Annotated in this window: 96 protein-coding genes, 9 tRNA genes and 6 rRNA genes (2 of these 111 cut by a window edge); 81 read left to right on the top strand and 30 right to left on the bottom strand. The window is 52.8% G+C overall.

The window, feature by feature from the left end:
* The 3 genes from mnmG to asnC form a co-directional block, all read right to left on the bottom strand.
* Positions 1 to 1,438, bottom strand: partial view of a tRNA uridine-5-carboxymethylaminomethyl(34) synthesis enzyme MnmG gene (gene mnmG / locus SK33_RS23545; RefSeq protein WP_003023784.1) — the 5' portion only. The gene continues 452 nt to the left of window position 1, outside the view; the window shows 1,438 of its 1,890 coding nt (coding positions 1-1,438); the start codon lies at positions 1,436 to 1,438; its stop codon lies beyond the left edge, outside the window.
* 372 nt (positions 1,439 to 1,810) lie between these two features.
* Entirely contained in the window at positions 1,811 to 2,260 is a 450-nt protein-coding gene (gene mioC, locus SK33_RS23540) for an FMN-binding protein MioC (RefSeq protein WP_003023782.1), read from the bottom strand.
* Between the two features lie 88 nt (positions 2,261 to 2,348).
* Entirely contained in the window at positions 2,349 to 2,807 is a 459-nt protein-coding gene (gene asnC, locus SK33_RS23535) for a transcriptional regulator AsnC (protein ID WP_003023780.1), read from the bottom strand.
* A gap of 151 nt (positions 2,808 to 2,958) precedes the next feature.
* On the opposite strand from asnC, the gene asnA reads away from it, so the two are divergent.
* Positions 2,959 to 3,951, top strand: a complete 993-nt coding sequence (gene asnA, locus SK33_RS23530; RefSeq protein WP_048218876.1) for an aspartate--ammonia ligase — start codon at positions 2,959 to 2,961, stop codon at positions 3,949 to 3,951.
* A 3-nt stretch (positions 3,952 to 3,954) separates the two neighbouring features.
* Here asnA and viaA read toward each other — a convergent pair whose 3' ends face one another.
* Together viaA and ravA are read right to left on the bottom strand one after the other, a co-directional pair.
* On the bottom strand, positions 3,955 to 5,406 hold the full coding sequence (gene viaA, locus SK33_RS23525) for an ATPase RavA stimulator ViaA (RefSeq protein ID WP_048218877.1): 1,452 nt from the start codon (positions 5,404 to 5,406) through the stop codon (positions 3,955 to 3,957).
* Positions 5,400 to 6,896, bottom strand: a complete 1,497-nt coding sequence (ravA, locus tag SK33_RS23520; protein ID WP_044700493.1) for an ATPase RavA — start codon at positions 6,894 to 6,896, stop codon at positions 5,400 to 5,402. The genes viaA and ravA overlap by 7 nt, the downstream gene beginning before the upstream one ends.
* Positions 6,897 to 7,225: 329 nt before the next feature.
* Between ravA and kup the strand changes: the two genes are divergently transcribed.
* The 7 genes from kup to rbsR all read left to right on the top strand — a co-directional run bounded on the left by kup (position 7,226) and on the right by rbsR (position 15,172).
* Positions 7,226 to 9,094 (top strand): low affinity potassium transporter Kup, encoded by a 1,869-nt coding sequence (kup, locus tag SK33_RS23515; protein WP_003023768.1) that lies wholly within the window; start codon positions 7,226 to 7,228, stop codon positions 9,092 to 9,094.
* 192 nt (positions 9,095 to 9,286) lie between these two features.
* A complete protein-coding gene (gene rbsD / locus SK33_RS23510) occupies positions 9,287 to 9,706 on the top strand; it encodes a D-ribose pyranase (protein ID WP_003023766.1) in 420 nt (139 codons plus the stop codon).
* 7 nt (positions 9,707 to 9,713) lie between these two features.
* The gene (gene rbsA, locus SK33_RS23505) at positions 9,714 to 11,219 is read left to right on the top strand and encodes a ribose ABC transporter ATP-binding protein RbsA (protein ID WP_003023764.1); all 1,506 of its coding nucleotides are present in this window, start codon (positions 9,714 to 9,716) and stop codon (positions 11,217 to 11,219) included.
* A gap of 5 nt (positions 11,220 to 11,224) precedes the next feature.
* The gene (gene rbsC / locus SK33_RS23500; RefSeq protein ID WP_003023762.1) at positions 11,225 to 12,190 is read left to right on the top strand and encodes a ribose ABC transporter permease; all 966 of its coding nucleotides are present in this window, start codon (positions 11,225 to 11,227) and stop codon (positions 12,188 to 12,190) included.
* A 24-nt stretch (positions 12,191 to 12,214) separates the two neighbouring features.
* Positions 12,215 to 13,105: a ribose ABC transporter substrate-binding protein RbsB gene (gene rbsB, locus SK33_RS23495; protein ID WP_003023760.1), complete on the top strand. Its 891-nt coding sequence runs from the start codon at positions 12,215 to 12,217 to the stop codon at positions 13,103 to 13,105.
* 141 nt (positions 13,106 to 13,246) lie between these two features.
* Positions 13,247 to 14,176: a ribokinase gene (gene rbsK / locus SK33_RS23490; RefSeq protein ID WP_003023758.1), complete on the top strand. Its 930-nt coding sequence runs from the start codon at positions 13,247 to 13,249 to the stop codon at positions 14,174 to 14,176.
* A gap of 3 nt (positions 14,177 to 14,179) precedes the next feature.
* Complete coding sequence (gene rbsR / locus SK33_RS23485; RefSeq protein WP_003023757.1) at positions 14,180 to 15,172, top strand: ribose operon transcriptional repressor RbsR; 993 nt, start codon at positions 14,180 to 14,182, stop codon at positions 15,170 to 15,172.
* Here the strand turns inward: rbsR and mdtD are convergent.
* Together mdtD and SK33_RS23475 are read right to left on the bottom strand one after the other, a co-directional pair.
* On the bottom strand, positions 15,138 to 16,565 hold the full coding sequence (mdtD, locus tag SK33_RS23480; protein ID WP_003023755.1) for a multidrug transporter subunit MdtD: 1,428 nt from the start codon (positions 16,563 to 16,565) through the stop codon (positions 15,138 to 15,140). The two genes, rbsR and mdtD, sit on opposite strands and share 35 nt — an antisense overlap.
* A gap of 1 nt (position 16,566) precedes the next feature.
* On the bottom strand, positions 16,567 to 17,271 hold the full coding sequence (locus tag SK33_RS23475) for a FadR/GntR family transcriptional regulator (RefSeq protein WP_003023753.1): 705 nt from the start codon (positions 17,269 to 17,271) through the stop codon (positions 16,567 to 16,569).
* A gap of 478 nt (positions 17,272 to 17,749) precedes the next feature.
* On the opposite strand from SK33_RS23475, the gene SK33_RS23470 reads away from it, so the two are divergent.
* From SK33_RS23470 to SK33_RS23445, 6 genes are all read left to right on the top strand, one after another.
* Positions 17,750 to 19,291 (top strand): 16S ribosomal RNA (locus SK33_RS23470).
* An 85-nt stretch (positions 19,292 to 19,376) separates the two neighbouring features.
* A tRNA-Glu gene (locus SK33_RS23465) sits at positions 19,377 to 19,452 on the top strand.
* A gap of 219 nt (positions 19,453 to 19,671) precedes the next feature.
* Positions 19,672 to 22,577, top strand: a 23S ribosomal RNA gene (locus tag SK33_RS23460).
* 90 nt (positions 22,578 to 22,667) lie between these two features.
* A 5S ribosomal RNA gene (rrf, locus tag SK33_RS23455) occupies positions 22,668 to 22,783 on the top strand.
* Together the 16S, 23S and 5S rRNA genes with 3 tRNA genes alongside form the textbook arrangement of a ribosomal RNA operon.
* A gap of 55 nt (positions 22,784 to 22,838) precedes the next feature.
* Positions 22,839 to 22,915: transfer RNA gene (locus SK33_RS23450), tRNA-Asp, on the top strand.
* A 52-nt stretch (positions 22,916 to 22,967) separates the two neighbouring features.
* Positions 22,968 to 23,043, top strand: a tRNA-Trp gene (locus SK33_RS23445).
* Positions 23,044 to 23,142: 99 nt separating this feature from the next.
* On the opposite strand, the gene hdfR is transcribed toward SK33_RS23445, so the two are convergent.
* Positions 23,143 to 23,988 carry an HTH-type transcriptional regulator HdfR gene (hdfR, locus tag SK33_RS23440; protein WP_085952510.1) on the bottom strand — a complete coding sequence of 282 codons (846 nt, stop codon included), beginning with the start codon at positions 23,986 to 23,988 and terminating at the stop codon, positions 23,143 to 23,145.
* Positions 23,989 to 24,094: 106 nt separating this feature from the next.
* Between hdfR and maoP the strand changes: the two genes are divergently transcribed.
* Positions 24,095 to 24,433 carry a macrodomain Ori organization protein MaoP gene (maoP, locus tag SK33_RS23435; RefSeq protein WP_003018025.1) on the top strand — a complete coding sequence of 113 codons (339 nt, stop codon included), beginning with the start codon at positions 24,095 to 24,097 and terminating at the stop codon, positions 24,431 to 24,433.
* A gap of 24 nt (positions 24,434 to 24,457) precedes the next feature.
* Here maoP and SK33_RS23430 read toward each other — a convergent pair whose 3' ends face one another.
* Positions 24,458 to 25,978: a YifB family Mg chelatase-like AAA ATPase gene (locus tag SK33_RS23430; RefSeq protein WP_048220131.1), complete on the bottom strand. Its 1,521-nt coding sequence runs from the start codon at positions 25,976 to 25,978 to the stop codon at positions 24,458 to 24,460.
* A 352-nt stretch (positions 25,979 to 26,330) separates the two neighbouring features.
* On the opposite strand from SK33_RS23430, the gene ilvL reads away from it, so the two are divergent.
* The 6 genes from ilvL to ilvA all read left to right on the top strand — a co-directional run bounded on the left by ilvL (position 26,331) and on the right by ilvA (position 32,883).
* Positions 26,331 to 26,429: an ilv operon leader peptide gene (gene ilvL / locus SK33_RS23425; RefSeq protein ID WP_001311244.1), complete on the top strand. Its 99-nt coding sequence runs from the start codon at positions 26,331 to 26,333 to the stop codon at positions 26,427 to 26,429.
* A 139-nt stretch (positions 26,430 to 26,568) separates the two neighbouring features.
* Entirely contained in the window at positions 26,569 to 28,215 is a 1,647-nt protein-coding gene (gene ilvG / locus SK33_RS23420; protein WP_048220132.1) for an acetolactate synthase 2 catalytic subunit, read from the top strand.
* Positions 28,212 to 28,475, top strand: coding sequence for an acetolactate synthase 2 small subunit (gene ilvM, locus SK33_RS23415; RefSeq protein ID WP_003018017.1), 264 nt, complete (start codon positions 28,212 to 28,214; stop codon positions 28,473 to 28,475). The genes ilvG and ilvM overlap by 4 nt, the downstream gene beginning before the upstream one ends.
* 17 nt (positions 28,476 to 28,492) lie before the next feature.
* Positions 28,493 to 29,422, top strand: a complete 930-nt coding sequence (locus SK33_RS23410) for a branched-chain amino acid transaminase (RefSeq protein WP_003018014.1) — start codon at positions 28,493 to 28,495, stop codon at positions 29,420 to 29,422.
* A gap of 60 nt (positions 29,423 to 29,482) precedes the next feature.
* Complete coding sequence (gene ilvD / locus SK33_RS23405; RefSeq protein WP_003844609.1) at positions 29,483 to 31,333, top strand: dihydroxy-acid dehydratase; 1,851 nt, start codon at positions 29,483 to 29,485, stop codon at positions 31,331 to 31,333.
* A 5-nt stretch (positions 31,334 to 31,338) separates the two neighbouring features.
* The gene (gene ilvA / locus SK33_RS23400; protein WP_048220153.1) at positions 31,339 to 32,883 is read left to right on the top strand and encodes a threonine ammonia-lyase, biosynthetic; all 1,545 of its coding nucleotides are present in this window, start codon (positions 31,339 to 31,341) and stop codon (positions 32,881 to 32,883) included.
* 63 nt (positions 32,884 to 32,946) lie between these two features.
* On the opposite strand, the gene fabV is transcribed toward ilvA, so the two are convergent.
* Complete coding sequence (fabV, locus tag SK33_RS23395; protein ID WP_048220134.1) at positions 32,947 to 34,140, bottom strand: enoyl-ACP reductase FabV; 1,194 nt, start codon at positions 34,138 to 34,140, stop codon at positions 32,947 to 32,949.
* 172 nt (positions 34,141 to 34,312) lie between these two features.
* Positions 34,313 to 35,215: an HTH-type transcriptional activator IlvY gene (gene ilvY, locus SK33_RS23390; protein ID WP_048220135.1), complete on the bottom strand. Its 903-nt coding sequence runs from the start codon at positions 35,213 to 35,215 to the stop codon at positions 34,313 to 34,315.
* 164 nt (positions 35,216 to 35,379) lie between these two features.
* Here ilvY and ilvC point away from each other — a divergent pair, with 164 nt between their 5' ends.
* Positions 35,380 to 36,855 (top strand): ketol-acid reductoisomerase, encoded by a 1,476-nt coding sequence (ilvC, locus tag SK33_RS23385; RefSeq protein ID WP_003018001.1) that lies wholly within the window; start codon positions 35,380 to 35,382, stop codon positions 36,853 to 36,855.
* Positions 36,856 to 36,974: 119 nt separating this feature from the next.
* Here the strand turns inward: ilvC and ppiC are convergent, their stop codons facing one another.
* Positions 36,975 to 37,256: a peptidylprolyl isomerase PpiC gene (gene ppiC / locus SK33_RS23380; protein WP_003017999.1), complete on the bottom strand. Its 282-nt coding sequence runs from the start codon at positions 37,254 to 37,256 to the stop codon at positions 36,975 to 36,977.
* Between the two features lie 84 nt (positions 37,257 to 37,340).
* On the opposite strand from ppiC, the gene rep reads away from it, so the two are divergent.
* Positions 37,341 to 39,362, top strand: a complete 2,022-nt coding sequence (gene rep, locus SK33_RS23375; RefSeq protein ID WP_003829018.1) for a DNA helicase Rep — start codon at positions 37,341 to 37,343, stop codon at positions 39,360 to 39,362.
* 47 nt (positions 39,363 to 39,409) lie between these two features.
* Here the strand turns inward: rep and gppA are convergent, their stop codons facing one another.
* Complete coding sequence (gppA, locus tag SK33_RS23370; RefSeq protein WP_003017996.1) at positions 39,410 to 40,891, bottom strand: guanosine-5'-triphosphate,3'-diphosphate diphosphatase; 1,482 nt, start codon at positions 40,889 to 40,891, stop codon at positions 39,410 to 39,412.
* A gap of 136 nt (positions 40,892 to 41,027) precedes the next feature.
* On the bottom strand, positions 41,028 to 42,296 hold the full coding sequence (gene rhlB, locus SK33_RS23365) for an ATP-dependent RNA helicase RhlB (RefSeq protein WP_003017994.1): 1,269 nt from the start codon (positions 42,294 to 42,296) through the stop codon (positions 41,028 to 41,030).
* Positions 42,297 to 42,439: 143 nt separating this feature from the next.
* Here rhlB and trxA point away from each other — a divergent pair, with 143 nt between their 5' ends.
* The 18 genes from trxA to SK33_RS23275 all read left to right on the top strand — a co-directional run bounded on the left by trxA (position 42,440) and on the right by SK33_RS23275 (position 57,639).
* Positions 42,440 to 42,769 carry a thioredoxin TrxA gene (gene trxA, locus SK33_RS23360; protein WP_001280776.1) on the top strand — a complete coding sequence of 110 codons (330 nt, stop codon included), beginning with the start codon at positions 42,440 to 42,442 and terminating at the stop codon, positions 42,767 to 42,769.
* A gap of 130 nt (positions 42,770 to 42,899) precedes the next feature.
* The gene (locus SK33_RS23355; RefSeq protein WP_049259789.1) at positions 42,900 to 43,019 is read left to right on the top strand and encodes a rho operon leader peptide; all 120 of its coding nucleotides are present in this window, start codon (positions 42,900 to 42,902) and stop codon (positions 43,017 to 43,019) included.
* Between the two features lie 87 nt (positions 43,020 to 43,106).
* Positions 43,107 to 44,366, top strand: a complete 1,260-nt coding sequence (gene rho, locus SK33_RS23350; protein ID WP_002437993.1) for a transcription termination factor Rho — start codon at positions 43,107 to 43,109, stop codon at positions 44,364 to 44,366.
* Positions 44,367 to 44,604: 238 nt separating this feature from the next.
* Positions 44,605 to 45,708, top strand: a complete 1,104-nt coding sequence (gene wecA / locus SK33_RS23345; protein ID WP_003017991.1) for a UDP-N-acetylglucosamine--undecaprenyl-phosphate N-acetylglucosaminephosphotransferase — start codon at positions 44,605 to 44,607, stop codon at positions 45,706 to 45,708.
* 12 nt (positions 45,709 to 45,720) lie between these two features.
* Complete coding sequence (gene wzzE, locus SK33_RS23340) at positions 45,721 to 46,767, top strand: ECA polysaccharide chain length modulation protein (protein ID WP_032950620.1); 1,047 nt, start codon at positions 45,721 to 45,723, stop codon at positions 46,765 to 46,767.
* Between the two features lie 55 nt (positions 46,768 to 46,822).
* Complete coding sequence (wecB, locus tag SK33_RS23335) at positions 46,823 to 47,953, top strand: non-hydrolyzing UDP-N-acetylglucosamine 2-epimerase (protein ID WP_032950621.1); 1,131 nt, start codon at positions 46,823 to 46,825, stop codon at positions 47,951 to 47,953.
* Positions 47,950 to 49,212 (top strand): UDP-N-acetyl-D-mannosamine dehydrogenase, encoded by a 1,263-nt coding sequence (gene wecC / locus SK33_RS23330; RefSeq protein WP_048220136.1) that lies wholly within the window; start codon positions 47,950 to 47,952, stop codon positions 49,210 to 49,212. Before wecB ends, wecC begins: the two co-directional genes overlap by 4 nt.
* Positions 49,209 to 49,886: a dTDP-4-amino-4,6-dideoxy-D-galactose acyltransferase gene (gene rffC, locus SK33_RS23325; protein WP_003841192.1), complete on the top strand. Its 678-nt coding sequence runs from the start codon at positions 49,209 to 49,211 to the stop codon at positions 49,884 to 49,886. Before wecC ends, rffC begins: the two co-directional genes overlap by 4 nt.
* A 4-nt stretch (positions 49,887 to 49,890) precedes the next feature.
* Positions 49,891 to 51,021 carry a dTDP-4-amino-4,6-dideoxygalactose transaminase gene (gene rffA / locus SK33_RS23320; RefSeq protein WP_003017973.1) on the top strand — a complete coding sequence of 377 codons (1,131 nt, stop codon included), beginning with the start codon at positions 49,891 to 49,893 and terminating at the stop codon, positions 51,019 to 51,021.
* Between the two features lies 1 nt (position 51,022).
* The gene (wzxE, locus tag SK33_RS23315) at positions 51,023 to 52,273 is read left to right on the top strand and encodes a lipid III flippase WzxE (RefSeq protein ID WP_003017971.1); all 1,251 of its coding nucleotides are present in this window, start codon (positions 51,023 to 51,025) and stop codon (positions 52,271 to 52,273) included.
* Complete coding sequence (locus SK33_RS23310) at positions 52,270 to 53,349, top strand: TDP-N-acetylfucosamine:lipid II N-acetylfucosaminyltransferase (RefSeq protein ID WP_003017969.1); 1,080 nt, start codon at positions 52,270 to 52,272, stop codon at positions 53,347 to 53,349. The genes wzxE and SK33_RS23310 overlap by 4 nt, the downstream gene beginning before the upstream one ends.
* A complete protein-coding gene (wzyE, locus tag SK33_RS23305) occupies positions 53,346 to 54,701 on the top strand; it encodes an ECA oligosaccharide polymerase (RefSeq protein ID WP_003017967.1) in 1,356 nt (451 codons plus the stop codon). The genes SK33_RS23310 and wzyE overlap by 4 nt, the downstream gene beginning before the upstream one ends.
* Positions 54,701 to 55,441: a lipopolysaccharide N-acetylmannosaminouronosyltransferase gene (wecG, locus tag SK33_RS23300; protein WP_003017964.1), complete on the top strand. Its 741-nt coding sequence runs from the start codon at positions 54,701 to 54,703 to the stop codon at positions 55,439 to 55,441. Before wzyE ends, wecG begins: the two co-directional genes overlap by 1 nt.
* Positions 55,442 to 55,718: 277 nt before the next feature.
* Positions 55,719 to 57,104: a bifunctional threonine/serine APC transporter ThrP gene (thrP, locus tag SK33_RS23295; RefSeq protein WP_003017961.1), complete on the top strand. Its 1,386-nt coding sequence runs from the start codon at positions 55,719 to 55,721 to the stop codon at positions 57,102 to 57,104.
* A 102-nt stretch (positions 57,105 to 57,206) separates the two neighbouring features.
* A tRNA-Arg gene (locus tag SK33_RS23290) sits at positions 57,207 to 57,283 on the top strand.
* Between the two features lie 56 nt (positions 57,284 to 57,339).
* Positions 57,340 to 57,415, top strand: a tRNA-His gene (locus SK33_RS23285).
* Positions 57,416 to 57,435: 20 nt separating this feature from the next.
* Positions 57,436 to 57,521, top strand: a tRNA-Leu gene (locus tag SK33_RS23280).
* A 41-nt stretch (positions 57,522 to 57,562) separates the two neighbouring features.
* A tRNA-Pro gene (locus tag SK33_RS23275) sits at positions 57,563 to 57,639 on the top strand.
* Positions 57,640 to 58,094: 455 nt separating this feature from the next.
* On the opposite strand, the gene hemY is transcribed toward SK33_RS23275, so the two are convergent.
* Genes hemY through hemC form a run of 4 tightly spaced genes read right to left on the bottom strand, consistent with a single transcriptional unit; the run spans position 58,095 to position 62,172 of the window.
* Complete coding sequence (gene hemY, locus SK33_RS23270; protein ID WP_003017958.1) at positions 58,095 to 59,294, bottom strand: protoheme IX biogenesis protein HemY; 1,200 nt, start codon at positions 59,292 to 59,294, stop codon at positions 58,095 to 58,097.
* A gap of 2 nt (positions 59,295 to 59,296) precedes the next feature.
* Positions 59,297 to 60,472, bottom strand: coding sequence for a uroporphyrinogen-III C-methyltransferase (gene hemX / locus SK33_RS23265; protein WP_003017955.1), 1,176 nt, complete (start codon positions 60,470 to 60,472; stop codon positions 59,297 to 59,299).
* A 21-nt stretch (positions 60,473 to 60,493) separates the two neighbouring features.
* Positions 60,494 to 61,234, bottom strand: coding sequence for a uroporphyrinogen-III synthase (hemD, locus tag SK33_RS23260; RefSeq protein ID WP_005133323.1), 741 nt, complete (start codon positions 61,232 to 61,234; stop codon positions 60,494 to 60,496).
* Positions 61,231 to 62,172: a hydroxymethylbilane synthase gene (gene hemC, locus SK33_RS23255; RefSeq protein WP_003841203.1), complete on the bottom strand. Its 942-nt coding sequence runs from the start codon at positions 62,170 to 62,172 to the stop codon at positions 61,231 to 61,233. Before hemC ends, hemD begins: the two co-directional genes overlap by 4 nt.
* Before the next feature lie 390 nt (positions 62,173 to 62,562).
* Between hemC and cyaA the strand changes: the two genes are divergently transcribed.
* Positions 62,563 to 65,109, top strand: coding sequence for a class I adenylate cyclase (gene cyaA / locus SK33_RS23250; RefSeq protein WP_003017946.1), 2,547 nt, complete (start codon positions 62,563 to 62,565; stop codon positions 65,107 to 65,109).
* 94 nt (positions 65,110 to 65,203) lie between these two features.
* Here the strand turns inward: cyaA and cyaY are convergent, their stop codons facing one another.
* Positions 65,204 to 65,524, bottom strand: coding sequence for an iron donor protein CyaY (cyaY, locus tag SK33_RS23245; RefSeq protein WP_003017943.1), 321 nt, complete (start codon positions 65,522 to 65,524; stop codon positions 65,204 to 65,206).
* A 138-nt stretch (positions 65,525 to 65,662) separates the two neighbouring features.
* Between cyaY and lptM the strand changes: the two genes are divergently transcribed.
* From lptM to corA, 8 genes are all read left to right on the top strand, one after another.
* Positions 65,663 to 65,866, top strand: coding sequence for an LPS translocon maturation chaperone LptM (gene lptM, locus SK33_RS23240; RefSeq protein WP_003017937.1), 204 nt, complete (start codon positions 65,663 to 65,665; stop codon positions 65,864 to 65,866).
* A gap of 49 nt (positions 65,867 to 65,915) precedes the next feature.
* Positions 65,916 to 66,740, top strand: coding sequence for a diaminopimelate epimerase (gene dapF / locus SK33_RS23235; protein ID WP_003841207.1), 825 nt, complete (start codon positions 65,916 to 65,918; stop codon positions 66,738 to 66,740).
* On the top strand, positions 66,737 to 67,444 hold the full coding sequence (locus SK33_RS23230; RefSeq protein WP_003017931.1) for a DUF484 domain-containing protein: 708 nt from the start codon (positions 66,737 to 66,739) through the stop codon (positions 67,442 to 67,444). Before dapF ends, SK33_RS23230 begins: the two co-directional genes overlap by 4 nt.
* Entirely contained in the window at positions 67,441 to 68,343 is a 903-nt protein-coding gene (gene xerC / locus SK33_RS23225) for a tyrosine recombinase XerC (RefSeq protein WP_003841210.1), read from the top strand. Before SK33_RS23230 ends, xerC begins: the two co-directional genes overlap by 4 nt.
* Positions 68,343 to 69,059 (top strand): 5-amino-6-(5-phospho-D-ribitylamino)uracil phosphatase YigB, encoded by a 717-nt coding sequence (gene yigB / locus SK33_RS23220; RefSeq protein ID WP_003017925.1) that lies wholly within the window; start codon positions 68,343 to 68,345, stop codon positions 69,057 to 69,059. The genes xerC and yigB overlap by 1 nt, the downstream gene beginning before the upstream one ends.
* A 64-nt stretch (positions 69,060 to 69,123) precedes the next feature.
* Positions 69,124 to 71,286, top strand: a complete 2,163-nt coding sequence (uvrD, locus tag SK33_RS23215; RefSeq protein ID WP_003017922.1) for a DNA helicase II — start codon at positions 69,124 to 69,126, stop codon at positions 71,284 to 71,286.
* Between the two features lie 148 nt (positions 71,287 to 71,434).
* Positions 71,435 to 71,491 (top strand): YsgD/CorL family protein, encoded by a 57-nt coding sequence (gene ysgD / locus SK33_RS23210; RefSeq protein ID WP_212723238.1) that lies wholly within the window; start codon positions 71,435 to 71,437, stop codon positions 71,489 to 71,491.
* Positions 71,492 to 71,644: 153 nt separating this feature from the next.
* The gene (corA, locus tag SK33_RS23205) at positions 71,645 to 72,595 is read left to right on the top strand and encodes a magnesium/cobalt transporter CorA (RefSeq protein ID WP_003017920.1); all 951 of its coding nucleotides are present in this window, start codon (positions 71,645 to 71,647) and stop codon (positions 72,593 to 72,595) included.
* A 73-nt stretch (positions 72,596 to 72,668) separates the two neighbouring features.
* Here the strand turns inward: corA and rarD are convergent, their stop codons facing one another.
* Positions 72,669 to 73,562 (bottom strand): EamA family transporter RarD, encoded by an 894-nt coding sequence (rarD, locus tag SK33_RS23200; RefSeq protein ID WP_048220138.1) that lies wholly within the window; start codon positions 73,560 to 73,562, stop codon positions 72,669 to 72,671.
* Between the two features lie 51 nt (positions 73,563 to 73,613).
* Positions 73,614 to 74,081, bottom strand: coding sequence for an acyl-CoA thioesterase YigI (gene yigI / locus SK33_RS23195; RefSeq protein ID WP_003017917.1), 468 nt, complete (start codon positions 74,079 to 74,081; stop codon positions 73,614 to 73,616).
* Between the two features lie 165 nt (positions 74,082 to 74,246).
* Between yigI and pldA the strand changes: the two genes are divergently transcribed.
* From pldA to rhtC, 3 genes are all read left to right on the top strand, one after another.
* Positions 74,247 to 75,116, top strand: a complete 870-nt coding sequence (gene pldA / locus SK33_RS23190) for a phospholipase A (RefSeq protein WP_003017916.1) — start codon at positions 74,247 to 74,249, stop codon at positions 75,114 to 75,116.
* A gap of 88 nt (positions 75,117 to 75,204) precedes the next feature.
* Positions 75,205 to 77,034 (top strand): ATP-dependent DNA helicase RecQ, encoded by a 1,830-nt coding sequence (recQ, locus tag SK33_RS23185; RefSeq protein ID WP_003017915.1) that lies wholly within the window; start codon positions 75,205 to 75,207, stop codon positions 77,032 to 77,034.
* Between the two features lie 63 nt (positions 77,035 to 77,097).
* On the top strand, positions 77,098 to 77,718 hold the full coding sequence (gene rhtC / locus SK33_RS23180; protein WP_048220140.1) for a threonine export protein RhtC: 621 nt from the start codon (positions 77,098 to 77,100) through the stop codon (positions 77,716 to 77,718).
* Between the two features lie 38 nt (positions 77,719 to 77,756).
* On the opposite strand, the gene SK33_RS23175 is transcribed toward rhtC, so the two are convergent.
* Both SK33_RS23175 and rhtB read right to left on the bottom strand, forming a co-directional pair.
* On the bottom strand, positions 77,757 to 78,641 hold the full coding sequence (locus SK33_RS23175) for an Rpn family recombination-promoting nuclease/putative transposase (RefSeq protein WP_048220142.1): 885 nt from the start codon (positions 78,639 to 78,641) through the stop codon (positions 77,757 to 77,759).
* A gap of 162 nt (positions 78,642 to 78,803) precedes the next feature.
* Positions 78,804 to 79,424, bottom strand: coding sequence for a homoserine/homoserine lactone efflux protein (gene rhtB, locus SK33_RS23170; protein ID WP_048220144.1), 621 nt, complete (start codon positions 79,422 to 79,424; stop codon positions 78,804 to 78,806).
* A gap of 110 nt (positions 79,425 to 79,534) precedes the next feature.
* On the opposite strand from rhtB, the gene pldB reads away from it, so the two are divergent.
* The 3 genes from pldB (at position 79,535) to SK33_RS23155 (ending at position 82,342) form a co-directional block, all read left to right on the top strand.
* Positions 79,535 to 80,551 carry a lysophospholipase L2 gene (gene pldB / locus SK33_RS23165; protein ID WP_003017911.1) on the top strand — a complete coding sequence of 339 codons (1,017 nt, stop codon included), beginning with the start codon at positions 79,535 to 79,537 and terminating at the stop codon, positions 80,549 to 80,551.
* Between the two features lie 15 nt (positions 80,552 to 80,566).
* A complete protein-coding gene (yigL, locus tag SK33_RS23160; RefSeq protein WP_003017910.1) occupies positions 80,567 to 81,367 on the top strand; it encodes a sugar/pyridoxal phosphate phosphatase YigL in 801 nt (266 codons plus the stop codon).
* Positions 81,368 to 81,442: 75 nt separating this feature from the next.
* A complete protein-coding gene (locus SK33_RS23155) occupies positions 81,443 to 82,342 on the top strand; it encodes a carboxylate/amino acid/amine transporter (RefSeq protein WP_032950638.1) in 900 nt (299 codons plus the stop codon).
* On the opposite strand, the gene metR is transcribed toward SK33_RS23155, so the two are convergent.
* Positions 82,230 to 83,183 (bottom strand): HTH-type transcriptional regulator MetR, encoded by a 954-nt coding sequence (gene metR / locus SK33_RS23150; RefSeq protein ID WP_003017908.1) that lies wholly within the window; start codon positions 83,181 to 83,183, stop codon positions 82,230 to 82,232. The genes SK33_RS23155 and metR overlap by 113 nt on opposite strands.
* A gap of 235 nt (positions 83,184 to 83,418) precedes the next feature.
* Between metR and metE the strand changes: the two genes are divergently transcribed.
* Positions 83,419 to 85,680 (top strand): 5-methyltetrahydropteroyltriglutamate--homocysteine S-methyltransferase, encoded by a 2,262-nt coding sequence (gene metE, locus SK33_RS23145; protein ID WP_048220146.1) that lies wholly within the window; start codon positions 83,419 to 83,421, stop codon positions 85,678 to 85,680.
* A gap of 54 nt (positions 85,681 to 85,734) precedes the next feature.
* On the opposite strand, the gene SK33_RS23140 is transcribed toward metE, so the two are convergent.
* Positions 85,735 to 86,541, bottom strand: coding sequence for a dienelactone hydrolase family protein (locus tag SK33_RS23140; protein WP_048220148.1), 807 nt, complete (start codon positions 86,539 to 86,541; stop codon positions 85,735 to 85,737).
* Between the two features lie 265 nt (positions 86,542 to 86,806).
* Between SK33_RS23140 and udp the strand changes: the two genes are divergently transcribed.
* The 9 genes from udp (at position 86,807) to tatD (ending at position 94,748) form a co-directional block, all read left to right on the top strand.
* Positions 86,807 to 87,568: a uridine phosphorylase gene (gene udp, locus SK33_RS23135; RefSeq protein WP_003017903.1), complete on the top strand. Its 762-nt coding sequence runs from the start codon at positions 86,807 to 86,809 to the stop codon at positions 87,566 to 87,568.
* A 140-nt stretch (positions 87,569 to 87,708) separates the two neighbouring features.
* Positions 87,709 to 89,139 (top strand): DNA recombination protein RmuC, encoded by a 1,431-nt coding sequence (rmuC, locus tag SK33_RS23130; protein WP_003017901.1) that lies wholly within the window; start codon positions 87,709 to 87,711, stop codon positions 89,137 to 89,139.
* Between the two features lie 94 nt (positions 89,140 to 89,233).
* Complete coding sequence (gene ubiE, locus SK33_RS23125) at positions 89,234 to 89,989, top strand: bifunctional demethylmenaquinone methyltransferase/2-methoxy-6-polyprenyl-1,4-benzoquinol methylase UbiE (protein ID WP_003017897.1); 756 nt, start codon at positions 89,234 to 89,236, stop codon at positions 89,987 to 89,989.
* A gap of 13 nt (positions 89,990 to 90,002) precedes the next feature.
* The gene (gene ubiJ / locus SK33_RS23120; RefSeq protein ID WP_003017894.1) at positions 90,003 to 90,608 is read left to right on the top strand and encodes a ubiquinone biosynthesis protein UbiJ; all 606 of its coding nucleotides are present in this window, start codon (positions 90,003 to 90,005) and stop codon (positions 90,606 to 90,608) included.
* Positions 90,605 to 92,245, top strand: a complete 1,641-nt coding sequence (gene ubiB / locus SK33_RS23115) for a ubiquinone biosynthesis regulatory protein kinase UbiB (RefSeq protein ID WP_003841233.1) — start codon at positions 90,605 to 90,607, stop codon at positions 92,243 to 92,245. The genes ubiJ and ubiB overlap by 4 nt, the downstream gene beginning before the upstream one ends.
* 78 nt (positions 92,246 to 92,323) lie before the next feature.
* Complete coding sequence (gene tatA / locus SK33_RS23110; RefSeq protein ID WP_003017888.1) at positions 92,324 to 92,578, top strand: Sec-independent protein translocase subunit TatA; 255 nt, start codon at positions 92,324 to 92,326, stop codon at positions 92,576 to 92,578.
* 3 nt (positions 92,579 to 92,581) lie between these two features.
* Positions 92,582 to 93,130: a Sec-independent protein translocase protein TatB gene (tatB, locus tag SK33_RS23105; RefSeq protein ID WP_003017886.1), complete on the top strand. Its 549-nt coding sequence runs from the start codon at positions 92,582 to 92,584 to the stop codon at positions 93,128 to 93,130.
* A 2-nt stretch (positions 93,131 to 93,132) separates the two neighbouring features.
* Positions 93,133 to 93,924 carry a Sec-independent protein translocase subunit TatC gene (gene tatC, locus SK33_RS23100; protein ID WP_003017884.1) on the top strand — a complete coding sequence of 264 codons (792 nt, stop codon included), beginning with the start codon at positions 93,133 to 93,135 and terminating at the stop codon, positions 93,922 to 93,924.
* Positions 93,925 to 93,965: 41 nt separating this feature from the next.
* Positions 93,966 to 94,748, top strand: a complete 783-nt coding sequence (tatD, locus tag SK33_RS23095; protein ID WP_032950643.1) for a 3'-5' ssDNA/RNA exonuclease TatD — start codon at positions 93,966 to 93,968, stop codon at positions 94,746 to 94,748.
* Between the two features lie 5 nt (positions 94,749 to 94,753).
* Here tatD and rfaH read toward each other — a convergent pair whose 3' ends face one another.
* Positions 94,754 to 95,242: a transcription/translation regulatory transformer protein RfaH gene (rfaH, locus tag SK33_RS23090; RefSeq protein ID WP_003017881.1), complete on the bottom strand. Its 489-nt coding sequence runs from the start codon at positions 95,240 to 95,242 to the stop codon at positions 94,754 to 94,756.
* A gap of 204 nt (positions 95,243 to 95,446) precedes the next feature.
* Between rfaH and ubiD the strand changes: the two genes are divergently transcribed.
* From ubiD to SK33_RS23070, 4 genes are all read left to right on the top strand, one after another.
* Entirely contained in the window at positions 95,447 to 96,940 is a 1,494-nt protein-coding gene (gene ubiD, locus SK33_RS23085; protein WP_113772706.1) for a 4-hydroxy-3-polyprenylbenzoate decarboxylase, read from the top strand.
* Between the two features lie 40 nt (positions 96,941 to 96,980).
* The gene (fre, locus tag SK33_RS23080) at positions 96,981 to 97,682 is read left to right on the top strand and encodes an NAD(P)H-flavin reductase (RefSeq protein ID WP_003017873.1); all 702 of its coding nucleotides are present in this window, start codon (positions 96,981 to 96,983) and stop codon (positions 97,680 to 97,682) included.
* Between the two features lie 227 nt (positions 97,683 to 97,909).
* Complete coding sequence (locus SK33_RS23075; protein WP_032938486.1) at positions 97,910 to 98,824, top strand: ROK family protein; 915 nt, start codon at positions 97,910 to 97,912, stop codon at positions 98,822 to 98,824.
* Positions 98,825 to 98,831: 7 nt separating this feature from the next.
* Positions 98,832 to 99,812, top strand: coding sequence for a LacI family DNA-binding transcriptional regulator (locus tag SK33_RS23070; protein WP_003017867.1), 981 nt, complete (start codon positions 98,832 to 98,834; stop codon positions 99,810 to 99,812).
* Positions 99,813 to 99,990: 178 nt separating this feature from the next.
* Here the strand turns inward: SK33_RS23070 and fadA are convergent, their stop codons facing one another.
* Both fadA and fadB read right to left on the bottom strand, forming a co-directional pair.
* The gene (gene fadA / locus SK33_RS23065; protein ID WP_003017858.1) at positions 99,991 to 101,154 is read right to left on the bottom strand and encodes an acetyl-CoA C-acyltransferase FadA; all 1,164 of its coding nucleotides are present in this window, start codon (positions 101,152 to 101,154) and stop codon (positions 99,991 to 99,993) included.
* A gap of 9 nt (positions 101,155 to 101,163) precedes the next feature.
* Positions 101,164 to 103,353 carry a fatty acid oxidation complex subunit alpha FadB gene (fadB, locus tag SK33_RS23060; RefSeq protein WP_048220150.1) on the bottom strand — a complete coding sequence of 730 codons (2,190 nt, stop codon included), beginning with the start codon at positions 103,351 to 103,353 and terminating at the stop codon, positions 101,164 to 101,166.
* Between the two features lie 189 nt (positions 103,354 to 103,542).
* Here fadB and pepQ point away from each other — a divergent pair, with 189 nt between their 5' ends.
* The 9 genes from pepQ (at position 103,543) to rrf (SK33_RS23015) (ending at position 113,099) form a co-directional block, all read left to right on the top strand.
* Entirely contained in the window at positions 103,543 to 104,874 is a 1,332-nt protein-coding gene (gene pepQ, locus SK33_RS23055; protein WP_032950648.1) for a Xaa-Pro dipeptidase, read from the top strand.
* Complete coding sequence (locus SK33_RS23050) at positions 104,874 to 105,488, top strand: IMPACT family protein (RefSeq protein WP_003017851.1); 615 nt, start codon at positions 104,874 to 104,876, stop codon at positions 105,486 to 105,488. Before pepQ ends, SK33_RS23050 begins: the two co-directional genes overlap by 1 nt.
* A gap of 38 nt (positions 105,489 to 105,526) precedes the next feature.
* The gene (gene trkH / locus SK33_RS23045; protein WP_003017848.1) at positions 105,527 to 106,978 is read left to right on the top strand and encodes a Trk system potassium transporter TrkH; all 1,452 of its coding nucleotides are present in this window, start codon (positions 105,527 to 105,529) and stop codon (positions 106,976 to 106,978) included.
* Positions 106,979 to 106,989: 11 nt separating this feature from the next.
* On the top strand, positions 106,990 to 107,535 hold the full coding sequence (gene hemG, locus SK33_RS23040) for a menaquinone-dependent protoporphyrinogen IX dehydrogenase (RefSeq protein ID WP_048220151.1): 546 nt from the start codon (positions 106,990 to 106,992) through the stop codon (positions 107,533 to 107,535).
* Positions 107,536 to 107,910: 375 nt separating this feature from the next.
* Positions 107,911 to 109,452 (top strand): 16S ribosomal RNA (locus SK33_RS23035).
* 71 nt (positions 109,453 to 109,523) lie between these two features.
* Positions 109,524 to 109,600 (top strand) — tRNA-Ile (locus tag SK33_RS23030).
* A 105-nt stretch (positions 109,601 to 109,705) separates the two neighbouring features.
* Positions 109,706 to 109,781: transfer RNA gene (locus tag SK33_RS23025), tRNA-Ala, on the top strand.
* A gap of 206 nt (positions 109,782 to 109,987) precedes the next feature.
* Positions 109,988 to 112,893 (top strand): 23S ribosomal RNA (locus SK33_RS23020).
* A 90-nt stretch (positions 112,894 to 112,983) separates the two neighbouring features.
* Positions 112,984 to 113,099, top strand: a 5S ribosomal RNA gene (rrf, locus tag SK33_RS23015).
* Between the two features lie 130 nt (positions 113,100 to 113,229).
* Here rrf (SK33_RS23015) and mobB read toward each other — a convergent pair.
* Positions 113,230 to 113,733, bottom strand: coding sequence for a molybdopterin-guanine dinucleotide biosynthesis protein MobB (gene mobB / locus SK33_RS23010; protein WP_003028613.1), 504 nt, complete (start codon positions 113,731 to 113,733; stop codon positions 113,230 to 113,232).
* A complete protein-coding gene (gene mobA / locus SK33_RS23005) occupies positions 113,730 to 114,257 on the bottom strand; it encodes a molybdenum cofactor guanylyltransferase MobA (protein WP_230320601.1) in 528 nt (175 codons plus the stop codon). The genes mobB and mobA overlap by 4 nt, the downstream gene beginning before the upstream one ends.
* A gap of 126 nt (positions 114,258 to 114,383) precedes the next feature.
* Here mobA and SK33_RS23000 point away from each other — a divergent pair, with 126 nt between their 5' ends.
* Entirely contained in the window at positions 114,384 to 114,653 is a 270-nt protein-coding gene (locus tag SK33_RS23000; protein ID WP_003028616.1) for a YihD family protein, read from the top strand.
* A 76-nt stretch (positions 114,654 to 114,729) separates the two neighbouring features.
* Positions 114,730 to 115,343 carry the 5' portion of a serine/threonine protein kinase gene (locus tag SK33_RS22995; protein WP_003028618.1) on the top strand. Its footprint extends 373 nt past the window's final position, so 614 of the gene's 987 nt are visible here — the first part of the coding sequence; it begins with the start codon at positions 114,730 to 114,732; its stop codon lies beyond the right edge, outside the window.

The following is a 115,343-nucleotide window of genomic DNA, read 5'->3' as shown; positions in this document are numbered from 1 at the left end:
GACGCTGGCGTTCTTGTTCAATACGCTCCAGCTTCTCGTTGAAGCGAGCCCAACGCTCATCGTCCACCAGTCCCAGCTCACGGCCAATTTCGGTCAGACGCAGGTCGGCGTTATCTTCGCGCAGCATCAAACGGTATTCCGCGCGTGAGGTGAACATGCGGTACGGTTCTTTGGTGCCCAGCGTACACAGATCGTCCACCAGCACACCAAGATAAGCCTGATCGCGGCGCGGCGCCCAGCCGTCTTTGTCAGCAGATAAGCGTGCGGCGTTCAGACCAGCCAGCATCCCTTGCGCGGCAGCTTCTTCATAACCGGTCGTACCGTTGATCTGACCAGCAAAGAACAGACCCTGGATGAATTTGCTTTCCAGAGTAGGTTTCAGGTCGCGCGGATCGAAGAAATCATACTCAATCGCGTAGCCAGGACGGACGATTCTGGCATTTTCCATCCCCTGCATGGAACGGACAATTTGCATCTGCACATCGAACGGCAGGCTGGTGGAGATGCCATTCGGGTAAATTTCGTTAGACGTCAGTCCTTCCGGTTCGAGGAAGATCTGATGCTGGTTACGATCGGCAAAGCGCATCACTTTGTCTTCGATCGACGGGCAATAGCGTGGGCCGATACCTTCGATCACGCCTGCGTACATCGGGCTACGATCGAGGTTATTACGGATCACATCATGGGTTTTTTCATTGGTATGCGTGATGTAACACGGCATCTGGCGCGGATGTTGAGAAGCATCGCCCAGGAATGAGAAGACCGGCATCGGGTTATCGCTGTTTTGCTGGCCGAGCACGCTGAAATCAATCGTGCGCGCATCGATTCGCGGCGGTGTACCGGTTTTCAGGCGACTGACGCGCAGCGGCAGTTCACGCAGACGACGTGACAGCGGAATAGACGGCGGATCGCCAGCGCGGCCACCGCTGTAGTTGTCCAGACCAATATGAATTTTGCCGTCGAGGAAAGTCCCCACGGTTAACACGACCGCTTTGGCACGGAACTTCAGTCCCATTTGGGTTACCGCGCCTACGACACGATCGTTTTCAACAATCAGATCTTCAACCGCCTGTTGGAAGATCATCAGGTTGGGTTGATTCTCCAGTGCGGTACGTACCGCCTGGCGATAGAGCACACGATCGGCTTGAGCGCGAGTAGCACGAACGGCAGGCCCTTTGCTGGCGTTTAGTATCCTAAACTGGATACCCGCATGGTCGATCGCTTTTGCCATCAACCCACCAAGCGCATCCACTTCTTTTACCAGGTGTCCCTTCCCAATACCGCCGATCGCCGGGTTGCAGCTCATCTGTCCCAGAGTGTCGATATTGTGTGTCAAAAGCAGAGTCTGTTGACCCATTCGCGCCGCGGCCATTGCGGCCTCGGTGCCTGCATGACCCCCGCCAATGATGATGACGTCAAAAGGATCCTGATAAAACATGGTGATTGCCTCGCATAACGCGGTGTGAAAATGGATTGAAGCCCGGGCCGTGGATTCTACTCAACTTTAGTCGATGGAGAAAGACCTGGGATCCTGGGTATTAAAAAGAAGATCTTTTTATTTAGAGATCTGTTTTATTGTGATCTCTTATTAGGATCGCACCTTTCTGTGGATAAGGTCGATCCTTTAAGTAAGATCAACAGGTTGCTGAGGATCATTAGCTGTGAATGATCGGTGATCCTGGTCCGTATAAGCTGGGATCAGAATGAAGGGTTATACACAACTCAAAAACTGAACAACGGTTGTTCTTGGGATAACTACCGGTTGATCCAAGCTTTTAACCAGAGTTATCCACATAAAAAAGTACGATCTTTACAAATCTCTGAGCAACGGATGCCACGATCCCAGCCAAATTTCAGCCGGATCTTCCGGAATTTCATGTTCCAGTACGTTGATCCTGAGTGTTTCGCCGATCTGTTTTGCCCCACAGGCCTTCAATTCGGCTTCCAGCTTGTCGATTGCGCCGCAAAAGGTGTCATATTCACGACTGCCGATCCCGATTGCACCAAAGTGCACTTGTGACAGGTTCGGTTTCTGCTCGCGTAAGGCATCATATAAAGGCTGCAGGTTGTCAGGAATGTCTCCTGCTCCGTGTGTGGAGCTGATAATCAGCCAGATCCCGTCAGTCGGAACCTCTTCAAGCATTGGCCCATGCAGTATTTCGCTGGAAAAACCGGCGTCGTCCAGCTTTTCAGCCAGATGCTCTGCTACATATTCCGCACTGCCAAGCGTACTACCGCTGATAAGAGTGATGTCTGCCATGATCGCCCACCTTTATAAAGAGGGCGTATTGTACGCTGTGTGCGAGCTGGGATCTACCTGTGGAAAAATAGGGGATTAAAAAAACCGATCATGGCTTGATGGTACGCATAATCGGGTTCTGCAAGACGATCAGGGTTTCAGTGGACTGAATTTCGTCAATTGTTTGGATCTTGTTGATAAGTACCTGCTGCAACGCGTCGATCGATTTGCACATTACCTTAATAAAGATGCTGTAGTGCCCGGTGGTGTAATACGCTTCGGTCACTTCATCGAGGCTTTCCAGTCTTGCAAGTGCTGACGGATAGTCTTTCGCACTTTTCAGAATGATGCCGATAAAGCAGCCGACGTCGTAACCCAATTGTTTGGGACTAACATCAATCCGCGCGCCGGTAATGATCCCGGCCTGCTTCATCTTTTCTACGCGAACGTGAATTGTTCCTGGGCTGACGCCGAACTGTTTGGCTAATTCTGCGTAGGCTGTACGGGCATTTTCCATCAGGGCATCAAGAATGCCGCGGTCCAGATTGTCGATCTGATAATTTTCCATAGGTTTTTCTTATGTAGATTAATGATTCCCTCTATTTTAGACGTTAATTTTAACGAATCAAAATCGAAGTCGGCTTTTTGTTTGTTGATTATTGAATATTACCTCCATTCTGTTGCTTAATCATAGGCAACAGGACACAGGAGTACACATAATGAAAACCGCTTACATTGCCAAACAACGTCAAATTAGCTTCGTAAAATCTCATTTCTCTCGCCAGCTGGAAGAGCGTTTAGGTCTGATCGAAGTTCAGGCTCCGATCCTCAGCCGCGTTGGAGATGGCACGCAGGATAACTTGTCGGGCTGTGAAAAAGCGGTGCAGGTGAAGGTTAAAGCATTGCCAGACGCTCAATTCGAAGTGGTTCATTCACTGGCGAAGTGGAAGCGTCAAACGTTAGGACAACACGACTTTAGCGCAGGCGAGGGGCTGTACACGCATATGAAAGCCCTGCGTCCCGATGAAGATCGCCTCTCCCCGCTGCACTCAGTGTACGTTGACCAGTGGGACTGGGAGCGCGTGATGGGCGACGGTGAGCGTCAATTCTCCACTCTGAAAAGCACGGTAGAGGCTATCTGGGCGGGAATTAAGGCCACCGAAGCTGCGGTTAGCAAAGAGTTTGGTCTGGCACCGTTCCTGCCAGACCAGATCCACTTTGTTCATAGCCAGGAGCTGTTATCTCGTTATCCGGATCTTGACGCAAAAGGTCGTGAACGTGCGATCGCTAAAGAGCTGGGCGCGGTATTCCTGGTGGGTATCGGCGGTAAGCTCAGTGACGGTCACCGTCATGATGTACGCGCGCCGGATTATGATGACTGGAGTTCAGCGTCTGAGCTGGGTCATGCCGGTCTGAACGGTGATATTCTGGTCTGGAACCCGGTTCTGGAAGATGCGTTTGAGCTGTCTTCTATGGGGATCCGTGTGGATGCTGACGCTCTGAAACACCAGTTGTCTTTGACCGGTGATGAAGATCGCCTGAGTCTGGAATGGCACCAGGCGCTGCTGCGTGGTGAAATGCCGCAGACGATTGGTGGGGGGATTGGGCAGTCGCGTCTGACCATGCTGTTGCTGCAATTACCGCACATTGGCCAGGTTCAGTGTGGCGTATGGCCGGCCCAGGTACGTGAAAGCGTCGCTTCTCTGCTGTAACAATTAACGCCGCCAGCGTCTGAGCAGGCGGCTTCGCATCCCGGTATCAAAGCGCCAGATATGATCGAAAATGCGCATGATGCCGGGTTTGCCATGTGCTGACATCGCTACCGCATGAAAACGGTGCTGGTGCACCCGCTGTAATTCCCCCACTTTGCTGACGACTTCATCGGGTAATCGCTGAGCGATAAAATCTGAGATAACCACCGCATCGGCATCAAACCATTCCCGACCCTGCATGCGTTCAATAATGGCGCGAAAACAGCTGGCAATATCAGTGCCACCACGAAAGCGTTGACTTAAAAAGCGGATCGCCTGTTCGATGCCCTCCGGACCGGAAAGCTCATAGCGCACCACTTCTGTTGAAAACAGCATAATGAAACAACGCCGGTTATCGGCAAGGGCGACGCGCATTAGCGCCAGGCAAAAGGCTTTCGCACACTGCTCATTAAACCCGCCCATCGATCCTGATGTATCAACGCAGACGATAAAAGGTCCGCGCGGCTGCTCGTCAAAATCCTGATGCACCACCGGACGTTCTGTTACTTTCTCACGCCATGCTTCGCCGTGCAGGCGGTAGGTCAGCAGTTGCTTTTCCACCAGCCGTCGGTAGAACTCGTATTCCAGTTCGGTTATGCCCAACGTGGCCAGTTCTGGCGGTAGCAGGCGCAGGATATCGTCACTTTGCTGGATGCCATCCACCTGCTCCGGGACGGTGGCCGGTTCGCGCACCAGGGTGCGGAAGGTTTCCATTGGCGCATCTTTACGCGGCACGGATTTCGCCTCTCTGGAACGACCTAACTGCTCGGCCAGGCGCTGGAGTTCGGGTTGTTGCGTCAGAAATTCGCCGTATTTCACCATCAACTGATAATCACCGCGCTTGATTTGGCCCGCGCTCATATCCCACAACCGGCCTGCAGCGTTGTCATTTTCCGCCAGAACAGGTTCCAGTTGTCCGCTAAGGGTCATCCGTTCCTGTACTTCACTGAGCAAATGCTCGCGCTCTTCTTCCAGCAGTTGCTGATTCAGCGTTGTGGTTTGCACCACCAGGCTCAGGCGCCAGCGCTGGAGAAAAAGCGTATGTAGGGCGGGCGTAAAGGTGCTGTTGTCATTGACCAGTTGCTGCGCTTGCCCAGCCCAGGGCGAATGGAGTCGGTGCAATATCGATAATATTTGCGGTAGTTGAACGATAAACTGTGCATGAGAGAGGAGCTGGCTTTGTTGATAACAAATGACTTCTTCTGCCAACTCCGGCGGCACATGGGTATCTTTGAGGCGGCTACGCAAAGATTCGCGCCAGCGGGGAATATCGTCAGTGATCGCTTTTTTAAGGCGAGGAAATTTTTTAAAAAATACCACCATCTTTGGGGAAGCCAACAGGGCGACGATCATCTCTTCGATCATCGCCTCTTCGCTGACTGCCAGCATTATGTTGAGTGTATCAAGGGTCAGCATTGTTGCGCCTGGCGGATTTGCGCCCCGACATCCTGCAGGCTGGCCTCAATGCGGCCTAACCAGTCGCTATGAATAAACAGGCATTTTTGCTGTTCGCTGAATGCGCTGTGCTGCTGATGCCACTCGTTATCGAGGGCTTCAAGCTCCTGTTTTATCTCTGCGGGCATACTCTCTTGCGAAGCCCCCGGCAGCGCCAGGCGAGAACCCTGTAAACTGACATCGCGCACAACCAGATGCTGTGCACTATCGACTTCCATATTCAGCGTTTGGGCAAAGCCGATCCCGTTTAATTTTCCGCGGATTTCACCGCCTTTTGTTAGCCACAGTTCCAGCGCACTGCGTTCGAAAGCAATATGGATAACTTCCATATCATGCAGCTTTAATGGCTTTTGTAGCAGTAATGTCACGACTGAGGACGTAGCTTCCGGTGGTAAATCATAATGAGGACGACGACTGAACATGCCACCCTGACGGATTACCGTGAACGCCGTTTTGTCGCTTTGTTGCTGCTGGAGTTGAATGCGGCGCTGCACAATACTGCCCAGGCGCGTCAGCATGGCTTGCTGCTGCCAGGCGTGTCCGGTCATCAATATTTCAAGCTGCTGTTGCATCAGATTCAGGCTTTGCGCGTCGTACCACAGACAATCTTTCAGCAGGATCAGGTCGATAGGTACTACCGCATCACGTCCGCTAAAGAAAGCGCTGGCCTGGAGTAAGCGGATCGCTTTTTTCCAGCGACGATCGGACACGTAGGGGGCATTCGGTAGCGTGTCCAACTGCTGGCGTAGGGTGAAAATAAGCTCAAACACGCGATCGGGAAGCTTGATGGCGCCAATGTCTTTTTGCCACTGGTGATACTCTTCATCCGTCACCTGCAATGATGCGGGGACCGGGTTGTCGCTTTCATCCTGCTGACTTAGCAGCATGGACCGGAAATTGGCCTTGTCCTGAACTTTATCCAGCCACAGACGAATCAGCATACGGTCGTACAGCGCTTCCAGGCTGCTGTCGGCTTCAGGCAGTTCGTTGGATGCGGCCACCAGCAGACGCATCGGAATTTTTTCTTCATACGCGCCGTTGCGAAAGTGACGTTCGTTAATGGCGGTCAGCAGGGTGTTAAGAATTGCCGGGCCTGCTTTCCAGATTTCATCGAGAAAAACGATTTCAGCTTCAGGAAGATAGCCCGCCGTTAAGCGTTCATAGCGACCTTCGTCTTTAAGGGCCTGAATGGACAGCGGGCCGAAAACTTCTTCCGGCGTAGAGAAGCGCGTCATCAGGTATTCAAAAGCGCGTGCATTTTGGAAGGCAAACTTCAGTCGGCGGGCAATTAAGCTCTTTGCGATCCCCGGGGGCCCTAATAAGAAAACGCTCTCGCCGCTGAGTGCTGCCAGCAGACACAGACGAATGGCGTGGCTACGTTCAAAAAGTCCCTTTTCCAGCGCATTGCTCAGACGGGAAATTCTTTCCGCTAATAAATGTGGGTGAGCCATAATGAAGTGGCGTCCTTTCGCCAAATGTACTGCATAAACTGCGAGTATAGATGCTTCACACCATTGCAGTAATAGACTGAAGGTGCGCTTATTTTTCTTTGAGCCAGATTAATCTGGTCTCATTTAGGGGTACGATTTTGTGATTAATCGTGCATACTGTGCGCCTTTTTGTGGGCCAAGGGACGACGCACACATTTCTTATATATACACCAAATCAATCAAGCTGCACCAAGGCGGCAATGGAGTTTTCTCCTGGGATGGGGGGAATAACGAATGCAGCCCACACGGAGTGGCTTGAAAGATGATGTGTATAAACGAAAGACGAGTCTATGAGCACTGATAATAAACAATCATTGTCTGCGATTACCCTTGCAGCCATTGGGGTTGTCTACGGTGATATTGGTACCAGCCCACTTTATACGCTTCGTGAATGTTTGTCCGGTCAGTTTGGTTTTGGCGTTGAACGTGATGCCGTATTTGGTTTTCTCTCGCTGATTTTCTGGCTGCTGATCTTTGTTGTCTCCATAAAATACCTGACGTTTGTCATGCGCGCAGATAACGCCGGAGAAGGCGGGATCCTGACGCTGATGTCATTGGCCGGGCGCAATACCTCGGCGCGAACAACCTCCATGCTGGTCATTATGGGATTGATAGGCGGCAGCTTCTTCTATGGTGAAGTGGTGATTACGCCAGCCATTTCTGTGATGTCTGCGATTGAAGGTCTGGAGATTATTGCCCCGCAACTGGATACCTGGATTGTTCCGCTCTCGATAATCGTACTGACCCTGCTGTTTTTGATTCAAAAACACGGTACCGGCATGGTCGGTAAGCTGTTTGCGCCGATTATGCTGCTGTGGTTCCTGACGCTGGCGGTTTTAGGCGTGCGCAGTATTATTGGCAATCCGGAAGTACTGCAGGCGCTAAATCCGTATTGGGCGGTGCATTTCTTCCTCGAATTCAAAACGTTGTCTTTTATTGCGCTGGGTGCGGTGGTGCTGTCGATTACCGGTGTTGAAGCGCTGTATGCGGATATGGGCCACTTCGGTAAGTTGCCGATTCGCCTGGCATGGTTCTCTGTGGTGTTGCCTTCACTGGTACTGAACTATTTTGGTCAGGGGGCGCTATTGTTAAAGCATCCTGAAGCGATCAAAAACCCGTTCTTCCTGTTGGCGCCAGACTGGGCGTTGATCCCGCTACTGATCCTCGCCGCGCTGGCGACGGTTATCGCTTCGCAGGCGGTTATATCCGGTGTCTTCTCGCTGACGCGTCAGGCCGTGCGTTTGGGATATTTATCGCCAATGCGCATTATCCATACCTCGGAAATGGAGTCGGGCCAGATCTACATTCCTTTCGTTAACTGGATGCTCTATTTTGCGGTGGTTATCGTGATTGTGAGTTTTGAACACTCCAGTAATCTGGCCGCGGCGTACGGGATTGCGGTAACGGGGACGATGGTGCTGACCTCTATTTTGTCGACCACCGTGGCGCGCAAAAACTGGCACTGGAATAAATACTTCGTCTTCCTGATCCTGGTGGCATTCTTGTGCGTCGATGTTCCGCTGTTCTCCGCGAACCTCGATAAACTGATTTCCGGCGGTTGGCTGCCTCTGACGTTGGGTCTGGTGATGTTCACCATCATGACCACCTGGAAAAGTGAACGCTTCCGTCTGCTGCGTCGCATGCATGAGCACGGTAACTCTCTGGAGGCGATGATTGCTTCTCTGGAGAAATCGCCACCGGTACGCGTGCCGGGAACGGCGGTGTATATGTCCCGCGCACTGAACGTCATCCCGTTTGCGCTTCTGCATAACCTCAAACATAACAAGGTGCTGCATGAGCGCGTTATTCTGCTGACGCTGCGCACGGAAGATGCGCCCTATGTTCACAACGTGCGTAGGGTGCAGATTGAGCAGTTATCGCCCACCTTCTGGCGCGTAGTTGCCAGCTACGGTTGGCGTGAAACGCCGAACGTGGAGGAAGTGTTCCATCGCTGCGGTCTGGAAGGCTTAAGCTGCCGGATGATGGAAACCTCCTTCTTCATGTCGCACGAGTCGCTGATTGTCGGCAAACGACCGTGGTACTTGCGTCTGCGCGGTAAGCTGTATCTGCTGCTACAGCGCAATGCGCTGCGTGCGCCGGACCAGTTTGAAATCCCACCGAACCGGGTTATTGAGCTCGGTACTCAGGTCGAGATTTAATCTCATCGACGCCCTCTTTCATCGCGAAAGGGGGCGTTTTGTTTTGCCCCTCCCAGTTTTCATTTCATCTAATGATAATCCTTGCGAAACGTTTCGATGGCGATCACATTTTCGTAACGTCGCGGTGGTTTTCTGTCCACTCTTCGCACTACACTTATCTCCAGCGAAACGTTTCGCTAGTGGGGAAAGAAAATGAAGAAAGGCACGGTACTCAACTCTGAAATTTCATCGGTGATCTCCCGTCTGGGGCATACCGATACGCTGGTGGTGTGTGATGCAGGTTTACCCATCCCGAACAGCACAACGCGTATCGATATGGCATTAACCCAGGGCGTACCTTCTTTTATGCAGGTACTGGATGTGGTCACACGTGAAATGCAGGTCGAGGCGGCCATTCTCGCGTCGGAAATTAAACAACATAATCCGCAACTCCACGAAACGTTGCTCAGCCACATTGAGCAACTGCAACAACACCAGGGAAACACCATAGAAATTCGTTACACCACGCATGAACAATTCAAAAAACAAACCGCAGACAGTCAGGCGGTAATTCGCAGCGGAGAGTGTTCTCCGTATGCGAATATTATTCTCTGTGCTGGCGTCACGTTCTGAGGCCATCATGAACGCATTACTGCAACTCAAAGGGATCGATAAAGCGTTCCCGGGCGTAAAAGCGCTATCCGGCGCCGCGCTGAATGTCTACCCAGGCCGCGTAATGGCGCTGGTGGGCGAAAACGGCGCGGGTAAATCCACCATGATGAAGGTGCTGACCGGAATCTACACCCGTGATGCCGGTTCCTTATTGTGGCTGGGGAAAGAGACCACCTTTAACGGCCCGAAATCCTCCCAGGAAGCCGGAATCGGTATCATCCACCAGGAGCTGAACCTGATCCCGCAACTCACTATCGCTGAAAACATTTTTCTCGGTCGTGAGTTTGTGAATCGCTTTGGCAAAATTGACTGGAAGAAGATGTACGCCGAAGCCGATCTGCTGCTCGCCAAACTCAATCTGCGCTTTAAAAGCGACAGGCTGGTCGGTGAGCTGTCGATTGGCGATCAGCAGATGGTCGAAATTGCTAAAGTGCTGAGCTTTGAATCGAAGGTCATCATTATGGATGAACCGACGGATGCCCTCACCGATACTGAAACCGAATCCCTGTTCCGCGTCATTCGCGAACTGAAATCCCAGGGACGCGGCATTGTCTATATTTCTCACCGCATGAAAGAGATCTTCGAGATTTGCGACGACGTAACCGTCTTCCGCGATGGGCAGTTTATTGCCGAGCGTGAAGTCGCATCGCTTACCGAAGACTCGCTGATTGAAATGATGGTGGGACGTAAGCTGGAAGATCAGTACCCGCGTCTGGAAAAAGCGCCGGGTGATATTCGCCTGAAGGTCGATAATCTGTGCGGTCCTGGCGTAAACGATGTGTCATTCACGCTGCGTAAAGGCGAGATCCTTGGCGTATCGGGGCTGATGGGGGCCGGACGTACCGAGCTGATGAAAGTGTTGTACGGCGCATTGCCACGCACCAGCGGCTACGTCACGCTTGATGGCCATGAAGTGGTTACCCGTTCGCCGCAGGATGGACTGGCTAACGGCATCGTCTATATTTCTGAAGACCGTAAACGCGATGGTTTAGTGCTCGGCATGTCGGTGAAAGAGAACATGTCACTGACCGCGCTGCGCTATTTCAGCCGTGCAGGCGGAAGCCTTAAACATAAAGATGAGCAGCAGGCGGTAGGGGATTTTATTCGCCTGTTCAATGTTAAAACGCCATCGATGGAACAGGCTATCGGCCTGCTCTCCGGCGGTAACCAGCAGAAAGTGGCGATTGCGCGCGGTCTGATGACCCGGCCAAAAGTGCTGATCCTTGATGAACCAACGCGCGGCGTTGACGTTGGGGCCAAGAAAGAAATCTATCAGCTTATCAACCAGTTTAAGGCCGATGGGCTGAGTATCATTCTGGTCTCTTCTGAGATGCCAGAAGTATTGGGCATGAGCGATCGAATTATCGTTATGCATGAAGGGCATCTCGGCGGTGAATTCACTCGCGAGCAGGCCACTCAGGAAGTATTAATGGCTGCCGCTGTGGGCAAGCTTAATCGCGTGAATCAGGAGTAAAAAAGATGACTACCCAGGCTGTTTCTGGTCGCCGTTATTTCACTAAAGCATGGCTTCTGGAGCAAAAGTCGCTCATCGCTCTGTTAGTGCTGATCGCGATTGTTTCCACCATGAGCCCTAACTTTTTTACCGTTAATAACCTGTTCAACATTCTTCAGCAAACGTCGGTGAACGCCATCATGGCGGTTGGCATGACGCTGGTTATCCTGACGTCGGGTATCGATCTGTCCGTCGGTTCATTGCTGGCGCTGACCGGTGCGGTTGCGGCTTCGATTGTAGGGATTGAAGTCAATGCGCTGGTGGCTGTTGCTGCGGCCCTGGCGCTCGGCGCTGCCATTGGCGCGGTGACCGGAGTGATTGTCGCGAAAGGTCGCGTGCAGGCGTTTATCGCGACTCTGGTTATGATGCTGCTGCTGCGCGGTGTGACCATGGTCTACACCAACGGCAGTCCGGTAAACACCGGGTTTACTGACAATGCCGATCTGTTTGGCTGGTTCGGGATTGGTCGTCCGTTAGGCGTCCCTACGCCGGTGTGGATCATGGGGATTGTCTTCCTCGCGGCGTGGTACATGCTGCACCACACGCGTCTGGGGCGTTATATCTATGCGCTGGGCGGTAACGAAGCGGCAACGCGTCTGTCCGGTATCAGCGTCAGTAAAATCAAAATTATCGTTTACTCACTGTGCGGCCTGCTGGCATCACTGGCGGGCATCATTGAAGTTGCGCGCCTCTCCTCTGCGCAACCGACGGCAGGTACTGGCTATGAGTTGGATGCTATCGCTGCGGTGGTATTAGGCGGAACTAGCCTGGCGGGTGGTAAAGGACGAATTGTTGGGACGCTGATCGGCGCATTGATTCTTGGTTTCCTCAATAATGGGTTGAATTTGTTAGGTGTATCCTCCTATTACCAGATGATCGTCAAAGCGGTGGTGATTTTGCTGGCGGTACTGGTAGACAACAAAAAGCAGTAACAACGATTACAGGACATCTTAAATATGAACATGAAAAAACTGGCTACCCTGGTTTCTGCTGTTGCGCTGAGCGCCACCGTGAGTGCGAATGCGATGGCGAAAGATACCATTGCGCTGGTGGTCTCCACCCTCAATAACCCGTTCTTTGTTTCTCTGAAGGATGGGGCGCAAAAAGAGGCGGATAAGCTGGGTTACAACCTGGTGATTCTGGACTCGCAGAACAACCCGGCGAAAGAGCTGGCTAACGTTCAGGACTTAACGGTTCGTGGAACTAAAATTCTGCTGATCAACCCAACCGACTCTGATGCCGTTGGTAATGCTGTGAAGATGGCTAACCAGGCAAAAATTCCGGTTATTACCCTTGACCGTGTTGCCTCCAAAGGCGAAGTGGTAAGCCACATTGCGTCTGATAACGTGTTGGGCGGCAAAATTGCGGGTGATTACATCGCGAAGAAAGCTGGTGAAGGCGCAAAAGTTATCGAACTGCAGGGGATTGCCGGAACTTCAGCGGCGCGTGAGCGTGGCGAAGGTTTCCAGCAGGCCGTTGCGGCACACAAATTTAACGTACTGGCCAGCCAGCCGGCAGACTTCGACCGCACTAAAGGTTTGAACGTCATGCAGAACCTGCTGACTGCGCATCCTGATGTGCAGGCCGTATTTGCTCAGAACGATGAAATGGCGCTGGGTGCGCTGCGCGCACTGCAAACCGCGGGTAAATCTGATGTGATGGTGGTTGGATTTGACGGCACTCCAGATGGCGAAAAAGCAGTAAATGATGGCAAACTGGCTGCGACCATTGCTCAGTTGCCGGATCAGATCGGCGCGAAAGGCGTTGAGACTGCGGATAAAGTCCTGAAAGGCGAGAAGGTTCAGGCTAAATATCCGGTTGACCTGAAGCTGGTCATCAAGCAGTAATACCGATTCAGGTCGCTCGCGGCCTGATGGAGACATAAATACGCCATCCCCGTATCTGGTTTTGGGGATGAAAGCGTAAAAAGAAAAGCAGGGCACGCGCCACCCTAACCCGGTGGCGCACTTTGACTTGGAACACCAAATATGAAAACCGCAGGCAACCTCGTTGTTCTTGGCAGTATCAATGCCGATCACATCCTTAACCTTAACTCTTTCCCGACACCTGGTGAAACCGTAACCGGTAGTCATTATCAGGTCGCATTTGGCGGTAAAGGCGCGAATCAGGCTGTTGCTGCGGGTCGTAGTGGCGCGAATATCGCATTCATTGCCTGTACGGGCGATGATGATATTGGCGAAAGTGTGCGTAAACAGTTAGCCAAAGACAACATTGATATTGCGCCGATTAGCGTAATTTCGGGGGAATCGACCGGTGTTGCGTTGATTTTTGTGAATGGTGAAGGTGAGAACGTTATCGGCATTCATGCCGGAGCTAACGCAGCTCTTTCGCCAGCGCTGGTGGAAGCACAGCATGAGCGTATTGCGCAGGCGTCCGCTTTGCTGATGCAGCTAGAGTCGCCGATCGAAAGCGTTCTGGCTGCGGCAAAGATTGCACATCAAAATAAGACCATGGTCGCCCTAAACCCGGCTCCGGCACGTGAACTTTCTGACGAGCTGTTGGCGCTGGTAGATATTATTACCCCGAATGAAACCGAGGCTGAAAAGCTGACGGGGATCCGGGTTGAAAATGATGAAGACGCGGCCAAAGCGGCGCAGGCATTGCATGCTAAAGGAATCCATACTGTACTGATTACCTTAGGGAGTCGCGGTGTGTGGGCCAGCGTGAATGGCGAAGGTCAGCGAGTGCCCGGTTTTAAAGTGGAAGCCGTTGATACTATTGCCGCCGGAGACACCTTTAATGGCGCGTTAATTACAGCGTTACTGGAAGAGACTCCACTGCCTGAAGCGATCCGTTTTGCGCATGCCGCTGCGGCGATTGCGGTTACCCGTAAAGGTGCACAGCCTTCCGTTCCGTGGCGCGAAGAAATAGAAGCGTTTTTAAGTCAACAGAGGTAACGCTTGGCTACAATGAAGGACGTCGCCCGCCTGGCGGGTGTTTCCACGTCGACGGTTTCTCACGTCATTAATAAAGATCGCTTTGTCAGTGAGTCTGTCACTGACAAAGTAGAAGCTGCGATTAAAGCGCTTAACTACGCTCCCTCCGCGCTGGCGCGTAGCCTCAAGTTAAACCAGACCCGCACGATTGGCATGTTAATCACTGCCAGTACCAATCCCTTCTATTCTGAGCTGGTGCGCGGCGTTGAACGTAGCTGTTTTGAGCGCGGCTACAGCCTGGTGCTGTGCAATACCGAAGGCGATGAACAGCGCATGAACCGTAATCTGGAAACGCTGATGCAAAAACGCGTGGATGGCTTGCTGCTGCTCTGCACGGAAACACATCAGCCTTCCAGAGAGATAATGCAGCGTTATCCTTCTATACCGACCGTGATGATGGACTGGTCGCCCTTTGATGGTGAAAGCGATCTGATTCAGGATAACTCCCTGCTGGGCGGGGATTTAGCCACGCAGCATCTTATCGAAAAAGGTTTTACGCGCATTGCTTGCATCACCGGGCCGTTGGATAAAACCCCGGCGCGTTTGCGTCTGGAAGGATATCGAGCGGCAATGAAGCGGGCGGGCTTGCCTGTCCCGGAAGGCTACGAGATTACCGGTGACTTTGAGTTTGGTGGCGGCTTTGAAGCTATGCAAACGTTGCTGTCGCATAAACAGCGACCGCAGGCCGTTTTTACCGGCAATGATGCAATGGCTGTTGGCGCGTATCAGGCTCTGTACCAGTCGGGATTGCGCATTCCGCAGGATATGGCGGTGGTGGGTTATGATGATATCGAGCTGGCGCGCTATATGACGCCTCCGCTGACGACCATACATCAACCAAAAGATGAATTGGGCGAACTGGCCATCGATGTATTAATCCATCGGATGGCCCAGCCCGCATTACAACAACAGCGTTTACAGCTTACTCCTGTTTTGATGGAGCGGGGGTCGGTTTAGGTTTGTGCCGATCTTTGATCAGGTTACGTCCATCTTTAGCTTTTAGCAGCATGAACATCAGCGCGGATATTACCGTGATAGCGCCCATCGTCATAAAGGTGTAATGGAACTGCTCGACCGTATTGGTTCCTTCCATACCTTCATAGATACGCAGAACGGCGGCGCTGATGGCAACCCCTAAACTGATTGATAACTGCTGAGTAACGGCCAATACGCTGTTGCCGCTGCTGGCGTTTTCATCGGTCAGATCCGCCAGAGTGATAGTATTCATTGAGGTAAACTGGGTGGACATCGCCATACCTAAAATGAACAGCGGCAGGATCAGCATCCAGACCGGCATGGCAGGAGATTGCAAAGCGAACTGCGCAATCATCAGGCCGATAAAAACCGTAACACCCACCAATGTGGTCCTGTAGCCGAGTTTGCGCAGAACCTGCGTCACCATGGATTTTGCCAGAATTGAACCCAACGCCGTTGGCGCCATCATACAACCGGCTATCAGAGCCGGATATCCAAAGCCTACCTGCAACATCAGCGGCATTAAGAAGGGCACGCAGCCTGTGCCCAGGCGAGTGGCGAGGTTGCCGGCGATCCCAACAGAAAAGGTTCGAGTCTTAAATATCGGAAGAGATATAAGTGGCGTTGGGTGACGACGAGCATGGCGAATATAGGCGAGTAGTAACAACACACTGGCAAGAATAATACCGAGTGCGATCCAGGTAGCGACAAGCTTCTCACCGAACAATTCAACGCCGCTGGAAAACAACACCAGGCTCAAACCAAACAGAAAGAAACCGGTCATATCAAAACCGCGGCGTGGGGTGGTGAAGTTCGGCATATATTTGCGGGCATAGAAGATACCGGCAATGCCAATTGGAATATTAATAAGGAAGATCCAGTGCCAACTGGCCCATGTAACCAGTACACCGCCCAATACCGGACCTAAAATCGGCCCCACAAGTCCAGGCATGGTGACGAAGTTAAGCACGGGAAGCAGTTCACTGCGAGGGTAGGCACGCAATAACGCCAGACGGGCAACGGGCATCATCATGGCGCCACCGATCCCCTGAATGACACGGAAAATCACCAGCTCGCTTAGGGAGCTGGACAGCGCACAGGCCAGCGATCCCAACGTAAACAGGCTAACAGCAATCATAAAGACGCGTCGGGTACCAAATCGGTCTGCCAACCAACCACTTACCGGGATCAGCATCGCGACCGTCAGGGTATAGCTGATAATGGCCGACTGCATGGCGAGCGGAGAGCGGTTAAGACTATGTGCTATTGCTGGTAGGGCGGTATTGAGGATAGTGGCGTCTAGTGCCTGCATAAAAAAGGCCATGGCTGCTATCCACGGTAGCCCGGCCATACTGCGTGATTTCTTTTCCGACATATTATTTATCCGGTAGCACGTTCGGTGCTATCAGCAATGCCTGACAAGCAGCAAAGGCGCGATCGCCATCGTTATCATCTATTGCATCGACAATGGCCTGGTGCAAATCCAGTTTCACCACATCGTTATAGGTAATAGAGGTAAAGTAGGTCTGGTAAACCGAATGGAACAGAGATGCAAAGGAAATAAGGAACGGATTCGCACTCATTTCATAGATGTGTTCATGCCAGGCGATATCAACCTCAATCCAGCGTTCGCGTCTGAAGTTTCTTTTCAGCTCGACCATCTCTTCCATCAGCGTGTTGAGGTGCGCTTTCTGTTCAGCCGTACCAATAGTCGCCGCCAGTAAACACGCCTGAGGCTCCAGGCTGATACGCATCACCAGAAAATGTTTAATGACCTGCGGGAAATTATCTTCCGTCATCCACCAGGTGAGCAGTTCCTGGTCGAGGAAGTTCCAGTTTGCTTGCGGCATGACGCGTGTGCCGATACGTGGGCGTGGTAATACCATACCTTTTGCCGTTAACGTTTTTACCGCCTCTCTTACCGCGGTGCGACTCACACCAAACTGATCGCCCAGCTCTATTTCGCCAGGCAATATAGCGCCCGGCGCGTATTCACCTTTTAATATTCGCTGAGCCAGCTTTTCGGCCAGAACGTAGGACAAGTTTTTCTGTGCGGCTAGCTGTTGGGCATTTAATGGCATGAATGTTCTTCCTTACTCTTTTTCTTATTCATTAGTATGCCACCTGGAAGTGTGATTGCGGCTGCAAAAACGGCAATTTGCTTATTTTATGGCATGTTAATGGTTGTTTTGGTGAAAAAACACGCACTCAGAAAGTTATTTTAAATTTCCCCTTGTCAGCCTGAAATAACTCCCTATAATGCGCCTCCACTGACACGGAACAACGGATTACAAGCCGCCGGGTCAGCGGGGTTCCACTGAGAACTCCGGCGAAGAAAGCGAAATTAAATGCTTGACTTCGTAGCGGGATGGCGTAATATGCACACCCCGCGCCGCTGAGAAAAAGCGAAGCGGCACTGCTCTTTAACAATTTATCAGACAATCTGTGTGGGCACTCGAAGATACGGATTCTTAACGTCGCAAGACGAAAAATGAATACCAAGTCTCTGAGTGAACATACGTAATTCATTACGAAGTTTAATTCACGAGCATCAAACTTAAATTGAAGAGTTTGATCATGGCTCAGATTGAACGCTGGCGGCAGGCCTAACACATGCAAGTCGAACGGTAGCACAGAGGAGCTTGCTCCTTGGGTGACGAGTGGCGGACGGGTGAGTAATGTCTGGGAAACTGCCCGATGGAGGGGGATAACTACTGGAAACGGTAGCTAATACCGCATAACGTCGCAAGACCAAAGAGGGGGACCTTCGGGCCTCTTGCCATCGGATGTGCCCAGATGGGATTAGCTAGTAGGTGGGGTAACGGCTCACCTAGGCGACGATCCCTAGCTGGTCTGAGAGGATGACCAGCCACACTGGAACTGAGACACGGTCCAGACTCCTACGGGAGGCAGCAGTGGGGAATATTGCACAATGGGCGCAAGCCTGATGCAGCCATGCCGCGTGTATGAAGAAGGCCTTCGGGTTGTAAAGTACTTTCAGCGAGGAGGAAGGCGTTGTGGTTAATAACCTCAGCGATTGACGTTACTCGCAGAAGAAGCACCGGCTAACTCCGTGCCAGCAGCCGCGGTAATACGGAGGGTGCAAGCGTTAATCGGAATTACTGGGCGTAAAGCGCACGCAGGCGGTCTGTCAAGTCGGATGTGAAATCCCCGGGCTCAACCTGGGAACTGCATCCGAAACTGGCAGGCTAGAGTCTTGTAGAGGGGGGTAGAATTCCAGGTGTAGCGGTGAAATGCGTAGAGATCTGGAGGAATACCGGTGGCGAAGGCGGCCCCCTGGACAAAGACTGACGCTCAGGTGCGAAAGCGTGGGGAGCAAACAGGATTAGATACCCTGGTAGTCCACGCCGTAAACGATGTCGACTTGGAGGTTGTGCCCTTGAGGCGTGGCTTCCGGAGCTAACGCGTTAAGTCGACCGCCTGGGGAGTACGGCCGCAAGGTTAAAACTCAAATGAATTGACGGGGGCCCGCACAAGCGGTGGAGCATGTGGTTTAATTCGATGCAACGCGAAGAACCTTACCTACTCTTGACATCCAGAGAACTTAGCAGAGATGCTTTGGTGCCTTCGGGAACTCTGAGACAGGTGCTGCATGGCTGTCGTCAGCTCGTGTTGTGAAATGTTGGGTTAAGTCCCGCAACGAGCGCAACCCTTATCCTTTGTTGCCAGCGGTCCGGCCGGGAACTCAAAGGAGACTGCCAGTGATAAACTGGAGGAAGGTGGGGATGACGTCAAGTCATCATGGCCCTTACGAGTAGGGCTACACACGTGCTACAATGGCATATACAAAGAGAAGCGACCTCGCGAGAGCAAGCGGACCTCATAAAGTATGTCGTAGTCCGGATTGGAGTCTGCAACTCGACTCCATGAAGTCGGAATCGCTAGTAATCGTGGATCAGAATGCCACGGTGAATACGTTCCCGGGCCTTGTACACACCGCCCGTCACACCATGGGAGTGGGTTGCAAAAGAAGTAGGTAGCTTAACCTTCGGGAGGGCGCTTACCACTTTGTGATTCATGACTGGGGTGAAGTCGTAACAAGGTAACCGTAGGGGAACCTGCGGTTGGATCACCTCCTTACCTTAAAGAACCTGCCTTTGAAGTGCTCACACAGATTGTCTGATGAAAAGTAAATAGCAAGGCGTCTTGCGATTGAGACTTATACGTCCCCTTCGTCTAGAGGCCCAGGACACCGCCCTTTCACGGCGGTAACAGGGGTTCGAATCCCCTAGGGGACGCCACTTGCTGGTATGTGTGAGTGAAAGTCGCCGACCCCAATATCTCAAAACTTACCTTCGGGTGACGTTTGAGATATTTGCTCTTTAAAAATCTGGATCAAGCTGAAAATTGAAACGACACACTGTTTCATTTCTCCGTAATAAGAAATGAAAAGCGGTGTGTTCGAGTCTCTCAAATTTTCGCAACACGGTGGTGTTTTACGAAACATCTTCGGGTTGTGAGGTTAAGCGACTAAGCGTACACGGTGGATGCCCTGGCAGTCAGAGGCGATGAAGGACGTGCTAATCTGCGATAAGCGTCGGTAAGGTGATATGAACCGTTATAACCGGCGATTTCCGAATGGGGAAACCCAGTGTGTTTCGACACACTATCATTACGTGAATACATAGCGTAATGAAGCGAACCGGGGGAACTGAAACATCTAAGTACCCCGAGGAAAAGAAATCAACCGAGATTCCCCCAGTAGCGGCGAGCGAACGGGGAGCAGCCCAGAGTCTGAATCAGCTTGTGTGTTAGTGGAACGGTCTGGAAAGTCCGACGGTACAGGGTGATAGTCCCGTACACCAAAATGCACAGGTTGTGAACTCGAAGAGTAGGGCGGGACACGTGGTATCCTGTCTGAATATGGGGGGACCATCCTCCAAGGCTAAATACTCCTGACTGACCGATAGTGAACCAGTACCGTGAGGGAAAGGCGAAAAGAACCCCGGCGAGGGGAGTGAAAAAGAACCTGAAACCGTGTACGTACAAGCAGTGGGAGCCTCTTTATGGGGTGACTGCGTACCTTTTGTATAATGGGTCAGCGACTTATATTCTGTAGCAAGGTTAACCGTATAGGGGAGCCGAAGGGAAACCGAGTCTTAACTGGGCGTTAAGTTGCAGGGTATAGACCCGAAACCCGGTGATCTAGCCATGGGCAGGTTGAAGGTTGGGTAACACTAACTGGAGGACCGAACCGACTAATGTTGAAAAATTAGCGGATGACTTGTGGCTGGGGGTGAAAGGCCAATCAAACCGGGAGATAGCTGGTTCTCCCCGAAAGCTATTTAGGTAGCGCCTCGTGAACTCATCTTCGGGGGTAGAGCACTGTTTCGGCTAGGGGGTCATCCCGACTTACCAACCCGATGCAAACTGCGAATACCGAAGAATGTTATCACGGGAGACACACGGCGGGTGCTAACGTCCGTCGTGAAGAGGGAAACAACCCAGACCGCCAGCTAAGGTCCCAAAGTCATGGTTAAGTGGGAAACGATGTGGGAAGGCACAGACAGCCAGGATGTTGGCTTAGAAGCAGCCATCATTTAAAGAAAGCGTAATAGCTCACTGGTCGAGTCGGCCTGCGCGGAAGATGTAACGGGGCTAAACCATGCACCGAAGCTGCGGCAGCGACACTATGTGTTGTTGGGTAGGGGAGCGTTCTGTAAGCCGTTGAAGGTGTACTGTGAGGTATGCTGGAGGTATCAGAAGTGCGAATGCTGACATAAGTAACGATAATGCGGGTGAAAAACCCGCACGCCGGAAGACCAAGGGTTCCTGTCCAACGTTAATCGGGGCAGGGTGAGTCGACCCCTAAGGCGAGGCCGAAAGGCGTAGTCGATGGGAAACAGGTTAATATTCCTGTACTTGGTGTTACTGCGAAGGGGGGACGGAGAAGGCTATGTTAGCCGGGCGACGGTTGTCCCGGTTTAAGCATGTAGGCGGAGGTTCCAGGTAAATCCGGTACCTTTTAACGCTGAGGTGTGATGACGAGGCACTACGGTGCTGAAGTAACAAATGCCCTGCTTCCAGGAAAAGCCTCTAAGCATCAGGTAACACGAAATCGTACCCCAAACCGACACAGGTGGTCAGGTAGAGAATACCAAGGCGCTTGAGAGAACTCGGGTGAAGGAACTAGGCAAAATGGTGCCGTAACTTCGGGAGAAGGCACGCTGATATGTAGGTGAAGTGATTTACTCATGGAGCTGAAATCAGTCGAAGATACCAGCTGGCTGCAACTGTTTATTAAAAACACAGCACTGTGCAAACACGAAAGTGGACGTATACGGTGTGACGCCTGCCCGGTGCCGGAAGGTTAATTGATGGGGTTATCCGTAAGGAGAAGCTCTTGATCGAAGCCCCGGTAAACGGCGGCCGTAACTATAACGGTCCTAAGGTAGCGAAATTCCTTGTCGGGTAAGTTCCGACCTGCACGAATGGCGTAATGATGGCCAGGCTGTCTCCACCCGAGACTCAGTGAAATTGAACTCGCTGTGAAGATGCAGTGTACCCGCGGCAAGACGGAAAGACCCCGTGAACCTTTACTATAGCTTGACACTGAACACTGGTCCTTGATGTGTAGGATAGGTGGGAGGCTTTGAAGTGTGGACGCCAGTCTGCATGGAGCCATCCTTGAAATACCACCCTTTAATGGCTGGTGTTCTAACGTGGACCCGTAATCCGGGTTGCGGACAGTGTCTGGTGGGTAGTTTGACTGGGGCGGTCTCCTCCTAAAGAGTAACGGAGGAGCACGAAGGTTAGCTAATCCTGGTCGGACATCAGGAGGTTAGTGCAAAGGCATAAGCTAGCTTGACTGCGAGAGTGACGGCTCGAGCAGGTGCGAAAGCAGGTCTTAGTGATCCGGTGGTTCTGAATGGAAGGGCCATCGCTCAACGGATAAAAGGTACTCCGGGGATAACAGGCTGATACCGCCCAAGAGTTCATATCGACGGCGGTGTTTGGCACCTCGATGTCGGCTCATCACATCCTGGGGCTGAAGTAGGTCCCAAGGGTATGGCTGTTCGCCATTTAAAGTGGTACGCGAGCTGGGTTTAGAACGTCGTGAGACAGTTCGGTCCCTATCTGCCGTGGGCGCTGGAGAATTGAGGGGGGCTGCTCCTAGTACGAGAGGACCGGAGTGGACGCATCACTGGTGTTCGGGTTGTCATGCCAATGGCATTGCCCGGTAGCTAAATGCGGAAGAGATAAGTGCTGAAAGCATCTAAGCACGAAACTTGCCCCGAGATGAGTTCTCCCTGAGACTACAAGTCTCCTGAAGGAACGTTGAAGACGACGACGTTGATAGGTCGGGTGTGTAAGCGTAGCGATACGTTGAGCTAACCGATACTAATGAACCGTGAGGCTTAACCTTACAACGCCGAAGATGTTTTGGCGAAGAGACGAGATTCAGCTTGATACAGATTACATCGACATGCCAGGGCGTGTTGATAAACAGAATTTGCCTGGCGGCTGTAGCGCGGTGGTCCCACCTGACCCCATGCCGAACTCAGAAGTGAAACGCCGTAGCGCCGATGGTAGTGTGGGGTCTCCCCATGCGAGAGTAGGGAACTGCCAGGCATCAAATTGCAGTAAACCGGGATGAAGAATCCGGGTAGTGACAAAGAAATTCGGTGGAGCGGTAGTTCAGTTGGTTAGAATACCTGCCTGTCACGCAGGGGGTCGCGGGTTCGAGTCCCGTCCGTTCCGCCACTTATTAGAAAATTAAGCCTGCTTAGTAGCAGGCTTAATGATAAGAAAATTTAGGGGCGTAGCTCAGTTGGTAGAGCACCGGTCTCCAAAACCGGGTGTCGCGAGTTCGAGTCTCTCCGCCCCTGCCAGAAACAATCCTTAGCATTCTTGCTAAGGATTTTTTTTATCTGCAATTTGCGCTGTGCCTTCCAGTTGTTTTATTCCCGGCATCCTTGCCCGTATTTTCTTTAATCTTCCAGAATATTCGTTCTCAGCAAGTCGCAAATCAGTGCATGTTTATCGCTGTTTTGCAGCCAAACTGCATATAACGGGCGCGAAAGGGTTGTACTGTCAGTAACCGTATGGAGATCGCTTTTACCTTTAGCCCAACTGACCGGAAGCCAGCTAAAGCCTCTAAGGACTGAAAGTTGCTGCCTGGCCAATTCTGCCGAACTGGTGGTGAGTACCGGCACTTCATCTCCCGCAATCAATCCCGCTTCGTGTTGCTGAAAGTCAGGTCCCCATTCCAGACGCAGATAATTCAGTTCATCCTTGGTTTGCGAAGGAGAACTGCAATAGAGCGCCAGCGTGAAATATCCCAACAGTTGGCTGCTAAATTCGTCCATTTTGGGCGTTTCGGTAGTAATCAGTAGATCAAGCTGTCGTTCATGGAGCTGTTTTACTAACGACTGTCGCTGAGCGATCCTCGCTTCAAACTGCAGGCTGGATTGCGGCTCCTGGGATTGGTACAAACGCCCCAGCCAGCCATTAAGCATGCATTCCCAGAGGGATGCGCTGGCACCAATAGAAAACTCGTTATGCCGCGAGGTATTCGCAACCTCCTTACGTGCGGCTTGCCACGTATTCATCAGCGTTTCAGCGTAAGGCAGTAATTTTTCACCTGCAGCGGTTAAACGGATATTGTTTCTGTGTCGGGTGAACAGGTTTACACCCAATTGATTTTCCAGTTGTCTGATCCGGAAACTAACCGCTGATTGGGTCAGATAGAGCGCTTCAGCAGCTCTGCCAAAGTGGCGTGTCCGGCTAACTTCCAGGAAAGTTTTTAACAATTCCGTATCCACAACTCGCTCCATAAAATTATTTGTCGTTATGATTTAAATCTTTTGTTTGACGCTCTGTCAAGCGTAACTAATACTCCGCGCCATAAATAGCTCGGCCAAAGAATTAGGAGCGTGCAGGATGGCGGAAAGCTTTACGACGACTAATCGATATTTCGATAATAAATATTATCCCCGCGGATTCTCCCGTCATGGTGATTTCACCATTAAAGAAGCACAACTGCTTGAGCGTCACGGTTATGCTTTCAACGAGCTGGATCTGGGCAAGCGTGAGCCGGTAACGGAAGAAGAAAAACTGTTTGTTGCGGTATGCCGTGGTGAGCGCGAACCGGTTACCGAAGCTGAACGTGTGTGGTCCAAATACATGACGCGCATTAAGCGTCCAAAACGCTTCCACACGCTGTCAGGCGGGAAACCTCAGGTGGAAGGTGCGGAAGACTACACCGAATCTGATGATTAATAAAAAAGGGCGAAAGCCCTTTTTTTATGCCAGTAGTTTTTGCAAATGAATGAGTAATCTGTCTATCGCCCGATACCCAACAGCCTCCTGTAAGTGCTGGCGAGAGATATGGTCAGATTGTTCTATATCCGCGATCGTTCGAGCAACCTTTATCAGGCGTAACCAGGCGCGGATAGATAATCCGAGATGCGCGAGCGTTTCTTCAAGCCACTGTGCATCGTCGCTGCGCAGTGGACAGTATTTATGGATATCCTGACTGTCCAGATGCGCGTTTAACTTATTTTGTCGTCGATACTGACGATCTCGCGCTGCCATAACACGTTGCTTCACCGTTGCGCTATCTTCCCCTTTTACCTGGTTCTGGCTGAGTATCCCGGGCGGTGGCAAAGGGATTTCGAGAGAGAGATCGAAGCGGTCAAGAAATGGACCGGATAATCGATTGAGGTAGCGTAGCGTCTGCTCTGGGGTACAGCGGTTATGGTTCCCCTGATAATGGCCTGTTGGGCTGGGATTCATGGCGGCTATGAGTTGAAAGCGAGCGGGATAGGTGATTTTTGCTCTGGTGCGGGATAGATGTATCTGTCCGGACTCAATGGGTTCGCGCAGTGCATCCAGCGTGCGCCGCTCAAACTCGGGTAGTTCATCCAGAAATAGTATGCCGTTATGCGCCAGAGAGATCTCGCCTGGCGCAGGAATAGAGCCTCCACCGACCATGGCGGTTAATGAAGCACTGTGATGCGGAGAGCGAAAAGGGCGTTGTTTCCACTGTTTCTGTAGCGTGTCGGAATTGACCAGACTAAGAATCGCGGCGCTTTCCAGTGCCTCATCGTTACTCAGTGGCGGAAGCAATCCTCTCAGGCGACTGGCCAGCATGGTCTTACCCGTACCCGGAGGGCCGATGAGTAAGAGGTTATGACCGCCAGCTGCGGTAAGCTCCAGCCCACGTTTACCCTGTTCCTGGCCGATAACATCGCTCAGATCATCTGCTAATGCGCAGGGGGTAAAATCTGCCGATGATGGTTTGTCTAAATCATGCTTACCTTCGAGGAATGCGCATACTGCCTGTAGATGATCGGCTATCAGGCACCCTTCACCCTGTATTAGTCCAACTTCAGCTGCATTCTCTTTTGCGACAATAATTCTCCTGCCTGCGCGAATGGCTTCGGTTGCACTTGATATCGCACCGGGAACGCCGCGTAACGCGCCTGTAAGCGCTAATTCGCCTACCAGCTCATATGTATCGAGATTATGGGTAGTAAGCTGCTCAGAAGCGGCCAGAAGCGCAACTGCGATAGGTAAATCGTATCGTCCCCCTTCTTTTGGGAGATCGGCCGGAGCGAGGTTTATGGTTATCTTCTTTGCCGGGAATTCATAACCGCTATTAATTACCGCACTGCGAACCCGATCGCGGGCCTCTTTTACCGTTGTTTCGGGTAATCCCACCATGGTTAAACCAGGCAAACCATTGCTGATATGTACCTCGATGGTAATGGCTGGCGCATTCACGCCCAGCGCAGCGCGTGTGTGAACAATCGATAGTGACATAAGCCCTCCTGATGAAAGCATTATGTCGCAATACATCGCGGCAAGATTTCACATAATTACGGTTTTTAGAGGCTTATTCCCGTGTTTTTATGTGGCTCAACACTGATTACATTAAGTCTGGAATAGCGCTCGCAAACGCTTTTGCATGGCGTTTTTAATAGGGAGTGGGTTGCCGAGAATCACCTGAAACGTGAAATATTTTCACCTTTGATTTTTTGTTTAAAAAACAACGATATTTATCTAAACCGTTAACGTCGTCAGAAAAACGAATAAAAAAATATCTTGTGTCATTTGCAAATTCTATGGTAACTCTTTAGGTATTCCTTCGAACAAGATGCAAGAAAATACAAAAATGACAGCCCTTCTACGAGTGATTAGCCTGGTCGTGATTAGCGTGGTGGTGATTATTATCCCACCGTGCGGGGCTGCACTTGGACGAGGAAAGGCTTAGAAAACAAGCCTTAACGAACTAAGACCCCCGCACCGAAAGGTTCGGGGGTTTTTTTTGACCTTAAAAACATACACGAGGAGCAGAAAGTGAACGGTAGCATAAAATTCTGTTTCTCAAGATTTACGGCGGGGATGTAACTATGAATGGGGCACAGTGGGTGGTACATGCGTTGCGTGCACAAGGGGTTCAAACCGTCTTTGGTTATCCTGGTGGCGCAATTATGCCGGTTTACGATGCGTTATATGACGGCGGCGTAGAACACCTGTTGTGCCGACACGAGCAGGGCGCGGCAATGGCAGCAATTGGCTATGCCCGTGCGACCGGTAAAACCGGCGTGTGTATCGCCACTTCCGGGCCTGGTGCTACCAACCTGATCACGGGCCTTGCCGATGCGCTGTTAGATTCAGTTCCTGTGGTGGCGATCACCGGCCAGGTGGCATCACCTTTCATCGGAACGGATGCGTTCCAGGAAGTGGACGTTCTGGGTATGTCTCTGTCCTGCACCAAACACAGTTTCCTGGTGCAGTCACTGGAAGAGCTGCCGCGCATCATGGCTGAAGCTTTCGCTGTAGCGAATTCCGGTCGTCCGGGGCCGGTTCTGGTTGATATCCCGAAAGACATCCAATTGGCCAGCGGTACGCTGGAGCCGTATTTTACGACAGTCAAAAACGTAGAGGTTTTCCCGCACGCTGACGTTGAGCAGACGCGTAAAATGCTGGCACAAGCGCAGAAACCTATCCTGTACGTAGGTGGTGGCGTTGGTATGGCGCAGGCGGTCCCGGCCCTGCGTGAATTTATCGCGGTAACCCAAATGCCGGTCGCCTGCACGTTGAAGGGGCTGGGCGCAGTAGAGGCTGACTACCCATACTATTTGGGTATGTTGGGAATGCACGGCACTAAAGCGGCAAATTTCGCGGTGCAAGAATGTGATTTACTGATTGCAGTGGGCGCGCGTTTTGATGACCGGGTGACCGGCAAGCTGAATACCTTCGCACCAAACGCCAGCGTGATCCACATGGATATCGACCCTGCGGAAATGAACAAGCTGCGCCAGGCGCACGTAGCATTGCAGGGTGATTTAAATTCTCTGCTGCCGGCATTGCAGCAATCGCTGAAGATTGACGCATGGCGTCAGCATAGTGCTGAACTGCGCACAGAGCATACCTGGCGCTATGATCATCCCGGTGAGGCTATCTACGCACCACTGTTGTTGAAGCAGTTGTCCGATCGCAAACCCGTGGACAGCGTAGTGACAACGGATGTTGGCCAGCATCAGATGTGGTCGGCGCAGCATATGACCTACACCCGCCCGGAAAATTTTATCACCTCGAGCGGCCTGGGTACGATGGGCTTTGGCTTGCCAGCAGCGGTTGGCGCGCAGGTTGCTCGCCCGAACGATACGGTAATCTGTATCTCCGGTGACGGTTCCTTCATGATGAATGTACAGGAGCTCGGCACCGTAAAACGCAAGCAGTTGCCGCTGAAGATAGTTTTACTCGACAACCAGCGGTTAGGCATGGTGCGACAATGGCAGCAGCTGTTTTTCCAAGAACGTTATAGCGAAACCACCCTTACCGATAACCCCGATTTCCTCATGTTGGCCAGCGCCTTCGGCATACCAGGTCAACACATCACCCGTAAAGACCAGGTTGAAGCGGCACTCGACACCATGCTGAACAGCGAGGGGCCATACCTGCTTCATGTCTCAATCGACGAACTTGAGAATGTCTGGCCTCTGGTACCGCCAGGTGCCAGTAACTCAGAAATGCTGGAGAAATTATCATGATGCAACATCAGGTCGCCGTTGAGGCTCGGTTCAATCCGGAAACGTTAGAACGTGTTTTACGCGTGGTACGCCATCGCGGTTTTCAGGTGTGCTCCATGAATATGGAAGCCGCCAGCGATGCGCAGAATATAAATATCGAATTGACCGTTGCCAGCCCCCGGTCGGTCGACTTACTGTTTAGTCAGTTAAGTAAACTGGTAGACGTTGCACATGTTGCTATCTGCCAGAGCACAACCACATCACAACAAATCCGCGCCTGAGCGCAAAAGGAAGAAAAATGACGACGAAAAAAGCTGATTACATTTGGTCTAATGGCGAGATGATTCGTTGGGAAGACGCTAAGGTTCACGTGATGTCCCACGCGCTGCACTACGGTACTTCTGTATTTGAAGGCATCCGTTGCTACGATTCTCACAAAGGGCCGGTGGTGTTCCGTCATCGTGAACATATGCAGCGTCTGCGTGATTCAGCCAAGATCTATCGTTTTCCGGTTTCTCAGAGCGTTGATGAGCTGATGGAAGCTTGCCGTGAGGTGATTCGTAAAAATAATCTGACCAGCGCCTATATCCGTCCGCTGGTGTTTGTTGGCGACGTGGGGATGGGCGTTAACCCGCCAGCGGGATACACCACTGACGTGATCATCGCTGCGTTCCCGTGGGGCGCTTACCTTGGTGCTGAAGCGCTGGAACAGGGGATCGACGCGATGGTTTCTTCCTGGAACCGCGTTGCGCCGAACACCATCCCTACAGCGGCTAAAGCGGGCGGTAACTATCTGTCTTCACTGCTGGTGGGTAGTGAAGCGCGTCGTCATGGCTATCAGGAAGGCATTGCGCTGGATGTGAATGGTTACATCTCTGAAGGCGCGGGTGAAAACCTGTTTGAAGTAAAAGACGGCATTCTGTTTACCCCGCCGTTTACCTCTTCTGCACTGCCGGGTATCACCCGTGACGCGATCATTAAGCTGGCGAAAGATCTCGATATCGAAGTGCGTGAGCAGGTGCTGTCCCGTGAATCGTTGTACCTGGCCGACGAAGTGTTCATGTCCGGTACCGCGGCCGAAATCACTCCAGTACGCAGCGTCGATGGTATCCAGGTGGGTGAAGGCCGCTGCGGTCCGGTCACCAAACGCATCCAGCAGGCCTTCTTTGGCCTCTTCACTGGTGAAACGGAAGATAAATACGGCTGGTTGGATCAGGTTAATCAATAAACATAAATTTGGGACGGCACGCACCGTCCCAATTATTAGACAGACGGGAGTTAATCAAGCATGCCTAAGTATCGTTCTGCTACCACCACCCACGGCCGCAATATGGCGGGTGCCCGCGCACTGTGGCGCGCCACCGGGATGACCGATGATGATTTCGGTAAACCGATTATCGCTGTGGTGAACTCTTTTACCCAGTTTGTGCCGGGTCACGTCCACCTGCGCGATCTCGGTAAACTGGTTGCCGAACAAATCGAAGCCTCAGGCGGCGTGGCGAAAGAGTTCAACACCATTGCTGTGGATGATGGTATCGCCATGGGGCACGGTGGCATGCTGTATTCACTGCCGTCGCGCGAGCTGATCGCCGATTCAGTGGAGTACATGGTTAACGCCCACTGCGCCGATGCGATGGTCTGTATCTCTAACTGCGACAAAATCACCCCTGGGATGTTAATGGCCTCTTTGCGCCTGAATATTCCGGTGATCTTTGTTTCCGGCGGTCCGATGGAAGCCGGGAAAACCAAGCTCTCTGACCAAATCATCAAGCTCGACTTGGTTGATGCCATGATTCAGGGCGCTGACCCGAAAGTCTCCGACTCACAAAGCGAGCAGGTTGAACGTTCCGCCTGTCCAACCTGCGGCTCCTGTTCCGGCATGTTCACCGCCAACTCGATGAACTGCCTGACCGAAGCGCTGGGCCTGTCGCAGCCGGGTAACGGTTCGCTGTTGGCGACTCACGCCGACCGTAAAACGCTGTTCCTTAACGCGGGTAAACGCATCGTCGAGCTGACCAAACGCTATTACGAGCAGGATGATGCCTCCGCCCTGCCGCGCAACATTGCCAGCAAGGCGGCGTTTGAGAATGCCATGACGTTGGATATCGCCATGGGCGGCTCCACCAACACCGTTCTGCACCTGCTGGCGGCAGCGCAGGAAGCGGAAATCGACTTCACCATGAGTGATATCGACAAGCTGTCCCGCAAAGTCCCACAGCTGTGTAAAGTTGCGCCGAGCACGCAGAAATACCATATGGAAGACGTGCACCGCGCAGGCGGCGTACTGGGTATTTTAGGCGAACTGGATCGTGCCGGACTGCTGAACCGCGACGTGAAAAACGTGCTGGGTCTGACTCTGCCGCAAACGCTTGATCGGTATGACGTGATGTTGACCAAAGACGACGCGGTGAAAAAAATGTTCCGCGCCGGACCGGCGGGCATCCGTACCACCCAGGCGTTCTCGCAGGACTGCCGTTGGGATACGCTGGATGACGACCGCGCTGAAGGCTGCATCCGCTCGCTGGAACATGCTTACAGCAAAGATGGCGGTCTGGCTGTCCTGTACGGTAACTTTGCGGAAAACGGCTGTATCGTAAAAACTGCAGGCGTGGATGACAGTATCCTGAAATTCACCGGCCCGGCAAAAGTGTATGAAAGCCAGGACGATGCGGTTGAAGCAATCCTCGGTGGTAAAGTGGTGGCTGGCGACGTGGTTGTCATTCGCTATGAAGGGCCGAAAGGCGGGCCAGGCATGCAGGAAATGCTCTACCCAACCACCTTCCTGAAATCGATGGGCCTCGGCAAGGCTTGTGCGCTGATTACCGATGGTCGTTTCTCCGGCGGTACTTCGGGGCTTTCCATCGGTCACGTTTCTCCGGAAGCGGCCAGCGGCGGTAATATCGCGATTATCGAAGATGGTGACATGATTGCCATCGATATCCCGAATCGTGGCATTCAACTGCAACTGAGTGATGCGGAAATCGCTGCGCGCCGTGAAGCGCAGGAAGCTCGCGGTGACAAAGCCTGGACGCCAAAAGATCGTCAACGTCAGGTCTCCTTTGCACTGCGCGCCTACGCCAGCCTGGCAACCAGTGCCGACAAAGGTGCGGTGCGCGATAAGTCGAAGCTCGGGGGATAATGACCATGGCGGATTCACAACCTCTATCCGGTGCTCCTGAAGGCGCTGAGTATCTCAGAGCGGTACTGCGTGCGCCGGTATACGAAGCGGCACAGGTAACGCCGCTACAGAAAATGGAAAAGCTCTCTTCGCGCCTCGATAACGTCATTCTGGTGAAGCGCGAAGACCGTCAACCCGTTCACAGTTTCAAGCTACGCGGTGCCTATGCCATGATGGCGGGCTTGACCGAAGAGCAAAAAGCGCATGGGGTCATCACCGCATCGGCGGGTAATCATGCTCAGGGTGTCGCGTTCTCTTCTGCGCGATTAGGCGTGAAGGCGCTGATTGTCATGCCAACGGCTACCGCCGATATCAAAGTCGATGCCGTTCGCGGCTTCGGCGGAGAAGTGCTGTTGCACGGCGCGAATTTTGATGAAGCCAAAGCCAAAGCGATTGAACTGTCACAGCAGCAGGGTTTTACCTGGGTTCCACCGTTTGATCATCCGATGGTGATTGCCGGGCAGGGCACGCTGGCGCTGGAGCTGCTCCAGCAGGACGCTCATCTCGATCGCGTATTCGTGCCTGTTGGTGGTGGCGGATTAGCGGCAGGTGTTGCGGTGCTGATTAAACAGCTGATGCCGCAAATCAAAGTGATTGCCGTGGAAGCGGAAGATTCGGCCTGCCTGAAGGCGGCGCTGGTTGCCGGTCATCCGGTGGATCTGCCGCGTGTGGGTCTCTTTGCCGAAGGCGTAGCGGTGAAACGTATTGGCGATGAAACCTTCCGTCTGTGCCAGGAATATCTCGACGATATTATCACTGTCGATAGCGATGCTATTTGTGCGGCAATGAAAGACCTGTTCGAGGATGTACGTGCGGTGGCTGAGCCTTCCGGGGCGCTGGCGCTGGCGGGGATGAAAAAATACATCGCCCAGCACAATATTCGCGGTGAACGTCTGGCGCACGTGTTGTCCGGTGCGAACGTTAACTTCCACGGCTTGCGCTACGTTTCCGAACGTTGCGAGCTGGGGGAACAACGTGAAGCCCTGCTGGCGGTGACCATCCCGGAAGAGAAGGGAAGTTTCCTGAAGTTCTGCCAGCTGTTGGGTGGCCGTTCGGTAACGGAGTTTAACTACCGCTTTGCCGATGCGAAAGACGCCTGCATTTTTGTCGGTGTACGCCTGAGCCGTGGGCTGGAAGAGCGTAAGGAAATCCTGCAACTGCTCAACGAGGGCGGCTACAGCGTGGTGGATCTGTCTGATGACGAGATGGCGAAGCTACACGTGCGCTATATGGTCGGTGGACGTCCGTCGAAACCCTTACAGGAACGTCTCTACAGCTTCGAATTTCCTGAATCGCCGGGGGCGTTGCTCAAATTTCTGCATACCCTGGGGACGCACTGGAATATTTCATTGTTCCACTATCGCAGTCACGGTACCGACTATGGTCGCGTACTGGCGGCGTTTGAGTTGGGGGAACACGAGCCTGATTTTGAAACGCGGCTAAATGAACTGGGTTATGACTGTCACGATGAAACGCATAACCCAGCGTTCAGGTTCTTCCTTGCGGGTTAACAACAGCCATTAAAAAAGGGTTCATGTAAAAACATGAACCCTTTTTGCTACTGTATCAGCAGATTACAGCGTGATAACGTCGAATTCGACTTCGGTGTTCACGTCAGCGTCGTAGTCCACGCCGTCGAGACCAAAACCGAACAGGTTCAGGAATTCCTGCTTGTAGCCTGCATAATCGGTTTCTTGCGCCAGGTTTTCGGTGGTGATCAGCGGCCACAGGTCGCGACATGCCTGCTGAATGTCATCACGCAGTTCCCAGTCATCCATACGGATACGCTGGTTGTCATCAAGCGCCACTTTGTCACCGTACAGGCTGGTGGTCATCAGACGGTTGATTTGCTCGATACAACCTTCATGAATCCCCTGTGCTTTCATCAGCTTGAAGACCATGGAGATGTACAGCGGCATCACTGGAATGGCGGAAGACGCCTGAGTGATAACGGATTTCAGTACGGCAACGTTCGCGGAACCGTTCAGCGGAGCCAGCTGGTTACGCAGTTCGCCCGCGGCGCGATCAAGGTCTTCTTTCGCTTTGCCCAGCGCGCCGTGCCAGTAGATTGGCCAGGTCAGGTCGGTACCGATGTAGGAGTAGGCTACGGTTTTCACTCCGTCAGCCAGCACGCCCGCTTCGCTCAGCGCGCCCATCCACAGTTCCCAGTCCTCGCCGCCCATTACGGTAACGGTGTTCTGCACTTCTTCTTCGGTTGCCGGCTCAATGCTGGCGGTGATGATCTGATCTTTGTTGGTATCGATCGCTTTAGAAGTGTAAACCTCACCGATTGGCTTCAGCGCAGAACGGACGATTTCACCGGTTTTCGGCATTTTACGCACTGGGGAAGCCAGTGAATAAACGACCAGGTCAATCTGACCCAGGTCTTCTTTTATCAGTTTGATCACTTCATCACGGCATTCGTCAGAGAACGCATCGCCGTTGATGCTTTTGGCGTACAGACCTTCACGCTTAGCTGCTTCATCGAAAGCGGCAGAGTTATACCAGCCCGCGGAGCCCGGTTTGGTATCCGTGCCCGGTTTTTCGAAAAATACGCCGATAGTGGCGGCTCCGCTGCCAAAGGCGGCAGAAATTCTGGAAGCCAGACCGTAACCGGTGGAAGCACCGATCACCAGCACGCGGGACGGGCCGTTCTCTATTTTCCCGTTCTGCTTAACATACTCGATCTGCTTTTCCACGTTGACTTTGCAGCCAGTCGGATGGGTCGTTGTACAGATGAATCCACGAATTTTTGGTTTGATTATCATAATGATGGCTAATTAAGTTTGTATTTTCGCTGTCAAGTGCGCAATGACACCGTCTGTTCTGGCCTGCTTAACGCGATGGTTAACAAGCCCCCCACTACAATGGATCACGACATTATACAGAAAAGGAGCGCCAATACTGAATCTACCACTGATTTTAGGCCTGACGCTGGCGCTACTCGGCAGATTTACGTTCCAGAACAATCTTCCAGAACGCGTCGATCAGCGGTTCATGCAGCCGCTTTTTCGGCGCGCAGACGCCGAGCTCGAACGGCATTTTCTCGTCGCTGCGTTCTAAAATCATCACGCGGTTACGTACCGGCTCTGGGCTGTTTTCCAGCACCACTTCCGGCAGCAGCGCCACGCCGCAGCCCAGCGCCACCATTGAGACCATCGCTTCATGACCGCCTACCGTAGCGTAAATCGATGGGTTGCTGATTTTGTGACGGCGGAACCACAGCTCAATGCGGCGGCGGACCGGCCCCTGGTCGGCCATGATAAACGGCACCGTCGACCAGTCGGGTTTCTCGACGGAAACCTGATTACGCACCGGGCAGGGCAGCGCCGGGGCGATCAGCACCACCGTCAGATTCTCCAGCATCGAGAACGCTACCGCGCCGGGCAGTGTCTCGGGCTTACCGGCAATCGCCAGATCGGCTTCACCAGTGACCACTTTGTCCATCGCATCGGCGGCATCGCCGGTGGTGAGCTTGATTTCAACCGACGGGTGTTCAGCGCGGAAGCGATCAAGTATCGGTGGCAGGTGGCTGTACGCGGCGGTGACGGAGCAGAAGATATGTAACTCGCCTGACAGTGACGGTCCTTGCTGATCGAGGGTGTGGCGCAACTGCTGGTATTGCAGCAGCGTCTGCTGGGCGAATACGCGCAGCTCTTCGCCCGCTTCGGTCAGCGTGACCGTACGGTTATCGCGCACAAACAGCGGCTGGCCGAGATCTTCTTCCAGGCGCTGAATCTGGCGCGAAAGCGTGGAGGGGCTGACGTGCATTGCCCGTGCGCTGCGGCCAAAGTGGCGACTTTCAGCCAAATGCAGGAACATTTTCAGATCGCGTAAATCCACAGACGAGCCTCCGATTTTCTACGTTGCATAAATTGCAACGTGATGTTGTGAATATATCAATTTCCGCAATAAATTTCCTGTTGTAATGTGGATTCAATCTCGCAAATACAAATCTGCGAACCGAATAATAAGCACCACAACACAACATCACGGAGTACACCATCATGGCTAACTACTTTAATACACTGAACCTGCGCCAGCAGCTGGCACAGCTGGGTAAATGTCGCTTTATGGGCCGCGACGAATTCGCCGATGGTGCGAGCTACCTTCAGGGTAAAAAAGTGGTCATCGTCGGCTGTGGCGCTCAGGGTCTGAACCAGGGCCTGAACATGCGTGACTCCGGTCTGGATATCTCCTACGCACTGCGTAAAGAAGCCATTGCTGAGAAGCGTGCTTCCTGGCGTAAAGCGACCGAAAACGGCTTCAAAGTGGGTACCTACGAAGAGCTGATCCCGCAGGCTGACCTGGTGGTTAACCTGACGCCAGACAAGCAGCACTCCGACGTTGTACGTTCGGTACAACCGCTGATGAAAGATGGCGCGGCGCTGGGCTATTCACACGGCTTCAACATCGTCGAAGTGGGCGAGCAGATCCGTAAAGACATCACCGTTGTGATGGTGGCACCGAAGTGCCCGGGTACTGAAGTTCGTGAAGAGTACAAACGTGGCTTCGGTGTACCGACCCTGATCGCCGTTCACCCGGAAAACGATCCGAAAGGCGAAGGTATGGCGATTGCTAAAGCCTGGGCTGCGGCCACCGGCGGTCACCGTGCGGGCGTGCTGGAGTCCTCCTTCGTTGCGGAAGTGAAATCTGATCTGATGGGTGAGCAGACTATCCTGTGCGGTATGCTGCAAGCCGGTTCTCTGCTGTGCTTCGATAAGCTGGTGGAAGAAGGTACTGACCCGGCATATGCTGAAAAACTGATTCAGTTCGGCTGGGAAACCATCACCGAAGCGCTGAAGCAGGGCGGCATCACCCTGATGATGGACCGTCTGTCTAACCCGGCGAAACTGCGTGCTTATGCGCTGTCCGAACAGCTGAAAGAGATTATGGCGCCGCTGTTCCAGAAACACATGGACGACATCATTTCCGGCGAATTCTCTTCCGGCATGATGGCTGACTGGGCTAACGACGATAAGAAACTGCTGACCTGGCGTGAAGAGACCGGTAAAACCGCGTTCGAAACCGCCCCGCAGTTTGAAGGTAAAATCGGTGAGCAGGAGTACTTCGATAAAGGCGTTCTGATGATTGCGATGGTGAAAGCGGGCGTTGAGCTGGCGTTCGAAACCATGGTGGATTCCGGCATCATCGAAGAATCTGCGTACTACGAATCACTGCACGAGCTGCCGCTGATCGCGAATACCATCGCCCGTAAGCGTCTGTACGAAATGAACGTGGTTATCTCCGATACCGCAGAATACGGCAACTACCTGTTCTCTTACGCTTGCGTACCGCTGCTGAAAGAGTTCATGACCACCCTGCAGACCGGCGACCTGGGCAAAGCGATTGCCGAAGGTGCGGTAGACAACGCGCAGCTGCGCGACGTGAACGAAGCAATCCGTAGCCACGCTATCGAGCAGGTTGGTAAGAAACTGCGCGGTTACATGACCGATATGAAACGCATTGCCGTTGCTGGCTAAATAGGATGTCGGGTGGCGCTTGCGCTTACCCGACCTACGCACAGCAGATGTAGGCCGGATAAGGCGTAGCCGCCATCCGGCAAAAAAATCCCGGTGCCTGAACGCTCCGGGATTTTTTATTAGTTACGGTACAGCACCTTAATGATGTGATAACCGAACTGGGTATGCAGCGGGCCGGTCGGCTCCAGCACCGGGCAGGAGAAGACGACTTTATCGAACGCCGGAACCATCTGGCCCTGACGGAATTCACCTAAATCACCGCCGCGTTTGCCTGATGGGCAGATAGAGTGTTTCTTCGCCAGTTTGCCGAAGTCTGCGCCGTTTTTAATCTGTTCCAGAAGATCCAGTGCCAGTTTCTCTTCTTTAACAAGGATATGCACTGCTGCTGCTGTTTTTGCCATGATCGTGCCTTGAGTGGGGTGGTTAAGGCTGGCTATACTACCACGCTGTTATTCTCCCCTCCCGACTTTCATGAGTGACCCTTTATGCGTTTGAACCCCGGACAACAACAAGCCGTCGAATTCGTCACCGGACCTTGCCTGGTGCTGGCGGGAGCGGGTTCCGGCAAGACGCGTGTTATCACCAACAAAATCGCCCATCTGATCCGTGAATGTGGTTATCAGGCACGCCATATTGCAGCCGTGACCTTTACCAATAAGGCTGCGCGCGAGATGAAAGAGCGCGTGGCGCAAACGCTGGGTCGTAAAGAGGCGCGTGGGTTGATGATCTCCACCTTCCACACCCTGGGACTGGATATCATTAAGCGTGAATATGCGGCGCTGGGGATGAAGTCTAACTTCTCGTTGTTTGACGATACTGACCAGGTGGCCTTGCTCAAGGAACTGACCGAAGGGCTAATCGAAGACGATAAGCTTATCCTCCAGCAGTTGATCTCGACGATCTCCAACTGGAAAAACGATCTGATGACTCCGGCACAGGCGGCAGCCAGCGCCAAGGGCGAGCGCGATCGTATTTTTGCCCACTGCTATGGTCTGTATGACGCGCATATGAAGGCGTGTAACGTCCTCGATTTTGACGATCTGATCCTGCTTCCCACGCTGCTGCTACAGCGCAATGAAGAAGTGCGTGAGCGCTGGCAAAACAGAATCCGCTACCTGCTGGTGGATGAATATCAGGATACCAACACCAGCCAGTACGAGCTGGTGAAGTTGCTGGTAGGTAAACGCGCGCGCTTTACCGTCGTGGGCGATGACGATCAGTCGATCTACTCCTGGCGCGGCGCCCGTCCACAGAACCTGGTACTGTTAAGCAAAGATTTTCCGGCTTTGCAGGTGGTGAAGCTGGAGCAAAACTACCGTTCATCAGGTCGCATCCTGAAGGCGGCGAACATCCTTATTGCGAACAATCCACACGTCTTTGAAAAGCGACTCTTTTCCGAGTTGGGTTACGGTGCTGAACTGAAGGTACTGAGTGCCAATAATGAAGAGCACGAAGCGGAACGCGTGACCGGGGAATTAATTGCCCATCATTTTGTGAACAAGACGCAGTATAAAGACTACGCCATCCTGTATCGCGGTAATCATCAGTCGCGCGTGTTCGAAAAGTTTCTAATGCAGAACCGTATCCCGTACAAAATTTCCGGCGGAACGTCGTTCTTCTCGCGTCCGGAGATTAAAGATCTGCTGGCCTATCTGCGCGTGCTGAGCAACCCGGATGACGATAGCGCATTTTTGCGTATCGTAAATACGCCAAAACGTGAAATCGGCCCGGCCACGCTGCAAAAGTTGGGGGAATGGGCGATGACACGTAATAAAAGCCTGTTTACCGCCAGCTTTGATATGGGGCTTAGCCAGACACTGACCGGGCGCGGGTATGATTCTCTGACTCGCTTTACGCACTGGCTGGGGGAAATTCAGCGTCTGGCGGAGCGTGAGCCGGTTGCCGCTGTGCGCGATCTTATCCACGGTATTGATTACGAATCCTGGCTGTATGAAACCTCGCCGAGCCCGAAAGCGGCTGAAATGCGTATGAAAAACGTCAATACGCTGTTCAGTTGGATGACGGAGATGCTGGAAGGCAGTGAGCTGGAAGAGCCAATGACCCTGACCCAGGTTGTTACCCGCTTTACCCTACGCGACATGATGGAACGTGGAGAGAGTGAAGAAGAGCTGGATCAGGTGCAATTAATGACACTGCATGCCTCAAAAGGGCTGGAGTTCCCATACGTGTTTATGGTGGGAATGGAAGAAGGATTTTTGCCGCACCAGAGCAGTATCGATGAAGACAATATCGACGAAGAACGTCGTCTGGCTTATGTAGGGATTACGCGTGCACAAAAAGAGCTCATCTTCACGCTATGTAAAGAGCGTCGTCAGTATGGTGAGCTGGTGCGTCCGGAACCGAGTCGTTTCCTTCTGGAGCTGCCACAGGATGACGTTATCTGGGAGCAAGAGCGAAAAGTGGTGAGCGCAGAGGAACGGATGCAAAAAGGTCAGGCCAGCATCGCTAATATTCGGGCAATGATGGCGAAAGCTAAAGCGAAGTAGGTATTTTATGGGCCGGATATGTGTAAGCACTATCCGGCAACCAACATCTAATGAACGTCCAGCGGCCAATGGACATAGCTTTGCCACTGGCTTTCCTGATCGATTAACTCTTTACCCAGCGGATGATGTTCCAGCCAGCCTTCTGGTAGAGTGACCGTCAGGTGCTCGTTTCTTGCATCCAATTGAATTTCCGGCACAAGATCGTCACGGCGACGACTGGCGAAGATGATCGCCAGGCGTAGCAAACGACAAAGATGCTCCGCGATGCGCGGCGGCACTGCGTTTTGCTGGTGGAGCGAAGAGAGATCGACGGGATTGGTCTGGTTGAGTAACAGCGTCGCTAGCAGTTTCTTTTGCGCAGGGGTAAAACCCGGGAGATCGAGATTGCGCACCAGATAAGCGGCATGCTGTGGTGCCTGTTTAAAATCAACGCTTAGGCCAATTTCATGCAGCTGACAGGCACTAATCAGTAATTCGCGGCTAATCGGTTCAAGATGCCACTTTTTTTCTACCTGATCGAGAAATTTAGTCGCTAAATTGGCAACGCGATGTGCTTGCTCTGTATCGACCATAAAGCGACGCTGGATATTGCGTAATGTGCGGCTACGAATATCCTGATCCACCGCCAGATGCAGCATACCGTAGACCAGACCTTCACGTAATGCGCCTCCGGCCAGGGTCATGCATTGAATGTTCAGTTCGGTGAAAATAGCAATCAGAATGGCCAGCCCGCTGGGGAAAACCAGCGCACGTTCCAGCGTTAACCCTTCGATCTCCAGCTCTTCCAGACGACCGCAGTGAATGGCACGCTGCTTAAGCTGCTGAAGTTTGGCCAGCGTAATGCGCTCATCCATGCCCTGCGCCATCATGATTTCCTGCAACGCCTGGACGGTGCCAGAGGCACCAACGCAAACTTTCCAGCCATGAAAACGCAGTTTGTCGGCGACCGGGCGCAGAACTTCGCGAGCGGCTTTCTCGGCCTCGTCAAAGTTTTCCTGTGCCAGATTACGATCGGTAAAATAGCGTTCGAGCCAGGTGACGCAGCCCATTGACAGGCTGAACAGGGAAGTGGTTTGCGCGCCAGAACCGGTAACCAGTTCAGTGCTGGCCCCGCCAATGTCGACGACCAGACGCTGATCTGCACCGCCGGTAGTGTGGGCCACACCTTGATAAATCAGGCGCGCTTCTTCTTCACCGCTAATCACCTGGACAGGGCAGCCGAGGATCTCTTGCGCTTTAGCAATAAACACATCGGCATTTACGGCAATGCGTAATGTTGCCGTGGCGACCACGCGGATTTGTGGATGCGGGATATCCTGCAGACGTTCTGCAAACAGGCGCAAACATTGCCAGCCGCGCTCCATTGCTTCAACAGAGAGCTCGTTGTCACCGTTGAGTCCAGCAGCCAGACGCACTTTGCGTTTGATACGAGTGAGCGTCTGGATGCTTCCTGCCACCTCGCGTACAACCAGCATATGAAAACTATTTGATCCGAGATCGATTGCCGCATACAGCGAAGTAGAATTCATACACTTCATCCTTCAACCTGTATCTGTGTTGGCTGCGTTCTCTCACCCGAATCACTTACTAAAGTAGGTTCATCAGGATTCGTTTTCTTGCCGCCTTGATACAGGCTGAATGATTTTGTGTATGGCATAACTTTTCTTAACCTGAACGACGACGATTACGCGGAGCACCACCGGTACGGCGTGGGCCATTGCCTGTGCGCGGGCGCGTTAAGCGCAACGGCTTCGGCAGATCGGTCATCAGCGCATCCGGGTTATATTTGCTGACCGGAATCGAGTGGCCGATATAGGTCTCGATTGCGGGTAAATTCAGCGCGTACTCTTCACAAGCGAGGCTGATAGAGTGACCGCTTGCACCAGCACGACCGGTACGACCGATACGGTGAACGTAATCTTCACAGTCATCCGGCAGGTCATAGTTAAATACGTGCGTTACGGCTGGGATATGCAGACCACGTGCAGCAACATCCGTCGCAACGAGAATGTCGATATCGCCACGGGTGAATTCATCGAGGATTCGCAGACGTTTTTTCTGCGCCACGTCACCGGTCAGCAGACCGACACGATGGCCGTCTGCAGCAAGGCTGCCCCAGATATCTTCACAACGATGCTTGGTGTTAGCAAAAACAATGGCGCGATCTGGCCACTCTTCTTCAATCAGCGTTTGCAGCAAACGCATTTTCTCTTCGTTGGAGGGGTAGAAGAGCTCTTCTTTAATGCGATGGCCAGTTTTCTGTTCCGGTTCGACTTCAACGTACTCAGCGTTATTCATTTGTTCGAACGCCAGTTCGCGAACGCGATAAGAGAGGGTTGCAGAAAACAGCATATTCAGACGTTGGGTGGTTGGCGGCATACGACGGAACAGCCAACGGATATCTTTAATAAAGCCCAGATCGTACATACGATCGGCTTCATCCAGCACCACGACCTGAATCGCGCCCAGATTAATGTGGTTCTGTTTTGCATAGTCGATAAGACGACCGGTCGTGCCGATAAGAATATCGACGCCGCTTTCCAGCACTTTCAGCTGTTTATCGTAACCGTCGCCGCCATACGCCAGGCCTAATTTCAGACCAGTGGTCTGTGCCAGCGGCTCGGCATCGGCGTGGATCTGCACGGCTAACTCACGCGTTGGCGCCATAATTAACGCACGCGGTTGGTTCACCTTGCGATCGGCAATCGCGGGATGAGAGAGAAGATAATGAAACGTTGACGTCAGGAACGCCATCGTTTTTCCGGTACCGGTTTGCGCCTGCCCGGCAACATCACGACCAGCCAGCGTTAGCGGCAGCGCGAGGGCCTGAATGGGCGTACAGTTATGAAAGCCTTTGTTTTCAAGGGCTTCTATCACCTTTGGGTGCAGGGCGAAGTCGGAAAACTTCTGTTCTGTTAAATGTGTTTTGCTCATAGTGTGGTAGAATATCAGCTTACTATTGCTTTACGAAAGCGTATCCGGTGAAATAAAGTCAACCTTTAGTTGGTTAATGCTACATCAACACGTCGTTGATTAATGCTACACCAATGCACCAGGCTTATTCCTGTGGAGTTATTATGAGCGATAAAATTATTCACCTGACTGACGACAGTTTTGACACGGATGTACTCAAAGCGGACGGAGCAATCCTCGTTGATTTCTGGGCAGAGTGGTGCGGTCCGTGCAAAATGATCGCTCCGATTCTGGATGAAATCGCTGACGAATATCAGGGCAAACTGACGGTTGCTAAATTGAACATTGACCAAAACCCAGGCACCGCGCCGAAGTATGGTATCCGTGGCATCCCGACCCTGTTGCTGTTTAAAAACGGCGAAGTTGCGGCGACAAAAGTCGGCGCGCTGTCTAAAGGTCAGTTGAAAGAATTCCTCGACGCTAATTTAGCGTAAGGAAGTCTCATGATCGGGCGACCATACTTCGAAATGATTCGGATGACTGGACGCCCGACTTGAGTCGTGCTAAGTTAGTGTTGACTTCGTATTAAACATACCTTATTAAGTTTGAATCTAGTTATATCCAATACTTCCCGTTGTTTCTCGCGCGAGAAGTGGACAGATTCCTGGCTTGTCACTCAATCCGTCTTGTCGTTTCAGTTCTGCGTACTTTCCTGTGACCAGACAGCGAACAGACATGAGTTGATGGCCGTAAACAGGCATGGATGACCCTGCCATACCATTCACAACATTAAGTTCGAGATTTACCCCAAGTTTAAGAACTCACACCATTATGAATCTTACCGAATTAAAGAATACGCCGGTTTCTGAGCTGATCACTCTCGGCGAAAATATGGGCCTTGAAAACCTGGCTCGTATGCGCAAGCAGGACATTATTTTTGCCATCCTGAAGCAGCACGCAAAGAGTGGCGAAGATATCTTTGGTGACGGTGTGCTGGAGATATTGCAGGATGGATTTGGTTTCCTCCGCTCTGCAGACAGCTCCTACCTCGCCGGTCCTGATGACATCTACGTTTCTCCCAGCCAAATCCGCCGTTTCAACCTCCGCACTGGTGATACCATTTCTGGTAAGATTCGCCCGCCGAAAGAAGGTGAACGCTACTTTGCGCTGTTGAAAGTTAACGAAGTTAACTACGACAAACCAGAAAACGCCCGTAACAAAATCCTCTTTGAGAACTTAACGCCGCTGCACGCAAACTCCCGTCTGCGTATGGAGCGTGGTAACGGTTCTACTGAAGACTTAACGGCGCGTGTACTGGATCTGGCATCGCCGATCGGTCGTGGCCAACGTGGCCTGATTGTTGCTCCGCCGAAAGCGGGTAAAACCATGCTGCTGCAGAACATCGCGCAGAGCATTGCATACAATCATCCTGACTGCGTGTTGATGGTGCTGCTGATTGACGAACGTCCGGAAGAAGTTACCGAGATGCAGCGTCTGGTGAAAGGTGAAGTGGTTGCGTCTACCTTTGACGAACCTGCCTCCCGCCATGTTCAGGTTGCGGAAATGGTTATCGAGAAGGCGAAACGTCTGGTTGAACACAAGAAAGACGTTATCATTCTGCTTGACTCCATCACCCGTCTGGCACGTGCATATAACACCGTGGTTCCTGCTTCCGGTAAAGTACTGACCGGTGGTGTGGACGCCAACGCCCTACATCGTCCGAAGCGTTTCTTTGGTGCTGCACGTAACGTGGAAGAGGGCGGTAGCCTGACCATCATCGCGACTGCGCTGATTGATACCGGCTCTAAAATGGATGAAGTTATCTACGAAGAGTTTAAAGGTACCGGCAACATGGAACTGCATCTCTCCCGTAAGATTGCTGAAAAACGCGTCTTTCCGGCTATCGACTACAACCGTTCTGGTACCCGTAAAGAAGAGCTGCTCACCACCCAGGAAGAGCTGCAGAAAATGTGGATCCTGCGCAAAATCATCCATCCTATGGGTGAAATCGACGCAATGGAATTCCTCATTAACAAACTGGCGATGACCAAGACCAATGACGACTTCTTCGATATGATGAAGCGTTCCTGATTCGGGCATCATCTGAAAACGCCACGTTTTTACGTGGCGTTTTGCTTTTGTGGATGTAATCTTAACGACACAATAATAATAATCCGGTATGACATACCGCCTGGTGACGAAGGGTTGTAATTCGTATTTTGTGGTTAATAATCATACAGAACCACCTGATATGGAGTCGGGTTTCTCTTCTGAATAATCGCCTGGATGGTTATACTTCATATATTGATATTCTCTGAGAGTATGTATAGTGAATTTACTGACAGCAAGTACTGATCTCATCAGTATTTTTTTATTCACAACGCTGTTTCTTTTCTTTGCCCGCAAGGTTGCGAAAAAGATTGGATTGGTGGATAAACCCAACTTCCGTAAACGTCATCAGGGACTGATTCCGCTGGTTGGGGGGATTTCGGTTTACGCAGGCATTTGCTTTACCTTCCTCATCGCCGATTATTATATCCCGCATGCTACTCTCTACCTGGCCTGTGCCGGTGTGCTGGTGTTTATCGGTGCCCTGGACGATCGTTTTGATATCAGTGTAAAAATCCGCGCGACCATCCAGGCCCTTATTGGCATCATTATGATGTCAGTGGGCAAACTCTATCTGCTAAGCCTTGGCTATATTTTCGGCCCTTGGGAGATGGTGCTCGGTCCTTTTGGTTATTTCCTGACCCTGTTTGCCGTCTGGGCGGCGATTAACGCCTTCAATATGGTCGATGGGATCGATGGTCTGCTCGGTGGGCTATCCAGCGTCTCATTCGCAGCGATGGGGCTTATTCTGTGGTTCGATGGCCAGACAAGCCTGGCAATCTGGTGTTTTGCCATGATCGCCGCCATTCTGCCTTACATCCTGCTGAACCTGGGGATTCTCGGACGCCGCTATAAAGTCTTTATGGGGGATGCGGGAAGTACGTTGATTGGCTTCACGGTGATTTGGATTCTGCTGGAGACTACCCAGGGGCCAACGCATCCTATTAGCCCGGTCACGGCTCTGTGGATTATTGCCATTCCGTTAATGGATATGGTGGCAATTATGTATCGCCGTTTACGTAAAGGCATGAGCCCTTTCTCCCCGGATCGCCAACATATTCACCATTTAATCATGCGCGCCGGGTTTACTTCCCGACAGGCTTTTGTCCTGATTACGCTGGCTGCTGCGATCCTGGCTTCTATCGGCGTGTTGGCTGAATATTCTCGTATTGTCCCGGAATGGGTGATGTTGGTGCTCTTTTTACTGGCGTTTGTCCTGTACGACATCTGTATAAAACGCGCCTGGAAGGTGGCGAGATTTATCAAACGCTGGAAGCGCAAGTTGCGTAGAAACCGTGACAGTAAACCAAACTTAACCAAATAAATTGAGGGTACGATGACACAACCATTACCGGGGGAACATGCCATGAGCGCTGAAAATGAACTGGACATCCGTGGGTTGTTTCGTACTTTGTGGACAGGGAAGGTGTGGATCGTCGGTATGGCTCTCGCCTTCGCGTTAGTCGCTCTCGCCTATACGTTTTTTGCTCGTCAGGAGTGGAGCGCGACGGCGATTTCAGACAGGCCAACGGTTAATATGTTGGGTGGCTATTACTCTCAGCAGCAGTTCTTACGTAACCTGGACATCAAGGCCAGTCTTGCATCAGCGGATCAGCCGTCAGTGATGGATGAAGCCTATAAAGAATTCATCATGCAACTTGCTTCCTGGGATACGCGTCGTGAATTCTGGCAGCAGACTGATTATTACAAGCAACGTATGGTGGGTAACAGCAAAGCCGATGCGGCGATGCTGGATGAACTGATCAATAACATTCAGTTTATGCCTGGCGATGCGGTTCGTAATACCAATGACAGCGTGAAGCTGATTGCCGAGACGGCACCTGATGCCAACAATCTGTTGCGTCAGTACGTTGCGTTTGCCAGTCAGCGTGCTGCGCGTCATCTGAACGACGAGTTAAAGGGAGCCTGGGCTGCACGCACCGTGCAGATGAAGGCACAAGTTAAACGCCAGGAAGAAGTGGCGAAATCGCTCTTCTCCCGCCGTGTTCACAACATTGAGCAGGCGCTCAAAATTGCTGAACAGCATAATATTTCGCGTACTTCTACGGATGTTCCTGCTGAGGAATTACCGGATTCTGAACTGTTCTTGCTTGGACGTCCTATGCTGCAGGCGCGACTCGAGAACCTGCAATCTGTTGGTCCTGATTTCGATCTGGACTACTTCCAAAACCGAGCCATGCTTAACACACTGAACGTTGGGCCAACTCTGGATCCGCGTTTTCAGACCTATCGTTATTTGCGTACGCCGGAAGAACCGGTAAAACGTGACAGCCCTCGTCGTGCTTTCCTGATGATTATGTGGGGCATCGTTGGGGCTCTGATCGGTGCTGGTGTCGCGTTAACCCGCCGCCGCACGATCTAGCAATATCGTTGCAGTGAGGGGCTGGGCCCTCACTGCCAATCCGAAGAGAATCGATGTGAAAGTACTGACTGTATTTGGCACGCGACCAGAGGCCATAAAAATGGCACCTCTGGTTCATGCGTTGGCAAAAGATCCTGATTTTGAGGCAAAAGTTTGCGTCACGGCGCAGCATCGGGAGATGCTCGATCAGGTGTTGAACCTCTTTTCCATTGTACCTGACTACGATCTCAACATTATGCAGCCAGGTCAGGGACTAACAGAAATTACCTGCCGAATACTGGAAGGATTAAAGCCAATTCTGGCTGATTTTAAACCTGATGTGGTGTTGGTTCATGGTGATACCACAACGACCATTGCCACGAGTCTGGCTGCGTTCTATCAGCGCATCCCGGTGGGGCATGTAGAGGCTGGTTTACGTACTGGTGATCTCTACTCTCCCTGGCCAGAAGAGGCGAATCGGACGCTGACCGGGCGTCTGGCTATGTATCATTTTGCGCCAACAGAAAACTCGCGCCAAAATTTGTTACGGGAAGCTATTCCCGAAAATCGTATTTTCGTCACAGGCAATACGGTGATTGATGCGTTGATCTGGGTTCGCGACCGCGTACTGGCGAACGATGAATTGCGTGCTGAATTAGCAGAGCATTATCCTTTCCTGAGCTCGGATAAAAAGATGATACTGGTGACCGGTCATCGTCGTGAAAGCTTCGGTCGCGGTTTTGAACGCATATGTCACGCGCTGGCGGAAATTGCTGCGGCTAATCAGAACGTACAGATTGTCTATCCGGTGCACCTGAATCCTAACGTTAGCGAACCGGTTAATCGCATTCTGGGTCACGTTGAAAACGTCATCCTGATTGAACCGCAGGATTACATGCCGTTTGTCTGGCTGATGAATCATGCCTGGCTGATCCTGACCGACTCCGGTGGGATTCAGGAAGAAGCCCCATCTTTGGGGAAACCGGTACTGGTGATGCGCGAAACGACGGAACGTCCGGAAGCGATTACTGCAGGTACAGTACGTCTGGTAGGGACAGACCCGCAGCGTATTGTCGAAGAAGTCACGCGTTTGCTGCATGACGATAATGAATATCAGACCATGAGCCGCGCCCATAATCCGTATGGTGACGGGCAGGCATGTGGCCGCATTTTACACGCGTTAAAAAATAATCGGATATCGCTATGAGTTTTACGACCATTTCTGTCATTGGGCTGGGTTATATCGGACTGCCGACGGCGGCTGCCTTTGCTTCCCGTCAAAAGCATGTGATTGGCGTAGATGTAAATCAACACGCGGTGGATACCATTAATCGCGGTGAAATTCATATCGTTGAGCCAGATTTGGGCGCCGTGGTGAAAACGGCGGTCGAAAATGAATTTCTGCGTGCGACCACAACCCCTGTAGATGCGGATGCCTTTCTGATTGCTGTGCCTACTCCGTTTAAGGGGGAGCACGAACCCGATATGGTTTATGTGGAAGCCGCAGCCAAGTCTCTTGCTCCGGTGCTGAAAAAAGGCGCGTTGGTGATCCTTGAATCGACGTCGCCTGTCGGGGCTACCGAACAGATGGCCACATGGCTGGCTGAAATGCGTCCTGATTTGACTTTCCCGCAGCAGGTCGGTGAACAGGCTGACGTCAATATTGCCTATTGCCCTGAACGCGTGCTGCCAGGTCAGGTGATGGTTGAACTGATTAAAAACGACCGCGTGATTGGGGGAATGACCTCCGTCTGTTCCGCGCGTGCTAGCGAACTGTACAACATTTTCCTTGAGGGTGAATGTGTCGTGACCAACGCGCGCACAGCGGAAATGTGCAAGCTGACTGAAAATAGCTTCCGCGACGTCAATATCGCCTTCGCTAATGAGTTGTCGCTGATTTGCGCCGATCAGGGGATCAACGTCTGGGAACTGATTCGCCTGGCAAATCGCCATCCGCGCGTGAATATTTTGCAGCCGGGTCCGGGTGTTGGCGGGCACTGTATCGCGGTTGATCCGTGGTTTATCGTGGCGCAGAACCCGCAACAGGCTAAATTGATCCGTACCGCGCGTGAGGTAAACGACGGTAAGCCTCATTGGGTGGTCGATCGGGTAAAAGCTGCCGTGGCCGACTGTCTGGCGGATACCAATAAACGGGCCAGCGAAGTGAAAATTGCCTGTTTTGGTCTGGCATTTAAACCGAATATTGATGATTTACGTGAAAGCCCGGCGATGGGAATTGCGCAAAGTATCGCGCATTGGCACAAAGGCGAAACATTGGTGGTGGAACCGAATATCCATCAACTGCCGAAAAAACTGGACGGTCTGTGCCAACTGGCAACGCTGGACGATGCCCTGGGAAGCGCCGATGTGCTGGTCTTGCTGGTCGACCACAATGAATTTAAAGCCATTAAAGGCGATGCGGTTCACCAGCAATATGTCGTTGATACCAAAGGGGTCTGGCGGTGAAAATCCGCGCCAGTATTGAGCCGCTTAGCTGGGAAAATACGTTCTTTGGCGTGCATAGCGCCATTGTGCGTTTTGACCAACACGCGTCGGTTCTGACTGCGGATGCGTTGCAGCCCTGGTCGCGGGTACAGGCAAAAATACCTGCCGCCAATACCCAAGCATTAGATGCCCTGCAACAGCTGGGCTTCTCACTGGTTGAAGGTGAAGTAGATTTTGTGCTGCCAGTGACGTGTGCGCATGGTGACCCCGGTGCGCAGGTCGCACAAACTACGGATATCCCTGCATTACGCCATCTGGCAGGACAGGCGTTCGCGCAAAGTCGTTTTCGCGCCCCGTGGTATGCCGCAGATGCCAGCGCGCGTTTTTATGCGCAGTGGATTGAAAACGCGGTGCTGGGGACGTTCGATCATCAATGCCTCGTTTTTCGTACACCAACAGGTGAGATTCGTGGCTATGTCTCGCTGCGTGAACTGAATGCGACCGAGGCGCGAATTGGCCTGCTAGCCGGGCGTGGGGCGGGAGCAGAACTGATGCAGGCCGCGCTTTGCTGGGCGCAGGCTCACGGTAAAACAGCACTGCGTGTGGCGACCCAAATGGGCAATACCGCCGCGCTTAAACGTTATATACACAGTGGTGCGAATGTGGAAAGCACCGCGTATTGGTTATACAGGTGACACGATGATTCCATTTAACGCACCGCCGGTGGTGGGCACTGAACTCGATTACATGCAGGCTGCGATGAACAGCGGCAAACTGTGTGGCGACGGCGGTTTTACCCGTCGCTGCCAGCAGTGGCTGGAACAGCATTTTGGCAGCGAGAAAGTATTGCTGACGCCTTCCTGCACCGCATCGCTTGAGATGGCGGCATTGCTGCTGGATATCCAGCCTGGCGATGAAGTCATTATGCCAAGCTATACGTTTGTCTCCACGGCCAATGCTTTCGTGCTGCGAGGCGCGAAAATTGTCTTTGTTGATATCCGCCCGGATACCATGAACATTGACGAAACGCTGATTGAAGCGGCGATCACCGACAAAACCCGCGCGATTGTGCCGGTGCATTACGCGGGCGTGGCCTGCGAAATGGATACTATTATGGCGCTGGCGACCAAACATAACCTGTTTGTGGTGGAAGATGCGGCCCAGGGCGTTATGTCGACTTACAAAGGTCGGGCGCTGGGGACGATTGGTCACATCGGTTGCTTTAGCTTTCATGAGACCAAAAACTATACCGCAGGTGGTGAAGGCGGCGCGACGCTGATTAATGATAAAAAATTAGTCGAACGTGCAGAGATCATCCGTGAAAAAGGGACAAACCGCAGCCAGTTTTTCCGTGGCCAGGTAGATAAATATACCTGGCGTGATATCGGCTCCAGTTATTTGATGTCCGATCTACAGGCCGCCTATCTGTGGGCGCAGCTGGAAGCAGCGGACCGCATTAACCAGCAGCGTCTGACTCTGTGGCAGAACTACTATGATGCTCTTGAACCGCTGGCGCGTACCGGACGTATCGAGCTGCCTTCTGTACCGGACGACTGCGTGCAAAACGCCCATATGTTTTACATCAAGCTGCGCGATATCGACGATCGCACGGCGTTGATTAACTTCCTAAAAGAAGCTGAAATTATGGCGGTGTTCCACTATATCCCGCTGCATGATTGCCCGGCTGGCGACAAATTCGGCGTATTTGCCGGTGTTGATCGTTACACCACCAAAGAGAGCGAGCGTTTGCTGCGTTTACCGTTGTTCTACAACCTGTCGCCGGTCAACCAGCGAACGGTAATTTCGACCTTACTCAACTACTTCGCCTGAAATGTCGCTTGCTAAAGCGTCCTTATGGACGGCAGCCAGTACGCTGGTAAAAATTGGTGCGGGTTTGCTGGTCGTGAAGCTGCTGGCGGTGTCGTTTGGCCCGGCAGGCGTGGGGCAGGCGGGTAACTTCCGCCAGATGGTCACCGTGCTTGGTGTCCTGGCGGGGGCCGGCATTTTCAACGGCGTCACGAAATATGTTGCGCAGCACCATGACGATCCGACCCGGCTCCGCAAGGTCGTCGGTACATCTTCCGCGATGGTGCTGGGATTCTCTACGCTGATGGCGGTGATTTTTCTGCTGGCGGCCGCACCAATCAGTCAGGGATTGTTTGGTCATACTCATTATCAGGGGCTGGTAAGACTGGTTGCGCTGGTGCAGATGGGCATTGCCTGGGCGAATCTGCTGTTGGCGTTGATGAAGGGTTTTCGAGATGCGGCGGGTAACGCGCTGTCGCTGATTGTGGGTAGCCTGGTGGGCGTAGTGGCTTATTATGGCTGTTATCGCCTGGGAGGGTATGAAGGCGCTTTGCTGGGTTTGGCGTTAGTGCCCGCGTTGGTCGTTATCCCTGCCGCTATTATGCTGATTAAGCGCGGGGCGATTCCTCTGCATTACCTGAAACCCTCGTGGGATAACGGTCTGGCTGGACAGCTAAGCAAGTTTACGCTGATGGCGCTGATTACCTCCGTAACGTTGCCTGTGGCATACGTGATGATGCGAAACCTGCTGGCGGCGCAGTACAGTTGGGATGATGTTGGGATTTGGCAGGGGGTAAGCAGTATCTCTGATGCTTATCTGCAATTCATTACCGCTTCATTCAGCGTTTACTTGCTGCCGACGTTGTCGCGACTGACTGAAAAGCGCGACATTACGCGCGAGGTGGTTAAGTCGCTGAAGTTCGTGTTACCAGCAGTTGCCGCTGCGAGCTTTACCGTTTGGCTACTGCGTGACTTTGCTATCTGGCTGCTTTTCTCCGCAAAATTCACCGCCATGCGCGATCTGTTTGCCTGGCAACTGGTTGGCGATGTACTAAAAGTTGGGGCGTATGTCTTTGGGTATCTGGTGATCGCGAAAGCATCACTGCGGTTTTATATTTTGGCTGAAATTAGCCAGTTCATGTTATTGACGGTGTTTGCTCACTGGCTGATCCCTGCACATGGTGCGCTGGGAGCGGCACAGGCTTATATGGCAACGTACATCGTCTATTTTTCTCTTTGTTGTGGCGTGTTTTTACTCTGGCGTAGGCGGGCATGACTGTACTGATTCACGTTCTGGGATCGGATATCCCTCACCATAACCAAACCGTGCTGCGGTTTTTCAACGACTCGCTTGCCGCGACGAGCGAGCACGCGCGCACGTTTATGGTTGCCGGTCAGGATGCGGGATTCAGTGAGAGCTGCCCGGCGTTATCGCTGAGTTTCTACAGCGGGAAAAAAGCGTTAGCCGAAGCAGTTATTGCGAAAGCAAAAGCGAATCGCCAACAGCGATTCTTCTTCCACGGTCAGTTCAACACCAGCCTGTGGTTGGCGCTGCTGAGCGGGGGAATTAAACCGACGCAGTTTTACTGGCATATCTGGGGTGCTGATTTATACGAAGTCTCCAGTGGGCTGAAATTCCGCCTGTTTTACCCGATTCGCCGCATGGCGCAGAACCGCGTGGGCTGCGTATTTGCCACGCGGGGCGATTTACGTTATTTCGCCGAGCAGCATCCGCATGTACGGGGTGAGTTGCTCTATTTCCCAACGCGAATGGATCCTTCACTCAATAACATGAGCAATGATTGTCAGCGCAGCGGCAAGATGACGGTGCTGGTTGGCAACTCTGGCGATTGCAGCAATGAGCATGTTGCCGCGCTGCGTGCTGTCCATCAGCAGTTCGGCGACACGGTGAACGTGATTGTGCCGATGGGTTACCCCGCCAATAATGATGCCTATATCGACGAGGTTCGCCAGGCCGGTATGGCATTATTTAGCGCTGATAATCTGCAAATTTTAAGTGAAAAGCTGGAATTTGATGCCTATCTAACATTATTGCGGCAATGCGATTTGGGTTACTTTATTTTTGCCCGGCAGCAGGGGATCGGTACCCTGTGTTTGCTGATCCAGGCGGGTATCCCGTGCGTGCTCAACCGTGAAAATCCCTTCTGGCAGGATATGGTGGAACAGAATCTTCCAGTGTTATTTACCACGGATGATCTCAATGAAGGCGTCGTACGTGAAGCGCAGCGCCAGTTGGCATCGGTAGATAAAAACACGATTACCTTCTTTAGCCCGAATTATCTGCAGCCGTGGTATAACGCGCTGCGCATTGCTTCAGGAGAAACCGTATGAGCCTGATGCAATTCAGCGGTCTGCTGGTAGTCTGGCTGCTCTCTACCTTATTTATCGCCACGCTGACCTGGTTTGAGTTCCGCCGCGTACGTTTTAACTTCAATGTTTTCTTCTCATTGTTGTTCTTGCTGACGTTCTTCTTCGGATTCCCGTTAACCAGCATCCTGGTGTTCCGCTTTGATGTGGCAGTGGCTCCGCCGGAGATCCTGCTGCAGGCCTTGCTGTCAGCAGCCTGTTTCTATGCCGTCTACTACGTGACGTATAAAACGCGATTGCGTAAGCGAGTAGAGGGTAAGCCGCGCAGGCCGCTGTTTACCATCAATCGCGTTGAAGCCCATTTGACCTGGGTTATCCTGATGGCGATTGCGCTGGTGAGCGTGGGCGTCTTCTTTATGCACAACGGATTCCTGCTGTTCAGACTGCAATCCTATAGCCAGATTTTTTCCAGCGAAGTCTCTGGGGTCGCTCTGAAGCGTTTCTTCTACTTCTTCATTCCGGCCATGCTGGTGGTTTATTTCCTGCGTCAGGACAGCAAAGCGTGGTTGTTCTTCCTGGTGAGCACCGTCGCGTTTGGTTTGCTGACCTATATGATTGTGGGCGGGACACGCGCCAATATCATAATCGCGTTTGCCATCTTCTTGTTTATCGGCATTATTCGCGGCTGGATTTCTCTGTGGATGTTGGTCGCCGCAGGCGTGCTGGGTATTGTCGGGATGTTCTGGCTGGCCTTGAAGCGCTACGGAATGAGCGTTAGTGGCGATGAGGCGTTCTATACGTTCCTGTACCTTACGCGCGACACTTTCTCGCCGTGGGAGAACCTGGCGCTGTTGCTGCAGAATTACCACAATATTGAGTTCCAGGGGCTGGCGCCGATTGTCCGTGACTTCTACGTCTTTATTCCTTCCTGGCTGTGGCCTGGGCGGCCGAGTATTGTACTCAACTCAGCGAACTACTTTACCTGGGAGGTGTTGAACAACCACTCAGGACTGGCGATTTCGCCGACGTTAATTGGTTCGCTGGTGGTGATGGGCGGGGCGCTTTTTATACCATTAGGCGCGATTGTCGTTGGACTCATTATCAAGTGGTTCGACTGGCTGTATGAGCTAGGTAACCAAGAAACCAATCGCTATAAGGCGGCGATTTTGCACAGTTTCTGTTTTGGCGCCATTTTCAATATGATCGTGTTGGCACGTGAAGGGCTGGATTCGTTTGTCTCGCGAGTGGTCTTTTTCCTCGTGATTTTTGGCGTTTGCCTACTGATGGCAAAACTGCTGTTTTGGCTATTCGATAGCGCAGGACTCATCCATAAACGAATCAAGTCGCTGCCCCGGACACAAATTGAAGGATCGTAATGACAGATAATACAACTGCGCCGCTGTATTCGCTGCGCGGATTACAACTGATTGGCTGGCGCGATATGCAACATGCGCTGAATTACCTGTTTGCCGAAGGACACCTCAGGTCAGGAACGCTGGTGGCTATCAACGCTGAGAAAATGCTGACAGCAGAAGATAATCCTGAAGTGAGGGAGCTGATCAACGCCGCGGAGTTCAAATATGCTGATGGGATTAGCGTGGTGCGTTCGGTGCGCAAAAAATTCCCGCAGGCGCAGGTTTCACGTGTGGCCGGTGCTGACCTTTGGGAAGCGCTGATGGCGCGAGCTGGGCAAAACGGAACGCCTGTTTTCCTGGTTGGTGGCAAGCCTGAAGTTCTGGCGCAAACAGAAGCAAAACTACGTGCACAGTGGCGTGTGAACATTGTGGGTAGCCAGGATGGTTATTTTACCCCAGAGCAGCGTCAGGCGTTATTTGAGCGTATTCACGCCAGCGGCGCGCAAATTGTGACGGTGGCGATGGGGTCGCCGAAACAAGAGATCTTTATGCGTGATTGCCGCAAGACTCACCCTGACGCGCTGTATATGGGCGTGGGTGGCACTTACGACGTCTTTACCGGTCACGTTAAGCGTGCGCCTAAAATCTGGCAAAATCTGGGGCTGGAGTGGCTGTATCGCTTATTGTCGCAACCGAGCCGTATTACTCGACAACTTCGCTTATTACGCTATCTCCGCTGGCACTATACAGGCAACCTCTGACGCCCTCTCTCCTCTGATAAGTAGCGTGATCTGCTAATTACGCTACTTATTTACAACATAATCGCTGCTTTCTCGCACAATATATTCATTTTTTGAATGCTTTAATTGCCATTTAAGCGATTTTAGGAAACCATTCGCAACAATCATTCCAGTGCCGTGGAGTTTTGACGCCAACCGCTAAGCGGTCGGTGTCGTATGGCCTGTTATGACATAACAAGATGTACCCATAACGAGAACCGGTAATACCGGACAGCATGCAAACACAACAAGAGGATTTATGGCCGAGAACAAACCTGAGCTACAGCGTGGGCTGGAGGCTCGTCACATCGAATTAATTGCCCTCGGGGGCACTATTGGCGTCGGGCTGTTTATGGGGGCCGCCAGTACCCTGAAATGGGCGGGACCTTCGGTTCTGCTGGCGTATATCGTCGCCGGGCTGTTCGTATTTTTCATTATGCGTTCTATGGGGGAGATGTTATTCCTCGAGCCGGTTGCCGGTTCATTCGCTGTTTACGCTCACCGTTATATGAGCCCCTTCTTTGGCTATCTCACCGCCTGGTCATACTGGTTTATGTGGATGGCGGTGGGGATCTCAGAGATTACCGCCATCGGGGTGTACGTCCAGTTCTGGTTCCCGGAAATGGCGCAATGGATACCCGCACTGATCGCGGTCGGATTGGTTGCATTGGCGAACCTCGCCGCAGTTCGCTTGTATGGTGAAATTGAGTTCTGGTTTGCCATGATCAAAGTGACCACCATCATTGTGATGATCGTCATTGGGTTAGGGGTGATTTTCTTCGGTTTTGGTAATGGCGGTCAGGCGATCGGCTTTGGCAACCTGACCGAACACGGCGGTTTCTTTGCCGGTGGTTGGAAGGGCTTCCTGACGGCATTGTGTATTGTCGTGGCTTCTTACCAGGGCGTGGAGCTGATCGGCATTACTGCAGGTGAAGCGAAGAACCCACAGGTCACGCTGCGTAGCGCGGTAGGTAAAGTGCTGTGGCGTATCCTGATTTTCTACGTTGGCGCAATTTTTGTTATCGTCACTATTTTCCCGTGGAATGAGATTGGCAGCAACGGCAGTCCGTTTGTTCTCACCTTTGCCAAGATTGGTATTACCGCCGCGGCGGGGATTATTAACTTTGTGGTCCTGACGGCGGCGCTGTCTGGCTGTAACAGCGGCATGTACAGCTGTGGGCGTATGCTCTACGCGCTGGCCAAGAATCGCCAGCTCCCCGCCGCTGTTGGGAAAGTTTCTCGCCATGGCGTACCGGTTGCCGGCGTGGCCATTTCTATCGCGATCCTGCTGATTGGTTCGTGCCTGAACTACATCATTCCCAATCCGCAGCGCGTGTTTGTTTATGTCTATAGCGCCAGCGTGTTGCCGGGGATGGTGCCGTGGTTTGTGATCCTGATAAGCCAGCTGCGTTTCCGTCAGGCGCATAAAGCGGCGATTGCCAGTCATCCATTCCGCTCCATTCTGTTCCCGTGGGCGAATTATTTGACGATGGCGTTCCTGATTTGCGTATTAATTGGCATGTACTTTAATGAAGATACCCGAATGTCGCTTTTTGTTGGCATGGGTTTCTTACTGGCCGTGACGTTCATTTATAAGGTTTTTGGTCTGAATCGTCATGGCACAGCCCATAAATTGCGGGAATAAGCGACAAAACGCACAAACCATGACCAAACGATAATTTATTTTAAAAAAGCACTAGACAGAAGACCGAGACCTCCGTAATATCCAGCCCCGCAACGGCGCTAAGCGCCCGTAGCTCAGCTGGATAGAGCGCTGCCCTCCGGAGGCAGAGGTCTCAGGTTCGAATCCTGTCGGGCGCACCATTTAGTAGGGTGCCAGAGCTGCGGTGGTTTTAATACCGCGTAAAAGATTTGCAGTGGTGGCTATAGCTCAGTTGGTAGAGCCCTGGATTGTGATTCCAGTTGTCGTGGGTTCGAATCCCATTAGCCACCCCATTAATTTAAAGTTGTGAAATGCGAAGGTGGCGGAATTGGTAGACGCGCTAGCTTCAGGTGTTAGTGTCCTTAGGATGTGGGGGTTCGAGTCCCCCCCCTCGCACCACGACTTAAATAATTGAACTAAAAATTCAAAAAGCAGTAAAACGGCGAGTAGCGCAGCTTGGTAGCGCAACTGGTTTGGGACCAGTGGGTCGGAGGTTCGAATCCTCTCTCGCCGACCAATTTTGAACCCCGCTTCGGCGGGGTTTTTTGTTTTCTGATTTTCCCTTCTCTGCCTTTATTCCCGCGAATTACCTGATGTCTTAAAAAGTCCGAATACCTGGTTTTTGCAGTGCAATCGTGGCATGCCTTGTGCAATAATATGCAGGTAGATGCTCATTCCATCTCTTATGTTCGCCCTCTGGCCTCATAAACTCAGGAATGATGCAGAGCCGTTTACGGTGCTTATCGTCCACAGACAGATGTCGCGTAGCCTCATCAAACACCATGGACATAACGTTGAGTGAAGCACCCATTTATGTTGTCATACAGACCTGTTTAACGCCTGCTCCTTACCGAGCGGGCGTTTTTTTATGCATACACAAAATCCTTCGAGCTGCTTCTCGAATGATTTTGTGTATACGAGATGAAAAATATGTAGGCCCGGTAAGCGAAAGCGCCACCGGGCATTCAGGAGTTACTGCGGGGGATTGTTGTTCTGCAACGTCAACATCAGGCCATCACGACGCATGGTGGCGGCTTCTTCCGGCTGATGCAGTCTGTCCAGCGCGTCAGCAAGCCAGGCGTAGTCATAGGCATCCGGGCGCTGTTTGAGAGCGGCACGGAAGGCGAGCGTGGCTTCCTGCCATTCCCCATGCTTCATTAACGACTGACCCAGCGTACTCCACAGCAACGGGCGATCGCCCACGGCTTTAATCTGCTGGCGCAGCACTTTTTCTATCTGTTCCGGATTATTGGTTTTCAGACGCGGGATTGGCAGCACCAGGCGGTCATCGTACTGACGTTTCAAACCATCAATGATGACCTGCTGCGCCGTATCGTGATCGTCACACTCAATCAGATGTTCAGCCATTGCTACCTGCAAAGCAACCTGATGACGGGTTTTACGGTTCTGGTTTTTCCACCATGCACGCAGCCCCTCGCTGCCCTGATCGGCACGGACCTGATCCATCAAGCCAACCCATGCCTGTTGTTCCAGCATGGCGCGGTGCTCGTCATCACCCACATGCGCTTTTGCCATGGATGGGATAATATCCAGCAAGGAACTCCATGCGCCGGTGCGAATGTAGGCCTGCTCAGCCAGACGCAGCACTTCCGGATGACGTGGCGTTACTTCCAGCAGTTTGTCTATGCTGTGGCGTGCGGCGTGATTTTCATTACGCGCCAGTTGCAGGCGAACGCGAGCGATTTCTACCGGGATCGTATCATTTCCCGCCAGTTCGGCAGCACGCTCAAGGTGTTGGTTGGCGCGAGCTTCGTCACCGCGCTGCTGAGCCGCTTCTGCCGCCAGCAGGTAATTCACTACAGGCTGTTCTGCATGATCGGCATTTTTCGACATCAGCTTCTCAACCTGCTGATAGTCACCTTCTGCCAGTTTGAGCAGCGCCTGTTCGGTCTGCTTACGGGCGCGACGACGTTTACGACCCACAAACCACCCACGGGTATGTGCGCCAGTGCGGAAAATTCGGCGCAACAGCCATTCAATCGCAAACAGGACGACCATGGCGACGATCAGTATGATCACCAGGCCCGTCACACTGGTTTCGATATTGTAGTTATCCGTCTGGATCAACACGTAGCCCTGATGACCGGCTATCATCGGACCGACGACGATCCCGGCGATCAACAGCACAAAGAGCAACAATACTTTTAGCATCATTATTCTCCTTGCGGCGCGGTTGCCGGAGCGTCTGTCGAAGGCGCTGGCGCTGCTGCTACCGGTGCTGTGGCAGGTTGCGCCAGTAAATTACGTACGCGGGTCTGCATTAACTTGTCGAGAATAGCCTGACTCTGCAGCGTTTCCGGGACATCCATACTGATGCTTTGCTGGCTCAGTTGGTCTACTTCTTCAAGGAACGCTTTGGTCGCTGCATCGTCGGTGTCGTAGTAAGCACGCACCCATGTGGAGACATTTTCCAGCGCCTGGCGGTATGTCTCTTCCTGATGACGCGGCACGGCCTGGGCAGCCACTAACAGGCGGGAACGGATATTTTCACGTAAGTAAACGTCCTGGTTCGGTGCCAGCAGCGGTACGGCAGTTTCATCACGACGGCGCACGGTGATAAAGCTGTCCATAAAGTTCTGCCAGCTTTTTTGCAGATTGACGCGCCATTCGCTAATAGAGCTGGAAAGCTCGCTGCTGTCCGAGTCCATCGGTGAATCGTCGGTGTCGTTGTCGGCCAAACGCAGGTTATCGATCTGATTAGAGAGTTGATTCACTTTCAGGATAATGCCGTCATAGTCGACCTGAGTCACCGCGGAGAGGCTCGCGATATCGTCAGTAATCGCACGTCGCGCGGTAATTAAGCTCGGGTCGTTCATATCTGCCAGACTGGCATCGGCGCTTTTCAGCAGCGCCGCGGCGGTAGTGACGTCCTGATCGCTCCATAATTTGCGACCAGCCAGTTTCACCAGGAAATCAGCCTGCGCCAGCAGCCATGTTCCAGCATCGCTGCCGGAGATGGTGGCGACTTTTTGCTGGACTTCATCAAGCTGTTTGACCAGCGCGGCCTGCTGGCGAGTGGCTTCATCCAGCTGCGTTGCCTGCTGTTTAATAATGCCTTCCAGCTCAGCTTTTTGGCTTTCCTGCGCTTTTTGCAGTGCCGTCAGCTGGTTCGCCAGCGCATCGCTGGTTGCCGTTTGTGTTGTTGCCTGTTGTTTCCCCCAGCCGTACAGCCCAACGCCTGCTGCCAGCGCAATAGCAATCGCCACAGCGCTCAGAATCAGCGCGGTGCTGTTCTTACTCTTTTTTTCAGTATTAACTGGCTGTGACGTGGTTTCCACGGCCTCCCTGGTCTCTTCAACCACGGCGGAGGATTTTTCTTGTTCCGTCATTATGGCATCCCATTATGAGAGTTATTGTAATGCGCGTAGTAGCGCATCGTTGTCGGCGTTATCAGCGACCTTAATATCTTGCCAGCCCAGTTCCCGGGCGAGGTGCGCCAGACGCTCACTGACGACCAGCAGCCGACAGCGTAGTAACCAGTGCTCACGATACCACTGTGGAATGAGCGTCCAGAGTTGTTGTAGCATCTCTCCGCTAGTGACAACCACCGTGGTTACGCCACGGGATTGCCAGCGCATCGCTTCTTCTGCACCATCGTAATATTTTGCACTGCGTTGATAACATTCACAAAAATCGACATCGGCTCCGCGTGCCGTCAGGGTTTCACCTATCAGCTCACGGCCACCGTTGCCGCGTAATATAAGCGCGCGTTTTCCCGCAATATTTTGTAATTCAGGTAATTGTAGCAAGACTTCGCTAATTTCCCGATCCAGAGGGTAGTGAATATTGAAGCCGCTAACAGTATGCAGCGCCAGCGCCGTTGTACGGCCAATGGCAAAATACCGCGGAAGGGATGGCCAGCTTTTCTCTTGCTGCTGAAGCTCGGCATCTGCAAAGGTAACGGCGTGCTGCGAGAGGGCGAAGACCAGATCGTTCTCCGTCAGCGCCGACAGTCGGGAAGCAAGCGTTGCCAGTTCCCGACCAGGTGAAAACTCGATGAGCGGAAAACTCCAGGCCACCTGCCCCAGTGTGCGCAGACGGCTCACTAACTCTTCCCCAGCGGGAGACGGGCGGGTGACCAGAATACTCATGCGGGTGCTTCTCCGTTATAAACTTCAGCCAGAATGGCGCGCGCACCGTTCTCCAGCAGTTCTTCTGCCAGAGAGATGCCCATCTGTTCGGCATCCTGTGTGGCGCCGCGACGTTCTCCGCATACCATCTGTGAACCGTCTGGCGCGCCGACCAGCGCACGTAGCCAAATTTCACCGTCGATGATTTCGGCATAGCTACCAATAGGTACCTGACATCCCCCTTCCAGGCGGGTGTTCATGGCGCGTTCTGCTTTGACGCGTAGCGCCGTCTCTTCATGGTTGAGCGGCGCTAACAGCGCCTGAGTGCGCATATCATCCAGTCGACATTCTATGCCTACTGCGCCTTGTCCGACAGCGGGCAGGGAGACTTCCGGCGGCAGAGCGGTACGGACTCGCGACTCAAGACCTAAACGTTTTAATCCAGCGACCGCCAGAATAATGGCGTCATAATCGCCGTTATCCAGTTTGCTGAGGCGCGTGCCTACGTTGCCGCGCAGCGAACGGATGACGAGATCCGGGCGACGCTTCGCCAACTGGCACTGGCGACGCAAACTGGATGTCCCAACGATGCTGCCTGCGGGGAGTTCATCCAGCGTGTTGTACTTATTTGAGACGAAAGCATCACGCGGATCCTCTCGCTCGCAAATGGTGACCAGTCCAAGACCGTCAGGGAATTCAACCGGCACATCCTTCATGGAATGCACGGCGATATCGGCGCGTTTTTCCAGCAGCGCGACTTCCAGCTCTTTAACAAACAACCCTTTCCCTCCGACTTTCGCCAGCGGGGTATCAAGGATCACATCGCCACGGGTTACCATAGGAACCAGTTCCACGATCAGACCGGGGTGGTTTGCCATTAAGGCGTCTTTGACATAATGTGCCTGCCAGAGCGCAAGGGGGCTTTGGCGTGTGGCAATTCTCAAAACATTGTCTAACATGCTTGTTACCGTCATTATCAATCATTGACCATCCTAACATCCTTATCAAAGGGATGTCAGCGTTACGCTCAAACGTAAGTGAGAGGAAAGGCGCTGCATCATCACTGTCAGTGAATAATGACGAGAAAAACCTCCCGACCGTATGAAGGAATTTACACGTAACGAACGGTGCTACACTGGTATGTAGCGCATCTTTCTTTACGGTCAATGAGCAAGGTGTTAAATTGATCACGTTTTAGACCATTTTTTCATCTGTAACTAATAAAAGTGCAGGGGAAAAAGGTAACGGTTATTTTTGACATACGGTTTATCCGGACTGATGACGAGGGTGGTGAGCGTTTGCGCCGCCGCTATCGACGCCATGACGGATGCAACATCAGGCGATACGTCTTGTACCTCTATATTGAGACTCTGAAACAGAGACTGGATGCCATAAATCAACTGCGTGTGGATCGCGCGCTTGCTGCCATGGGACCTGCTTTCCAGCAGGTATACAGTCTGCTGCCGACATTATTGCACTACCACCATCCGCTGATGCCGGGTTACCTTGATGGTAACGTTCCCAAAGGCATATGCCTTTACACGCCTGATGAAACCCAACGCCACTACCTGAACGAACTGGAACTGTACCGCGGTATGTCGCCGCAGGACCCGCCGAAGGGCGAACTGCCGATCACCGGCGTTTACTCGATGGGCAGTACCTCTTCGGTAGGGCAAAGTTGTTCGTCTGACCTTGATATCTGGGTCTGCCATCAATCCTGGCTGGATAGCGAAGAGCGCCAACTGCTGCAGCGTAAATGTAGCCTGCTGGAAAGCTGGGCGGCCTCGTTGGGCGTGGAAGTCAGTTTCTTCCTGATTGACGAAAACCGTTTCCGTCACAATGAAAGCGGCAGTCTGGGTGGTGAAGACTGTGGCTCGACGCAGCATATCCTGTTGCTGGATGAATTCTATCGCACCGCTGTGCGCCTCGCGGGTAAACGTATTCTGTGGAATATGGTGCCGGGCGACGAAGAAGAGCACTACGACGATTACGTCATGACGCTCTACGCACAGGGGGTGTTAACGCCAAACGAATGGCTGGATCTCGGCGGACTCAGTTCGCTTTCCGCCGAAGAGTACTTTGGCGCCAGCCTCTGGCAGTTGTACAAGAGTATCGACTCCCCGTACAAAGCGGTACTGAAAACGCTGTTGCTGGAAGCCTATTCCTGGGAATATCCCAACCCACGACTGTTGGCGAAAGACATTAAACAGCGCTTGCATGACGGCGAGATCGTCTCTTTTGGTCTCGACCCTTACTGCATGATGCTGGAGCGCGTTACCGAGTACCTCACGGCGATCGAAGATCCGACGCGCCTGGATTTAGTACGTCGATGTTTCTACTTAAAAGTGTGCGAGAAACTGAGCCGTGAGCGCGCCTGCGTGGGCTGGCGTCGTGAAGTATTAAGTCAGTTAGTGAAAGAGTGGGGCTGGGATGACACTCGTCTGACCATGCTGGATAACCGCGCTAACTGGAAGATTGACCAGGTACGTGAAGCGCATAACGAACTGCTCGATGCGATGATGCAGAGCTATCGTAACCTGATCCGCTTTGCGCGGCGCAATAACCTCAGCGTCAGCGCCAGTCCGCAGGATATCGGTGTGCTGACCCGTAAGCTGTATGCTGCGTTTGAAGCGTTGCCGGGTAAGGTCACGCTGGTGAACCCGCAGATATCTCCGGATCTCTCGGAACCGAATCTGACCTTTATCCATGTACCGCCGGGTCGTGCCAACCGTTCGGGTTGGTATCTCTACAACCGCGCGCCTAACATGGACTCGATCATCAGCCATCAGCCGCTGGAATATAACCGCTATCTCAACAAGCTGGTGGCGTGGGCCTGGTTCAATGGCCTGCTGACCTCGCGTACGCATTTGTTTATTAAGGGCAACGGCATTGTTGATTTGCCGAAGCTGCAGGAAATGGTCGCCGATGTGTCGCACCACTTCCCGCTGCGACTGCCTGCGCCAACGCCGAAAGCGCTCTATAGCCCATGCGAAATTCGCCATCTGGCGATTATCGTTAACCTCGAATATGACCCGACGGCAGCGTTTCGCAATCAGGTGGTGCATTTTGATTTCCGTAAGCTGGACGTCTTCAGTTTTGGTGAAGAGCAAAAATGCCTGGTGGGTAGCGTAGACCTGCTGTACCGCAACTCGTGGAATGAGGTGCGTACGCTGCACTTCAACGGCGAGCAGGCGATGATTGAAGCGTTAAAAACGATTCTGGGCAAAATGCACCAGGATGCCGCGCCGCCAGATAGCGTCGAGGTCTTCTGCTATAGCCAGCATCTGCGCGGTTTAATTCGTACCCGCGTTCAGCAACTGGTGTCTGAGTGCATCGAATTACGCCTCTCCAGCACCCGTCAGGAAACCGGACGTTTCAAAGCGCTGCGTGTTTCCGGCCAGACGTGGGGATTGTTCTTCGAGCGCCTGAACGTTTCGGTGCAGAAGCTGGAAAACGCGATTGAATTCTATGGCGCGATTTCACATAACAAACTGCACGGGCTTTCCGTCCAGGTTGAGACCAACCATGTGAAACTGCCGTCGGTGGTAGACGGTTTTGCCAGTGAAGGGATTATTCAGTTCTTTTTCGAAGAAACGGGTGATGAGCAGGGCTTTAATATCTACATTCTGGACGAAAGCAATCGGGCTGAGGTGTATCACCACTGCGAAGGTAGTAAAGAGGAACTGGTACGCGACGTCAGCCGTTTCTACTCATCGTCGCACGATCGTTTTACCTACGGCTCCAGCTTCATCAACTTTAACCTGCCGCAGTTCTATCAGATTGTGAAAACCGACGGGCGCGCGCAGGTGATTCCGTTCCGCACCCAGCCGATTAGCGCTGTTCCGCCCGTCAATCAGGATAACGACGCGCCGCAGTTGCAGCAGTATTTCTCTTAAGCATAGTGCCGGATGGCGGTGTAAACACCTTATCCGGCCTCCAAATGCGCGAGATACCCAGGCCGGATAAGCGAAGCGCATCCGGCAATCACACTTAGTGGAAGCTCACCTCTTCACCTGCCTGCTGCGTTGCCGCCTGTTCCAGCAGATCCCAGAACGTTTCGCCGCTTCGGTCGCAGATCCACTCGTCGCCTTTCAGGTCAAAGTGGTAGCCGCCCTGTTTGGTCGCCAGCCATACCTGGTGCAGCGGCTCCTGACGGTTAATGATAATTTTGCTGCCGTTTTCGAAACTGATGGTCAGAACGCCGCCGTTGATCTCACAATCAATATCGCTGTCGCCATCCCAGTCATCCAGACGTTCTTCAATGGTCATCCACAGGGTGTCAGCAAGGCGATGAAATTCACTGTCGTTCATTTTCTTATCCTATTTTTCGTGATGCCCGCAGTATAACGTGGAATAAATCGCGATGCAGTTTTTAGCCAAACTCTTGCTTTTACGCCTTCTCCTGCGATGATAGAAAACAGAAAGCATGAACTTTACAGGCAATCAATAATGAAAAACGTGTTAAAGCCACTCGCTGTCATTTTTACTCTGTTCAGCCTGACGGGCTGTGGGCTAAAAGGCCCGCTCTATTTCCCGCCAGCTGATAAAACCGCGCCGCCTCCGACCAAGAGCGTTCAGCCGCAATCGCAATCCACCACGCCTGAGAAAAACGATCGTGGGATTAGTGATGGGCCTTCTCAGGTGAATTACTAACGGCAGGAATAGATTTTACATTTCTGTACCCGCGTGAACGGAGTGAATGATGCAATTCTCTAAAATGCATGGCCTTGGCAACGATTTTATGGTCGTCGACGCGGTAACGCAGAATGTCTTTTTCTCACCAGAGCTGATCCGCCGCCTGGCCGACAGACATCTCGGCGTTGGATTTGATCAACTGCTGGTGGTTGAACCTCCGTATGATCCGGAGCTGGATTTCCACTACCGTATTTTTAATGCCGACGGCAGTGAAGTGTCACAGTGCGGCAATGGCGCCCGCTGTTTTGCTCGTTTTGTTCGCCTGAAAGGGCTGACCAATAAGCGCGATATTCGCGTCAGTACCGCGAATGGTCGTATGGTATTAACCGTAACCGACGACGAGCTGGTGCGGGTGAATATGGGCGAACCCAATTTTGAACCCTCGCAGGTGCCTTTTCGCGCTAACAAAGCAGAGAAGACCTATATTATGCGCGTGGCCGAACAGACAGTATTGTGCGGCGTGGTTTCAATGGGGAACCCGCACTGCGTGATTCAGGTTGATGATGTTGATACGGCCACGGTAGAAACACTGGGACCGGTTCTGGAAAGCCATGAACGCTTCCCTGAACGCGCCAACATCGGATTTATGCAGGTGGTAAAACGCGAGCATATCCGACTGCGCGTCTATGAGCGCGGCGCGGGTGAAACGCAGGCCTGCGGCAGCGGTGCATGCGCAGCCGTTGCAGTCGGTATCCAGCAGGGGCTGCTGGCAGAAGAAGTGAGGGTGGAATTACCGGGCGGTCGACTTGATATCGCCTGGAAAGGTCCGGGTCATCCGCTGTATATGACTGGCCCGGCGGCACATGTCTACGACGGATTTATTCACTTATGAAGCAACCAGGGGAAGAACTACAGGAAACGCTCATGGAGCTCGACGATCGGGCGGTCGTCGATTATCTGCAACGTAATCCTGAGTTTTTTATCCGTAATGCCCAGGCCGTTGAAGCGATGCGAGTTCCGCACCCAGTGCGGGGCACGGTCTCTTTAGTGGAATGGCATATGGCGCGGGCGCGTAATCATATTAACGTGCTGGAAGAGAACATGGCGTTGTTGATGGAACAAGCCAACGCCAATGAAAGCCTGTTCTATCGTCTGTTAAGTCTGCAAGGCCGGCTGGTGTCGGCCAGCAGTCTTGACGACATGCTGATGCGCTTGCATCGCTGGGCGCGTGAGCTAGGGCTGGCCGGAGCGACGGTTCGTCTTTTCCCGGATCGCTGGCGACTTGGCGCGCCATCAAAATTCACCCATCTGGCATTAAGCCGTCAGGCTTTTGAACCGTTGCGTATCCAGCGTTTGGGCCAGTCGCAGCACTATCTTGGGCCGCTTAATGGTCCGGAATTGCTGGTGATGATGCCGGAGGCGAAAGCCATCGGCTCAGTCGCGATGTCGATGCTCGGGCAGGATGGATCCCTTGGCGTGATGCTGTTTAGCAGTCGTGATGTTAATCATTACCAGCAGGGGCAAGGCACGCAATTGCTGCAGGAAATCTCGCTGATGTTGCCGGAGCTGCTGGAGCGCTGGATTGAACGCGTATGACCGATTCACCCCTTTCTCAGGATGTGGCGCGCTTTTTGCGCTATCTGGGCGTTGAGCGTCAGCTTAGCCCGATCACCTTGCTTAATTATCAGCGTCAGCTTGATGCCATCATTGCGTTAGCCGGAGAGACCGGTCTGCAAAGCTGGCAACAATGTGATGCGCTCATGGTCCGCAGTTTTGCTGTTCGCAGCCGTCGTAAAGGACTGGGGCCGGCGAGTCTGGCACTGCGTCTCTCCGCGTTACGCAGTTTCTTCGACTGGCTGGTTAATCAGGGCGAACTGAAAGCCAATCCGGCAAAAAGCGTTTCCGCGCCGAAAGCACCGCGTCATCTGCCTAAAAATATCGATGTCGACGACGTTAATCGTCTGCTGGATATCGATCTCAACGACCCCCTTGCCGTGCGTGATAGAGCGATGCTGGAAGTGATGTACGGCGCGGGTCTGCGTTTATCTGAACTGGTTGGGCTGGATATTAAACATCTCGATCTCGACACCGGCGAAGTGTGGGTGATGGGTAAGGGCAGTAAAGAGCGTCGCCTGCCGATTGGCCGCAATGCGGTGGCGTGGATTGAGCACTGGCTGGATCTACGCGGACTCTTTGGCTGCGATGACGATGCGCTATTTCTGTCAAAACTGGGCAAACGCATCTCGGCGCGTAACGTGCAGAAACGCTTTGCTGAATGGGGTATCAAGCAGGGGCTGAACAGCCACGTACATCCCCACAAATTACGCCACTCCTTTGCGACGCATATGCTGGAGTCGAGCGGCGATCTGCGCGGAGTGCAGGAGTTATTGGGTCATGCCAATCTCTCCACAACTCAAATCTATACCCATCTTGATTTTCAACACCTGGCTTCAGTGTACGATGCGGCGCATCCGCGCGCCAAACGGGGGAAATAATGCGTTTTTACCGGCCTTTGGGGCGCATTTCTGCGCTCACCTTTGACCTTGATGACACCCTTTACGATAACCGTCCCGTTATCACACGCACCGAGCAGGAAGCGCTCGCGTTTGTACAGAATTACCATCCGGCGTTGAATTCGCTGCAAAATAGCGACCTACAGCGCTTGCGTCAGGCCGTTCGTGACGCCGAGCCGGAAATCTATCACGATGTTACCCAATGGCGTCACCGGGCCGTAGAACGCGCTATGCTGGAGGCGGGTTTGTCAGCGGCAGAAGCCAGAATGGGGGCGAATGCGGCGATGATGAATTTTGCCAAATGGCGTAGCCGCATTGAAGTCCCACAGACGACGCATGACACGCTGAAAGCATTGGCTCGCAAATGGCCGCTGGTGGCGATCACCAACGGTAACGCGCAGCCGGAACTGTTTGGCCTGGGTGATTACTTTGAGTTTGTGCTGCGCGCCGGTCCCGACGGACGATCAAAACCGTTCAGCGACATGTACACGCTGGCGGCGGAAAAACTGAAAATGCCTGTGGGTGAGATCCTGCATGTGGGTGATGACCTGACGACAGACGTCGCGGGCGCCATCCGTTGTGGTATGCAGGCCTGCTGGATCAAACCAGAAAATGCCGACCTGATGCACACCGCTGACAGTCGTTTGCTGCCGCATATCGAAATTTCACAGTTGGCATCTCTGACCTCGCTGATATAATCACCAACAACTCTGTATAAATTCCCAGGGGTCCGGCTGGGCCCTGTTGATTCCGGCGGTGCCAATGGACGTTTCTTACCTGCTCGATAGCCTCAATGACGAACAGCGCCAGGCTGTGGCCGCGCCACGCAGCAACATGTTGGTTCTGGCAGGCGCGGGGAGTGGTAAAACGCGCGTGCTGGTACACCGTATCGCCTGGTTACTGACGGTAGAGAACAACTCGCCGTATTCGATTATGGCGGTAACCTTTACCAACAAAGCGGCGGCGGAAATGCGCCACCGTATTGGTCAGATCATGGGAACCAGCCAGGGTGGTATGTGGGTGGGGACGTTCCACGGTCTGGCGCACCGTCTGCTGCGCGCGCACCATATGGATGCCAACCTGCCGCAGGATTTCCAGATCCTCGACAGCGAAGACCAATTGCGTCTGCTTAAGCGCCTGATCAAGGCGATGAACCTGGATGAGAAACAGTGGCCGCCGCGTCAGGCGATGTGGTTTATTAATAGTCAGAAAGACGAAGGGCTGCGCCCGCACCATCTACAGAGCTATGGCAACCCGGTTGAGCAAACCTGGCAGAAAGTGTATCAGGCTTACCAGGAAGCGTGTGACCGCGCCGGGCTGGTGGATTTCGCCGAGCTGCTGCTGCGCGCCCATGAACTGTGGCTCAACAAGCCGCATATCCTGCAGCACTATCGCGAACGCTTTACCAATATCCTGGTGGACGAATTTCAGGATACCAACAACATTCAATACGCCTGGATCCGCCTGCTGGCGGGCGATACCGGTAAAGTGATGATCGTGGGTGATGACGACCAGTCGATCTACGGCTGGCGCGGGGCGCAGGTGGAAAACATCCAGCGCTTCCTCACCGATTTCCCGGGCGCAGAAACCATTCGTCTGGAGCAGAATTACCGCTCGACCAACAATATCCTCAGCGCAGCTAACGCCCTGATTGAGAACAACAACGGGCGTCTGGGTAAAAAGCTGTGGACCGACGGTGTCGACGGTGAACCGATCTCGCTGTACTGCGCGTTCAACGAACTTGATGAAGCGCGTTTTGTGGTTAACCGCATCAAGACCTGGCAGGACAACGGCGGCGCGCTTGAACAATGCGCTATTCTGTACCGCAGCAACGCCCAGTCGCGCGTACTGGAAGAGGCGTTGTTACAGGCCAGCATGCCGTATCGGATTTATGGCGGGATGCGCTTCTTCGAACGCCAGGAAATCAAAGATGCGCTCTCTTACCTGCGCCTGATCGCTAATCGCAATGACGACGCCGCATTTGAGCGCGTGGTGAATACACCGACCCGCGGGATTGGCGATCGTACTTTAGATGTGGTGCGTCAGACCTCCCGTGACCGCCAGCTAACGTTGTGGCAGGCTTGTCGTGAGCTGTTGCAGGAAAAAGCCCTCGCGGGGCGCGCTGCCAGCGCCTTACAGCGTTTTATGGAGCTGATTGACGCACTGGCCCAGGAGACCGCCGATATGCCGCTGCACGTGCAAACTGACCGGGTGATTAAAGACTCCGGCCTGCGCATGATGTACGAGCAGGAAAAAGGCGAGAAGGGCCAGACGCGTATCGAAAACTTAGACGAACTGGTGACGGCAACGCGCCAGTTCAGCTACAACGAGGAAGATGAAGACTTAATGCCGCTGCAGGCGTTCCTGTCTCACGCCGCGCTGGAGGCGGGCGAAGGGCAGGCGGATACCTGGCAGGATGCGGTTCAGCTGATGACCCTACACTCGGCGAAAGGTCTGGAGTTCCCGCAGGTGTTTATCGTCGGCATGGAAGAAGGCATGTTCCCCAGCCAGATGTCGCTGGACGAAGGCGGACGTCTCGAAGAGGAACGCCGCCTGGCCTACGTCGGCGTGACCCGCGCGATGCAAAAGCTGACGCTGACCTACGCCGAAACGCGTCGTCTGTACGGCAAAGAGGTTTACCATCGCCCGTCGCGCTTTATTGGTGAACTGCCGGAAGCGTGTGTTGAAGAGGTACGTCTGCGCGCCACGGTCAGCCGCCCGGTAAGCCATCAGCGAATGGGCACGCCAATGGCGGAAAACGATACCGGCTATAAGCTTGGCCAGCGCGTACGCCATGCCAAGTTTGGCGAGGGCACCATTGTCAATCTGGAAGGCAGCGGCGAGCACAGTCGTTTGCAGGTCGCGTTCCAGGGGCAGGGAATCAAATGGCTGGTGGCGGCCTATGCTCGACTGGAAACGGTATAACTTTCAGAAAAATATCATTATTTTGTAACGATCTGCTAGCCTTACTGATGAGCAGGTAATTTATCCAGGCTAGCGTTTCGTTGCGTGTTGACGTCAAAATTTTGCTGGCGTAACATGCGCGCACGATTACGCTAAGAGGACATTCGCCTTGGACACACCCAGTAGATACTGGCTCATTATCCTGTCATCCAGGATCAACTCCTAAGGCTATCCCTTTTTGCTGATAGCCTTCGCGGTTGTCAGCGACCTTCTGTTTTTCCCGTCGCGCTGAGTCAGGCTGTTTAATGGTCTGAAACCCAATTTGTTTCTGTGTGCCCTCCGAACTGTCCGATAATTTTTTGCATTGGGAGTCCCGGTCATGCTGAGCGCATTTCAACTGGAAAACAATCGTTTAACTCGCCTTGAGGCAGACGAGATCGAGCACCTGGCCAGTTCGGTTTGGGTCGATTTAGTCGAGCCGGATGACGAAGAACGAAACCGTGTGCAAAAGGACTTGGGCCAGAATCTGGCTACGCGCCCTGAACTGGAAGACATCGAAGCATCCGCGCGTTTTTTTGAAGACGAAGACGGTCTGCACATTCACTCCTTCTTCTTTTATGAAGACGCCGACGATCACGCGGGTAACTCAACCGTCGCATTTACTATTCGCGAAGGCCGTCTGTTTACCCTGCGCGAGCGCGAATTGCCGGCCTTTCGCCTGTACCGCATGCGTGCGCGTAACCAGGCTATGGTGGATGGCAATGCCTACGAGCTGTTGCTCGACCTGTTCGAAACCAAAATTGAACAGCTGGCGGATGAGATCGAAAACATCTACAGCGACCTGGAAAAACTCAGCCGTGTGATCATGGAAGGGCGTCAGGGCGATGAATATGACGAAGCGCTGTCGACGCTGGCGGAACTGGAAGATATCGGCTGGAAGGTACGCTTGTGTCTGATGGATACCCAACGCGCACTGAACTTCCTGGTGCGTAAAGCGCGGTTGCCGGGCAGTCAGCTGGAGCAGGCGCGTGAGATCCTGCGCGATATCGAATCTCTGCTGCCGCACAATGAATCGCTGTTCCAGAAGGTTAACTTCCTGATGCAGGCGGCGATGGGTTTTATTAACATCGAGCAGAACCGCATCATCAAGATCTTCTCGGTGGTTTCTGTGGTGTTCCTGCCGCCGACGCTGGTGGCGTCCAGCTATGGGATGAACTTTGAGTTCATGCCGGAACTGCACTGGAGCTTTGGTTATCCTGGGGCGATTGTCTTTATGATGCTCGCCGGTCTGGCGCCGTATCTGTACTTTAAGCGCAAGAACTGGCTGTAATTGCGGTGACTTATCCGGCCTACGGTGATGTGCTTTTGTAGGCCGGATAAGCGAAGCTCCATCCGGCAATCCCCTAGCTCCGACGTACCCGTCGTTGCGTATAAATCGCATCCATTACGAAAATCGCCAGCGCGACCCAGATAAACGCGAAAGTAACCATCTTGTCCGCACCCGGTACTTCACCGTAGAACGTTACCGCCAGCAGGAACATCAGCGTAGGGCCAATGTACTGGAAAAAACCCAGCGTCGACAGACGCAGGCGGGTTGCCGCGCCGGTAAAGCACAGCAGCGGTATGGTGGTCACGACACCCGCAGCAATCAGCAGCAGATTGAGCGACATCGGGTTTTGCCTCATATGGCTGGTTGGACTGTCCGCAATGCCAAACAGATAGATGGCTGCAACGGGTAAAAGCCACAGGGTTTCGATCAGCATGCCGGTTTGTGCTTCGACCGCAATCTTCTTGCGCACCAGGCCATAGAACGCAAAGCTGAACGCCAGTCCCAGCGCGATGATTGGCAGCGATCCGAAGGTCCACAGCTGTACCAGCACGCCGCAGGCGGCTAACAGTACCGCCAGCCACTGCATGCGGCGAAAGCGTTCGCCGAGGAATAGCATTCCCAGCACAATATTCACCAGCGGGTTAATAAAATAGCCGAGGCTGGCTTCCAGCATATGGTGATTATTGACTGCCCAAATGAACAGCAGCCAGTTTCCGCCGATGAGCACCGCCGAGAGCGCCAGCAGGAAGATCTTCTTTGGCGTTTGGAGCAGCGTTTTGACACCCGACCATTGGCGGCTGATGCTCATCAGCACCACCATGAAGAAAAATGACCAGATGACGCGGTGCGTCAGGATCTCATCCGCCGGGACATAGTAAATCAGCTTGAAGTAGGCAGGTGCGATACCCCAAATAAAATAAGCAGCAAGAGCGAGTAACACGCCCTGCCGCGTTTGTTTAGCATCCATCGGGAAAACTCATTGCAGAAATGTAACAGCAGTTTACCTTTTTTTGGCCGCTTACCCCACCATATAAGTGGCGGTTGCGCTGGCAATATAAAGCTGTTCTTCGTTATGCAGTTCCACGCGTGCCACGGCGACTTTATTACCCGCCCGCAGCAGGCTGCTGGTGGCGGTAAAGCGATTCCCTCTCCCTGGACGCAGGTAATCAACGCGCAAATCGATGGTTCCCATGCGTGACATCCGCTGACGCAGTTCGTCCTCACTGATTGTCTCATGGCGGGTTAGCGTACTGCCAACGCACACCAGTCCGGCGGCGACGTCCAGCGCCGAGGCGATCACGCCGCCATGCAAAATGCTTTGCGCCCAGTTGCCGACCATCATCGGTTGGTTATTAAAGGCTAATTGAGCGAATTCTTTCTCATAGCGTTCAAGCTCCAGTCCCAGTGCCCGGTTAAACGGCATATGATAGACGAACATTTCACCCACTAACTTCAGCGCTTCCTCAGCAGTAAGTACGGCAGACATATGATCCCTACATCCTAATGGTTAATGAAATGTTGATATTATGCTTATTATTTGTTGTTTTCTACTTTAGGACGGGATAACTAACGAGGAACTCGCTAAGTATGTAGAATACTTGCCAGATAATTATACAATTCATCAATATTTTGGTTCAGGAGAACAGTACCGATGCGGGCGATTCTGGGATGGTTACTACCAGCAGTCATGCTGCCGTTGACCGCGTATGCGCAGGAAGCGACAGTGAAAGAGATTCATGATGCACCGGCGGTTCGTGGCAGTATTATCGCCAACATGCTGCAGGAACATGACAACCCTTTCACGCTTTATCCTTATGACACTAACTATCTTATCTACACTAATACCAGCGACATGAACAAAGAGGCGATCAGCAGCTATAGCTGGTCCGAAAATGCGCGCAAAGATGAGGTTAAGTTTCAGCTAAGCCTGGCGTTTCCGCTCTGGCGCGGGATATTAGGCCCAAATTCGGTACTCGGCGGCTCCTATACCCAGAAATCCTGGTGGCAGCTTTCTAACAGTGAAGAGTCTTCACCGTTTCGCGAAACCAACTACGAACCGCAATTGTTCCTCGGTTTCGCCACCGACTACCGCTTTGCCGGTTGGACGCTTCGTGATGTCGAAATGGGTTATAACCATGATTCCAACGGTCGTTCCGATCCGACCTCGCGTAGCTGGAACCGTCTTTATACTCGTCTGATGGCTGAAAACGGTAACTGGCTGGTGGAAGTTAAGCCGTGGTACGTCATCGGCAGCACTGATGATAACCCGGATATCACAAAATATATGGGCTACTATCAGCTCAAACTGGGTTATCACCTCGGTGACGCCGTCTTAAGTGCGAAAGGTCAGTACAACTGGAATACCGGTTACGGCGGCGCTGAGTTGGGTGTCAGTTACCCCATTACGAAGCATGTGCGTCTTTACACCCAGGTTTACAGCGGTTACGGCGAATCGCTGATTGACTATAACTTCAATCAGACCCGTGTTGGTGTGGGCGTGATGCTCAACGATATCTTCTGATAAGTATTGAGAGTATTTTAATCATTGCAGTTTCTCTCTCAGGCGCTGAAAATAGCGCCTGTTTTTATTTCAGGCTAATGGGGTTAATGTGGCGCAGGCGGAAGTGTTGAATCTGGAAATGGGCGCTAAACAGGTTTTGCAAGAAACCTTTGGCTACCAACAGTTTCGCCCTGGTCAGGAAGAAATCATTGATACCGTGCTCTCTGGTCGCGACTGCCTGGTCGTTATGCCGACCGGCGGCGGTAAATCCCTGTGCTATCAAATTCCCGCATTATTGCTAAACGGACTCACCGTTGTTGTTTCTCCGCTGATTTCCTTGATGAAGGATCAGGTCGATCAACTGCTGGCCAACGGCGTGGCGGCGGCGTGCCTTAACTCTACTCAAAGTCGTGAGCAGCAGCTTGAGGTGATGGCAGGCTGTCGTACAGGACAGATTCGCTTACTGTACATTGCGCCCGAACGCCTGATGCTGGATAACTTCCTTGAGCATCTGGCGCACTGGAATCCGGTGCTGCTGGCGGTTGATGAAGCGCACTGTATTTCGCAGTGGGGGCATGATTTCCGCCCCGAATACGCGGCGCTGGGCCAGTTGCGCCAACGTTTCCCAACCCTGCCGTTTGTGGCGCTGACCGCGACCGCGGATGAGACAACCCGGCTGGACATTGTGCGTCTGCTGGGACTCAACGACCCGTTAATTCAGATCAGCAGCTTTGACCGCCCGAACATTCGCTACATGTTGATGGAGAAGTTTAAGCCGCTCGATCAACTGATGCGCTACGTGCAAGAGCAGCGCGGTAAGTCTGGCATTATCTACTGTAACAGTCGCGCTAAAGTCGAGGACACCGCCGCGCGTCTGCAAAGCCGTGGCATCAGCGCCGGGGCTTATCATGCCGGGCTAGAAAATGCCGTACGCGCCGAGGTGCAGGAGAAATTCCAGCGCGACGATCTGCAAATCGTGGTGGCGACCGTGGCGTTCGGTATGGGGATCAACAAACCTAACGTACGCTTCGTGGTGCATTTCGACATTCCGCGCAATATCGAATCCTATTACCAGGAAACCGGCCGCGCCGGGCGTGATGGCCTACCGGCGGAAGCGATGCTGTTTTACGATCCGGCTGATATGGCATGGCTACGCCGTTGCCTCGAAGAGAAACCCGCCGGACAGTTGCTGGATATCGAACGGCATAAGCTCAATGCGATGGGGGCATTTGCCGAGGCGCAAACCTGTCGTCGCCTGGTGCTACTGAATTATTTTGGCGAAGGGCGTCAGGAGCCGTGTGGTAACTGCGATATCTGTCTTGACCCGCCAAAACAGTACGACGGACTCATGGATGCGCGTAAAGCGCTGTCGACGATTTACCGTGTTAACCAACGCTTCGGCATGGGGTACGTCGTGGAAGTGCTGCGCGGAGCGAATAACCAGCGTATTCGCGAACTGGCCCATGACAAACTGCCGGTCTATGGCATTGGTCGCGAGCAAAGCCACGAACACTGGGTGAGCGTTATTCGCCAGCTTATTCACCTGGGCCTGGTGACGCAGAATATTGCTCATCACTCCGCGTTACAGTTAACCGAAGCCGCGCGTCCGGTGCTACGCGGTGACGTTCCACTACAGCTTGCCGTGCCGCGTATTGTGGCGCTGAAACCGCGCGCGATGCAGAAATCCTTCGGCGGCAACTATGACCGCAAACTGTTCGCCAAATTGCGTAAGCTGCGTAAAGCCATTGCCGATGAAGAGAACATCCCGCCGTACGTGGTGTTCAACGACGCTACGTTGATTGAAATGGCCGAACAAATGCCGGTTTCACCGAGTGAAATGCTGAGCGTCAACGGTGTGGGAATGCGTAAACTTGAGCGTTTTGGCAAAGAGTTTATGGCGCTTATTCGCGCACATGTTGATGGTGACGACGAAGAGTAGTCAGCCGGGCAAAAAAGTGCCAGGATGGTGACTCACTGAACTATTCCCCCGCGAGTCATTTTTATGTTAACGCTATTTTTCACCGTTGCGTTGGTGCACATCGTTGCGCTGATGAGTCCCGGTCCCGATTTCTTTTTTGTTTCTCAAACTGCGGTTAGTCGTTCGCGCAAAGAAGCGATGATGGGCGTGCTGGGTATTACCTATGGTGTCATGGTCTGGGCAGGTGTGGCACTGCTCGGCCTGCATCTGATTATCGAAAAAATGGCCTGGCTGCACACCATTATTATGGTAGGTGGGGGTCTGTATCTGTGCTGGATGGGCTACCAGATGCTGCGCGGCGCGTTTAAAAAACAGGATGTTGCAGCTCCCACTCCGCAGGTGGAGCTGGCGCAGAGCGGACGCAGCTTTTTGAAAGGTCTGCTGACCAACCTGGCGAACCCTAAAGCCATTATCTATTTTGGCTCCGTCTTCTCATTGTTCGTTGGCGATAACGTGGGAACGGGCGCGCGTTGGGGGATTTTTGCTCTGATTATCGTGGAAACGCTGGCGTGGTTTACCGTGGTCGCCAGCCTGTTTGCGCTGCCGAAAATGCGTCGTGGCTATCAGCGTCTGGCGAAGTGGATTGATGGTTTTGCTGGCGCGCTGTTCGCGGGTTTCGGCATCCATCTGATTATTTCGCGCTAAGTTTGTTACCCGCCTGGGAGTCCCGGGCGGAGTACGGTTTATTGCACAAGCTTCTGTAATTCATCCTTCGAAAGGCCGGTCATTTCCATAATCGCATCGGTATCAAGACCTCGCTTGAGCATTGCTTTTGCTATGTCCAGTATGGCAATACGTTTGCCCTCTTCGCGGCCTATCTGCTTTAGTTGATCCGCCATTGTCATCAGTTTGTCTCCATGCTGCGGCACACACTGTGCCAGCTTATACAATAATGTCTGAACATCTTGTGTATTCCCTGCTTGCACCATGTAGTTTACCAGCACGGTTATTTGTTGTCCGCTCATCTTCTCCAGCATAAACAGGCGGGTAAGCTTATCCAGCAGTTGTGCCATGTCGCGCTGGCGAATGTGTTTTTGTACTAATGTCAGCGCCGCCATACTGCGATGCTGCATGATTTCATCATCTGGAATAACCGTCACATCCACCAACGGAAACGGTGTGCTGTAAAGTTGAAGGGCGGTTCCCGAATCCTCAAAGTGATCCAGCCAGTTCATTGAGCCTTGCCATGGGCTTTGCTTACCATGGTAAAAGAGCACTGGAATCACCAGCGGTAGAGTGTCGTTTCCAGCCTCAAGATGACGCTGCATCGCTGCGATAGCGTAGCGCATCAGGCGAAATGACATATGCTTGTCAGGTGAGCTTTGATGCTCGATGAGCACATGTACATAGCCATGCCCGCTGGTGGTTTCCAGTGAGTAGAGAATATCGCTGAAATAGGGGCGCAGATCGTCCTCCACAAAACTGCCTGATTCCAGACGGAGCGTTTCCAGTTTGCAGATTTTGATTAACGAGGGAGGAAGATGAAGTTCGATAAAGTCCCGCGCGGTTTCCACGCGGGAGAGGAAGGTCTTAAATACTGCGTCATGGGGTGTCGTTGCTTCCGCCATCGTCCATCATCCGTGAGAAGTGAGAGTGGCGGCATTCTTACTCTGGTATTCAACACCTAACAGCACAGAATAAAAGACTTTTCCTCCTTTGCGGCTAAGTACGGAAAGTCATATTCAGACGCTCATACTGTTAGCATTTCTTTGCGAGTGCCGTTCCATTGGCTAGGCATGCCTTGCCGATGCCAGCAGGGCGCCTATCAGCATAAACAGCGAGCCGAACACTTTGTTCAGCGCCTTCATTTGCTTTGGCCCTTTAATCCAGCCAGCAATGCGCGTGGCCAGCGTTGCGTAACTGATCATCACAATGATATCGACCACGATGGTCGTAACGCCAAGCACCACGTACTGCATCAGTTGCGGTTCCTGCGGCAGGATAAACTGCGGGAACAGGGCGGCAAGAAAAACAATGCTCTTGGGGTTGGTCAGATTCACAAAGACCGCGCGTTTGAACAGGCGACTGCGTGATTGTGTATTCGCCATGGTGTTCAGATCGATAGCGCCTGCAGCCCGCCATTGTTGAATACCCAGCCAAATCAGATAGGCCGCTCCCGCCCACTTCAGCACCTCAAACGCGATCACCGAACGTGAAAATAGCGTTCCTAGCCCCACGCCTACCAAAACGATATGAATGCCCAGCCCTGTCTGTAAACCTGCAATCGACGCGCTGGCACCGCGATAACCATGGCTGATGGCAGTGGTCATAGTGTTGATTGCGCCAGAGCCTGGAGACAAGCTCAAAATAATAGAGGTCAGCAGGTAGGCGAACCACCATTCAAAGGTCATGAGAAACTCCCGGATTGTCTATTTTTATGCCACAATACGCTACTGCCGTTAGGTTGTATCAGCGACGGCGAAAAAAACGATTTTACTTGGTCAGCGAGGCTGGATACCCGATGTTTCAGCAGCAAAAGGACTGGGAAACAAGAGAAAACGCGTTTGCTGCTTTTTCCATGGGGCCACTGACAGATTTCTGGCGTCAGCGGGAAGAAGCGGAATTTACGGGTGTGGATGATATCCCCGTACATTTTGTGCGTTTTCATGCAGAAAAAAACGATCGCGTCATCGTCGTCTGTCCTGGACGCATTGAAAGCTATGTGAAATACGCTGAACTGGCGTATGACCTGTTTCATTCTGGTTTTGACGTGCTCATTATCGATCACCGTGGTCAGGGGCGTTCCGGGCGAATGCTTTCGGATCCACATCGCGGTCATGTCGATAACTTTAATGACTATGTCGACGATCTAACCGCCTTCTGGCAGCAGGAGGTGCTACCCGGCCCGTGGAGAAAACGCTATATCCTGGCGCATTCAATGGGCGGGGCGATTGCCACATTATTCCTGCAGCGCCACCCGAATCAGTGTGATGCCATCGCGCTTTGTGCACCGATGTTTGGTATTGTGATGCGCTTTCCCGACTGGATGGTGCGCCACATTCTGGACTGGGCTGAAGGGCATCCGCGGATCCGCGAAGGCTATGCGATGGGAACTGGGCGCTGGCGGGCGCTGCCGTTCGGTATGAATGCGTTAACCCATAGTCGACAGCGCTATCGGCGCAATCTACGCTTCTATGCTGATGAGCCGCGGTTGCGCGTTGGCGGTCCCACCTATCACTGGGTACGCGAAGGGATTCTGGCTGGTGAACAGGTTTTGGCTGGCGCTGGGGATGATGCGACGCCGACGCTGCTGATTCAGGCTGAAGAAGAACGTGTAGTGGATAACCGCATGCACGATCGTTTTTGTGAACTCCGCGCCGCAGCGGGCCATCCTGTAGAAGGAGGTCAGCCGCTTGTCATAAAAGGCGCGTACCATGAGATCCTTTTTGAAAAGGACGCCATGCGCTCAGTCGCGCTTAACGCTATTGTCGAATTTTTCGACAAGCATAACTCATCCAGCGGAACCCGCTTTGCCTAGAGGTTGAATTTTCTTATGTATCAGGTTGTTGCGTCTGATTTAGACGGTACGCTGCTTTCCCCCGACCATACTCTGTCCCCTTATGCCAAAGAGACGCTGAAGTTATTGACCGCTCGCGGCGTTAACTTCGTGTTTGCGACTGGCCGTCATCATGTTGATGTGGGGCAAATTCGCGATAACCTCGGCATTAAAACCTACATGATCACGTCCAACGGCGCGCGGGTGCATGATTCTGACGGGAATCTGGTTTTTTCACATAACCTGGATCGCGACATTGCCAGCGACCTGTTTGGCGTAGTGAATGCAAACCCGGACATCGTGACCAACGTTTATCGCGATGATGAATGGTTTATGAATCGCCATCGTCCGGACGAAATGCGATTCTTCAAAGAAGCAGTGTTTAATTATTCCCTGTTTGAACCTGCATTACTGGAGCCTGAAGGCGTCAGCAAAGTGTTCTTCACCACCGACTCTCACGAAAGACTGCTACCGCTGGAGCAGGCGATTAACGCCCGCTGGGGCGATCGCGTCAACGTCAGCTTCTCTACGCTTACCTGTCTGGAAGTCATGGCGGGCGGCGTGTCGAAAGGTCATGCGCTGGAAGCGGTAGCGAAAGCGATGGGCTACAGCCTGAAAGACTGCATCGCTTTTGGCGACGGGATGAATGATGCGGAAATGCTCTCCATGGCGGGCAAAGGCTGCATCATGGGCAATGCCCACCAGCGCCTGAAGGATCTGCATCCGGAGCTGGAAGTCATCGGACTCAACGCCGACGATGCCGTGCCGCACTACCTGCGCGATCTCTTTTTAAAGTGATTGTTCTTTAGTTGACCAGTTGTCAACTAAACTCTCCGCTACAATGGATGTTCCCTGTTCTAAGAGACATCCATTGTGGCGCTACTCATCATTACCACTATTTTGTGGGCATTTTCCTTCAGCCTGTTTGGCGAGTACCTTGCCGGTCATGTCGATAGCTATTTTGCGGTGCTGGTGCGCGTTGGACTCGCGGCGCTGGTGTTCCTGCCGTTTTTACGAACCCGTGGGCACAGCGTAAAAACGATCGCGCTGTATATGCTGGTGGGGGCCATGCAGCTTGGCATTATGTATATGCTGAGTTTTCACGCCTACCTGTATCTGACGGTTTCAGAGCTGTTGCTTTTCACCGTGCTGACGCCGCTCTACATCACGCTGATTTATGACCTGATGAGCGGACGTCGTCTGCGCTGGAGTTATGCCTTTAGTGCGTTACTGGCGGTGATTGGCGCGGGGATAATTCGTTACGATCAGGTGACCAGCCACTTCTGGACCGGTCTGCTGCTGGTACAGTTGTCCAATATCAGCTTTGCTATTGGTATGGTGGGCTATAAACGTCTGATGGAAACGCGGCCAATGCCGCAGCACAACGCCTTTGCCTGGTTTTACATGGGGGCCTTTATGGTGGCGGTAGTGGCCTGGTTCATGCTGGGCAATGCGCAGAAAATGCCTGCAACCACGCTACAGTGGGGAATTCTGGTCTTTCTTGGCGTGGCAGCGTCCGGCATTGGTTACTTTATGTGGAACTACGGCGCGACCCAGGTGGATGCGGGCACGCTGGGCATCATGAACAATATGCATGTCCCGGCCGGGCTGTTGGTTAACCTGGCTATCTGGCATCAACAACCTCACTGGCCAAGCTTCATCATTGGTGCGGCTGTGATAGTGGCTTCACTGTGGGTACATCGAAAGTGGGTCGTTCCGCACTCCGCACAAACGGCAGGTGATCGCAGGCGTGATTCCGCGCTGAGCGAATAAACGCTTCTGTGACCGGCTGTCGCTGCTCGCCATCACGCACGGCGGCGTACAGTCGGCTCCACAATCCATCACCCAGGGTTTTAGTCACTACTAAACCCTGGCGTTCAAAACTCTCCACCACCCAGTGCGGTAACGCCGCGATACCCATTCTGGCTGCAACCATCTGAATCAGCAGCAGGGTGTTATCCACGCTCTTCAGCGACGGACTAACACCTGCAGGCTGCAGGAAATGCCGCCATACATCCAGTCGACTCCGTTGCACTGGGTAAATGAGCAGCGTCTCGCTGGCCAAATCTTCCGGCGTGATTTGCGTTTTGCTGGCCAACGGATGGTCCGGCGCCAGTACCAGGCGGACTTCAAAATCAAACATCGGTGAGTAGTGCAATCCGCTGCGCGGCAGGATGTCGGAGGTTAATACCAGATCCAGCTCATCCTGCTGTAGCGCTGGTTGCGGATCGAACGTCACGCCGGATTTAAAGTCCATCTCCACTTGTGGCCAGTTGGCACGAAAATTCTCCAGCGCGGGCGTCAGCCATTGAATACAACTGTGACATTCAATTGCGATTCGCAGCCGGGTTTGCTGCGGTTCGTTGCAAGCCTGCAGCGCGCGACCAATTTGCGGCAACACCTGATTGGCTAACTGCAGCAGGATTTCTCCCTGCGGCGTAAAGCGCAGAGGCTGGCTTTTACGGATAAAAAGTCGAAAGCCAAGGCGCTGCTCCAGATCGCTGAACTGGTGAGAAAGGGCGGATTGGGTCTGATGCAACGTCGCCGCGGCGGCTGCCAGCGAACCACTATTCCGCAACGCCTGGAGCGTTTTCAGGTGTTTAATCTCGATCATGAAAGTCCTTCACTTCGGCATGAACAAATTGCGCTTGAGGAATATACAGTAACTGCCAAATATAGATGTGTAAACATCTGGACGGCTAAAATCCTTCGTCTTTTAAATTTATGGTGCGTTGGCTTCGTTTCCCCACCCCAGTCACTTACTTCAGTAAGCTCCTAGGGATGAGTAAACTTGCCGCCTTCCCTAAATTCAAAATCCATAGGATTTACATATAATTAGAGGAAGAAAAATGACAATATTGAATCACACCCTCGGTTTCCCTCGCGTTGGCCTGCGTCGCGAGTTGAAGAAAGCGCAAGAAAGCTACTGGGCGGGAAATTCTTCCTGTGAAGAGTTGCTGACCGTTGGCCGCGAGCTGCGTGCCCGCCACTGGGATCAGCAGAAGCAGGCGGGTGTTGACCTGCTGCCGGTAGGTGATTTTGCCTGGTACGATCACGTGCTGACTACCAGCCTGCTGCTCGGCAACGTTCCGGCTCGTCATCAGAACAAAGACGGTTCGGTTGATATCGATACCTTATTCCGCATTGGCCGTGGCCGCGCACCGACCGGTGAGCCAGCGGCGGCGGCAGAAATGACCAAATGGTTTAACACCAACTATCACTACATGGTACCGGAGTTCACCAAAGGTCAGCAGTTCAAACTGACCTGGACGCAACTGCTGGATGAAGTAGACGAAGCGCTGGCGCTCGGGCACAAGGTGAAACCTGTGCTGCTGGGGCCGGTAACTTACCTGTGGCTGGGGAAAGTGAAGGGCGAACAGTTTGACCGCCTGAGTCTGTTGAACGACATTCTGCCGGTTTACCAGCAGGTGCTGTCTGAGCTGGCAAAACGGGGTATTGAGTGGGTGCAGATTGATGAACCGGCACTGGTACTGGAGCTGCCGCAAGCGTGGCTGGATGCCTTTAAACCGGCTTATGATGCCCTGCAGGGCCAGGTGAAGCTGCTACTGACCACCTACTTCGAAGGCGTAACGCCAAACCTGAATACCATTACCGCGCTGCCGGTGCAGGGACTGCACGTTGACTTCGTGCACGGTAAAGATGATGTCGCCGAGCTGCACAAACGTCTGCCTGCCGACTGGCTGCTGTCAGCGGGCCTGGTGAACGGACGCAACGTCTGGCGCGCCGATCTCAGCGAAAAATATGCGCAAATTAAAGATATCGTTGGGAAACGTGACCTGTGGGTGGCTTCTTCCTGCTCCCTGCTGCACAGCCCCATCGATCTCAGCGTGGAAACCCGCCTTGATGCAGAGGTGAAGAGCTGGTTTGCCTTCGCCCTGCAAAAATGCGGCGAGCTGGCACTGCTGCGTGATGCGTTGAACAGCGGTGATACGGCGGCAATTGTCGAATGGAGCGCACCGATTCAGGCTCGTCGTCACTCTACTCGTGTCCACAACGCCGCAGTGGAAAAACGTCTGGCGGCAATCACCGCCCAGGACAGCCAGCGCGCCAACGCTTACCCGGTTCGCGCCGAGGCGCAACGTGCCCGCTTTAATCTGCCGGCATGGCCGACCACGACAATCGGCTCATTCCCGCAAACCACCGAAATTCGCGGCCTGCGTCTGGACTTCAAAAAGGGCAACCTGGATGCCGGTAACTACCGCACCGGTATCGCGGAACATATCAAACAGGCGATCGCCGAACAGGAGCGTCTGGGGCTCGACGTGCTGGTACACGGTGAAGCCGAGCGTAACGACATGGTGGAATACTTTGGTGAGCATCTGGACGGGTTTGTCTTTACCCAGAACGGTTGGGTGCAGAGCTATGGCTCCCGTTGCGTGAAGCCACCGGTAGTCATTGGCGACGTCAGCCGCCCGGAAGCGATCACCGTGGAGTGGGCGAAGTATGCCCAGTCGCTGACCGACAAACCGGTAAAAGGTATGCTGACCGGTCCGGTGACCATTCTTTGCTGGTCATTCCCGCGTGAAGACGTGACGCGTGAAACCATCGCGAAGCAGATTGCGCTGGCGTTGCGTGATGAAGTTGCGGATCTGGAAGCAGCGGGGATCGGCATCATCCAGATTGATGAGCCGGCACTGCGTGAAGGTTTACCGCTGCGTCGCAGCGACTGGGCGGCGTATCTGGAATGGGGCGTGGAGGCTTTCCGCATTAACGCGGCAGTGGCGAAGGATGAAACCCAGATCCACACCCACATGTGTTACTGCGAGTTCAACGACATCATGGACTCCATTGCGGCGCTGGACGCGGACGTGATCACTATTGAGACTTCACGTTCTGATATGGAGCTGCTGGAGTCGTTCGAAGAGTTCGACTATCCGAACGAAATCGGGCCGGGCGTCTACGACATTCACTCGCCGAACGTCCCGAGCGTGGAGTGGATTGAAGCTTTGCTGAAGAAAGCCGAGCAGCGTATTCCGGCAGAGCGTCTGTGGGTGAACCCGGACTGCGGTCTGAAAACGCGCGGTTGGCCGGAAACCCGCGCCGCGCTGGCAAACATGGTTAAAGCGGCGCAGAATCTGCGTCAGGCGTAAAAACAAAACGGAGGCTGATGCCTCCGTTTTGTTTATTGGTTTGCCTGGCGGGAATTATTTCTTCCCACCGTATTGCGCGAACCACTCCAGCATTCTCTGCCAGCCGTCTTTCGCGGACTCTTCGTGATAGCTCGGGCGATAATCGGCGTTGAACGCATGTCCGGCATCGGGATAGACCACGATTTCCGCTTTAGCATTGGCGGCGCGTAGCGCCTGACGCATTGTTTCAACGGTATCTTGCGGAATGCTGGTATCCTGGCCGCCATAAAGTCCCAAAACGGGGGCGTTAAGATCGGTTGCGATATCAACGGGATGTTTCGGCGAGTTGAGGGTTTTATCACCCACCAGTTTGCCATACCACGCCACGGCCGCTTTTAACTGCGGATTATGTGCGGCATATAACCAGGTAATGCGTCCACCCCAGCAGAATCCAGTGATCATCAGTTGGTGCGCATCTCCTCCGTTGCGGGAGGCCCAGCTGGCGACGTGGTCCAGATCGGCCAGTACCTGAGAGTCAGGCACTTTGGCGACAAGGCCGCTGAGCAACGTGGGGATATCGGCAAAGTCATTGGGATCGCCTTCGCGAAAATAGAGTTCTGGTGCGATAGCCAGATACCCTTCCAGAGCCAGACGGCGGCAAACGTCACGAATGTGCTCATGAATACCAAAAATCTCCTGCACGACAATGACCACGGGAAGCAGGCCATCGGTTTGTTTTGGTCGTGTGTGATACGCTGGCATATCATCGCCTTGTGAAGGTATGGACGTTACACCGGCGATAATTTCGTTATCCGGAGTGTGAACCGTGGTAGACGTCGGTGGAGATACAGCAGGTGCAAAGCCAGATTGTCGTGTTGTCATGGTATTCTCCGTACCCTTAAATATTCAGCCAAAAAGCGCATTGTTAACTATAGACACATGCAACGAACCACATTGCCTTAAACGGGCTATCTTTTGTGCAGGGCTTCCTTACATCGCATCATTTATGTGATATACATCACTGTTTGATGGTAATTGAATGCAATTTATTTACATCAGAGTGATGACTGTCACGAAAATATGTTCATGCCTTCGGTAAAGTGTATTTTTGCTTCTTCTGACAAAACCGATTCACAGAGGAGTTTTTATGTCTAAGTCTGATGTTTTTCATCTCGGCCTCACTAAGAGCGACTTACAAGGGGCTACGCTTGCTATCGTCCCTGGCGACCCGGAGCGGGTGGAAAAGATCGCCGCGCTGATGGATAAGCCGGTTAAGCTGGCATCTCATCGCGAGTTCACTACCTGGCGTGCTGAGCTGGATGGTAAAGCCGTGATCGTTTGCTCTACCGGTATCGGCGGCCCGTCAACCTCTATTGCCGTAGAAGAACTGGCACAGCTGGGCATTCGTACCTTCCTGCGCATCGGTACGACTGGCGCTATCCAGCCGCATATCAACGTGGGCGATGTCCTGGTTACCACGGCGTCTGTCCGTCTGGACGGCGCAAGCCTGCACTTCGCGCCAATGGAGTTCCCGGCCGTTGCGGACTTCGAGTGCACCACTGCGCTGGTGGAAGCGGCGAAATCTATCGGCGCCACAACCCACGTGGGCGTTACCGCATCTTCTGACACCTTCTACCCGGGCCAGGAACGTTACGACACCTTCTCTGGTCGCGTCGTGAGCCGTTTCAAAGGCTCGATGGAAGAGTGGCAGTCTATGGGCGTTATGAACTACGAAATGGAATCTGCCACGCTGCTGACCATGTGCGCAAGCCAGGGTCTGCGTGCCGGTATGGTCGCGGGTGTTATCGTGAACCGTACTCAGCAAGAGATCCCTAATGCGGAAACGATGAAACAAACAGAAAGCCATGCGGTAAAAATCGTGGTGGAAGCTGCGCGTCGTTTACTGTAATTCTCCCGTCTATTCAAAAAGGCCGACGCGTTCGGCCTTTTTATTTTGCGTAGTACCTCGCAGGAAATTCCTTTTAAACTGGACGTTTATACAGCACAATTCTATTTTGTGCGGGTAAGTCGTTGCTGTAAGGGGGCGTTGTGGATATTTCAATTATGATGAGTGCCGTGCTGGCGTTAGCCGCAGGGCTGCTGGTTGGGTGGCTGGCAACAAAAGCACACGCCGACAGGATCCGTGCCGATCTCATCGAAGAACGACGTGAACTGGATATCGCGCTAAGTGCCGCCCGGCAACAACTCTCACAGGAAGCCCACTGGCGTGATGAGTGCGAACTGCTTAATAACGAATTGCGCAGCCTGCACAGTATCAACACCTCTCTGGAAGCTGATCTCCGTGAAGTCACTACCCGGCTGGAAGCAACGCAACAGCATGCGGAAGATAAGATCCGTCAGATGATCAACAGCGAACAGCGCCTGAGCGAGCAGTTTGAAAATCTGGCGAACCGTATATTCGAGCACAGCAATCGCCGCGTAGATGAGCAAAATCGCCAAAGCCTGAACAGCCTGCTGGCACCGCTTCGCGAACAACTGGACGGTTTTCGACGCCAGGTTCAGGACAGCTTTGGTAAAGAGGCACAGGAACGTCATACTCTGGCGCACGAAATTCGTAATCTCCAGCAGCTGAATGCGCAGATGGCACAGGAAGCGGTAAACCTGACGCGGGCATTAAAAGGTGATAACAAAACGCAGGGGAACTGGGGCGAGGTGGTACTCACGCGGGTGCTTGAGGCTTCTGGTCTGCGCGAAGGCTATGAATACGAAACCCAGGTCAGCATCGAAAACGACGCCCGTTCGCGGATGCAGCCAGATGTTATTGTCCGATTACCGCAGGGCAAAGATGTGGTGATTGATGCGAAAATGACGCTGGTCGCCTATGAACGCTATTTTAACGCTGAAGATGAATTCACCCGTGAGAGCGCGTTGCAGGAGCACATCGCCTCGGTGCGCAACCACATTCGTCTGCTGGGCCGCAAAGACTATCAGCAGCTTCCGGGGCTGCGTACGCTTGACTATGTGCTGATGTTTATCCCCGTTGAGCCCGCTTTTTTGCTGGCGCTCGACAGACAGCCCGAACTGATTACCGAAGCGCTTAGAAATAACATTATGCTGGTGAGTCCTACCACGCTGTTGGTGGCATTGCGCACGATCGCCAACCTGTGGCGCTACGAGCATCAGAGTCGTAATGCGCAACAAATTGCCGATCGGGCCAGCAAACTTTATGACAAGATGCGGTTGTTTGTGGATGATATGTCGGCAATAGGTCAAAGCCTGGACAAAGCCCAGGACAACTACCGACAGGCGATGAAAAAACTCTCTTCAGGCCGTGGAAACGTCCTGTCGCAGGCAGAAGCGTTTCGCAGTTTAGGGGTGGAAATTAAGCGCGAGATTAATCCTGAGCTGGCTGAACAAGCTACTACGCAGGATGAAGAGTACCGTTTGCGCTCGGTCCCTGAGACGCAACAAGATGCGTCTTACCCTGATGGTGAAGCGGTAAATCAGCAATCAAACTAGTCCATTTGGGGTAGTTGAACCCGGCAGAAGGGTAGGGCAAATTGGCCCAATCTGTTACACTTCTCGAACATTTTTTGAATGAGCAGGCACTGAGATGGTGGATAATTCACAAGAAACGACGCACTTTGGCTTTCAGACCGTCGCTAAAGAGCAGAAAGCTGACATGGTGGCCCACGTTTTTCATTCTGTGGCCTCTAAATATGACGTTATGAATGACTTAATGTCATTCGGCATTCATCGTTTGTGGAAGCGCTTCACCATTGACTGCAGTGGCGTGCGTCGCGGGCAAACCGTTCTCGATTTAGCAGGCGGTACCGGCGATCTGACGGCGAAATTCTCTCGCATGGTAGGCGAAACCGGCAAAGTTGTGCTGGCGGATATCAATGACTCAATGCTCAAAATGGGTCGCGAAAAGCTGCGCAATATTGGTGTGGTGGGTAACGTTGAGTACGTTCAGGCGAATGCGGAAGCACTACCTTTCCCTGACAACACGTTTGACTGCATCACCATCTCTTTCGGTCTGCGCAACGTTACGGATAAAGACAAAGCATTACGCTCCATGTACCGCGTATTGAAGCCGGGCGGACGTCTACTGGTGCTGGAATTCTCCAAGCCGATTATCGAACCGTTGAGCAAAGCCTACGACGCGTACTCTTTCCATGTTCTGCCGCGTATAGGTTCAATGGTAGCAAGCGATGCGGACAGCTACCGCTATCTGGCGGAATCCATCCGCATGCATCCCGATCAGGACACCTTAAAAGCAATGATGCAAGATGCCGGGTTCGAAAGCGTTGATTACTACAACCTGACAGCAGGTGTCGTTGCGCTGCATCGTGGTTACAAGTTCTGACAGGAGAGTGGGGATGCCTTTAAAACCCTTAGTGACCGCAGGCGTTGAAAATCTGCTCAACACCTTTCTGTACCGCTCTCCTGCGCTCAAGTCAGCCAGAACGCGTTTACAGGGTAAAGTGCTACGTGTTGATCTCAAAGGATTTTCAACATCGTTAGTCCTGGTGTTTAGTGAGCGCCAGGTCGATGTGCTGGGGGCGTGGGAAGGCGAAGCCGATTGCACCGTAATCACATATGCCAGTGTGTTACCGAAATTGCGTGACAGACAGCAACTCACCACGCTTATCCGCAGCGGTGAACTGGAAGTCCAGGGTGATATCCAGGTAGTACAGAACTTTGTTGCGCTGGCCGATCTGGCGGAGTTGGATCCTGCAGAACTGTTAGCACCCTATACCGGCGATATCGTCGCGGAAGGGGTCAGCAAAGTCTTGCGTGGTGGAGCGAAGTTCCTGTGCCATAACTTTCAGCGCCAGCAGCGCTATGTCGCCGAAGCGATCACCGAAGAGTGGCGCATGGCTCCTGGCCCACTAGAGGTTGCATGGTTTGCTGAAGAAACGGCAGCCGTTGAGCGCGCGGTTGAATCTCTGGCCAAACGGCTGGAAAAACTGGAGGCCAAATGACGCCAGGTGAAGTACGGCGCCTTTATTTCATCATTCGCACTTTTTTAAGCTACGGTCTTGATGAACTCATCCCCAAAATGCGAATCACGCTGCCGCTTCGGTTGTGGCGTTACTCGTTGTTCTGGATGCCTAACCGACATAAAGACAAACCGCTGGGAGAAAGGCTGAGACTGGCTTTACAGGAACTCGGCCCGGTGTGGATCAAGTTTGGGCAGATGCTCTCCACCCGTCGTGACCTTTTCCCTCCGCACATCGCCGATCAGCTTGCGCTATTGCAGGATCGTGTTGCCCCGTTTGATGGGCTTAGAGCGAAAAAACAAATCGAAGAGGCCATGGGCGGGCTGCCCGTCGAGGAATGGTTTGATGATTTTGAAATCACGCCGCTGGCATCTGCGTCTGTTGCTCAGGTTCACACTGCGCGATTGAAATCGAATGGCAAAGAGGTGGTGATCAAAGTTATTCGCCCGGACATACTGCCGGTCATCAAAGCGGATTTAAAACTGATCTACCGCCTGGCTCGTTGGGTTCCTCGTCTGCTGCCAGATGGGCGTCGCCTGCGACCAACAGAAGTCGTCCGTGAATATGAAAAAACGTTGATTGATGAGCTAAATCTGCTGCGCGAATCGGCGAACGCCATTCAGCTACGACGTAATTTTGAAGATAGCCCGATGCTGTACATCCCGGAAGTGTATTCCGACTATTGCAGTCAGAACATGATGGTGATGGAGCGCATTTACGGTATCCCGGTTTCAGATGTCACCACGCTTGAGAAGAACGGCACCAATATGAAGTTGCTGGCTGAACGTGGTGTTCAGGTCTTCTTTACTCAGGTTTTCCGCGACAGCTTTTTCCATGCGGACATGCACCCCGGGAACATTTTTGTCAGTTATGAGCACCCTGAAAACCCGAAATACATTGGTATTGATTGTGGGATTGTGGGCTCTTTAAACAAAGAAGATAAGCGTTACCTGGCTGAAAACTTCATTGCGTTCTTTAACCGCGATTACCGCAAAGTTGCTGAACTGCACGTGGATTCTGGTTGGGTTCCACCGGATACCAACGTAGAAGAGTTTGAATTTGCCATTCGTACCGTGTGCGAGCCGATTTTTGAAAAACCGCTGGCGGAGATTTCCTTTGGTCATGTGCTGTTGAATTTGTTCAACACTGCGCGCCGCTTCAATATGGAAGTCCAGCCTCAACTGGTATTGCTACAGAAGACGCTGCTGTACGTTGAGGGTGTCGGACGACAGCTCTACCCGCAATTAGATTTGTGGAAAACGGCTAAGCCATTCCTCGAATCCTGGATTAAAGATCAGGTCGGTATTCCGGCGCTCGTTAGGGCATTTAAAGAAAAAGCACCGTTCTGGGTCGAAAAAATGCCAGAAATACCTGAACTGGTGTATGACAGTTTGCGCCAGGGCAAATATTTACAGCACAGTGTTGATAAGATTGCCCGCGAGCTTCACGCGAATCATGTACGCCAGGGACAATCCCGTTATTTATTGGGCATTGGCGCAACATTGTTGCTAAGTGGAACATTCCTGCTGGTAAGCCGCCCTGAGTGGGGGCTTATGCCGGGCTGGTTGATGGCAGGCGGTGTCTTAGCCTGGTTAATCGGCTGGCGCAAAATGCGCTGAATTTTTCATCGCCCAAGGCAGGCCGTGTAACGTATACTACGGCCTTATTAATTCATCATCTATGACAGAGGAACATGTATGGGTGGTATCAGTATTTGGCAGTTGTTGATCATTGCCGTCATCGTTGTACTGCTATTTGGCACCAAGAAACTCGGCTCCATCGGTTCCGATCTTGGCGCATCGATTAAAGGCTTCAAAAAAGCGATGGGTGATGATGAGCCTAAGCAAGATAAAACCAGCCAGGACGCTGATTTTACAGCTAAATCCATCACCGATAAGCAGGGCGAAGTGAAAAAGGAAGACGCCAAAAGCCAAGATAAAGAGCAGGTATAATCCGTGTTTGATATCGGTTTTAGCGAACTGTTATTGGTGTTCGTGATCGGCCTCATCGTCCTGGGGCCGCAACGATTACCCGTAGCGGTAAAAACGGTGGCTGGCTGGGTGCGTGCTTTACGTTCCCTGGCAACTACTGTTCAGAATGAACTGACCCAGGAGCTTAAGCTTCAGGAGTTTCAGGACAGCCTGAAGAAAGTAGAGAAAGCGAGCCTGACAAATCTGACCCCGGAGCTGAAAGCGTCAATGGATGAGCTGCGTGAAGCGGCGGAATCGATGAAGCGTTCATACAGCGTGCACGATCCTGAGAAAGCGAGCGATGAAGCGCACACTATCCATAATCCGGTGGTGAAAGAAGGTGAAGCGCAGCGAGAAGGGGTCACCCCTGCCGCCGCTGAAAATCAGGCCAGTTCGCCGGAGCAAAAACCGGAATCCACGGGTGCTAAAACGCCAGAGCCGACGGAAAACGCTTCCGCCACGTTGATGGATGCAGAAAAGAAAGCTGCCGCACCTGTTGTCGAATCCTCACCCTCGTCGAGTGATAAACCGTAAACATGTCTGTAGAAGATACCCAACCGCTCATCACGCATCTTATTGAGCTGCGTAAGCGACTCCTGAACTGCATTATTGCGGTAATCGTGATCTTTCTGGCGTTGGTTTATTTTGCCAACGACATTTACCATATGGTTGCAGCGCCGCTGATTAAACAGATGCCGCAGGGCGCAACGATGATCGCCACCGATGTGGCTTCGCCGTTCTTTACGCCAATCAAGTTGACCTTCATGGTGTCGCTGATCCTGTCAGCGCCAGTGATCCTCTACCAGGTATGGGCATTCATTGCGCCTGCTTTGTACAAACATGAACGTCGCCTGGTTGTGCCGCTGCTGGTCTCCAGTTCGTTGCTGTTCTACATCGGCATGGCATTCGCCTATTTTGTCGTCTTCCCGTTGGCGTTTGGTTTTCTGGCTAACACGGCTCCGCAAGGCGTGCAGGTATCAACGGACATTGCCAGCTATCTCAGCTTTGTAATGGCGCTATTTATGGCTTTCGGTGTCTCTTTTGAGGTCCCTGTCGCCATTGTGCTGCTATGCTGGATGGGCATTACGACGCCAGACGATTTACGTAAGAAACGACCTTACGTTGTGGTGGGAGCATTCGTCGTCGGGATGTTACTGACCCCGCCAGATGTCTTCTCGCAAACGTTGTTGGCGATACCGATGTACTGCCTGTTTGAAGTGGGCGTTTTCTTCTCTCGTTTCTATGTCGGCAAGCGACGTACGCGAGATGAGGACAACGAGGCTGAAGAAGCAAAAGAAGCCGAAGCCACCGAGAAAACAGAAGAGTAAGTTCAACCGCCCGTCAGGGCGGTTGTCATATGGGAGGTAGCATGTTTGACATTGGCGTTAATTTAACCAGTTCACAATTTGCAAAAGACAGGGATGATGTTGTGGCGCGCGCCTTTGCTGCGGGCGTAAACGGTATGCTTCTGACCGGAACAAACCTGCACGAAAGCCAGCAGGCGCTAAAGTTGGCACAGCATTATCCGCATTGCTGGTCCACGGCTGGCGTGCACCCGCATGACAGCAGCCAATGGCAGTCCTCAACGGAAGACGAGATTATCTCGCTGGCAAACCAGTCTGAGGTGGTCGCTATTGGCGAGTGCGGTCTGGATTTCAATCGCAATTTCTCCACGCCGCAGGAGCAGGAACGTGCTTTTGAGGCGCAGCTGCGCATTGCTGCTGAACTGCAGATGCCGATTTTCATGCATTGTCGGGATGCCCACGAGCGTTTTCTGACGTTGCTGGAGCCGTGGCTGGATAGCCTCCCAGGCGCGGTGCTGCACTGTTTTACCGGAACGCGACAGGAGATGCAGGACTGCGTGGACCGGGGACTCTATATCGGTATCACCGGCTGGGTCTGTGATGAGCGCCGGGGGATGGAACTGCGGGAACTGCTGCCGTTTATTCCGGTGGAAAGGCTGCTGATTGAAACCGATGCGCCTTACCTACTCCCTCGCGACTTAACGCCTAAACCGACGTCACGGCGCAATGAACCGGCGCACCTGCCACATATTCTTGAGCGTATTGCCCACTGGCGCGGTGAAAATCCTCAATGGCTGTCAGCAAGCATTGATGCTAACGTCCGAACGCTGTTCGAAGTGACCTTCTAAACGGCTTAAATTTTTCGAAAGCCGGTATTTTTCACGCTCTGCTTAACCTCTTTATTCAACAGGTTAAGCAGTAGCATGGAACGCGCTTCGCCATCCGGTTCGGTGAAGATCGCTTTTAGCCCCTCAAACGCCCCTTCAGTAATAATCACGCTGTCCCCTGGCTGAGGAGTTTGCGGGTCAACAATTCCTTCAGGCTTGTAGATAGAAAGCTGGTGAATAACGGGAGAAGGAACTGTCGCAGGCGTCGCGCCAAAACGGACGAAATGGCTGACACCACGCGTGGCATTGATAGTCGTGGTGTGGATCACTTCCGGGTCGAACTCGACAAACATGTAATTAGGGAATAGTGGTTCACTGACTGTGGTACGTTTACCGCGCACTATTTTTTCCAGGGTGATCATAGGCGTCAGGCAGTTCACCGCCTGCCTTTCCAGGTGTTCCTGGGCTCGCTGAAGTTGCCCACGTTTGCAGTACAGTAAATACCAGGATTGCATAATAACTCTTATCCGCTTGTTCTGAGCGCCAGCATAGCAAAAGCCATGCGTTAAGTTAATTATACCCGCCTCAACGCAGGCTGAAACCCAATGGGTATATACTCCCAGGGCTTATATGTATCGCCAGAGTTCACGCTAATTTAACAAAAATACAGCATCACAATGATGAACGCCGTATAATGAAGCGCTTACGAAGAGGCCACAATGGACGCCATGAAATATCACGATTTACGCGACTTCCTGACGCTGCTTGAACAGCAGGGCGAGCTCAAACGCATTTCGCTTGAGGTGGATCCCCACCTGGAAATTACTGAAATTGCCGATCGCACTCTGCGTGCCGGTGGGCCTGCCTTACTGTTTGAGAATCCGAAAGGCTATTCAATGCCGGTGCTGTGTAACCTGTTTGGCACACCAAAGCGTGTTGCGATGGGGATGGGACAAGAAGATGTCTCGGCGCTACGAGAAGTCGGTAAACTGTTGGCGTTTTTGAAAGAGCCAGAGCCACCGAAAGGATTCCGCGATCTGTTTGATAAGCTGCCGCAGTTTAAGCAGGTGTTGAACATGCCGACTAAGCGGTTGCGCGGTGCGCCTTGTCAGCAAAAAATCTACTCAGGCGGTGACGTTGATTTAAACCGCATTCCGATTATGACCTGCTGGCCGGAAGATGCCGCGCCGCTGATTACCTGGGGACTCACCGTCACGCGTGGTCCGCATAAAGAGCGGCAGAATCTGGGCATCTATCGCCAGCAGCTGATTGGTAAAAACAAGCTTATTATGCGCTGGTTGTCCCATCGCGGCGGCGCGCTTGATTATCAGGAGTGGTGCGCGGCGCATCCTGGTGAACGTTTCCCGGTTTCAGTGGCGTTGGGGGCTGATCCTGCGACCATTCTGGGGGCCGTGACGCCCGTTCCTGATACATTATCCGAGTATGCATTTGCCGGGCTGTTGCGCGGTACCAAGACCGAAGTGGTCAAATGTATTTCCAACGACCTGGAAGTGCCTGCCAGCGCAGAAATCGTACTGGAAGGGTACGTCGAACCGGGCGAGCTGGCTCCAGAAGGGCCCTATGGCGATCATACCGGCTACTACAACGAAGTAGATAATTTCCCGGTCTTTACCGTCACCCACATTACCCAGCGTGAAGATGCTATTTATCACTCTACCTATACCGGACGCCCGCCTGATGAGCCAGCAGTGCTCGGCGTGGCGCTGAACGAAGTATTCGTTCCTATTCTGCAAAAGCAGTTCCCGGAAATCGTCGATTTTTACCTGCCTCCGGAAGGCTGTTCATATCGTCTGGCCGTGGTGACGATGAAAAAACAGTACGCAGGCCATGCCAAACGCGTCATGATGGGTGTTTGGTCTTTTTTGCGCCAGTTCATGTACACCAAATTTGTTATTGTCTGCGATGATGACGTTAACGCGCGCGACTGGAATGATGTAATTTGGGCTATTACTACCCGTATGGACCCCGCCCGGGATACGGTACTGGTAGAGAATACGCCAATTGATTACCTGGACTTTGCCTCGCCGGTTTCCGGCCTTGGTTCAAAAATGGGGCTGGATGCCACAAATAAATGGCCGGGCGAAACCCAACGCGAATGGGGACGTCCGATTAAAAAAGATCCTGAAGTGACTGCGCGTATTGACGCAATTTGGGATGAACTGGCCATCTTTAATGACGGCAAAAGCGCCTGAGGCGCGATCGTTTTGCCTATTGATCCGACAGAGAGAGCGCATGACAACCTTAAGCTGTAAAGTGACCTCGGTAGAAGCTATAACTGACACCGTATATCGCGTTCGTTTAGTGCCAGACGCGGCGTTTTCCTTTCGTGCTGGCCAGTATTTAATGGTCGTGATGGACGAAAGGGATAAGCGTCCGTTCTCCATGGCATCAACGCCGGACGAGCAAGGATTCATTGAGCTGCACGTTGGCGCCTCTGAGCTAAATCTTTACGCCATGGCCGTGATGGACCGTATTCTGAAAGACCGGGAAATCAAGGTCGATATTCCGCATGGCGAAGCCTGGCTGCGTGATGAAGACGAGCGCCCGCTGATCCTGATTGCCGGAGGTACAGGGTTCTCTTACGTGCGTTCTATTCTGCTTACCGCGCTGGCACGCAATCCCAACCGCGATATCACGATTTACTGGGGCGGGCGCGAAGAGAAGCATCTCTACGATCTCTCAGAGCTGGAAGCATTGTCGGTGAATCACCCGAACCTGCGTGTTGAGCCGGTGGTAGAGCAGCCTGAAGACGGCTGGCGTGGTCGTACGGGAACCGTGTTAACGGCAGTATTGCAGGATTACGGTACTCTGGCGGAACACGATATCTACATTGCCGGTCGTTTTGAGATGGCAAAAATCGCGCGCGACCTGTTCTGTAATGAGCGTCAGGCACGTGAAGATCGCCTGTTTGGCGACGCGTTCGCGTTCATTTAAGCGCTGTGCGCCGGAGTCCTTCCGGCGCATCCATCACCAACCTTACTTCTTCTAACAGGGTGCAAGCCCGGTCTCACAGCTCCTCTTTTCAGAACATTTTTAGTAAACATGTTTTTCCTATCTATTAACCATAAAACTGATTTTTTGTGACGGGTCTCATTTTGTTTAGTAAACAAAATAGGCAAGCTGTATCGCATCACATTGCTGGACATCAACGAGGGAAAACCATGAGGCTCGGACTGGATATCGGCGGGACTAAAATTGAAGCGGTGGTGATTGATAACGCGGGTGAAATTGTTTACCGCGAGCGATGTGCGACACCAAAGCAGAGTTACGGTGATTTTTTCCAGGCCGTGACGGAGATGATTTCTAAGGCCAGACTGGCCGTTAATCAGTCTTTATCGGTTGGTGTTGGAGTGCCTGGCGCGGTGGATAGCGAAGGTTTGATTAAGAATTCGAACATCCTGGTGTTGAATCAGCAGGCCTTTGCTCAAGACCTTGAGCGAGCGTTAGGAATACCTGTGCCTGTTACTAATGATGCCAACTGCTTTACCCTGTCGGAAGCGATGGACGGTAGCGGACACGGGCATAGCGTGGTATTTGGCGTGATCCTCGGTACCGGTTGCGGCGGTGGACTATGCATCGATAACCGTTTGATCTCTGGGCCTAACGCCTGTGCAGGAGAGTGGGGACATAATGCATTGCCGCGCTACCACGAATCTCGGGATGGGGCTGAAGTGACATGCTATTGCGGACAGGTGAACTGTATTGAGAGCTTTATTTCCGGCAGCGGCCTGGAGCGTCAGTATATGAATCACACCGCGCAACATGCAGGTGTGCCACATATTATGCAGCGGGTAGAATCGGGTGATGCAGATGCCTGTTTGTTATGGGAACGCTATTGCGATCAGCTGGCGCGCGCGTTGGCGGGGGTGGTGAATACGCTCGATCCCGATGTTATCGTGCTGGGCGGTGGGGTATCCAATATCACTTTACTGTACTCAGGCTTGCAGGCGCGAGTGGCGCAGTACGTATTTGGTAAACAGTGCCGTACGCCGATCGTTCAGGCCCGACACGGTGACAGCAGCGGCGTACGCGGCGCGGCCTGGCTGGGGGCGCAAAAGGCCAGCGTAAATCAATGAGAGTGACATGACGAAACCTGTACGTATCAGGGACATTGCCGAAGCTTGTGGTGTCTCGGTTGGCGCGGTTTCCCGCGCCCTGAAAGGGCAGCCAGGGCTACGTGAAGATACCCGGCTGCGCATTATTTCTGTGGCGCAGCAGCAGGGTTATGATTTTTCTCGCCTGCGTGCAGACAAGATCAAACGCGTCCTGTTTTTGCTGCACCGCCAGCACAATATCAGCCGGGCATTGCCGTTTTATTCTCAACTGCTGCTGGGGATAGAAGATAACTGTCGTGACCATGGTATTGCGCTGAGCTTTCTCTCCATTGGTCCAGGCGATGCAGTGAGTGAGCAGGTGATGTTGCACCAGCCTGATGCGCTGATCTGCGCGGGATTTTTTGAGCCTGAATTACTTGGCTTGCTGCAACAGATGAAACTGCCGTTGGTGCTGGTGGATCTCTGGGCGCCGGGCCTGCCTTGCGTGAACCCGGACAATACCCAGGGCGGTTATCTGGCCACGCAACATCTGATTGCGCAAGGGCGCAGCCGTATCGCTTTTCTTGCCAGTTCGCTTGCACACTACAGCATCCGTCAGCGCGAGAAGGGCTACCGTCAGGCATTGTATGAAGCCCGTTTGCTGATGCCGCCAGAGTATGAAGCCATTGCGCCGCCACTGCTGGATACCGAGCAATCTTTGGTGGAGGCGATTAATGAATTGCTCAGCCTGCCAGAGCCGCCCGACGCTATTTTTGCCTATAACGACGCGGCAGCGCTGGTTGTTCAACGGGTGTGTGCGCAGCAGGGTATACGTATCCCGGAAGATCTTGCGTTGGTGGGGTTTGATGATATTGATGCTGCGGCCTGGTCACATCCACCACTCACCACCATTGCGGTTGATAAACAACAATTGGGGCGTGAAGCGCTGCGTTTATTGCTGGAAGAAAATCAGGAAGAGAATCTGCTGTTGCCGGTGCAGTTAGTGGTGCGTGGTAGTTCAGGGAAATAAAAAACCCGCCCCTGACAGGCGGGAAGAACGGCAACTAAACCTTTCCCCGTCATAATTCACACTGCCTCTTTGTTGGCTGCCTTTGCTCACCCCGGTCACATAGTTATCTATGCTCCCGGGGATTCGCTCAGTTGCCGCCGCGATGCAGCGCGAATTATTTAGGGGAATTTATCTTTGATTAAACTCGCTCAAATACCGTCGCGATGCCCTGACCTAACCCGATACACATCGTCGCCAGGCCAAACTGTACGTCTTTGCGTTCCATCAGGTTGAGCAGGGTGGTGCTGATACGTGCCCCGGAGCATCCCAGTGGGTGGCCCAGAGCGATCGCGCCGCCGTTGAGGTTGATCTTCTCGTCTATCTGCTCCATCAGTCCCAGATCTTTAATGCACGGCAGGATCTGAGCGGCAAAGGCTTCGTTCATCTCAAACAAGCCGATGTCGCTGGTGGAGAGTCCCGCTTTTTTCAGCGCCAGCTTTGAGGCCGGAACCGGACCGTAACCCATGATTGACGGGTCGCAGCCAACAACAGCCATCGAACGAATACGGGCACGCGGCGTCAGACCCAGCTCACGGGCGCGACTTTCACTCATCACCAGCATCGCCGCTGCGCCGTCGGAGAGCGCGGAGGAGGTACCGGCAGTGACCGTTCCACTAACCGGATCGAACGCCGGGCGCAGGGTGGAGAGCGCTTCAACGGTTGTCTCCGGGCGGATCACCTCATCGTAGTTAAACTGCTTTAGCACGCCGTCGGCATCATGACCGCCGGTCGGGATGATTTCGTTTTTAAATGCGCCAGACTGTGTTGCAGCCCAGGCGCGAGCATGTGAACGTGCGGCGAAAGCATCCTGCATTTCACGGCTGATGCCGTGCATGCGGGAGAGCATTTCTGCGGTCAGACCCATCATCCCCGCCGCTTTTGCTACGTTGCGGCTCATGCCCGGATGGAAATCAACGCCGTGGCTCATTGGTACATGGCCCATATGCTCCACGCCACCAATCAGGCATGCCTGAGCATCGCCGGTCATGATCATACGTGCCGCGTCGTGCAGCGCCTGCATTGATGAACCGCACAGGCGGTTCACGGTGACCGCCGGAACGGAGTGCGGAATTTCCGCCAGCAGCGCGGCGTTACGGGCGATGTTGAAACCCTGCTCCAGCGTTTGCTGCACACAGCCCCAGTAAATGTCATCCAGCGCGGTTGGATCCAGTGCCGGATTACGCGCCAGCAGGCTACGCATTAAGTGTGCGGAGAGATCTTCTGCCCGCACGTTACGAAACGCCCCCCCTTTTGAACGGCCCATCGGGGTACGGATCGCATCAACAATTACAACCTGTTCCATTGTGACTCCTTAAGCCGTTTTCAGGCTGCCAACCGGGCGGGCAGGCTCAACCTGGGGATAATACGGTTCGTTATGGCGCGCCTTATCACGCAGACCAGCCGGAACTTCATACAGCGCTCCGAGGTGCTGATACTGCTGGGCCATATCGAGATACTTCGCGCTGCCGAGCGTATCCAGCCAGCGGAACGCGCCGCCGTGGAACGGAGGGAAGCCCAGGCCATACACCAGTGCCATATCGGCTTCTGCCGGGCTGGCTATAATGCCTTCTTCCAGGCACCGTACCACTTCGTTGACCATTGGGATCATCATGCGAGCGATAATCTCTTCATCACTGAATTCGCGTTTCGGCTGGCTGACTTCTGCCAGCAGATCATCAACGGTGGCATCCTCTTCTTTTTTCGGCTTGCCCTTGTTGTCTTCTTTATAACGCCAGAATCCAAGACCGTTTTTCTGTCCGAAACGGTTAGCATCAAACAGGGCGTCTATCGCGTCGCGATAATCTTTCTGCATACGCTGAGGGAAGCCTGCGGACATCACTGCCTGCGCGTGATGTGCGGTATCAATTCCCACCACGTCCAGCAGATAAGCCGGGCCCATCGGCCAGCCAAACTGTTTTTCCATGACTTTATCGACTTTGCGGAAATCCGCCCCATCGCGCAGCAGCTGGCTGAAACCGGCAAAATACGGGAACAGCACGCGGTTCACGAAGAAACCGGGGCAGTCGTTGACCACAATTGGCGTTTTGCCCATCTGGCTTGCCCATGCGACAACTTTGGCGATGGTTTCATCCGAGCTTTTCTCGCCGCGAATGATCTCAACCAGTGGCATGCGGTGTACTGGGTTAAAGAAGTGCATCCCACAGAAGTTTTCCGGGCGCTTGAGCGCGCTGGCCAGCTCGTTGATTGGGATGGTAGAGGTATTCGACGCCAGTACGGTGTCCGGGCGTACCTGATCTTCGGTTTCCGCCAGTACCGCTTTTTTCACTTTCGGGTTTTCCACGACCGCTTCAACCACCACGTCCACACGCTCAAAACCGCTATAGTCGAGGGTTGGATGAATAGTGGAAATCACGCCCGCCATTTTCAGACCGTCAATTTTGCCGCGCTCAAGCTGTTTGTTCAGCAGTTTGGCCGCTTCGGTCATGCCCAGCGTTAATGATTTGTCGTTGATATCTTTCATGACAACCGGCACGCCTTTCCAGGCTGACTGGTAAGCGATGCCGCCGCCCATAATGCCTGCACCCAGCACTGCCGCTTGCTTTGGTGCTTCAATATTTTTGGTGAGCTTTTTGGCTTTGGCTTTCACGAACTGATCGTTAAGGAAGATCCCAACCAGCGCGCGAGCTTCACTGGTGTGCGCCAGTGGCACAAAGCTTTTATTTTCCAGATTCAGCGCTTCTTCACGGCCAAAACGAGCCGCTGCTTCAATAGTTTTTACCGCGGTAATCGGTGCGGGATAATGCTTACCTGCCGTCTGCGCCACCATGCCTTTGGCGATGGTAAAGCTCATAGCCGCTTCAATTTTGCTGAGTTTCAACGGCTCCAGCTTAGGCTGACGTTTGGCTTTCCAGTCGAGGTCGCCGTTAATCGCCTGACGTAATACCGCGATCGCGCCATCAAGCAGTTTGTCTTGCTTCACTACGCCATCGACCAGACCGACTTTAAGCGCCTGCTCAGCACCAACGTCTTTACCTGCCGCAATAATTTCCAGAGCGCTGTCCGCACCCAGCATACGTGGCATACGCACAGAGCCGCCAAAGCCCGGCATAATGCCCAGCTTGGTTTCCGGCAGGCCAATGCGCAGGTCCGGCGTTGCCAGACGATAATCGGTTGCCAGGACACACTCGCAGCCACCGCCCAACGCATAACCATTTACCGCTGAGAGGGTCGGAACAGGTAGATCTTCGAGGCGGTTAAAGACGCTGTTGGCAAAATGCAGCCACTGGCTCAGTTGCTCTTCAGGCACGAGGAACAGTGAAAGGAATTCGGTGATATCGGCACCAACAATAAAGGCTGCTTTGTTAGAGCGCAGAAGCAGCCCTTTTAAATTCGGTTGTTTTTCCAGCACATCAAGCGCATGGCCCAGGCTGGCAACGGTGGCCGTGTCGAGTTTATTGACCGAACCAGGGGCATCGAACACCAGTTCGGCGATGCCATCTTCCAGCCAGTCGAGGTACAGGGTGTCGCCTTTGTAAAGCATGTCAGTCTCCTGAATCCGCAAGGTGATCTGGTCATACCAGATGAATCGAAGTGTGTGTTTTATGTTAATAAAATGCAAATGAATGATTAAAGAAATGACGATTCGATCACGCTCGGCAGAAATCACGCACTCACAAAGCGATGTGCTAAGATGCGGAGACTTGAGGTCAAAAAAACAGAAGGGTAGAAAATGGAATCACTGGCCGCACTCTATAAAAATCATATCGTTACCTTACAAGAACGGACGCGCGACGCGCTGGAGCGCTTCAAGCTGGATGCGTTACTTATTCACTCAGGCGAACTTGTTAACGTCTTTCTCGACGATCATCCGTACCCGTTTAAGGTCAATCCGCAATTCAAAGCCTGGGTGCCTGTCACGCAGGTTCCTAACTGCTGGTTGCTGGTGGATGGCGTAAACAAGCCGAAACTGTGGTTCTACCTGCCGGTCGATTACTGGCACAACGTTGAGCCGCTGCCTACCTCTTTCTGGACGGAAGAAATCGAGATCATCGCGCTGCCGAAAGCGGATGGTATCGGTAGCCAACTGCCAGCTGCTCGCGGCAATATCGGTTACATTGGCCCGGTTCCGGAACGTGCCCTGCAACTGGACATCGCGGCCAGCAACATCAACCCGAAAGGGGTGATTGACTACCTGCATTATTACCGTGCCTATAAAACGGACTACGAACTGGCCTGTATGCGCGAAGCGCAGAAAATGGCGGTAAATGGACACCGTGCAGCAGAAGAAGCGTTCCGTTCCGGAATGAGCGAGTTTGACATCAACCTCGCTTACCTGACTGCCACCGGTCACCGCGACACCGACGTGCCATACAGCAACATCGTGGCGCTTAACGAGCATGCTTCGGTTCTTCATTACACCAAGCTGGATCATCAGGCGCCGTCTGAAATCCGCAGCTTCCTGCTCGACGCTGGCGCGGAATACAACGGCTATGCGGCAGACCTGACGCGTACCTGGTCGGCGAAAAGCGACAACGACTATGCGCATCTGGTGAAAGACGTTAACGACGAAGAGCTGGCGCTGATTGCCACCATGAAAGCAGGTACCAGCTACGTGGATTACCACATTCAGTTCCATCAGCGCATCGCGAAGCTGCTGCGTAAGCATCAAATCATCACCGATATGAGTGAAGAGGCGATGGTAGAAAACGATCTTACCGGGCCGTTTATGCCACACGGCATTGGTCACCCGCTGGGCCTGCAGGTACATGATGTCGCTGGCTTTATGCAGGATGACAGTGGTACCCATCTGGCCGCGCCGTCGAAGTATCCTTACCTGCGTTGCACCCGCGTATTGCAACCGGGCATGGTTCTGACCATCGAACCGGGCATTTACTTCATTGAATCTCTGCTGGCGCCATGGCGTGAAGGGCAGTTCAGCAAACACTTCAACTGGCAGAAAATTGAAGCCCTGAAACCGTTCGGCGGTATTCGTATTGAAGACAACGTGGTGGTCCACGAAAACAATATCGAAAACATGACGCGGGATTTGAAACTGGCGTAATGGACAGTTGGTTAATCCCTGCGGCGCCGGTTAGCGTCGTCGAAGAGATCAAAAAAAGCCGCTTCATTACGCTGCTCGCCCATACGGACGGCGTTGAAGCGGCCAAAGCGTTTGTTGAGTCAGTCAAAGCGGAACACCCGGACGCCCGCCACCATTGCGTGGCATGGGTGGCGGGTGCGCCCAATGACTCGCAGCAGCTGGGATTTTCAGACGATGGCGAACCGGCGGGTACGGCAGGTAAACCGATGCTCGCACAACTGATGGGGAGCGGTGTCGGTGAGATTACCGCTGTAGTCGTGCGCTACTACGGCGGTATCCTTCTCGGTACTGGAGGGTTGGTAAAAGCCTACGGCGGCGGTGTGAATCAGGCGTTGCGCCAGTTAACGACACAGCGCAAGACGCCATTAACCGAATATACTTTGCAGTGTGAGTACGGTCAGCTGGCAGGCATTGAAGCCTTGCTGGGGCAGTTTGACGGTAAAGTTGTTGCCAGTGATTACCAGGCTTTTGTTCGACTCAGGGTGGCGCTTCCTTTTGCCAAAGTGGATGAGTTTTCGGCAAAACTGGCGGATTTTAGTCGTGGTTCATTGCAATTGTTAGCGATTGAAGAATAATCCCCACCTCATTTTAAAGAACTAAGGAAGCGGCAGAGATGCATTTTCGCGCCATCACCCGAATCGTTGGACTACTGGTCATCTTATTCTCGGGGACAATGATTATCCCTGGACTGGTAGCGCTCATCTACCGTGACGGGGCAGGGCGTGCATTCACCCAAACTTTCTTCGTTGCTTTGGCGATCGGCTCCATGCTGTGGTGGCCAAACCGTAAAGAGAAGGGCGAGCTGAAATCGCGCGAAGGATTTCTGATTGTCGTTTTGTTCTGGACCGTTCTGGGCAGCGTGGGTGCGCTACCGTTCATCTTTGCGGAAAGCCCTAACCTGACGATAACCGACGCTTTTTTTGAATCCTTTTCCGGATTGACCACTACCGGTGCGACGACGCTGGTGGGGCTGGATTCATTGCCACACGCGATTCTCTTCTATCGCCAGATGCTGCAATGGTTCGGCGGGATGGGGATCATCGTGCTGGCGGTGGCTATCCTGCCTATTCTTGGCGTGGGTGGGATGCAGCTCTATCGGGCAGAAATGCCGGGGCCGCTGAAAGATAATAAGATGCGCCCGCGTATTGCCGAAACGGCGAAAACGCTGTGGCTTATCTATGTATTACTGACGGTGGCGTGCGCGCTGGCGCTATGGTTTGCCGGGATGCCCGCGTTTGACGCCATTGGGCACAGTTTTGCCACGATTGCCATCGGTGGTTTTTCCACACACGATGCCAGCGTGGGGTATTTCGACAGTCCCACGATTAATACGATTATTGCTATCTTCTTGCTGATCTCCGGTTGTAACTATGGTCTGCACTTCTCTTTATTAAGTGGGCGTAGTCTGAAGGTTTACTGGCGCGATCCGGAATTCCGCATGTTCATCGGCGTGCAGTTGACGCTGGTGGCTGTCTGTACGTTGGTGCTGTGGATACACAATACCTATGGCTCGGCGCTCACGACGATCAACCAGGCCTTTTTCCAGGTGGTATCGATGGCGACGACTGCCGGATTTACCACGGACAGTATTGCCCGCTGGCCGCTGTTCCTGCCGGTGCTGCTGCTGTGTTCTGCTTTTATCGGCGGCTGTGCCGGGTCGACGGGGGGGGGCTTGAAGGTGATTCGTATCCTGCTGCTGTTTAAGCAAGGCAACCGCGAATTGAAACGACTGGTTCATCCGAATGCGGTTTACAGTATCAAACTGGGTAACCGTGCGTTGCCGGAGCGAATTCTTGAAGCCGTATGGGGATTCTTCTCTGCCTATGCGTTGGTCTTTATTATCAGTATGCTGGCGATTATTGCGACCGGCGTTGATGACTTCTCCGCGTTTGCCTCCGTTGTGGCAACGTTGAATAACCTGGGGCCTGGACTGGGGGTTGTTGCCGACAACTTTGCCAGTATGAACCCTGTGGCGAAGTGGATCCTGATTGCCAATATGCTGTTTGGTCGTCTGGAGGTCTTTACTCTGCTGGTGCTCTTTACCCCTACCTTCTGGCGTGAATAATGGAGTAACACGTGAAAACACTGATTCTTTTTTCTTCCCGGGACGGACAAACGCGTGAAATCGCTGAATATCTGGCTTCTGAACTCAAAGAGCTGGGCGTTTGGGCAGATGTTGTTAATTTGCATCGTACCGCGGAGCCGGACTGGCAAAATTATGACAGCGTGGTGATTGGCGCCTCGATTCGCTATGGTCATTACCATGCTGCTTTTCAGGAGTTTGTGCAAAAGCATGCCACACGGTTGAATTCGATGCCGAGTGCGTTCTACTCCGTAAACCTCGTTGCCCGTAAACCGGAAAAACGTACGCCGCAAACCAACAGCTATGCGCGTAAGTTCCTGATGAGTTCTCCGTGGCGACCAGATCACAGTGCAGTCATTGCGGGTGCTTTGCTGTATCCCCGCTATCGCTGGTATGACCGCGTTATGATCCAACTGATAATGAAGATGTCAGGCGGTGAAACGGATACGAATAAAGAAGTGGTGTATACCGATTGGGAACAGGTTGCGAGATTCGCGCGGGAAATAGCCCAATTAACCAACAAAACGTCGTTAAAATAAACGTAAAGAATAAAAAATACGCACTCGGAAGATTATTTTAAATTTCCCCTTGTCAGCCTGAAATAACTCCCTATAATGCGCCTCCACTGACACGGAACAACGGATTACAAGCCGCCGGGTCAGCGGGGTTCCACTGAGAACTCCGGCGAAGAAAGCGAAATTAAATGCTTGACTTCGTGGCGGGATGGCGTATTATGCACACCCCGCGCCGCTGAGAAAAAGCGAAGCGGCACTGCTCTTTAACAATTTATCAGACAATCTGTGTGGGCACTCGAAGATACGGATTCTTAACGTCGTAAGACGAAAAATGAATACCAAGTCTCTGAGTGAACATACGTAATTCATTACGAAGTTTAATTCACGAGCATCAAACTTAAATTGAAGAGTTTGATCATGGCTCAGATTGAACGCTGGCGGCAGGCCTAACACATGCAAGTCGAACGGTAGCACAGAGGAGCTTGCTCCTTGGGTGACGAGTGGCGGACGGGTGAGTAATGTCTGGGAAACTGCCCGATGGAGGGGGATAACTACTGGAAACGGTAGCTAATACCGCATAACGTCGCAAGACCAAAGAGGGGGACCTTCGGGCCTCTTGCCATCGGATGTGCCCAGATGGGATTAGCTAGTAGGTGGGGTAACGGCTCACCTAGGCGACGATCCCTAGCTGGTCTGAGAGGATGACCAGCCACACTGGAACTGAGACACGGTCCAGACTCCTACGGGAGGCAGCAGTGGGGAATATTGCACAATGGGCGCAAGCCTGATGCAGCCATGCCGCGTGTATGAAGAAGGCCTTCGGGTTGTAAAGTACTTTCAGCGAGGAGGAAGGCGTTGTGGTTAATAACCGCAGCGATTGACGTTACTCGCAGAAGAAGCACCGGCTAACTCCGTGCCAGCAGCCGCGGTAATACGGAGGGTGCAAGCGTTAATCGGAATTACTGGGCGTAAAGCGCACGCAGGCGGTCTGTCAAGTCGGATGTGAAATCCCCGGGCTCAACCTGGGAACTGCATCCGAAACTGGCAGGCTAGAGTCTTGTAGAGGGGGGTAGAATTCCAGGTGTAGCGGTGAAATGCGTAGAGATCTGGAGGAATACCGGTGGCGAAGGCGGCCCCCTGGACAAAGACTGACGCTCAGGTGCGAAAGCGTGGGGAGCAAACAGGATTAGATACCCTGGTAGTCCACGCCGTAAACGATGTCGACTTGGAGGTTGTGCCCTTGAGGCGTGGCTTCCGGAGCTAACGCGTTAAGTCGACCGCCTGGGGAGTACGGCCGCAAGGTTAAAACTCAAATGAATTGACGGGGGCCCGCACAAGCGGTGGAGCATGTGGTTTAATTCGATGCAACGCGAAGAACCTTACCTACTCTTGACATCCAGAGAACTTAGCAGAGATGCTTTGGTGCCTTCGGGAACTCTGAGACAGGTGCTGCATGGCTGTCGTCAGCTCGTGTTGTGAAATGTTGGGTTAAGTCCCGCAACGAGCGCAACCCTTATCCTTTGTTGCCAGCGGTTCGGCCGGGAACTCAAAGGAGACTGCCAGTGATAAACTGGAGGAAGGTGGGGATGACGTCAAGTCATCATGGCCCTTACGAGTAGGGCTACACACGTGCTACAATGGCATATACAAAGAGAAGCGACCTCGCGAGAGCAAGCGGACCTCATAAAGTATGTCGTAGTCCGGATTGGAGTCTGCAACTCGACTCCATGAAGTCGGAATCGCTAGTAATCGTGGATCAGAATGCCACGGTGAATACGTTCCCGGGCCTTGTACACACCGCCCGTCACACCATGGGAGTGGGTTGCAAAAGAAGTAGGTAGCTTAACCTTCGGGAGGGCGCTTACCACTTTGTGATTCATGACTGGGGTGAAGTCGTAACAAGGTAACCGTAGGGGAACCTGCGGTTGGATCACCTCCTTACCTTAAAGAAGCGTTCTTTGAAGTGCTCACACAGATTGTCTGATGAAAATTAGCAGTAAGAAAATCTCTGCAGGCTTGTAGCTCAGGTGGTTAGAGCGCACCCCTGATAAGGGTGAGGTCGGTGGTTCAAGTCCACTCAGGCCTACCAAATTCTTTCTGATACCGCGTTGTGAAACGACTCGCATACTTCAGTATGCTTCGCCGCTCCACGCCTTGTCTCAGCAGGAATTAAGGTGAATGAGATAACTACGATGGGGCTATAGCTCAGCTGGGAGAGCGCCTGCCTTGCACGCAGGAGGTCTGCGGTTCGATCCCGCATAGCTCCACCATCTTTACTGCAAAAACACAAGAAAACTTCAGAGTGTACCTGAAAAGGTTCACTGCGAAGTTTTGCTCTTTAAAAATCTGGATCAAGCTGAAAATTGAAACGACACACTGTTTCATTTCTCCGTAATAAGAAATGAAAAGCGGTGTGTTCGAGTCTCTCAAATTTTCGCAACACGATGATGTTTTACGAAACATCTTCGGGTTGTGAGGTTAAGCGACTAAGCGTACACGGTGGATGCCCTGGCAGTCAGAGGCGATGAAGGACGTGCTAATCTGCGATAAGCGTCGGTAAGGTGATATGAACCGTTATAACCGGCGATTTCCGAATGGGGAAACCCAGTGTGATTCGTCACACTATCATTACGTGAATACATAGCGTAATGAAGCGAACCGGGGGAACTGAAACATCTAAGTACCCCGAGGAAAAGAAATCAACCGAGATTCCCCCAGTAGCGGCGAGCGAACGGGGAGCAGCCCAGAGTCTGAATCAGCTTGTGTGTTAGTGGAACGGTCTGGAAAGTCCGACGGTACAGGGTGATAGTCCCGTACACCAAAATGCACAGGTTGTGAACTCGAAGAGTAGGGCGGGACACGTGGTATCCTGTCTGAATATGGGGGGACCATCCTCCAAGGCTAAATACTCCTGACTGACCGATAGTGAACCAGTACCGTGAGGGAAAGGCGAAAAGAACCCCGGCGAGGGGAGTGAAAAAGAACCTGAAACCGTGTACGTACAAGCAGTGGGAGCCTCTTTATGGGGTGACTGCGTACCTTTTGTATAATGGGTCAGCGACTTATATTCTGTAGCAAGGTTAACCGTATAGGGGAGCCGAAGGGAAACCGAGTCTTAACTGGGCGTTAAGTTGCAGGGTATAGACCCGAAACCCGGTGATCTAGCCATGGGCAGGTTGAAGGTTGGGTAACACTAACTGGAGGACCGAACCGACTAATGTTGAAAAATTAGCGGATGACTTGTGGCTGGGGGTGAAAGGCCAATCAAACCGGGAGATAGCTGGTTCTCCCCGAAAGCTATTTAGGTAGCGCCTCGTGAATTCATCTTCGGGGGTAGAGCACTGTTTCGGCTAGGGGGTCATCCCGACTTACCAACCCGATGCAAACTGCGAATACCGAAGAATGTTATCACGGGAGACACACGGCGGGTGCTAACGTCCGTCGTGAAGAGGGAAACAACCCAGACCGCCAGCTAAGGTCCCAAAGTCATGGTTAAGTGGGAAACGATGTGGGAAGGCACAGACAGCCAGGATGTTGGCTTAGAAGCAGCCATCATTTAAAGAAAGCGTAATAGCTCACTGGTCGAGTCGGCCTGCGCGGAAGATGTAACGGGGCTAAACCATGCACCGAAGCTGCGGCAGCGACACTATGTGTTGTTGGGTAGGGGAGCGTTCTGTAAGCCGTTGAAGGTGTACTGTGAGGTATGCTGGAGGTATCAGAAGTGCGAATGCTGACATAAGTAACGATAATGCGGGTGAAAAACCCGCACGCCGGAAGACCAAGGGTTCCTGTCCAACGTTAATCGGGGCAGGGTGAGTCGACCCCTAAGGCGAGGCCGAAAGGCGTAGTCGATGGGAAACAGGTTAATATTCCTGTACTTGGTGTTACTGCGAAGGGGGGACGGAGAAGGCTATGTTAGCCGGGCGACGGTTGTCCCGGTTTAAGCATGTAGGCGGAGGTTCCAGGTAAATCCGGTACCTTTTAACGCTGAGGTGTGATGACGAGGCACTACGGTGCTGAAGTAACAAATGCCCTGCTTCCAGGAAAAGCCTCTAAGCATCAGGTAACACGAAATCGTACCCCAAACCGACACAGGTGGTCAGGTAGAGAATACCAAGGCGCTTGAGAGAACTCGGGTGAAGGAACTAGGCAAAATGGTGCCGTAACTTCGGGAGAAGGCACGCTGATATGTAGGTGAAGTGATTTACTCATGGAGCTGAAATCAGTCGAAGATACCAGCTGGCTGCAACTGTTTATTAAAAACACAGCACTGTGCAAACACGAAAGTGGACGTATACGGTGTGACGCCTGCCCGGTGCCGGAAGGTTAATTGATGGGGTTATCCGTAAGGAGAAGCTCTTGATCGAAGCCCCGGTAAACGGCGGCCGTAACTATAACGGTCCTAAGGTAGCGAAATTCCTTGTCGGGTAAGTTCCGACCTGCACGAATGGCGTAATGATGGCCAGGCTGTCTCCACCCGAGACTCAGTGAAATTGAACTCGCTGTGAAGATGCAGTGTACCCGCGGCAAGACGGAAAGACCCCGTGAACCTTTACTATAGCTTGACACTGAACACTGGTCCTTGATGTGTAGGATAGGTGGGAGGCTTTGAAGTGTGGACGCCAGTCTGCATGGAGCCATCCTTGAAATACCACCCTTTAATGGCTGGTGTTCTAACGTGGACCCGTAATCCGGGTTGCGGACAGTGTCTGGTGGGTAGTTTGACTGGGGCGGTCTCCTCCTAAAGAGTAACGGAGGAGCACGAAGGTTAGCTAATCCTGGTCGGACATCAGGAGGTTAGTGCAAAGGCATAAGCTAGCTTGACTGCGAGAGTGACGGCTCGAGCAGGTGCGAAAGCAGGTCTTAGTGATCCGGTGGTTCTGAATGGAAGGGCCATCGCTCAACGGATAAAAGGTACTCCGGGGATAACAGGCTGATACCGCCCAAGAGTTCATATCGACGGCGGTGTTTGGCACCTCGATGTCGGCTCATCACATCCTGGGGCTGAAGTAGGTCCCAAGGGTATGGCTGTTCGCCATTTAAAGTGGTACGCGAGCTGGGTTTAGAACGTCGTGAGACAGTTCGGTCCCTATCTGCCGTGGGCGCTGGAGAATTGAGGGGGGCTGCTCCTAGTACGAGAGGACCGGAGTGGACGCATCACTGGTGTTCGGGTTGTCATGCCAATGGCATTGCCCGGTAGCTAAATGCGGAAGAGATAAGTGCTGAAAGCATCTAAGCACGAAACTTGCCCCGAGATGAGTTCTCCCTGAGACTATAAGTCTCCTGAAGGAACGTTGAAGACGACGACGTTGATAGGTCGGGTGTGTAAGCGTAGCGATACGTTGAGCTAACCGATACTAATGAACCGTGAGGCTTAACCTTACAACGCCGAAGATGTTTTGGCGAAGAGACGAGATTCAGCTTGATACAGATTACATCGACATGCCAGGGCGTGTTGATAAACAGAATTTGCCTGGCGGCTGTAGCGCGGTGGTCCCACCTGACCCCATGCCGAACTCAGAAGTGAAACGCCGTAGCGCCGATGGTAGTGTGGGGTCTCCCCATGCGAGAGTAGGGAACTGCCAGGCATCAAATAAAGTGAAGAAGCCCATCCTGACGGATGGGCTTTTTTGCGTGTGTGCGGGGTAAAACCGCCGGGCTGAACGTATTGTGCAGGCCTGATAAGCGCAGCGCATCAGGCAGATCACGACACCGCAGTTATCTTCTGGCCCATTGCGTAACAAAATCAGCTACTTGCTGTATGTTGTTGATATCTAACAATGGAACATCCACCGCCAGCGGAACGTCACTGGCAACCGCTATAACATAGTCATCCATCACCAATTCCTCAGGACTATGCCCGCAGCCTTCGCGGAAAAGTAGGATCTTAGCGACAGGTTCATGCTTAAATCCCTCAACCAACACCATATCCAACGTTGAAGCGTCCATCCGGCTTACCAGATACGCTAAATCCAGTTCGGGCTCTTCCGGTGTTTCTACCATTAATGCCCAACGTTGCTGGCTGGCGACCAGAGTTTGTGCTGCACCAGCTTTGCGTAACTCATAGCTATCTTTACCGGGCTTGTCGACATCCATCTTGTGATGAGTATGCTTAATCAATCCGGGACGTATACCTCTGGCACGTAGTTCCGGGATCAACTTTTTGAGCAGCGTGGTTTTTCCCGTGCCGCTCCATGCCGCAATGGCGAGTAATGGGATCATGATTTTTCCTGCCATTTTGCGAGCTCTTCGGGGGTGTTCACGTTTACGAACGCATCTTTATGATCGCTGAAATCGACAGCATGACCGCCTGCCAAACGCATAAAGACCATAACGCGTCGTTCACCGGACTGAAGATAATCCTGCAGTAAAGGCTGCATAGAGCGGTGCATCAGCGCAATGGTTGGGTGATCTCTTTCGCCATCATGCACCCAGACAACCGGTGCTGCTTTGCGCTGCTCTTTTAAACGAGCGACCAGATCGTGAGGAATATAAGGCATATCGCACGGGCAGAACAAAAACCATTCCCCCGTTTGCTGCAGGAATACCGATAGCATCCCGGCCAGTGGGCCAGGGAAATCGGCCAATGAATCGGGAATAACTTTCAGGCCGCTTTGCTGGTATATATCCCTGTGGCGATTGGCATTAACCACCACGGTTTCGACCTGCAAAGCGAGAATGTCGGCCACATGTCGCCAAAGAGGTTTACCGTCCAGCTCAAGCAGACCTTTATCGGTTCCGCCCATCCGTCTGGCCTTACCGCCAGCCAGTACAACCCCTGTTATTGCACTATCCAGAATCACTGATATCGCCTCTTTTAATGTGGGATTGACCCTGCTAACGTATCTGTATTGAGCCTAAGGAGCACAACCATGAAATGTAAACGTCTGAATGAAGTTATTGAACTCCTCCAGCCTGCCTGGCAGAAGGAACCCGATCTTAACCTGATGCAATTTTTACAGAAACTGGCGCAAGAGTCAGGTTTTGACGGCGAACTGGCGGATTTAACTGATGACATTCTGATCTATCACCTGAAAATGCGTGACTCGGCGAAAGATGCGGTCATTCCAGGTATTCAGAAAGATTATGAAGAAGATTTTAAAACTGCACTACTCCGCGCACGTGGCGTAATTAAAGAGTAAAAGCTTGTAATCGCCGCCACCGAAAGCGCTGCGAAATGATATCCTGAATCATTCGTAGTATTTTCCGGATGATGGGATGAACGACAACGCTTTTAATTTCCAGACGCTACACCCGGATACCATCATGGATGCACTGTTTGAGCAGGGGATCCGGGTGGACTCCGGGCTTACCCCGCTTAACAGCTATGAAAACCGTGTCTATCAATTCCAGGACGAAGACCGTCGACGCTTTGTCGTTAAGTTTTATCGCCCTGAACGTTGGTCTGTCGATCAGATCCAGGAAGAGCACCAGTTTGCTCTGGAACTGGTAAGCGATGAAGTCCCGGTAGCTGCTCCGCTGGTATTCAGCGGCCAAACGCTATTAAGCCATCAGGGTTTCCATTATGCGATCTTCCCCAGCGTCGGTGGACGCCAGTTTGAAGCCGACAACATCGATCAGATGGAGGCGGTGGGGCGCTATCTCGGGCGTATGCACCAGACCGGATGCAAGCGTACTTTTGCCTTCCGCCCAACGATCGGCCTTGAAGAATACCTGACTGAGCCACGTAAAGTTTTTGAACACGCACAGCTAATCCCATCAGGGCAAAAAGCGGCCTTCCTGAAAGCAACGGATGCGCTTATCGCGATCGTTACCGAACGCTGGCATACGCGTTTTACCACGTTACGCCTGCACGGTGATTGTCATGCCGG

This window comes from Citrobacter sp. MGH103, assembly GCF_001034475.2.
Classification (GTDB): Bacteria; Pseudomonadota; Gammaproteobacteria; order Enterobacterales; family Enterobacteriaceae; genus Citrobacter; species Citrobacter freundii.
The sequence above is the reverse complement of the archived record's forward strand: the minus strand, read 5'-3'. Positions and strand labels throughout refer to the sequence as shown.

Bases quoted from the DNA above. Each gene is read 5' to 3' on its own strand.
- thrP (WP_003017961.1), top strand. From the start codon at position 55,719: ATGGCCGAGAACAAACCTGAGCTACAGCGTGGGCTGGAGGCTCGTCAC.
- yigB (WP_003017925.1), top strand. From the start codon at position 68,343: ATGCGTTTTTACCGGCCTTTGGGGCGCATTTCTGCGCTCACCTTTGAC.
- rbsA (WP_003023764.1), top strand. From the start codon at position 9,714: ATGAACGCATTACTGCAACTCAAAGGGATCGATAAAGCGTTCCCGGGC.
- rep (WP_003829018.1), top strand. From the start codon at position 37,341: ATGCGTTTGAACCCCGGACAACAACAAGCCGTCGAATTCGTCACCGGA.
- tatC (WP_003017884.1), top strand. From the start codon at position 93,133: ATGTCTGTAGAAGATACCCAACCGCTCATCACGCATCTTATTGAGCTG.
- yigI (WP_003017917.1), bottom strand. From the start codon at position 74,081: ATGTCTGCCGTACTTACTGCTGAGGAAGCGCTGAAGTTAGTGGGTGAA.
- rhlB (WP_003017994.1), bottom strand. From the start codon at position 42,296: ATGAGCAAAACACATTTAACAGAACAGAAGTTTTCCGACTTCGCCCTG.
- mioC (WP_003023782.1), bottom strand. From the start codon at position 2,260: ATGGCAGACATCACTCTTATCAGCGGTAGTACGCTTGGCAGTGCGGAA.
- trxA (WP_001280776.1), top strand. From the start codon at position 42,440: ATGAGCGATAAAATTATTCACCTGACTGACGACAGTTTTGACACGGAT.
- trkH (WP_003017848.1), top strand. From the start codon at position 105,527: ATGCATTTTCGCGCCATCACCCGAATCGTTGGACTACTGGTCATCTTA.
- pldB (WP_003017911.1), top strand. From the start codon at position 79,535: ATGTTTCAGCAGCAAAAGGACTGGGAAACAAGAGAAAACGCGTTTGCT.
- ubiE (WP_003017897.1), top strand. From the start codon at position 89,234: ATGGTGGATAATTCACAAGAAACGACGCACTTTGGCTTTCAGACCGTC.
- ubiD (WP_113772706.1), top strand. From the start codon at position 95,447: ATGGACGCCATGAAATATCACGATTTACGCGACTTCCTGACGCTGCTT.
- fadA (WP_003017858.1), bottom strand. From the start codon at position 101,154: ATGGAACAGGTTGTAATTGTTGATGCGATCCGTACCCCGATGGGCCGT.
- SK33_RS23000 (WP_003028616.1), top strand. From the start codon at position 114,384: ATGAAATGTAAACGTCTGAATGAAGTTATTGAACTCCTCCAGCCTGCC.
- fre (WP_003017873.1), top strand. From the start codon at position 96,981: ATGACAACCTTAAGCTGTAAAGTGACCTCGGTAGAAGCTATAACTGAC.
- rhtB (WP_048220144.1), bottom strand. From the start codon at position 79,424: ATGACCTTTGAATGGTGGTTCGCCTACCTGCTGACCTCTATTATTTTG.
- SK33_RS23050 (WP_003017851.1), top strand. From the start codon at position 104,874: ATGGACAGTTGGTTAATCCCTGCGGCGCCGGTTAGCGTCGTCGAAGAG.
- ilvG (WP_048220132.1), top strand. From the start codon at position 26,569: ATGAATGGGGCACAGTGGGTGGTACATGCGTTGCGTGCACAAGGGGTT.
- metR (WP_003017908.1), bottom strand. From the start codon at position 83,183: ATGATCGAGATTAAACACCTGAAAACGCTCCAGGCGTTGCGGAATAGT.
- SK33_RS23430 (WP_048220131.1), bottom strand. From the start codon at position 25,978: ATGTCACTATCGATTGTTCACACACGCGCTGCGCTGGGCGTGAATGCG.
- asnA (WP_048218876.1), top strand. From the start codon at position 2,959: ATGAAAACCGCTTACATTGCCAAACAACGTCAAATTAGCTTCGTAAAA.
- hdfR (WP_085952510.1), bottom strand. From the start codon at position 23,988: ATGGAGCGAGTTGTGGATACGGAATTGTTAAAAACTTTCCTGGAAGTT.
- rhtC (WP_048220140.1), top strand. From the start codon at position 77,098: ATGTTAACGCTATTTTTCACCGTTGCGTTGGTGCACATCGTTGCGCTG.
- lptM (WP_003017937.1), top strand. From the start codon at position 65,663: ATGAAAAACGTGTTAAAGCCACTCGCTGTCATTTTTACTCTGTTCAGC.
- ubiJ (WP_003017894.1), top strand. From the start codon at position 90,003: ATGCCTTTAAAACCCTTAGTGACCGCAGGCGTTGAAAATCTGCTCAAC.
- ilvM (WP_003018017.1), top strand. From the start codon at position 28,212: ATGATGCAACATCAGGTCGCCGTTGAGGCTCGGTTCAATCCGGAAACG.
- SK33_RS23230 (WP_003017931.1), top strand. From the start codon at position 66,737: ATGAAGCAACCAGGGGAAGAACTACAGGAAACGCTCATGGAGCTCGAC.
- metE (WP_048220146.1), top strand. From the start codon at position 83,419: ATGACAATATTGAATCACACCCTCGGTTTCCCTCGCGTTGGCCTGCGT.
- SK33_RS23310 (WP_003017969.1), top strand. From the start codon at position 52,270: ATGACTGTACTGATTCACGTTCTGGGATCGGATATCCCTCACCATAAC.
- rbsB (WP_003023760.1), top strand. From the start codon at position 12,215: ATGAACATGAAAAAACTGGCTACCCTGGTTTCTGCTGTTGCGCTGAGC.
- cyaY (WP_003017943.1), bottom strand. From the start codon at position 65,524: ATGAACGACAGTGAATTTCATCGCCTTGCTGACACCCTGTGGATGACC.
- SK33_RS23070 (WP_003017867.1), top strand. From the start codon at position 98,832: ATGACGAAACCTGTACGTATCAGGGACATTGCCGAAGCTTGTGGTGTC.
- hemC (WP_003841203.1), bottom strand. From the start codon at position 62,172: ATGTTAGACAATGTTTTGAGAATTGCCACACGCCAAAGCCCCCTTGCG.
- fabV (WP_048220134.1), bottom strand. From the start codon at position 34,140: ATGATAATCAAACCAAAAATTCGTGGATTCATCTGTACAACGACCCAT.
- rbsC (WP_003023762.1), top strand. From the start codon at position 11,225: ATGACTACCCAGGCTGTTTCTGGTCGCCGTTATTTCACTAAAGCATGG.
- ilvL (WP_001311244.1), top strand. From the start codon at position 26,331: ATGACAGCCCTTCTACGAGTGATTAGCCTGGTCGTGATTAGCGTGGTG.
- rffA (WP_003017973.1), top strand. From the start codon at position 49,891: ATGATTCCATTTAACGCACCGCCGGTGGTGGGCACTGAACTCGATTAC.
- viaA (WP_048218877.1), bottom strand. From the start codon at position 5,406: ATGCTGACCCTTGATACACTCAACATAATGCTGGCAGTCAGCGAAGAG.
- hemY (WP_003017958.1), bottom strand. From the start codon at position 59,294: ATGCTAAAAGTATTGTTGCTCTTTGTGCTGTTGATCGCCGGGATCGTC.
- rho (WP_002437993.1), top strand. From the start codon at position 43,107: ATGAATCTTACCGAATTAAAGAATACGCCGGTTTCTGAGCTGATCACT.
- udp (WP_003017903.1), top strand. From the start codon at position 86,807: ATGTCTAAGTCTGATGTTTTTCATCTCGGCCTCACTAAGAGCGACTTA.
- gppA (WP_003017996.1), bottom strand. From the start codon at position 40,891: ATGAATTCTACTTCGCTGTATGCGGCAATCGATCTCGGATCAAATAGT.
- tatA (WP_003017888.1), top strand. From the start codon at position 92,324: ATGGGTGGTATCAGTATTTGGCAGTTGTTGATCATTGCCGTCATCGTT.
- fadB (WP_048220150.1), bottom strand. From the start codon at position 103,353: ATGCTTTACAAAGGCGACACCCTGTACCTCGACTGGCTGGAAGATGGC.
- rarD (WP_048220138.1), bottom strand. From the start codon at position 73,562: ATGGATGCTAAACAAACGCGGCAGGGCGTGTTACTCGCTCTTGCTGCT.
- SK33_RS23410 (WP_003018014.1), top strand. From the start codon at position 28,493: ATGACGACGAAAAAAGCTGATTACATTTGGTCTAATGGCGAGATGATT.
- xerC (WP_003841210.1), top strand. From the start codon at position 67,441: ATGACCGATTCACCCCTTTCTCAGGATGTGGCGCGCTTTTTGCGCTAT.
- SK33_RS23075 (WP_032938486.1), top strand. From the start codon at position 97,910: ATGAGGCTCGGACTGGATATCGGCGGGACTAAAATTGAAGCGGTGGTG.
- maoP (WP_003018025.1), top strand. From the start codon at position 24,095: ATGGCGGAAAGCTTTACGACGACTAATCGATATTTCGATAATAAATAT.
- ubiB (WP_003841233.1), top strand. From the start codon at position 90,605: ATGACGCCAGGTGAAGTACGGCGCCTTTATTTCATCATTCGCACTTTT.
- ilvA (WP_048220153.1), top strand. From the start codon at position 31,339: ATGGCGGATTCACAACCTCTATCCGGTGCTCCTGAAGGCGCTGAGTAT.
- SK33_RS23175 (WP_048220142.1), bottom strand. From the start codon at position 78,641: ATGGCGGAAGCAACGACACCCCATGACGCAGTATTTAAGACCTTCCTC.
- mobA (WP_230320601.1), bottom strand. From the start codon at position 114,257: ATGGGCGGAACCGATAAAGGTCTGCTTGAGCTGGACGGTAAACCTCTT.
- uvrD (WP_003017922.1), top strand. From the start codon at position 69,124: ATGGACGTTTCTTACCTGCTCGATAGCCTCAATGACGAACAGCGCCAG.
- ravA (WP_044700493.1), bottom strand. From the start codon at position 6,896: ATGGCTCACCCACATTTATTAGCGGAAAGAATTTCCCGTCTGAGCAAT.
- corA (WP_003017920.1), top strand. From the start codon at position 71,645: ATGCTGAGCGCATTTCAACTGGAAAACAATCGTTTAACTCGCCTTGAG.
- mdtD (WP_003023755.1), bottom strand. From the start codon at position 16,565: ATGTCGGAAAAGAAATCACGCAGTATGGCCGGGCTACCGTGGATAGCA.
- hemD (WP_005133323.1), bottom strand. From the start codon at position 61,234: ATGAGTATTCTGGTCACCCGCCCGTCTCCCGCTGGGGAAGAGTTAGTG.
- ilvD (WP_003844609.1), top strand. From the start codon at position 29,483: ATGCCTAAGTATCGTTCTGCTACCACCACCCACGGCCGCAATATGGCG.
- rfaH (WP_003017881.1), bottom strand. From the start codon at position 95,242: ATGCAATCCTGGTATTTACTGTACTGCAAACGTGGGCAACTTCAGCGA.
- pldA (WP_003017916.1), top strand. From the start codon at position 74,247: ATGCGGGCGATTCTGGGATGGTTACTACCAGCAGTCATGCTGCCGTTG.
- mobB (WP_003028613.1), bottom strand. From the start codon at position 113,733: ATGATCCCATTACTCGCCATTGCGGCATGGAGCGGCACGGGAAAAACC.
- tatD (WP_032950643.1), top strand. From the start codon at position 93,966: ATGTTTGACATTGGCGTTAATTTAACCAGTTCACAATTTGCAAAAGAC.
- ilvC (WP_003018001.1), top strand. From the start codon at position 35,380: ATGGCTAACTACTTTAATACACTGAACCTGCGCCAGCAGCTGGCACAG.
- ppiC (WP_003017999.1), bottom strand. From the start codon at position 37,256: ATGGCAAAAACAGCAGCAGCAGTGCATATCCTTGTTAAAGAAGAGAAA.
- wzzE (WP_032950620.1), top strand. From the start codon at position 45,721: ATGACACAACCATTACCGGGGGAACATGCCATGAGCGCTGAAAATGAA.
- wzyE (WP_003017967.1), top strand. From the start codon at position 53,346: ATGAGCCTGATGCAATTCAGCGGTCTGCTGGTAGTCTGGCTGCTCTCT.
- asnC (WP_003023780.1), bottom strand. From the start codon at position 2,807: ATGGAAAATTATCAGATCGACAATCTGGACCGCGGCATTCTTGATGCC.
- wecG (WP_003017964.1), top strand. From the start codon at position 54,701: ATGACAGATAATACAACTGCGCCGCTGTATTCGCTGCGCGGATTACAA.
- SK33_RS23475 (WP_003023753.1), bottom strand. From the start codon at position 17,271: ATGCCATTAAATGCCCAACAGCTAGCCGCACAGAAAAACTTGTCCTAC.
- wzxE (WP_003017971.1), top strand. From the start codon at position 51,023: ATGTCGCTTGCTAAAGCGTCCTTATGGACGGCAGCCAGTACGCTGGTA.
- rbsK (WP_003023758.1), top strand. From the start codon at position 13,247: ATGAAAACCGCAGGCAACCTCGTTGTTCTTGGCAGTATCAATGCCGAT.
- wecC (WP_048220136.1), top strand. From the start codon at position 47,950: ATGAGTTTTACGACCATTTCTGTCATTGGGCTGGGTTATATCGGACTG.
- hemX (WP_003017955.1), bottom strand. From the start codon at position 60,472: ATGACGGAACAAGAAAAATCCTCCGCCGTGGTTGAAGAGACCAGGGAG.
- pepQ (WP_032950648.1), top strand. From the start codon at position 103,543: ATGGAATCACTGGCCGCACTCTATAAAAATCATATCGTTACCTTACAA.
- SK33_RS23140 (WP_048220148.1), bottom strand. From the start codon at position 86,541: ATGACAACACGACAATCTGGCTTTGCACCTGCTGTATCTCCACCGACG.
- yigL (WP_003017910.1), top strand. From the start codon at position 80,567: ATGTATCAGGTTGTTGCGTCTGATTTAGACGGTACGCTGCTTTCCCCC.
- rbsD (WP_003023766.1), top strand. From the start codon at position 9,287: ATGAAGAAAGGCACGGTACTCAACTCTGAAATTTCATCGGTGATCTCC.
- dapF (WP_003841207.1), top strand. From the start codon at position 65,916: ATGCAATTCTCTAAAATGCATGGCCTTGGCAACGATTTTATGGTCGTC.
- kup (WP_003023768.1), top strand. From the start codon at position 7,226: ATGAGCACTGATAATAAACAATCATTGTCTGCGATTACCCTTGCAGCC.